Source organism: Staphylococcus sp. HMSC077D08 (assembly GCF_001837945.1).
Taxonomy (GTDB): Bacteria; Bacillota; Bacilli; order Staphylococcales; family Staphylococcaceae; genus Staphylococcus; species Staphylococcus epidermidis.
In genome coordinates this window covers 107816-223158 of record NZ_KV834762.1, presented here as the reverse complement: position 1 = coordinate 223158, position 115343 = coordinate 107816, and the positions used below count along the sequence as shown (strand labels likewise).

Annotated in this window: 82 protein-coding genes, 1 other RNA gene, 1 pseudogene and 1 riboswitch (2 of these 85 running past the window's edge); of the genes and pseudogenes, 17 read left to right on the top strand and 67 right to left on the bottom strand. The window is 32.1% G+C overall.

Going from position 1 to position 115343, the window contains the following annotated elements:
• The 4 genes from pstA to cvfB form a co-directional block, all read right to left on the bottom strand.
• Nucleotides 1-136: the 5' portion of a phosphate ABC transporter permease PstA gene (pstA, locus tag HMPREF2663_RS05555; protein WP_002446400.1), read on the bottom strand. Its footprint begins 770 nt before the window's first position; only the first 136 of its 906 coding nucleotides appear in the window; its start codon is at nt 134-136; its stop codon lies beyond the left edge, outside the window.
• A 1-nt stretch (nt 137) separates the two neighbouring features.
• Nucleotides 138-1064 (bottom strand): phosphate ABC transporter permease subunit PstC, encoded by a 927-nt coding sequence (gene pstC / locus HMPREF2663_RS05550; RefSeq protein WP_001830936.1) that lies wholly within the window; start codon nt 1062-1064, stop codon nt 138-140.
• A gap of 206 nt (nt 1065-1270) precedes the next feature.
• On the bottom strand, nt 1271-2248 hold the full coding sequence (locus HMPREF2663_RS05545; RefSeq protein WP_002490009.1) for a PstS family phosphate ABC transporter substrate-binding protein: 978 nt from the start codon (nt 2246-2248) through the stop codon (nt 1271-1273).
• A gap of 617 nt (nt 2249-2865) precedes the next feature.
• On the bottom strand, nt 2866-3762 hold the full coding sequence (gene cvfB, locus HMPREF2663_RS05540; RefSeq protein WP_002489980.1) for an RNA-binding virulence regulatory protein CvfB: 897 nt from the start codon (nt 3760-3762) through the stop codon (nt 2866-2868).
• Between the two features lie 210 nt (nt 3763-3972).
• Between cvfB and HMPREF2663_RS05535 the strand changes: the two genes are divergently transcribed.
• From HMPREF2663_RS05535 to lysA, 9 genes are all read left to right on the top strand, one after another.
• Nucleotides 3973-5580 carry an ABC-F family ATP-binding cassette domain-containing protein gene (locus tag HMPREF2663_RS05535; protein WP_070845939.1) on the top strand — a complete coding sequence of 536 codons (1608 nt, stop codon included), beginning with the start codon at nt 3973-3975 and terminating at the stop codon, nt 5578-5580.
• A 344-nt stretch (nt 5581-5924) separates the two neighbouring features.
• Nucleotides 5925-6104, top strand: a riboswitch (Lysine riboswitch).
• A gap of 53 nt (nt 6105-6157) precedes the next feature.
• A complete protein-coding gene (locus tag HMPREF2663_RS05530) occupies nt 6158-7390 on the top strand; it encodes an aspartate kinase (protein ID WP_023474081.1) in 1233 nt (410 codons plus the stop codon).
• A 70-nt stretch (nt 7391-7460) separates the two neighbouring features.
• Nucleotides 7461-8450 carry an aspartate-semialdehyde dehydrogenase gene (locus tag HMPREF2663_RS05525; protein WP_070845937.1) on the top strand — a complete coding sequence of 330 codons (990 nt, stop codon included), beginning with the start codon at nt 7461-7463 and terminating at the stop codon, nt 8448-8450.
• A gap of 1 nt (nt 8451) precedes the next feature.
• Nucleotides 8452-9336 (top strand): 4-hydroxy-tetrahydrodipicolinate synthase, encoded by an 885-nt coding sequence (gene dapA / locus HMPREF2663_RS05520; RefSeq protein ID WP_002489989.1) that lies wholly within the window; start codon nt 8452-8454, stop codon nt 9334-9336.
• Entirely contained in the window at nt 9336-10058 is a 723-nt protein-coding gene (gene dapB, locus HMPREF2663_RS05515; protein WP_002476108.1) for a 4-hydroxy-tetrahydrodipicolinate reductase, read from the top strand. The genes dapA and dapB overlap by 1 nt, the downstream gene beginning before the upstream one ends.
• A 21-nt stretch (nt 10059-10079) precedes the next feature.
• Nucleotides 10080-10802, top strand: a complete 723-nt coding sequence (dapD, locus tag HMPREF2663_RS05510; RefSeq protein ID WP_002490004.1) for a 2,3,4,5-tetrahydropyridine-2,6-dicarboxylate N-acetyltransferase — start codon at nt 10080-10082, stop codon at nt 10800-10802.
• Nucleotides 10803-10958: 156 nt separating this feature from the next.
• Entirely contained in the window at nt 10959-12110 is a 1152-nt protein-coding gene (locus HMPREF2663_RS05505) for an amidohydrolase (protein WP_070845935.1), read from the top strand.
• 5 nt (nt 12111-12115) lie between these two features.
• Nucleotides 12116-13189 (top strand): alanine racemase, encoded by a 1074-nt coding sequence (locus HMPREF2663_RS05500; protein ID WP_002476122.1) that lies wholly within the window; start codon nt 12116-12118, stop codon nt 13187-13189.
• Nucleotides 13190-14455 carry a diaminopimelate decarboxylase gene (gene lysA, locus HMPREF2663_RS05495; RefSeq protein WP_058702925.1) on the top strand — a complete coding sequence of 422 codons (1266 nt, stop codon included), beginning with the start codon at nt 13190-13192 and terminating at the stop codon, nt 14453-14455.
• A 131-nt stretch (nt 14456-14586) separates the two neighbouring features.
• Here lysA and HMPREF2663_RS12270 read toward each other — a convergent pair.
• The 3 genes and pseudogenes from HMPREF2663_RS12270 to msaA form a co-directional block, all read right to left on the bottom strand.
• Nucleotides 14587-14787: pseudogene (locus HMPREF2663_RS12270) on the bottom strand (hypothetical protein); the annotation flags it as partial.
• A gap of 418 nt (nt 14788-15205) precedes the next feature.
• Nucleotides 15206-15406, bottom strand: coding sequence for a cold shock protein CspA (cspA, locus tag HMPREF2663_RS05485; protein ID WP_001831260.1), 201 nt, complete (start codon nt 15404-15406; stop codon nt 15206-15208).
• A gap of 180 nt (nt 15407-15586) precedes the next feature.
• The gene (msaA, locus tag HMPREF2663_RS05480; RefSeq protein WP_002446415.1) at nt 15587-15895 is read right to left on the bottom strand and encodes a regulatory protein MsaA; all 309 of its coding nucleotides are present in this window, start codon (nt 15893-15895) and stop codon (nt 15587-15589) included.
• 158 nt (nt 15896-16053) lie between these two features.
• Here msaA and HMPREF2663_RS05475 point away from each other — a divergent pair, with 158 nt between their 5' ends.
• The 3 genes from HMPREF2663_RS05475 to HMPREF2663_RS05465 are packed head-to-tail and all read left to right on the top strand — an operon-like array spanning nt 16054 to nt 18142.
• A complete protein-coding gene (locus HMPREF2663_RS05475) occupies nt 16054-16323 on the top strand; it encodes an acylphosphatase (protein WP_001831190.1) in 270 nt (89 codons plus the stop codon).
• A 39-nt stretch (nt 16324-16362) separates the two neighbouring features.
• Nucleotides 16363-16989: a 5-bromo-4-chloroindolyl phosphate hydrolysis family protein gene (locus HMPREF2663_RS05470; protein WP_002495747.1), complete on the top strand. Its 627-nt coding sequence runs from the start codon at nt 16363-16365 to the stop codon at nt 16987-16989.
• Between the two features lie 22 nt (nt 16990-17011).
• Complete coding sequence (locus HMPREF2663_RS05465; protein WP_070845933.1) at nt 17012-18142, top strand: toxic anion resistance protein; 1131 nt, start codon at nt 17012-17014, stop codon at nt 18140-18142.
• A gap of 75 nt (nt 18143-18217) precedes the next feature.
• Here HMPREF2663_RS05465 and brnQ read toward each other — a convergent pair whose 3' ends face one another.
• From brnQ to HMPREF2663_RS05440, 5 genes are all read right to left on the bottom strand, one after another.
• Complete coding sequence (gene brnQ, locus HMPREF2663_RS05460) at nt 18218-19561, bottom strand: branched-chain amino acid-like transporter carrier protein BrnQ3 (RefSeq protein WP_002457648.1); 1344 nt, start codon at nt 19559-19561, stop codon at nt 18218-18220.
• Nucleotides 19562-19747: 186 nt separating this feature from the next.
• Nucleotides 19748-21637, bottom strand: coding sequence for a vWA domain-containing protein (locus tag HMPREF2663_RS05455; protein ID WP_002486102.1), 1890 nt, complete (start codon nt 21635-21637; stop codon nt 19748-19750).
• A 12-nt stretch (nt 21638-21649) separates the two neighbouring features.
• Nucleotides 21650-22441 carry an ATP-binding protein gene (locus HMPREF2663_RS05450; protein WP_002473573.1) on the bottom strand — a complete coding sequence of 264 codons (792 nt, stop codon included), beginning with the start codon at nt 22439-22441 and terminating at the stop codon, nt 21650-21652.
• 177 nt (nt 22442-22618) lie between these two features.
• The gene (locus HMPREF2663_RS05445; RefSeq protein ID WP_001831030.1) at nt 22619-22822 is read right to left on the bottom strand and encodes a DUF6501 family protein; all 204 of its coding nucleotides are present in this window, start codon (nt 22820-22822) and stop codon (nt 22619-22621) included.
• Between the two features lie 24 nt (nt 22823-22846).
• Nucleotides 22847-23656, bottom strand: coding sequence for a VOC family protein (locus HMPREF2663_RS05440; protein WP_002491006.1), 810 nt, complete (start codon nt 23654-23656; stop codon nt 22847-22849).
• Between the two features lie 200 nt (nt 23657-23856).
• On the opposite strand from HMPREF2663_RS05440, the gene HMPREF2663_RS05435 reads away from it, so the two are divergent.
• Complete coding sequence (locus HMPREF2663_RS05435) at nt 23857-24030, top strand: hypothetical protein (RefSeq protein ID WP_001831077.1); 174 nt, start codon at nt 23857-23859, stop codon at nt 24028-24030.
• Nucleotides 24031-24859: 829 nt separating this feature from the next.
• On the opposite strand, the gene HMPREF2663_RS05425 is transcribed toward HMPREF2663_RS05435, so the two are convergent.
• From HMPREF2663_RS05425 to HMPREF2663_RS05290, 28 genes are all read right to left on the bottom strand, one after another.
• On the bottom strand, nt 24860-25690 hold the full coding sequence (locus tag HMPREF2663_RS05425) for an ATP-binding cassette domain-containing protein (RefSeq protein ID WP_002446423.1): 831 nt from the start codon (nt 25688-25690) through the stop codon (nt 24860-24862).
• Nucleotides 25691-25831: 141 nt separating this feature from the next.
• On the bottom strand, nt 25832-27094 hold the full coding sequence (gene sucB / locus HMPREF2663_RS05420) for a dihydrolipoyllysine-residue succinyltransferase (protein WP_002476124.1): 1263 nt from the start codon (nt 27092-27094) through the stop codon (nt 25832-25834).
• Nucleotides 27095-27112: 18 nt separating this feature from the next.
• On the bottom strand, nt 27113-29917 hold the full coding sequence (locus tag HMPREF2663_RS05415; RefSeq protein WP_070845932.1) for a 2-oxoglutarate dehydrogenase E1 component: 2805 nt from the start codon (nt 29915-29917) through the stop codon (nt 27113-27115).
• A 411-nt stretch (nt 29918-30328) separates the two neighbouring features.
• A complete protein-coding gene (locus HMPREF2663_RS05410) occupies nt 30329-31699 on the bottom strand; it encodes a HAMP domain-containing sensor histidine kinase (protein ID WP_002446426.1) in 1371 nt (456 codons plus the stop codon).
• Entirely contained in the window at nt 31696-32355 is a 660-nt protein-coding gene (locus HMPREF2663_RS05405; protein ID WP_002476128.1) for a response regulator transcription factor, read from the bottom strand. The genes HMPREF2663_RS05410 and HMPREF2663_RS05405 overlap by 4 nt, the downstream gene beginning before the upstream one ends.
• Before the next feature lie 560 nt (nt 32356-32915).
• Nucleotides 32916-33683: a DeoR/GlpR family DNA-binding transcription regulator gene (locus HMPREF2663_RS05400; protein ID WP_002446428.1), complete on the bottom strand. Its 768-nt coding sequence runs from the start codon at nt 33681-33683 to the stop codon at nt 32916-32918.
• Between the two features lie 6 nt (nt 33684-33689).
• On the bottom strand, nt 33690-35015 hold the full coding sequence (locus tag HMPREF2663_RS05395) for an MATE family efflux transporter (RefSeq protein ID WP_002490011.1): 1326 nt from the start codon (nt 35013-35015) through the stop codon (nt 33690-33692).
• On the bottom strand, nt 35002-35856 hold the full coding sequence (locus tag HMPREF2663_RS05390; RefSeq protein WP_002446430.1) for a metallophosphoesterase family protein: 855 nt from the start codon (nt 35854-35856) through the stop codon (nt 35002-35004). The genes HMPREF2663_RS05395 and HMPREF2663_RS05390 overlap by 14 nt, the downstream gene beginning before the upstream one ends.
• 13 nt (nt 35857-35869) lie before the next feature.
• On the bottom strand, nt 35870-36766 hold the full coding sequence (locus tag HMPREF2663_RS05385) for a carbohydrate ABC transporter permease (RefSeq protein WP_001830948.1): 897 nt from the start codon (nt 36764-36766) through the stop codon (nt 35870-35872).
• 15 nt (nt 36767-36781) lie between these two features.
• Nucleotides 36782-38470: an extracellular solute-binding protein gene (locus HMPREF2663_RS05380; RefSeq protein WP_070845930.1), complete on the bottom strand. Its 1689-nt coding sequence runs from the start codon at nt 38468-38470 to the stop codon at nt 36782-36784.
• An 11-nt stretch (nt 38471-38481) separates the two neighbouring features.
• Nucleotides 38482-39438, bottom strand: coding sequence for an ABC transporter permease (locus HMPREF2663_RS05375; protein WP_002446433.1), 957 nt, complete (start codon nt 39436-39438; stop codon nt 38482-38484).
• A complete protein-coding gene (locus HMPREF2663_RS05370; protein ID WP_070845928.1) occupies nt 39435-40526 on the bottom strand; it encodes an ABC transporter ATP-binding protein in 1092 nt (363 codons plus the stop codon). The genes HMPREF2663_RS05375 and HMPREF2663_RS05370 overlap by 4 nt, the downstream gene beginning before the upstream one ends.
• 350 nt (nt 40527-40876) lie before the next feature.
• Nucleotides 40877-41491 carry a phosphatase PAP2 family protein gene (locus HMPREF2663_RS05365; RefSeq protein ID WP_002476105.1) on the bottom strand — a complete coding sequence of 205 codons (615 nt, stop codon included), beginning with the start codon at nt 41489-41491 and terminating at the stop codon, nt 40877-40879.
• A 12-nt stretch (nt 41492-41503) separates the two neighbouring features.
• Nucleotides 41504-42577: an undecaprenyldiphospho-muramoylpentapeptide beta-N-acetylglucosaminyltransferase gene (locus HMPREF2663_RS05360; protein ID WP_002489966.1), complete on the bottom strand. Its 1074-nt coding sequence runs from the start codon at nt 42575-42577 to the stop codon at nt 41504-41506.
• Nucleotides 42578-42594: 17 nt separating this feature from the next.
• Nucleotides 42595-43098, bottom strand: a complete 504-nt coding sequence (locus HMPREF2663_RS05355; RefSeq protein WP_002446437.1) for a GNAT family N-acetyltransferase — start codon at nt 43096-43098, stop codon at nt 42595-42597.
• Nucleotides 43099-43432: 334 nt separating this feature from the next.
• A complete protein-coding gene (locus tag HMPREF2663_RS05350; RefSeq protein ID WP_002489972.1) occupies nt 43433-44908 on the bottom strand; it encodes a S41 family peptidase in 1476 nt (491 codons plus the stop codon).
• Between the two features lie 344 nt (nt 44909-45252).
• Nucleotides 45253-45477, bottom strand: a complete 225-nt coding sequence (locus tag HMPREF2663_RS05345) for a YozE family protein (RefSeq protein WP_001831241.1) — start codon at nt 45475-45477, stop codon at nt 45253-45255.
• On the bottom strand, nt 45477-45977 hold the full coding sequence (locus tag HMPREF2663_RS05340; protein ID WP_002446439.1) for a PTS sugar transporter subunit IIA: 501 nt from the start codon (nt 45975-45977) through the stop codon (nt 45477-45479). The genes HMPREF2663_RS05345 and HMPREF2663_RS05340 overlap by 1 nt, the downstream gene beginning before the upstream one ends.
• Before the next feature lie 12 nt (nt 45978-45989).
• Nucleotides 45990-46418 carry a peptide-methionine (R)-S-oxide reductase MsrB gene (gene msrB, locus HMPREF2663_RS05335; RefSeq protein WP_002490000.1) on the bottom strand — a complete coding sequence of 143 codons (429 nt, stop codon included), beginning with the start codon at nt 46416-46418 and terminating at the stop codon, nt 45990-45992.
• Complete coding sequence (gene msrA / locus HMPREF2663_RS05330; RefSeq protein ID WP_002457665.1) at nt 46411-46938, bottom strand: peptide-methionine (S)-S-oxide reductase MsrA; 528 nt, start codon at nt 46936-46938, stop codon at nt 46411-46413. The genes msrB and msrA overlap by 8 nt, the downstream gene beginning before the upstream one ends.
• 102 nt (nt 46939-47040) lie before the next feature.
• Nucleotides 47041-47889 carry a fatty acid kinase binding subunit FakB2 gene (gene fakB2, locus HMPREF2663_RS05325; RefSeq protein ID WP_002446442.1) on the bottom strand — a complete coding sequence of 283 codons (849 nt, stop codon included), beginning with the start codon at nt 47887-47889 and terminating at the stop codon, nt 47041-47043.
• A gap of 9 nt (nt 47890-47898) precedes the next feature.
• Nucleotides 47899-48384, bottom strand: coding sequence for a trimethoprim-sensitive dihydrofolate reductase DfrC (gene dfrC / locus HMPREF2663_RS05320; RefSeq protein WP_002476114.1), 486 nt, complete (start codon nt 48382-48384; stop codon nt 47899-47901).
• A 40-nt stretch (nt 48385-48424) separates the two neighbouring features.
• The gene (locus HMPREF2663_RS05315) at nt 48425-49381 is read right to left on the bottom strand and encodes a thymidylate synthase (protein WP_002446444.1); all 957 of its coding nucleotides are present in this window, start codon (nt 49379-49381) and stop codon (nt 48425-48427) included.
• Nucleotides 49382-49702: 321 nt separating this feature from the next.
• Entirely contained in the window at nt 49703-50365 is a 663-nt protein-coding gene (locus HMPREF2663_RS05310) for an ABC transporter ATP-binding protein (RefSeq protein ID WP_002446445.1), read from the bottom strand.
• Nucleotides 50366-50380: 15 nt separating this feature from the next.
• Nucleotides 50381-51430 carry an ABC transporter permease gene (locus HMPREF2663_RS05305; RefSeq protein WP_070845925.1) on the bottom strand — a complete coding sequence of 350 codons (1050 nt, stop codon included), beginning with the start codon at nt 51428-51430 and terminating at the stop codon, nt 50381-50383.
• A gap of 201 nt (nt 51431-51631) precedes the next feature.
• A complete protein-coding gene (brxA, locus tag HMPREF2663_RS05300; RefSeq protein ID WP_038399487.1) occupies nt 51632-52069 on the bottom strand; it encodes a bacilliredoxin BrxA in 438 nt (145 codons plus the stop codon).
• A gap of 51 nt (nt 52070-52120) precedes the next feature.
• Nucleotides 52121-52381 carry a NifU N-terminal domain-containing protein gene (locus HMPREF2663_RS05295; RefSeq protein WP_002489988.1) on the bottom strand — a complete coding sequence of 87 codons (261 nt, stop codon included), beginning with the start codon at nt 52379-52381 and terminating at the stop codon, nt 52121-52123.
• Nucleotides 52382-52392: 11 nt separating this feature from the next.
• Nucleotides 52393-52587 (bottom strand): zinc-finger domain-containing protein, encoded by a 195-nt coding sequence (locus HMPREF2663_RS05290; protein WP_002446447.1) that lies wholly within the window; start codon nt 52585-52587, stop codon nt 52393-52395.
• Between the two features lie 251 nt (nt 52588-52838).
• On the opposite strand from HMPREF2663_RS05290, the gene HMPREF2663_RS05285 reads away from it, so the two are divergent.
• Both HMPREF2663_RS05285 and HMPREF2663_RS05280 read left to right on the top strand, forming a co-directional pair.
• On the top strand, nt 52839-53543 hold the full coding sequence (locus HMPREF2663_RS05285; protein WP_002446448.1) for a queuosine precursor transporter: 705 nt from the start codon (nt 52839-52841) through the stop codon (nt 53541-53543).
• A 326-nt stretch (nt 53544-53869) separates the two neighbouring features.
• Nucleotides 53870-54265, top strand: coding sequence for a ribonuclease HI family protein (locus HMPREF2663_RS05280; protein WP_002476104.1), 396 nt, complete (start codon nt 53870-53872; stop codon nt 54263-54265).
• A gap of 172 nt (nt 54266-54437) precedes the next feature.
• On the opposite strand, the gene ebh is transcribed toward HMPREF2663_RS05280, so the two are convergent.
• From ebh to HMPREF2663_RS05235, 9 genes are all read right to left on the bottom strand, one after another.
• Complete coding sequence (gene ebh, locus HMPREF2663_RS05275) at nt 54438-84884, bottom strand: hyperosmolarity resistance protein Ebh (RefSeq protein ID WP_070845923.1); 30447 nt, start codon at nt 84882-84884, stop codon at nt 54438-54440.
• A gap of 343 nt (nt 84885-85227) precedes the next feature.
• Nucleotides 85228-86106, bottom strand: a complete 879-nt coding sequence (locus tag HMPREF2663_RS05270) for a 5'-3' exonuclease (protein WP_002490969.1) — start codon at nt 86104-86106, stop codon at nt 85228-85230.
• An 18-nt stretch (nt 86107-86124) separates the two neighbouring features.
• Entirely contained in the window at nt 86125-89562 is a 3438-nt protein-coding gene (locus HMPREF2663_RS05265) for a dynamin family protein (protein ID WP_070845921.1), read from the bottom strand.
• Between the two features lie 376 nt (nt 89563-89938).
• On the bottom strand, nt 89939-90577 hold the full coding sequence (locus HMPREF2663_RS05260; protein WP_001831317.1) for an SDR family oxidoreductase: 639 nt from the start codon (nt 90575-90577) through the stop codon (nt 89939-89941).
• 167 nt (nt 90578-90744) lie between these two features.
• The gene (locus HMPREF2663_RS05255; protein WP_002446454.1) at nt 90745-91881 is read right to left on the bottom strand and encodes a THUMP domain-containing class I SAM-dependent RNA methyltransferase; all 1137 of its coding nucleotides are present in this window, start codon (nt 91879-91881) and stop codon (nt 90745-90747) included.
• Between the two features lie 189 nt (nt 91882-92070).
• An RNA gene (gene rnpB, locus HMPREF2663_RS05250) (RNase P RNA component class B) lies at nt 92071-92454 on the bottom strand.
• A gap of 68 nt (nt 92455-92522) precedes the next feature.
• A complete protein-coding gene (gpsB, locus tag HMPREF2663_RS05245) occupies nt 92523-92861 on the bottom strand; it encodes a cell division regulator GpsB (protein WP_001831034.1) in 339 nt (112 codons plus the stop codon).
• Between the two features lie 13 nt (nt 92862-92874).
• Entirely contained in the window at nt 92875-93441 is a 567-nt protein-coding gene (locus tag HMPREF2663_RS05240) for an SLOG family protein (protein ID WP_002456190.1), read from the bottom strand.
• An 11-nt stretch (nt 93442-93452) separates the two neighbouring features.
• The gene (locus HMPREF2663_RS05235; protein WP_002446455.1) at nt 93453-93785 is read right to left on the bottom strand and encodes a YppE family protein; all 333 of its coding nucleotides are present in this window, start codon (nt 93783-93785) and stop codon (nt 93453-93455) included.
• Nucleotides 93786-94128: 343 nt separating this feature from the next.
• On the opposite strand from HMPREF2663_RS05235, the gene recU reads away from it, so the two are divergent.
• Nucleotides 94129-94755, top strand: coding sequence for a Holliday junction resolvase RecU (gene recU, locus HMPREF2663_RS05230; protein WP_002476769.1), 627 nt, complete (start codon nt 94129-94131; stop codon nt 94753-94755).
• A complete protein-coding gene (locus HMPREF2663_RS05225) occupies nt 94752-96983 on the top strand; it encodes a transglycosylase domain-containing protein (RefSeq protein ID WP_002490015.1) in 2232 nt (743 codons plus the stop codon). Before recU ends, HMPREF2663_RS05225 begins: the two co-directional genes overlap by 4 nt.
• Before the next feature lie 184 nt (nt 96984-97167).
• Here the strand turns inward: HMPREF2663_RS05225 and HMPREF2663_RS05220 are convergent, their stop codons facing one another.
• From HMPREF2663_RS05220 to HMPREF2663_RS05135, 18 genes are all read right to left on the bottom strand, one after another.
• Entirely contained in the window at nt 97168-97500 is a 333-nt protein-coding gene (locus HMPREF2663_RS05220) for a YpoC family protein (RefSeq protein WP_002457679.1), read from the bottom strand.
• Nucleotides 97501-97504: 4 nt separating this feature from the next.
• The gene (gene nth / locus HMPREF2663_RS05215) at nt 97505-98164 is read right to left on the bottom strand and encodes an endonuclease III (RefSeq protein ID WP_002446458.1); all 660 of its coding nucleotides are present in this window, start codon (nt 98162-98164) and stop codon (nt 97505-97507) included.
• Nucleotides 98154-98840, bottom strand: a complete 687-nt coding sequence (locus HMPREF2663_RS05210) for a DnaD domain-containing protein (protein WP_002446459.1) — start codon at nt 98838-98840, stop codon at nt 98154-98156. The genes nth and HMPREF2663_RS05210 overlap by 11 nt, the downstream gene beginning before the upstream one ends.
• 93 nt (nt 98841-98933) lie before the next feature.
• Nucleotides 98934-100226: an asparagine--tRNA ligase gene (gene asnS / locus HMPREF2663_RS05205; protein ID WP_002439780.1), complete on the bottom strand. Its 1293-nt coding sequence runs from the start codon at nt 100224-100226 to the stop codon at nt 98934-98936.
• A gap of 120 nt (nt 100227-100346) precedes the next feature.
• Nucleotides 100347-103055 (bottom strand): helicase C-terminal domain-containing protein, encoded by a 2709-nt coding sequence (locus HMPREF2663_RS05200; protein WP_070845919.1) that lies wholly within the window; start codon nt 103053-103055, stop codon nt 100347-100349.
• Between the two features lie 24 nt (nt 103056-103079).
• Nucleotides 103080-104051 carry a biotin--[acetyl-CoA-carboxylase] ligase gene (locus HMPREF2663_RS05195; protein ID WP_070592859.1) on the bottom strand — a complete coding sequence of 324 codons (972 nt, stop codon included), beginning with the start codon at nt 104049-104051 and terminating at the stop codon, nt 103080-103082.
• On the bottom strand, nt 104038-105240 hold the full coding sequence (locus tag HMPREF2663_RS05190; protein WP_002490003.1) for a CCA tRNA nucleotidyltransferase: 1203 nt from the start codon (nt 105238-105240) through the stop codon (nt 104038-104040). Before HMPREF2663_RS05190 ends, HMPREF2663_RS05195 begins: the two co-directional genes overlap by 14 nt.
• Complete coding sequence (bshA, locus tag HMPREF2663_RS05185) at nt 105230-106372, bottom strand: N-acetyl-alpha-D-glucosaminyl L-malate synthase BshA (protein ID WP_002489963.1); 1143 nt, start codon at nt 106370-106372, stop codon at nt 105230-105232. Before bshA ends, HMPREF2663_RS05190 begins: the two co-directional genes overlap by 11 nt.
• Nucleotides 106373-106393: 21 nt before the next feature.
• Nucleotides 106394-106711, bottom strand: coding sequence for a nucleotide pyrophosphohydrolase (locus HMPREF2663_RS05180; protein ID WP_002446465.1), 318 nt, complete (start codon nt 106709-106711; stop codon nt 106394-106396).
• Nucleotides 106712-106890: 179 nt separating this feature from the next.
• Nucleotides 106891-107586 (bottom strand): zinc metallopeptidase, encoded by a 696-nt coding sequence (locus HMPREF2663_RS05175; protein WP_002446466.1) that lies wholly within the window; start codon nt 107584-107586, stop codon nt 106891-106893.
• A gap of 44 nt (nt 107587-107630) precedes the next feature.
• Nucleotides 107631-108224, bottom strand: coding sequence for a DUF1405 domain-containing protein (locus HMPREF2663_RS05170; protein ID WP_002446467.1), 594 nt, complete (start codon nt 108222-108224; stop codon nt 107631-107633).
• An 11-nt stretch (nt 108225-108235) separates the two neighbouring features.
• Entirely contained in the window at nt 108236-108799 is a 564-nt protein-coding gene (locus HMPREF2663_RS05165) for a YpiB family protein (RefSeq protein WP_070845917.1), read from the bottom strand.
• Nucleotides 108800-108812: 13 nt separating this feature from the next.
• A complete protein-coding gene (locus HMPREF2663_RS05160) occupies nt 108813-110057 on the bottom strand; it encodes a tetratricopeptide repeat protein (RefSeq protein WP_002486983.1) in 1245 nt (414 codons plus the stop codon).
• Nucleotides 110058-110060: 3 nt separating this feature from the next.
• Nucleotides 110061-111362, bottom strand: coding sequence for a 3-phosphoshikimate 1-carboxyvinyltransferase (aroA, locus tag HMPREF2663_RS05155; protein ID WP_002475222.1), 1302 nt, complete (start codon nt 111360-111362; stop codon nt 110061-110063).
• Nucleotides 111363-111371: 9 nt separating this feature from the next.
• Nucleotides 111372-112436: a 3-dehydroquinate synthase gene (gene aroB, locus HMPREF2663_RS05150; protein ID WP_002496854.1), complete on the bottom strand. Its 1065-nt coding sequence runs from the start codon at nt 112434-112436 to the stop codon at nt 111372-111374.
• A 27-nt stretch (nt 112437-112463) separates the two neighbouring features.
• A complete protein-coding gene (aroC, locus tag HMPREF2663_RS05145) occupies nt 112464-113630 on the bottom strand; it encodes a chorismate synthase (protein WP_002446472.1) in 1167 nt (388 codons plus the stop codon).
• A 482-nt stretch (nt 113631-114112) separates the two neighbouring features.
• The gene (gene ndk / locus HMPREF2663_RS05140; protein ID WP_001831235.1) at nt 114113-114562 is read right to left on the bottom strand and encodes a nucleoside-diphosphate kinase; all 450 of its coding nucleotides are present in this window, start codon (nt 114560-114562) and stop codon (nt 114113-114115) included.
• 139 nt (nt 114563-114701) lie between these two features.
• Nucleotides 114702-115343: the 3' portion of a polyprenyl synthetase family protein gene (locus HMPREF2663_RS05135; protein ID WP_002489986.1), read on the bottom strand. The gene runs 318 nt beyond the window's last position; only the last 642 of its 960 coding nucleotides appear in the window; the start codon falls outside the window, past its right edge; its stop codon occupies nt 114702-114704.

Sequence of the window (115343 nt, the reverse complement as noted above, 5' to 3'; positions counted from 1 at the left end):
CAATGAGCCCTATTAATGTACATAATAAAAATAACCATTTGTTTACCGAGTTTTTCTTATCACGAGAAGAAATATTTTTTTCTACGGCATCTTTATCAATCAATGTTTTATTAGCAGTATTTGAATTTGTAGACATATTAATACTCCTCTCTGAATCGTTTAGAGATCCATTGTGATAATAAATTCATAATTAAAGTGAAAATGAAAAGTGTAAATCCTACAGCGTAAATACTATAGTAAATATCAGAACCAAATGCTGCATCACCTGTAGCAATTTCAACAATATATCCTGTCATCGTTTGAATTGAACTTGTTAAACTTAGAGATGATGTTGGTGAACTACCAGCAGCTAAAGAAACGATCATTGTTTCCCCTATTGCTCTTGATATACCTAATACAATTGAAGCAACAACGCCTGATGTCGCCGCCGGTAATACAACTTTTGTAGCGACTTCAAATTTAGTTGCGCCTAATCCAAATGCACCTTCACGAATTTTATCAGGTACAGATGACATCGCATCTTCACTCATACTTGTAATCATAGGGACGATCATTATACCCACAACAATACCAGGACTGATTGAATTAAACTCTCCTAAGTTAGGAATTAGATTCCTTAATATAGGTGTAACAAATGTTAAAGCAAAGAAACCAAATACAATTGTAGGAATCCCAGCCAAAATTTCTAATATTGGTTTAATGATTCTACGTGAACGATCAGATGCATATTCATTAAGGTAAATAGCTGCACCTAAACCAATTGGAACTGCCACGATTGTAGCAATAACAGTAATTTTCAATGTGCCAATGATGAGTGCCCAAATTCCAAATTCTGGCGATGAACCAGTTGGGTTCCAGGTACCAGATAAAAAGAATTTAGATAATGGTACTCGTGTGAAGAACGTAATCGTCTCAGTTAAAAGTGTAAATAAAATAGCAATTGTAGTTAATATAGATATAGCTGAAATAATAGCTAAAATAATTGGGACAATTTTATCACTTAGTCCGCCCTTTTTAGCATTATTCTTAGCTATCATTTCTCTCACCTTTGTTTGTGAAGCCATGTAAAACCCTCTCTCTTATCTCCCAAAATAATTTAAAAAAAGAGTGGGAATTGCTTTTATGAGAAAATGAGTTTATTCATATTTATTAGAATATTTACTCATTATCTGCAAAGCTGAAAAGGGTTCGACAAAGTGGCACATTGACCACTTTGCCTGATACCCTTTCAAAAATTCCCAACCCTAGGTGTTTATTACCTTAGTATTCATTATTTATCTTCTGATTTTTTGTCGTCTTTCTTATCAGACTTTTGATGTTTATCTAAAAAATCTTTTAAGTCATCTAATTGAGATTTATAAGTTTTCTTAGGTGAAGCTACATAACCAGCGTCTTCAGCTGCTTGACCTTCATCTTCAAGTACAAATTTCATGAATTCTGACATTACTTTATTGTCTTTTAATGATTTGTCTTTAGCATAGATAAATAATGGTCTGCTTAGTGCGTATGAACCGTTTTGAATTGTTTTCTTAGTTGGTTCTGTAACTTTGCCATTGTCATCTTTGATTTTAACTTCTTTTAATTTATCTTTATTTTGTTCGTAGAAATTATAACCGAAGTAACCGATACCTTCTTTGTTTTTAGTTACTGAAGATACAATCGCGTTAGTATCAGCATTCTTCTCAGCTTTGATATCTTGTTTATCCATAACTTCTTCTTCAAAGAAGTCGTAAGTACCATGACTTGAGTTAGGTGAAACAGCATTGATTTTTTTATCTGGCCAACTAGAGTTAACGTCTTTCCATGTTTTAGCTTTTCCAGAGTAAATATCTTTTAATTGTGATTTAGTTAATTCTTTAACAAAGTCGTTATCTTTATTAACTGCAATTGTTACACCATCTTGTGCAATTTTGAATTCGTGATATTTAATCCCTTTATCTTCTAATTTTTTCTTTTCTTCGTCTTTAATAGGTCTTGAAGCGTCTGAGAAATCAGTTTCGCCAGCAATGAATTTTTGGAAACCAGCACCTGTACCAGCTTGACCTGAAGAAATTTTAGCGTCTTTATGATCTTTAGCCCATTTTTCGTTTAATTTTTCAACGATAGGAGCTACTGTAGACGATCCTTCACCTTTAGCAGAACCTTTAAGATCTTTGCCGTCTCCTGAACCTCCATTATTTCCGCCACAAGCGCCAAGTAAAACCGAAGCACCTAATACAGTAGTACCGACTAATTGCCACTTTTTCATTGAAACATCCTCCTAATGTAAATAACCTATAATGGTATATGTATTTCTTACAGTTCTCATGTTACATATCTTTTATTAAATCAAAATAGAGTTATTGTAAATTTTTTGTTAAGAATGAGATTTGAATTAATGTAACGTGTATTAAAATTTAATTTGCTAACATAGTTTTAAAAAGAATAAAAATACTTGATTGAATGAATAGATGAGACATTGGGGATTATTATAGTGGAGAGAGAATTTTAATAAATTGTATCTAATCTGGTCCTTTAAGGTCATATTATTTCTTTAATTAATTACGTTAACGAAATGATTTAGTTCTTTAAATGAAGCACTTTAAAATATATATCATTTAGGATTTTAAAATAAGTGTTAAACGTAAAAAAACACTTGAGTTATCAGTTGATATCTCAAGTGTGTATAACGTATAGGTAATATTATGATTAAATTAATTAAAAGTACGCTATTATTAAATTTTTTATTGTCAGTCAAGTTTTCCAAAATATAGAATGCTATAAATACTGTAATTTAGAGCTTATTTTCATGATGAGATAACGAATTCAATAAGAATTACTTTCTATCTCTACATTAATTAAGTGTATTAATGGATTTCATCCTCTTTAATCATCGACACGGCTCCACCCTTTTTTAGTAAGAGTGATTTTTCCTGTTTCTATATTGATTATCTTTTTCTTATATAAATGTCCAATTGCACGTTTAAACGAGCCTTTACTCATATTAAATACTTCTTTGATTGCATCAGGACTAGATTTATCCCAAAAAGGTAATTCACCATCATACTCAACAAGTAAATCAAATATGACCTGTCCATCATCATCAAGACGTTCATGAGCTAATGGTAAAAATGACCCATTTAATTCACCTTTTTCATTATGACCTATAATTCGGACCTCTACTTCTTCACCTAACCTTGGCTCATGTTTGCGTTCTGATTCGTGAACAAAAATTTTATAACCCTCATTACTTAATAAGAAGCTACCTACTCTGAGTAATCTATAAGCACGTGCAGAAATATATTCGTTTTGTTTACTATCGTCATTTACTGGCGTGAACATCGACTCAACAATCGTTTCACTAGCTAATCGTCCAAACATTTGATTCGTACTGTCTATTCTTAAAGTAACTAGCAAGTAGTCACCTGCTTGAGGCCAAAGTTCTTTAAGTTTCGGTAAATCTTCCCATGGAACTAAGACTTCACGAGGAAGTCCTACGTCGATATGTGCACCGTCTCTATCGGTTTTTATAACTTTAGCAAAATCATATTTATCTTTTGTAATATCAGGCATGTTTTGAGTCGCAAATAAATCGCCTGATCGGTTTGGATAAACGAAAAAACTATATTCCTCACCTATTTCAAAATCATCTTCATCAGCAACTTCTGACTGATTGAGTTTGACACTTTCGTCATTTGGCCCTTTAAGTAAATATGTTGACCCTTGTAATCCTACAACTTCTAAAAATTCTATTGAACCTACTATATCTTTATCTAATGCCATTCTATTCTCCTTAATCTATTATTCACTTTCATTTACTTTTTTCTATTTAAATAGTTAGATTTAACTTAATAAACTATATTCGTATCTATAAAATTCTTATTAATTATAACATGAGTTACTTATTCTATCATTAGCTTAATTGTCAGGTCGAAACTCTAATTATTATATGATATAATTTCTCCGTTAGAATAACCAAAAAGGAGCAGATGAATGTTACAAGTAACTGATGTAAGTTTACGTTTTGGTGATCGTAAACTATTTGAAGATGTAAATATAAAATTTACAGAGGGTAATTGTTATGGATTAATTGGTGCAAATGGTGCTGGAAAATCTACATTCTTAAAGATTTTATCAGGCGAAATTGATTCACAGACTGGTCATGTATCTCTAGGTAAAGACGAGCGTTTGGCTGTATTAAAACAAGATCATTTTGCTTATGAAGATGAACGTGTTTTAGATGTTGTGATTAAAGGACACGAACGTTTGTATCAAGTGATGAAAGAGAAAGATGAAATTTATATGAAACCTGATTTCAACGATGAAGACGGTATTCGTGCTGCAGAACTTGAAGGAGAATTTGCAGAAATGAACGGTTGGAATGCTGAAGCTGATGCCGCTAATTTATTATCAGGATTAGGCATAGAACCTGACTTACATGATAAAAATATGTCTGAACTTGAAAATAATCAAAAAGTTAAGGTATTGTTAGCTCAAAGTTTATTTGGTGATCCTGACGTTCTTTTACTAGATGAGCCTACCAATGGTTTAGATATACCAGCAATAAGTTGGTTAGAAGACTTTTTAATTAATTTTGAAAATACTGTCATTGTCGTTTCGCATGACCGTCACTTCTTAAATAATGTTTGTACTTATATAGCTGATTTAGACTTTGGCAAAATTAAACTTTATGTTGGTAACTATGATTTCTGGTATCAATCAAGTCAATTAGCACAAAAAATGGCACAAGAACAAAATAAGAAAAAAGAAGAAAAAATGAAAGAGTTACAAGATTTCATCGCACGCTTCTCAGCAAATGCTTCTAAATCTAAACAGGCAACAAGTCGTAAGAAACAATTAGAAAAAATTGAATTAGACGATATCCAGCCATCATCTCGTAGATACCCTTACGTGAAATTTACCCCTGAACGTGAAATTGGAAATGATTTACTTACAGTAGAAAATCTTTCTAAAACAATTGACGGCGAAAAGGTACTAGACAATGTTTCATTCACTATGAATCCTAATGATAAAGCTATTTTAGTTGGTGATAGCGAAATTGCTAAAACAACATTGTTAAAAATTTTAGCTGGAGAAATGGAACCAGATGAAGGTACATTTAAATGGGGCGTAACGACATCTTTAAGTTACTTCCCTAAAGATAACTCTGAATTCTTTGATGATGTCGATATGAATCTAGTTGAATGGTTACGTCAATACGCCCCAGAAGACGAACAAACTGAAACATTTTTACGTGGTTTCTTAGGACGCATGTTATTTAGTGGTGAGGAAGTTAAGAAAAAAGCAAGCGTGCTTTCAGGTGGAGAAAAAGTACGTTGCATGTTAAGTAAAATGATGCTATCAAGTGCTAATGTACTTTTACTTGACGAGCCAACAAACCATTTAGATTTGGAAAGTATCACTGCTGTAAATGATGGATTAAAATCATTTAAAGGTTCTATCATCTTCACTTCTTATGATTTTGAATTTATTAATACAATCGCAAATCGAGTGATTGACTTGAATCAAGCTGGTGCCCTTTCTAAAGAAGTACCTTATGAGGAATACTTACAAGAAATTGGCGTATTACAAAATAATTAATAATTGTTTTAACATTTATACAAGAGTCCGGGACATTTATCAAAGTCTCAGACTCTTTGTTTATATCATTTAATCTTTATTCGGTTGTTATGGGTATTAGATTAATATTGTTATCGTTTCAGTTATAAACTTTTAATATTGATCAAAAATTAAAAATACATACTTTTAAATACTAATACTTAAAAACTAGATAAGGTGTTTAATTTGTAATAAGCGTATTAAATTTATAAAAATTACTTATCATGTGAATTCACACGTAAATTTTCAGTATATTTTTAAAAATCTAAAATATTGGTTTACATAGATATATTGTCTATGTATAATGAAAACATATCAATTGAATAAGATTTTGATGAGGCGCATCAATCATGAGTAAACTTTAGATAATTTGTCTGCTAACAATTATAGAGTTAAAAGGGTGAGATGCCGAAATGATTCATAATAGCAGTTATGAATCGTTGGACTTAATGGTTAAGAGCTATAAGTTTGTCATTATTATTAAATAATGGAGTGCATCACTTGTACATAAATGTAGAACAAGTTCGGCATTCCGAACTTGTTCTTTTTTATACTGTGTATGTCTCCTCTAATTATAGGAGGACTGAAATTGAATAGAAGCGTTTTAAAATTTGGCGGTTCTTCCGTCAGTGATTTTAAAAAAATAAAAAATATCGCTGAAATGCTTAAAACACGCATTGAAGATGGTGAGGAATTAATCGTTGTTGTTAGTGCTATGGGTAAGACAACTGATCAATTGATGAATAATGTATCAAGTCTTACTTCTACCCCTAAAGATCAAGAACTCGCATTGCTATTAACAACTGGTGAACAACAAACGGTTTCTTACCTTTCTATGGTACTTAATGACATAGGTGTAAATGCTAAAGCAATGACAGGTTATCAAGCTGGCATTAAGACTGTAGGACATCACTTAAAAAGTAAAATAGCAGAAATTAATCCCAATATTTTTGATGAGGCTTTTAAAGATCATGACATTTTAGTTGTAGCTGGATTTCAAGGTATAAACGATGATTTCGAACTTACTACACTTGGACGAGGTGGTTCTGATACTACAGCTGTAGCTTTAGCAGCAAGCAATCAGATACCTTGTGAAATTTATACTGACGTTGATGGTGTGTATGCAACAGATCCTAGAATACTAAATGAAGCGAAGCGTTTAGAATATGTCTCTTATGAGGAAATGATGGAAATGAGTGCGCTTGGTGCAGGTGTACTTGAAACGAGAAGTGTTGAATTAGCCAAGAATTATGATATTCCTCTTTACTTAGGAAGAACTTTATCAAATATGAAAGGAACATGGATTATGTCTAAAAGTGATTTATTAGAAAAAAAAGCAGTAACTGGTGTTGCATTGGATACACACATGATGCACGTCACGATAAGTTATCCCCTACCGGATAATCAGTTACTAACACAATTGTTTACCGCATTGGAAGAAGAATCTGTAAATGTTGATATGATTTCTCAAATTGTAAATTTAGAAGGTTTACAATTATCTTTTTCAATTAAAGATAGTGATGCACATCAAATTTCTTCAATTTTGGAAAATTTATCCACACACTTCTCAGCACTTGATTATAAAATTAATGAAGCATATGTCAAAATATCTTTAATTGGATCAGGTATGAGAGATATGTCAGGAGTAGCATCAAAAGCTTTTATGACGCTTATCAATTCAGACATTCCATTTTATCAAACGACGACATCGGAAATTAGCATATCTTATGTGATAGACGAAGAAAATGGTGAAAAAGCAGTAGAAGAATTGTATCATGCCTTCGAAATTTAGCATTCATGTGATATATTTATTATAAATTTTCTAAAAATTACTAATATTAAGAATGGAGTGACTATTAATTATGACAAGATTAGCAGTAGCTGGAGCAACAGGATTAGTTGGAACAAAAATGTTAGAGACACTAGATCGAAAACAAATACCTTTTGATGAATTAGTATTATTTTCTTCTGCTCGCTCAGCAGGAAAAAAAGTTGAATTTCAAGGACAAACGTATACTGTTCAAGAATTAACTGATGAAGCAGCAAGTGAACATTTTGATTATGTTTTAATGAGTGCGGGAGGTAGCACAAGTGAGCACTTTGCCCCACTATTTGAGGCGGCTGGAGCCATTGTTATTGATAATTCAAGTCAATGGAGAATGGCTGAAGATGTCGATTTAATTGTTCCAGAAGTGAATGAGCCTCAATTTACACGTGGCATTATTGCTAATCCAAATTGCTCAACAATTCAATCAGTTGTACCTCTTAAAATTTTGCAAGATGCATATGGATTAAAACGTGTCGCTTATACGACTTATCAAGCTGTATCAGGTTCTGGTGTTAAAGGTAAAAGAGATTTAACTGAAGGCGCTAATGGAAAAGAACCTGAAGCATATCCCTATCCAATTTACAATAATGTATTACCACATATAGATGTTTTTCTTGAAAATGGGTATACAAAAGAAGAACAAAAAATGATTGATGAAACGAAAAAAATTCTTAACGACCAAAACTTAAAAGTAACTGCCACATGTGTACGTGTACCAGTACAAGATAGTCACAGTATTGAAATCGATGTGACTTTAAATCAAGATACTACAGTTAAAGAGATACAAGAATTATTTGCACAAGATCAACGTGTTGTTCTTGTAGATAATCCAAGTAAAAATGAATATCCATTAGCCATTCATTCTACTGGCAAAGATGAAGTATTTGTAGGACGTATTCGCCGAGATGACTCTCTTGAAAATACATTTCACGTATGGTGTACCTCTGATAATTTACTCAAAGGCGCAGCATTAAATGCAGTTCAAGTATTAGAACAAATTTTAACTTTGAAAGGGGCAAGATAATATGACACACATGTTTGAAGGCGTTGGTGTAGCATTAGCGACTCCCTTTACCAATAATGAGGTTGATTTCGACGCATTAGAAAGACATGTTCAATTTCTTTTAGATAACAATATCCAAGCAATTATAGTGAATGGCACTACAGCAGAAAGTCCTACATTAACTGACGAAGAAAAAGAGAAAGTATTGGCAACAGTAGTTAAACTCGTAAATCATAGCGTTCCTGTTATTGCGGGTACTGGCACTAATAATACGTATAAATCAATTCAAGCTTCAATACGTGCTAAAGAAATTGGTGCAGATGCGGTCATGTTGATTACGCCCTATTACAACAAAACGAATCAGCGTGGTTTAATTCAACATTTTGAGACAATCGCAAATGAAGTGAAATTACCAGTAATTCTTTACAATGTGCCCTCACGAACAAACATGACGATAGAGCCAGAAACAGTTGAAATTCTCAGTCATAATCCATATATCGTTGCTTTAAAAGATGCGACAAATGATTTTGAGTATTTTGATGAAGTAAAACAACGTATTAATGCAAATGAATTTGCATTATATAGTGGGAATGACGACAATGTTGTGAAGTTCTATCAACGTGGAGGTAATGGTGTCATCTCTGTAATTGCGAATGTAATTCCACAAGAATTTCAATATTTATATGATAATAGACAAAATGAAACCGATATTACTAATTACTTTAAACCTATTGAAAAATTGTTAGAAGCGTTGTCACTTGACGTTAACCCAATACCTATTAAAGTTCTAACTGCATATTTGGGTTATGGTCATTACGAAGTGAGATTACCATTAGTGCCTCTAGAAGAAGCACAATGTAAACAAGTTGAAAGAGCATTTGAACAATTTAAAGCAGGTGAACAATAATGAACATACTACTAATTGGATATGGTGCAATGAATCAAAGAGTTGCACGATTAGCTGAAGATAAAGGTCATGAAATTGTTGGAGTCATAGACAGAACTCCAAAATCATCGACACCTTATTCTCAATATAAACACATTAGTGAATGTAAAGAAGCTGATGTTGCTATTGACTTTTCAAATCCTGAATTGCTCTTTCCTCTATTAGAAGAACAATTCAATCTGCCTCTTGTCATCGCAACTACAGGTGAAAAAGAAACGTTAATACAAAAATTGGAAACGCTAAGTCAAAGAACACCTGTATTTTTTAGTGCAAATATGAGTTATGGTGTCCATGCATTAACTAAAATATTAGAAACTGCAGTTCCCTTACTCGAAGATTTCGATATCGAACTGACAGAAGCGCATCATAATAAAAAAGTCGATGCTCCTAGTGGCACATTAGTTAAATTGTATGATGTCATTAAAGAATTACGTGACAATGTCTCACCTGTTTATGATAGACACGAAAAAACTGAGAAGCGTACACATGATGAGATAGGTATACATGCTGTTCGTGGTGGTACGATTGTCGGGGAACATGACATTTTATTTGCAGGTACTGATGAAACAATTACTATCTCACATAGAGCACAATCAAAAGATATCTTTGCAAATGGTGCCATTGGCGCTGCAGAAAAATTAATTCACAAAAACCCAGGTTTTTATACTTTTAATAATCTATAAATCAAAGGAGTTATTCAAATTATGGTACAACATTTATCAGCTCAAGAAATCATTCAATATATTAGCGATGCTAAGAAATCAACACCACTCAAAGTTTATGTAAATGGTCATTTTACAAATGTGACATTTCCAGAATCTTTTAAAGTTTTTGGCTCAGAACATTCAAAAGTAATTTTCTGTGAAGCAGATGAATGGAAACAATTTTATCAACAAAATCATTCATTAATCACTGAATTAGAAATTGAGATGGATCGTCGTAATTCAGCTATACCGCTTAAAGATTTAACAAACACAAATGCTCGTATTGAGCCAGGTGCGTTTATTCGTGAGCAAGCTATCATTGAAGATGGTGCTGTGGTTATGATGGGTGCTACGATTAATATTGGAGCTATTGTAGGTGAAGGAACAATGATAGACATGAACGCAACACTTGGTGGCCGAGCTACAACAGGAAAAAATGTTCATGTTGGTGCAGGAGCTGTTTTAGCTGGTGTCATTGAACCTCCAAGTGCTTCCCCAGTTGTCATTGAAGACAATGTTTTAATTGGAGCAAATGCTGTTATTCTTGAAGGTGTACGCGTTGGTGCAGGAGCTATTGTAGCAGCTGGAGCAATTGTAACTCAAGATGTGCCAGCTGGTGCTGTAGTTGCTGGTACGCCTGCTAAAGTAATTAAACAAACTTCAGAAGTTCAAGACTCAAAACGTGAGATTGTGTCTGCACTGCGTAAATTAAATAATGAATAACGACATAGAATAATTGTGTAGATAAAAAATATGTTCAAGGTGGAATCCAATGATTAATTTATATAGGATGCATTAATCATTCATTTCGCCTTTTTATTATAGAATGATACACATTGAAATATTAATGAAATAGTTATACAAGGGATGGATGATTTTATGAACGAGTTAGAATTCGTTACATTGCACAGAAGACATTTACATCAATATCCAGAATTAAGTTTACATGAATTTGAGACGACATCGTATATAACATCATTTTTAGAGGATTTAGGCGTACCTTACGACCGACCACTTAAAACTGGTGTTATTGCTTATTTGGAAGGTAATAGTCATCACACTATTGCATTCAGAGCAGATATAGACGCGTTACCAATTTATGAAGAAAATGATATTGATTTTAAAAGTAAAAATGATCACATCATGCACGCGTGTGGTCATGATGGACATACGACAGCACTTATGCTTTTTGTTAAAAGGTGTAAAGCATTGTATGACAAATCTGAATTACCTCATAATGTAGTGTTTATATTTCAACCTGCCGAAGAAACTGGTGGAGGAGCTAATCGCTTAATCAAAGCTGGCGCTTTTGACAAGTACCCTATTGAAGCGGTATTTGGTTTTCACGTTAATCCGTTTGAAAAAGAAGGTAAAATTGTAATTCGGGATGAAGAAATCACTGCAAGTGCCACTGAATATCGCTTCTTTTTAAAAGGATTATCTAGTCATGTTGCTGATAAGGAGCAAGGTCATTCATGTGGTGAGGGGTTACAACATGTCTTAAGTCAAATCGGTCAAATCCAACAGTTTCATTTGAATGGATTGAAACGTAACATTATTCATATGGGTCATTTTGAAGCTGGTGAAGCTATTAATACAGTACCGAGTCATGGTTATCTTGAAGGTACTATTCGTACATATGACACTGAAGATTTGGCTATTGTAAAACACCAAATGCATAAAATAGCGGAAAGTGTTCAATTATTATTTAATGTTGAATGTGAGGTTAAATTTGAAGAAGGATATCCACCAACAATGAATCATCCACAATTACGTCAAGCCGTTGAGAATGCTATAGAAGGTGCAAATTTAGAAGTTGTTGAAAAAAAGCTCCCCTTCCTGTTCGGTGAAGATTTTAGTTTTTATGGTCAACAACTTGCCCCTTCATATTTTGTATTTGTTGGTACTCAAAACAAGGAAAAAGGTTTTGTGACTGGTCTTCATACTGCACATCTTAATTTTGATGAGAAAATATTAATTGACGTTGTAAATTATTACGAGCATTTGTTAAGAAATTATAAAGAGGTGTAAAGCAATTGACAGCAATTTGGTCATTAGATACAGAAGCATTTTATCAGAATGCAGTAAAAGTAAAAAATAACGAACCAATAATGGCAGTTGTAAAAAACAATGCATATCATTATGGACTTGAGTTTGCAGTGAAAACATTTTTAAAAGCGGAAATTAATACATTTAGCACAACTTCATTAAATGAAGCTATACGAGTTAGAAAAATAGCACCTGAAGCAACTATATTTTTAATGAATCCTGTTTATGATTTTGATTTAGTAAAACGTTATGATATTCATATGACACTCCCCTCTTTAAACTATTATTATAAATATAAACAAGATTTAAAAGGCATTCATGTACATTTAGAATATGAAAATTTATTACATCGTTCTGGTTTTAGAAATATCGAAGAAATACGTGAAGTTTTAAAAGATCATGATCAAAATAATCAAGATAAAATGATTATTTCAGGAATATGGACGCATTTTGGCTATGCAGACGAATTTGACGTAGATGAATATAAAATGGAACGTGATGCTTGGTTAAACTTGATAAATACACTTTTAAATGAAAATTATCATTTTGATATGATACATTCACAAAATAGTGCAAGTTATTTTCGTGAGAATCAAATGTTACTTCCTCATCACACTCATGCTAGAGTTGGAATTGCCCTTTATGGTTCAAGACCATATAGTCTTATAAATGAAGAACGCATTACTCAATCTTTGACTGTTAAAGGTAATGTTATACAAGTTCGTGATGTAAATAAAGGTGATTATTGTGGATATAGTTTCGCCTTCGAAGTAAAGAATGACCACACTCAATTAGCTGTTGTTGATATAGGTTATGGCGATGGTATTCTAAAATCAAGAGCAAAACACGAAGCTATAATTAATGGTAAGAGATATCCAATTAGAGCATTAATGATGAGTCATATGTTTATTGAAGTTGATGACGAAGTTCATGCACAAGACGAAGTCATATTATATAATAAGGATATACGCATAGATGAATTTACATTTAAAGGTGTTGGCGCAAATTCAGAACAATTAAGCGCAATGAATCACGATTCTCTTATAAAGGAGTATTTATAAATGGTAGTTAATTATAACGATAACGGCGAACTGACAATGGGAGGTACAAGCTTAAAAACTATTGCACAAAGTTTTGGTACACCCTCGATTGTTTACGATGAAGACCAAATTCGTAATCAGATAAGACGATATCATAAAGCATTTGAAGCAAGTGGTTTAAACTACAATATATCTTATGCCTCAAAAGCTTTCACATGTATTCAGATGGTCAAATTAATTGATGAAGAAAATTTACAATTAGATGTTGTTTCTGAAGGTGAACTTTATACTGCTCTTGAAGCAGGATTTGATTCGAAACGTATTCACTTCCATGGGAACAACAAGACGAAACGCGAGATTCAATATGCATTAGATAATCAGATTGGTTATTTTGTAGTGGATACGCTCGAGGAAATAGATCTTATTGATAAATATGCTGATAGTAATGTGGATGTTGTATTACGTGTGAACCCTGGTGTTGAAGCACATACACATGAATTTATTCAAACTGGACAGGAAGATAGTAAATTTGGATTATCAATCAAACACGGTCTAGCATTAAATGCAGTTAATAAAGTAAAAGCAACGAAACATTTGCAACTTAAAGGTATACATTTCCATATTGGCTCTCAAATCGAAGGCACTGAGGCGATGATTAAGACAGCTAAAATTGTGCTTAATTGGTTAGCAAGTGAACGAATTGAAGTGAGTTTACTAAACATAGGCGGTGGTTTCGGAATTAAATATGTCGAAGGAGATGAAAGTTTCCCTATTGAGCAAGGAATATCTGAAATTACTGAAGCTATTAAAGAAACTGCGCAAGCATTGCAGTACAATATTCCTGAAATTGGGATAGAACCTGGCCGTTCAATTGTTGGAGAAGCAGGTATCACTTTATATGAGGTTGGTACAATTAAAGATATTCCTGGAGTTAATAAATATGTATCAGTTGATGGCGGAATGAGTGATCACATACGAACTGCACTTTATGGTGCACAGTATGAGGCGTTGTTAGTTAACAGAAATGAAAAAGCTAATGAATCTGTAACAATTGCAGGTAAACTCTGTGAATCTGGTGATATTATCGTACGAGATGCTCAATTACCCTCTTCTGTTCATAGAGGTGATTATCTAGCAGTACTTTCTACTGGTGCGTATCATTATTCAATGGCTTCAAATTATAATCAAATGCAAAAACCTTCAGTATTTTTCTTGAAAGATGGAAAAGCACGTGAAGTGATTAAACGTCAATCATTGAGACAATTAATTATTAATGATACAAAATAATTCTAAAAAGTGAGCGAGTAAAAGCGCATCTACTATCAATATGATTTCGCTTAAAAACTATTTAAAAACGCCTTGGATAGGTTCAGTATATCTATCCGAGGCGTTTTTACTTACTTTAAATTAAATGAAATTTAAAATTGAATTTTTCTGAAAATACTAATTGCTAAGAGGTAAATAATGATTATATAAACAATAGTAATAGAGCTCATTATTGATAAGTTTAAAATAAAACTTTTATCGGTATCTAAATTTGTGAAATTTGAAGGGAAAAACTTGATTTTATTAATATTGTCTGTAATCTTTATGACCACATAACATAAAATCATACTGATATATGAATAAATTATTTAGTCTTAATTTTTCAATTTTAAAATTTACCATTTAATGAAACGACCACGGTAACCAAAATAAAAACGACCAATTGAAACCTGCAATAATTTAAAAGGATTTGGCATAACAATATCTCCTTTCCCCTACTTATTACTTATATTATAAAGAGCTTAAAATAATAAATCGATAAATAATTATATTGTAGACTATATTATTTAATGAAAGTTTTGGAGAAGTTATGCTTTTCTTTAAACACAGACATGCAAAAAAATAATGAGATAGTCATAATTCTTATTTTGGGCATAAAAAACAGAAAGAAATTAAAATTAATTTCTTTCTGTGATACGGTATGTATTGATATAAAAAACACCTTACTGCTTGGTAAGGTGTTAGTTAAAGTCAATGATTACAATCTATTTATTATAGTTTAACAACGTTTGCAGCTTGAGGACCGCGATCGCCTTCAACTACTTCAAATTCAACTGATTGACCTTCTTCTAATGATTTGTATCCTTCTTGGTTAATTGCTGAGAAGTGTACGAATACGTCGTTTTCTCCTTCAACTTCGATGAAACCAAAACCTTTTTCGGCATTAAACCATTTAACTGTACCTTGTTTCATAACTCTGAAACCTCCAAGACTAAATTCTTTCAATATGCATTATTCGCATATTACAAAAAATACATGTCTAAAATCTAATATAAATCAAATATTCTTTGCAATATGGAATAAAACAATTGCTTAATAATCATTATAGTTTAGTCATAGCTAAATTGCAATACAATTATAGAAAATTATCATTCAATCTATTTTTGGAAGATTAAAATAAACCTCATTATTTTTTAAAATAATAAAACTATAAAATATTTGTAAATCTTCCTCACAGTCTTCACAAAAGTTTAAATCACAATTGTTGTAAAAAGCATGTATATTATACTTCCCTACTACATAATTGTCGTAACATTTCTTACTATGGTTTAGTACATTTATGTAATACTCCATCATTTGTTCGTATGTAGTAAATTCTGATTGCTCCACAATTTTTTGTGGCCAATCATCAAATAGCCACCAACCTTCGTAGTCAGCCCTGATCTTGACTACTGTCCACATAATAATTTCCCCTTCCCTACTATAAAGCTACAACAATAATTTTAACTTTTCATGTTTTAAAATCAAGTTTCAAGCCTTGTGATATAAACAATTTTTTGAATAGCAAATATTAGTTTTTTACAATTAAAATACGTATAATAAAGACAAGAGGTGATTTTATGCAACGTAAACATATTCAAGTTTTTGGTACAGTACAAGGTGTGGGATTTAGATTTTACACGCAACGTATTGCTCATCAATTTAATATTAAAGGTACAGTCCAAAATGTTGAGGACTATGTAGATATATATGCTCAGGGCGACGATACAGAATTAGAACAGTTTATTGATTCTGTGATCCAAGGTGCTTCACCGGCTTCACAAGTGTCTAATTACAATATTGAAGAATTAGACCTTGATGAATCTTTATCAGAGTTTAAGACAATTTAGGTTTATAATATAAGACTTTAATATAAAGGAAGATGACACTTGAGATATAACATTTCACGTATATTTGGAGTGTTAGTGGGTATACCAGTGGCCTTTATTGTTTGGCTTATTACTGTTTTTGCGTTGGATTTATCATTCATTATAGACATGCTTATCAGTTTTGGTAGTTTCATTGCATCATACTTCCCTACGCAAAGGCTCACTTCACGAAAGTATCTTAATGAAATTGGTTTATCAAGAAGAGATTACAGATATGTTCAATCACAGCTTCATCATGCACATACTAAAATTAGAACTATCTTAAAGTCATTTATTAATATTCGTTCAATCAAAGATTTTAGACAAGTAAATGATATATATCGAATTTCTCGTTCTATTCATACAAGCATTAAGCAAAGACCCGCGATGTTTTTTAAAGTTGAAAGCTTTTTCTATTCTCATTTAGATAATGCCCTTAACTTAGTAGACTCGTATACACGTCTTGCAAGAATGCCACGTAAGTCGCAAGATGAAAAGCTAAAATTAGAACAAACACGTATTACTCTAGATGAAATAAAAAGAACGCTCATTGCTGATCTTAAAAGGCTTAATGAGGAAGATTATGAGCGACTAGATGTTGAAATAGAATTAAATAGATTAGAACAGCAACGTCGACATAATAATTAATAGAAATGGAGAGATGAGTGAGATGGTAAGTGAACAAAGTAGTAATCGGTCACATCCACTTGATTACTATATGGATAATCAATCAACTGATCATCATACAATCGCTGAAGATCTTGAAATGCAATTAACTGAAAATGATAAACAAAGAATTAAATCAATAAGTGAGCAAATTGAGCCACTTAACCATGAAGGATTATTAAAATACGGTGCTAATCTTCAACAAAAGATGTCTCATTTTTCTCATCAAATTTTAGATGACGTTCAATCAAAAGATATGGGACCAGTTGGGGAAACTTTAAGTCAATTAATGGGAAAATTAAAATCTGTAAATCCAAATGACATAAATCCAGAAAAACAATCTAGATTAAAGCGTTTATTTAAACGTACTAAAGCTTCTATTAATGAAGTGTTTTCTAGAATGCAATCTGTAAGTTCTCAAATTGATCGTATTACTATTCAATTAGAAAAATATAAAGATCAGTTAACTAAAGATGTTGAATTTCTTGATCAATTATATCAGGAAAATAAAACTTATTTTGATAACGTTTCTTTATATATCTTAGCGGCTCAGAAAAAGAAAAAAGAAATATTGACAGAAACCATACCCCAGTTACGAGAAAAGGCGCATCAAACTGGTAATCAAATGGATATTCAGGCAACTGCTGATATGGAACAGTTTGTTGATCGTTTAGATAAGCGCATTTATGATTTACAATTATCTAGGCAAATTGCTATTCAAACTGCACCTCAAATCCGTATGATACAAAATGTCAACCAAGCTTTAGCCGAAAAAATTCAAAGTTCAATTTTAACAAGTATTCCTTTATGGAAAAATCAAATGGCTATTGCCCTTACTTTGATGAGACAAAGAAATGCTGTTTCAGCACAACGTTCGGTTACCGATACTACGAATGAGTTACTTACTCAAAATGCGTCAATGTTAAAGAAAAACGCTATTGAAACGGCAGCTGAGAATGAGCGTGGCATCGTTGACATCGAAACGTTAAAGACAACACAAAATGACATTATTGAAACAATTGAACAAACACTTCAAATTCAAGAAGATGGTAGGCAGAAACGTCAAGTTGCAGAGAAGGAACTTAATGAATTAGAACAAGATTTGAAGCAGCATCTATTATCTATGCGCAAATAATAAAAAACACTCGTCACATGTGATTTAGATTTAGTCTATCACTTATTTGACGAGTGCTTTTTATTTTAAATTTACTTATTCTTTTTGATATACAATGTTAGATTGTTTAACAAAATAACTAATCATGTAACCAACAAGAGTTGCTACAACAGCAATTGGGAACCATTCAAGTGAATATTCTTTTAAAGGTAAACTATCTATAAATGAAATACGTATCCACCCTTGTGTCGTTATTAAGCTTAAGATTGATTCAATTGCTACAATAATTAACGGTATTTGTTGTGCAATACGTTTTGTAGGTATGAAGCGAGCAATGAGTATTAACAAAATAACTGTAATAGCCACTGGATAGATTACACTGAGTACAGGGACTGACATTTTAATTACGGAATTAAGTCCTTGGTTAGCTAAAATGAAACTAACTAAAATGAAAAACACCACAAATACTTTATAAGGTATCTTAGGTATTATTCTATGGAAATATTCACTTACTGATACGATTAATCCACAAGCAGTAGTTAAACATGCTAATGATACGATAATACCAAGTAAGTATTTTCCGAAAGTACCAAAGCCCTTCGTTGCCATTGTTGTGAGTAAATACGTCCCTATATTTTGATCTTTAGCTTTCAATTCCTTTAGAGTATCTGAAGGAATATTGATATGATTGCCTATGTACCCTAGCGAAATATATATAAATACTAATGCGATTGCAGCTATGAGACCAGCAATAATGGTCTGTTTAAAGATTTTATCAGCATGCTGTATTCCTGTTGTTTTAATCGCATTAACAACAATCATTGAAAACGCAATAGAAGCAATAGCATCCATTGTAAGGTAACCTTGTGTAAATCCTTGTGAAAATCCACTTAAATTGGAATGATAAGCATTTGTCATGCCGTAATTTGAAGAATGTCCACCAAAATCTACAAAACCTTTAATGATCATAGCGACAATGGTAATAAGTAATAAAGGTGTAAGTAATGAACCAATACGATCTATCATCTTATTAGGATTCAAGCATAAATAAAGAACGATTAAAAAATAGATTACTGTAAAAATAAATAATGCTAAATTCCCACTATTATGTGCAATAGGAGTAACAGTCATTTCAAATGAAGTTGAAGCTGTACGTGGTATCGCAAATAATGGTCCTATAGTGAGATAGATGATAATCAAAAATATTAATGAAAATCGTGGTGATATTTTATTAAAAGACCCAATATAACCATGTTTATCAAGCGCGCCTACCACAACGCCAAGAAGCGGTAATCCAATACCCGTAAGTGCAAAGGCTAGTATGGCTGGCCAAAAGAAATGACCACTTTCGAGTCCAAGTTGTGTTGGAAATATAAGGTTACCTGCGCCAAAAAACATAGCGAATAAAGTAAAGCCTATAATCCACGTATTTTTATTCATAATGCTGCTCCTTTTTATCTAATAATGCAACATTCAATATTCTATCATAATAAAGAAATATTAGTCTATATAAAATTTCAGAAAATTAAAACATTATACAATTGATGTAATTACTTCGTCAAAAATACGTAATGATTTATATTAATGAAGTTACAAGTTAGAAATTTTGAATTGATAAACTAACTTTTATAAAGATTTAAGTAACAATTTTTTTAGTAATGGTGATAAGTGACTCGGTAAATGTTCCACGCCTTCGACAAATATAGCAAATTGGCCATATATGTTATGAATGGTTTGTTCGATGTCTTCAGTAATTGGCTCTTGGCTAAGAAAGACATTAAATACTTCTATACCAAATTTGCGCGCACGTTCAACAGCTTCATACGTATCTAAAATACCATCTTGACTGTAATTAAATGCAGACGGTTCTCCATCTGAGAATACGATTAAAAAGCGTTGTTCATGACTTCTTTGTAATAAACGCTCGCTCGCAATTCTGATAGCTACGCCATCACGATTATCATCTTGAGGTTCTAATGTCATGATACGTGGGCCTTCTTTTTCAAAGATAGAGTAATTATAATTAATGATTTCATCAATGATATTTGGTTGTTGACGTTCGTCAGCTTCAAAAGCATCTTCATTAAATGCTAGTATTTCATGTTTAATATTCAAAGATTTTAAAGTTTCATGGAACAAAACGACACCCTTGATCGTTTCATCCATTTTATCGTGCATACTCGCTGATGCATCGATGAGTAATGTAAATGTTGCATCGAAAGTCTTGCTTAAATCCTGTTTTTTGTAAAATAACTTAAATTGATCATCAATAAACCAATTAATAAGGTCTTTTTGTAAGCGTCCCTTTGTTAAATTGTGTCTTTCATCTTCATGTTCTCTGTCGATGGTCTTTTCGATAATTTGTATTAAATCTTTAATTTCAAACTGTACATCATTTTTTGAATATTGATAATCTATCACATTTTGCGGTGTAATATCAGGGATATTCCATTCAATACTTACGTCTTTATTAATGCCTTTTAAAGCAAAAGTCTGGTTTTGTCCTGTAAATCCACCTTCATCGTGATCAAGTGTATTTTCTGACCCTTTACCTTTTTTGGTCATCATATCAGTCATATCATCAGTGCTGTCACCTTCTCGAGCCGTATCATTATCAGCCATAACTTCACTGTTTTCACCCTCATGTAGCTCCATTTCTAAATATGCCCCGCCTTTAGACTCACTGTCTGCGGCTTTTGTTTCAGCTTCAGCTGTTTCTACATCTTCCTCTGTCTGATGATTATCTTTACCATCAGTATTGCTCGCATCTGTACGTTTTAAGTCTTCAAAACTATCTGCATAAATATCTTCATATAATTTTTGAGGTAAGTAGTAATATTCATTTAGCATATCTTCCTTTAATAAATCATCCACTTGATACATGATACGTTCTGCTAAATACATATTATCTTCTGATGTATGATTCTGAAAAATATTTGGTAAGTACTGATACATATGAACTAAAATGTCATCAAATGCTGGATGTATGGATGGAATATTAAAAAAGTTTTGACTTAAAAATGCATGCTCTAAATAAAGAAAAAGTAAATCAGTATATACAGTTTTAGTTTTGTAAAAATTAATTTGAGATTCTGTGAAAGATAATCGTGTTTCTATGCGTAAATCAATCATTTTTGTAGTGCTAGGTCTTTGTTGTCTAATATGTTCAAATATACGTACATCCTCTAAAAGTTTAAATAATTGATGAAAGAACTTAGGGTGTTCGAAATCATTGTTGTGTAAAACTTGATTGATGATTGAAAGATCCATATTCAGATATCCATACGTTGCGAGTAAGACATCTGTTTTCAGTCCAGCTTGTTCAATATGTTTCGGTCTATGAGACCAAAACCAACTCGCAATGAGTGTATTACTATAAGGATTATAGTAAGGGAATTTTTGTATTTTAACTTGTGTTTGTTCATTTTTTAAAAGTAAACGTGCTAAGTCTTGTAACATCATTACTTGTTTTGCATCTAATTGTTCATCGTTGAATTTTATAAAACGATCACTCATTTTTATCCCTCTTTAAAAATTAAGCTCGATAGCGTTAAGTATCGCTTGTTGTTCTCGCTCATCCTCTAATTTATCAATAATTGTACGTTGTACCGCACGTTCAATAGGCATGACAGTTGCTAAATCACTAAGGTCGATTAAAGCTCGAATACTTGCAGCCTCTTCAGAAATTTGACCTTGCTTGGTCATAGTACGTAAATCTTCGTTAAATTTAATGATATGTTGAATCAATTGTTCATCTTGTAATTTACTTTGCTCTTTAATGACTGTTTTAAGAATGTCACCATCGATATAATCTACTTCTATGACGATAAATCTATTTTTTAAAGCCTCATTCATTGGTAATGTTCCTACATAACCTTCATTAATAGCAGCAATTACATTAAATCCAGGAGCTGCTTTAATCACTTCACCAGTATAAGGGTTTGTCAATTGACGTCGATAATCTAATACACCGTTAAGTATAGGTAATGTTTCCGGTTTTGCCATATTAATTTCATCTATATATAAAATGTGACCTTCTTTCATTGCTTTTATTACAGGACCATCAATGAAGACAATTTCTTGGTGGCCTTCTTCATTAGTTTGAATTGTTTTAAAACCTAATAAGCTTTCAGTATCTAGATCTACTGAACAATTAACTTGATGCATAGGTAATTTCATAACGTGACTTAACGTTTCGGCAAGCTTGGTTTTTCCTGATCCTGTTGGCCCTTTTAGTAGTATGTTCTTATTTAATTGAAATAAAGCTTTAGCATCCTCAAAAACTGTTTGATCTGAATTTTTGTAAACTGTTTGTACCATAATTCCCATCCTTTAATGTTAAAAAAGACTAAGACATTAGTTTTTGGTGCATAGTCTTAGTCTTATTTAAAATGATTAAAATAAATGACTTATTTAGTCATTATTGAGTTAATGTAAACTGATGATTGAAAAATATATCCATTGCAATGATAACGTATTTAGTTGAAAGAGATTAAATTATATCTCTTTGAAGTAGTCTTTGTAATAGCCACCTACTAAACCTGAATTATCTATAATTTGATAATATTCTTCAGTTTCGTTAATAACATCATACTGTTTGCCGATAGTTAGCATATCTGCAACTGTAAATTTTTTGGCATCAGTATTTGTCACTTCTACTTTTTTAATTGGTGTACGTTCTTTCCAAGTTTCATGTAACATGTAATAACCATCCTTAAATCATATTTACTTTTCAAGTGTATAAATAAATGAAATGCCACTATTTTCAGTGATTCTAAGAGATTCTGAAGTATCCTGTTCAAGGGTTTGATATGGAACACCTATCTCATCCAAACGGTTTTTTGCTTGCAGATACAATTGAGTATCACTTGTAGAGAATTCCACTTGCTCAATAGGCCCGTGTGTATTCATTTGAATATCTTCATCGCTTTCAAATAAATGGATTTCACCACCAAGACCACCTTCACCTATACGAAACACTTGAATAGGTTGTTGTGCATCTTCATGTGGAAGATATTCAGCAAATAAATCTAATTGAAATACTTGTGTGAGAATTGAAGTGGTGACAGATAACTCGTTCACCTTAATAATGACTGGACCTAAGCCTTGGACTTGATGTAAAGGGTTAACAGGACTATCGAAAGTAGGCATACCTAAGCCTATACCCGTATTTAACTCGTTAGAATAAATATCAAATTTTTGTTGATTATGATCTTTAAAAGTGAAATGTTTAAGTCCATTAAGTTCAGTGATTGAACTATAGGATATATTAAACTTGTCAAAAATAGTTTGATATTCTACTAATCCAGAATCAGAAGGTGTTCTAAGTCCAACACTATCTATGTGTGGATTTTTATAATCTTCCTCTGGAACCTCAACAAAGTGAACACGCGTTCCAGGACTTAAATTAGCGTCACCAAATCTTATGGCATGTTCATTTTTAGTTGAATGTTGTAAACCAATGATGTGGTTAAATAATTCTTTCGTTTTAGATAAATCGTTTGTTCCTAAAGTGACACTTCTAAGTCCACTCATTAACTGACACTCCTCTATTTATCTTTACAGATAACATTATAACGTATTTTGTAACACTTGAATATGATGAACACTCATATAAAGATAGATATTTATTTATTGTTGATTTATTATTTATTAGAAAAATAAAACATACAGATTGGCTAAATATTTTGTATGTATTAAAATGTAATTAAAGAAGTAATCAAGGAGGCATGAGTATGTCTAATTTATGGATTATATTTGCAGTTACTGTACTAATAGCAGTTTATTCCGCAATTGAGGTATTTACAAATTTAAATCATAAACAACAACCAAGATTTAAATATTTTACTATCGCATTTGTTGTGTTTATTATCTTAGCGATTATAGAAGTTATATTTCTTGCTCAATGATGGATGAATTTAAAAAGTTATAGTTTACCTGTAAAGAAATCGGTGCTATTTAATTTCTTCACAGGTATTTTTATTTGCATTCGATACTATTTTTAGTTTTTTATTAGAATGAACGATTCTTATATTTAAAATTACTTTTGATCTGATTTAGTGAAAATCATAATATTTAAACCAATTAAGATTATAATATAAATAAAGATAGTAAAAGTTTTTATTAGCAACATAGCATTATCAGGGGTATCAGATTTAAAAAGTGTAATTAAATCTCCAATTGGAGGAACTGCCCATAATATATAATTCAGTAATGAATATGATTGTACTAAAGAAGGACGACTGAGACTAACAATTATTATAAGCGCTATAAATAGGAAAGTGTACTTATAAGATAAGAAATTAATATTATGAATTAAAGTAGAAATGAGCATCCCAATAATGCTTACAACAATATGTAACGTTAGTGCGATTATATATTGATTGAGAGTAATATCTTCGGAAAACCTATTTAGTATTAATGGGTAGAATAAAGATAGTAAAATTAACATTAAATGAATTAAAGATATGAAAAACCACTTACTAATGAGAAAAAGTAATTTAGATTCTAATTGGGTAAAGAGCAAATATTTTTCGTTCAAAGATTCTAAATTCCAAATGCTAATAGTTAACCAACACGAGATAATCAATAAGCCTATACTGCTAGATGCATAACTAGAAAGAATAGGTTGACCTTTGTATAAATATTGAATGATGATCCATATCACAAAGAAGAGTATAGGTGGTATAAATTGATAAAATTTAAAATAATTTCTAAACTGATATTGTGTAAATGCAATCAAAAGTTTTTCACATCCTTAATCTCAAGAATTTCACAGTTATGCACGATTAATTGTTTCAGTACTAAATTCAAATCGTTTTGATTAGTTTGGATGGATATTTTGTTATTGTCAGTATATGTAATTTTTTGATTTTGTATTTCTTTTAGTAAGTTAATTGTAACAGAATCATTTTTAACTACAATTAGTTTTGAAGTAACTACTAAATGATTTTTATTTATATCGTTAATATAAAAAATACCTGTTTCAATATTTAAGATATGCGTAGTAATATTTATAAGTTGATTCAATTCATGAGATGTTAAAATAATTGTTGATGATAATTTTAACCACTCTAGATAATTTATCAGAAATTTTGTAGCATTCTGATCTAATCCAGAAAATGGTTCATCTAAAATATATATGTCAGCGTTTTTAATTAAACATTGAATAACATTGACTTTCTGCTTTGTACCTTTTGAACAGTCTTTTAATTTTTGGTTCAAAAATGACGATAATTTAAGATGATTTATAAGGTAATTAAGTTTGACTTTAGTTTGATTATTAGAATGAACTTTTAATAGAAATTCAAAATATTCGTTAATCGTTAAACTTAAATTATTAGGAAAGATATCTACAGCATAACTAATTTTGCCATTTATTAATAATGATCCATCAAATTGAGTAATTAAACCAGCAATAATTTTTAAAGTTATACTTTTACCTGAACCATTTTTACCATTTACTAACGTTATTGAATGTTTCGGTACTCTAAAATTTAAATCATTAAGTATGTTTTGCTTATTAAATTGTTTTGTAATGTGAACTCCTTCAATAGCACTAAGTGACATTTTTTACTCCTAATAAATATAGTATACGTTTAATATATATTCTATCAATAAATAGTTCAATTTTCCTAATACCTAGTGCATATTAAACAAAAAAACAACGACGATTTACGTCGTTGTTTTTTAAGTATGTTAGGTTCCAAATTATGATTCAAGTAATAAATCTTCAGGATTTTCAATGAGTTCTTTAATGGTTTTTAAGAATCCTACAGCCTCTTTCCCATCGATGATTCTATGATCATAGCTTAATGCGATATACATCATTGGACGATTTTCAATTGTATCTTTATCAACTGCAATTGGGCGTGTAATAATTGAATGCATACCTAAGATAGCTGCTTGATTACCATTTATAATCGGTGTACTCATCATTGAGCCAAAGATACCGCCATTAGTGATGGTAAACGAACCGTTAACCATGTCATCAAGGCCTAATTTTTTATCACGAGCTTTTACGGCTAAATTAGCGATTTCTTGTTCAATTTCTGCAAAATTTTTCTTATCACAATCTCTAACAAATGGTACGAGTAATCCATCGTCAGTGGATACTGCAATGCCGATATCGTAAAATTGTTTAGTAATCATATCATCGCCATCTATCTCAGCATTTACTTCAGGATATTTTTTGAGAGCTGCAACGGCAGCTTTAGTGAAGAAGGACATAAATCCTAATTTAGTACCATCATGGTCTTTGATAAATTGCTCTTTTTTACGTTTACGTAAATCCATAACGTTTGTCATATCAACTTCATTAAATGTAGTAAGCATAGCTGTTTGATTTGATACTTCTAATAATTTTTTTGCAGCAGTTTTTTTGCGTCGAGACATTTTTTCACGAATAACAGGTTTTGATGGATTGTTATTGGTTTGTTTAGAACCACTGTTTTGTGATTTGCTTTCACTTTTAGCTGTTTCACTCGAAGATTTTTGACTATTTTCAACATCATCTTTTCTTAAAACATCATTGCCTTTTCCGGATACTTCGCTTAAATCAACGCCATTTTTACGTGCATGTCGACGTGCAGATGGTGTTGCACTGATACGTTGTTGGCTATTATCTTGTGTATTTTTACTTTCACTAGAATTCGAATTAGATTGTTTTGGCGTTTCTTTCTCTTTAGCTTCATCTTTTTGTGAAGATTCGTTAGAACTATCGCTAGATGTGTTTACTTGTCCTTCTCCTACTACAGCTACAGCTTGACCTACTTCAACTGTATCGCCTTCCTCGGCTAATTGTTCTGATAATACCCCAGCTTCTTCAGAAACTACTTCGACGTTAACTTTATCTGTTTCTAGTTCTAAGATAGCTTCACCTTTATCTACATTATCGCCTACATTTTTTAACCATTCTGCAATGGTACCCTCTGTGATTGATTCTGCTAATTCTGGAACTTTTACTTCTGCCATACTTATTTTTCCCCCTAGTTAATTGTTAATGCTACTTTCAATAATTTTAGTTTGTACAAGTTTATGAATTTCTCCATCGCCTTCAGCAGGTGCAGCTCTTTGTATTCTACCGTGATAAGTGAAATCATATTTATTAGCAACAAGTGCTTTTAGATAAGGATACACAAATAACCATGCACCTTGATTTTTAGGTTCTTCTTGAACCCATGACACATTTTCAAGATGAGGTAACGATTTTAATACTTCTTTAATTTCTTCTTCTGGGAACGGATATAATCTTTCTACTGCTATGAGAAGAATAGAATCGTTAGGATTTTTAGCTAAATATTCTTTTAGGTCAATATACATCTTTCCTGATGCTAAAATCACTCTTTTGACTTTTTGTTCTTCGATATCTTCTGTGATGATAGGTTTAAAACCGCCAGATGTAAACTCATCAATAGGTTTAGCTACTGTTTTATTTCTTAAAAGACTCTTAGGTGACATGACAATTAATGGTCTCATTTCTAATGTATCTAAACTAGCGGCTTGCGCACGTAGTAAATGGAAGTAATTACTTGCACTAGATAGATTAACTACAGTTGAATTATTTTCAGCGGCTAATTGTAGAAATCTTTCTAAGCGTGCCGATGAATGCTCTGGTCCTTGCCCTTCAAAAGCATGTGGTAAGAAAAGTGTTAAACCTGAACGCTCACCCCATTTTGCGCGAGAACTTGAGAGGAAATTGTCAAACATCATTTGAGACATATTAGAAAAGTCGCCATATTGAGCTTCCCATATGTTAAAGTTACCTTTATTTTCGACGTTATAACCATACTCAAATCCAACTACAGCTGCTTCAGATAGCGGCGAATTATGAATATCAAAAGTAGCCTGTTGTTGAGGTACATGATGCAATGGCGTGAATGTATTACCATTTTCTTCATCATGAAGCACAGCATGTCTATGACTAAATGTTCCCCGTTCACTATCTTGACCTGTTAAACGAATTGAAGTTCCATCTTGTAATATGGTTGCAAAAGCAAGTTGCTCTGCTTGAGCCCAATCGACGAGCCCCCCTTCTTTTTCAAAAGGTTCTCTACGTTTTTCAAGTACTTTATTGAGCTTTTTCAGTACATGAAAATCTTTTGGATAATCAAGCATTGCATCATTGATTTCTTTTAAATGATCAAATGAGAAATCTTTCGTATCACTTTGTAAAGGTAGTTGGAGTGATTCTGGTTTTTCCATATCTGGGTTATTCATTTTGTCATTTTTATCAATTTTATCATGTGCTGTTCGCATTTCTTTTTGAACACTGTCAATGACTTCATTCATTTCGTCTTCAGAAATAATACCTTCATCAACTAACTTTTTACCATATAAAATTTCAACTGAATCATGTTTTCTAATATTTTGGTATGGAACTGGATTAGTAATAGAAGGCTCATCCATTTCATTATGCCCATAACGACGATAACCTACTAAATCAATAACTACATCTTTATGAAATTCTTTACGGAACTCCATTGCAATTTCAATAGCTTCAATTGTTGCTTCTACATCATCGGCATTTACGTGTAGTATTGGAACATCGTAACCTTTAGCTACGTCGGAAGAGTACGTTGTTGAACGTCCATCAAAAGGTTCAGTTGTAAAACCGATTCTATTATTTGTAATAATATGAAGTGAACCACCTGTAGAATATCCTTTTAAACTACCTAAGTTCATCGTTTCAAAATTAATACCTTGACCTGGATATGCCGCATCACCATGTATAATAATCGGCATTGCTTTATGGAAGTCGGTAGATGGACCTCCTACTTGATGTGTATTATCTTGTGCTGCTCTTGTTTTACCAGCAACAACGGGTGCAACGATTTCCAAATGACTTGGATTATTCGCTAAAGAAATACGTTGTTCTATTCCATATGAGTTAGTCGTTTTAACGCCACCTAGGTGATACTTCACATCTGATGTCCAACCTGAAGTTAATTCTAAACTACCATCTTCTGGTAAAAACTTCATTGGATCTGTATGCATAAATTCTGAAATCATCATCTCATAAGGTTTTTCCAAGACATGCGTTAATACATTTAAACGTCCACGGTGAGCCATACCGATTTGAATGTTTTTAATCCCCTCGTTACCTGCTAATGTGATTGTGTGTTGAAGCATTGGAACTAACGTATCGACACCTTCAATTGAAAAACGTTTAGCCCCAACAAAATTTTTGTGCAAATATTTTTCAAAACCTTCTACGTGTGCGAGTTTTTTGAAAAGTTCTTTTTTTTGATTATCGTTTAAACTTGCTTTATAAGGCGTTTCAATTCTTCTTTTTAACCACACACGTTCTTTATTATTATTAATGTGAGTGTATTCAAAAGCTATCGGTCCTTTGTAACGTCTTTCCATACGAACAATTGCATCATAGGCATTGTCATAAATGTCTTTAAAATGTTCAGAGACAATTCCAGATGATATTTTTTCCAAAGTTTCTTTATCTAAATCAAAATCTTCGATTTCTAATTTAGGAACATTTTGACGCTCTGGAGGATTTACTGGATAAATATCTGCTTTTAAATGTCCGTATTGACGAATATTATCGATTAAGCGCATAACACGTTTAATTGTGCTATCTCCCGCTTGTGAACCACCCCCATCAGTGGTAGGTTTAGCTTCGATATGAGCTTCACCTGTTTTAATTGTACTGAACAAGACTTGTAAATCTTCAGGTACGGATGATGGATCTTGTAGATAATCATCATACAAATCTAGCATAAGGCCAAGATTTGCACCGAAGTTTACAGGAGCCTCTGTAAATTCTTTCTTGTTCTTAGTCATTTAACACCCTCCACAAAAATGATGAAACGCTTACATGGTTATCATAGCATTATTTCATATATTGTTAAAGTACATTTACCTATTATTATACAAAATAGGAGCAAGACAGAATTTACTCCAAATTCATAGTCTCGCTCCCGTATGATCGCTATCTCCATCTATCAAGTTTAGATTGTCAAGTCTATAGTAAGAGAACTTTTGTGAAGAAGTTCCTTTCATTAGTATGACATGATATAGCTATTCTAATCAGCATCTTAGTATAATGTCCGTAATCTTTATTTATAATGATAGGTGTCAATGGATTTAATCATTTATAGTACTAGTTTAAGGATTGTTAATATCTAAGCCTGTAATAATTTATTTGTCCCTTGTTTGATTGTAATCATTCGTTACTTAAATAATACTATTTATTTAATTTAGTACTGGAAAACTGATTTTGAAAGTCGTGTAATTTTGTAGTTCACTTTCAACCTGAATCATACCACCGTTAAGTTGTACAATTTTTTCAGCTATTGATAGTCCTAATCCATTGCCTCCCTGACTACGTGCACGTGATTTATCTACACGATAAAATCTATCAAAGATAAATTCTAAGTCAGCTTTTGGTATACCCATACCATGATCAGTAATATCAATCATAATCATTTTATTTTTTAGTTGAGTAACAATTTTAATGTGCTTATGTTCAGTATCGTATTTCATTGCATTATCAATAAATATGAGTAAAAGTTGTTCAAACTGATGACGGTTAATTTTTAATTGGATAGGTTTAGTAGCAAGATGTGTTTCAAAGGTATAATCTGGATGTAGGTGTTGCAGTGACTTCACACGTGACTGAATCTCGCTATTTATGTCTACATTTTCACATTCCAAAACATTATGATTGACTCTATCTTTGGTAAGTAAAAGTAGTTCTTCGACAAGTTTTGTTATTCGATTCACTTCCTCAATTGAAATATTCAAAGATTCCTCCAAAACTGCTGGATCTTTTTTTCCCCAACGTTGAATTAAATTGAGATGACCTTGAATAATCTGTAGTGGCGTTCTTAATTCATGTGAAGCATCCTCGACAAATTGACGTTGCTGATTAAAAGATTCTTCTATTTGATACATCATTTCATTAAAGGTATCAATTAAATTGTCTGTTTCTTCATAATTTGTAGTTAATTCAAGTTTATTTTGAAAACCATCTCTTCTAATTTGATTCATTTTATTGGACATTGTAACTATTGGTTTAGTAATTTGCGAAGAAAAGATATAACTCACGCCGGCGGTTATAATGGTTGCAATTAATCCAAAAGCAAGTGCAACGATATAAAGTGATTTAACGAGATTATCATAATTTTGAAGAGAATGGACTAATACACTGTATCCAGAAAATTCCTTCGAACGTATAGGTTCAGTTATTACTAAGTAATTAATACCGTGGCTTCTATGAATATGTATACGTTCAGGATGTTTGAAATCAATTTTGTTATCATAAGCAAGTGTATTATCATTTGATGTTTGAATTAACTTTCTACCCTTATCATCATAAATCAATATTTCTTGAAAATTTTCTAAGGATGCATTTAAATCCAATGCAGATATATCACTTAAAGATTTTGAATGGAACAGATTGGCGATATCATTTGAACTTCTTTCAGCTTCGTCAATTTCACTACTTCGTAAAGTATCTTTTAAAAAGAAAATAATAATTAAGCAGAAAAGTAATATTGTCGTGAAGGTAATGAGCGTCGTAATAAGCATCCATTTATATTTTAATTTTTGACGCTTAATCATCGAATCACATACCCTACGCCACGTACTGTTTCTATGGATTTTTCTTTATTAAAAGGTTTGAGTTTATTACGTAAATAACGAATATAAACATCAACGACATTCGTTTCTACTTCACTATTATACCCCCATACGTGATTGAGAATTTGTTCACGTTGCATGACGTGGTTACGATTTTCAGCTAAAACATATAGTAAATCGTATTCTGTTTTAGTTAATTCTAATTGATGGCCATTAACAGTAACTTTAAAGGCATCTTTATCAATGATAATACCATTGATATCTAAAACATCTTTATCTGGCTGTCTGCGCAATACCGCTCTTATTCTTGCAAGCAATTCTTCTATATCAAAGGGTTTTACAATGTAGTCATCTGCCCCATAGTCCAACCCAGCTACTTTATCATATGTCTCGCTTTTTGCAGTAATGATGATAATGGGAGTAGTTGTTTTTTGACGAATTTGTCTACAAATTTCTAGACCATTTATGTTTGGAAGCATTAAGTCTAAAATATATAAATCATAGGGCTTAGATAATGCTTTGTCCAAACCTGCCTTTCCATCATTCTCTATATCAACAGTATAATTTTCATGAGTTAATTCAAGCTCTATAAATCTAGCAAGATTTTGCTCATCTTCTACGATTAAAATATTTGTCATATTTGCACCTCACGCTACATCTTAAACAATTAACTCGTATTTCTAAAGATGTAATTCAAAATTGTAAATGATTTGTTATGAAACTAGTATCATTTTACCATGAACCACCTTAATAGATAGTCGAATAAGTAGACTGTCTTTAGAAAAAGTCACTCTAGCATTATCATTATATTTAAATTAAATCGAAAAAATGTATATATTTCTAATTGACAATCATTATCAATCATGTATAATGTTAATTGAAAATGATTATCAATACCAATTGAAAAACATTCCCCCCACATACAAGTTGTTCTTTTGGATTGGTCATTTTCAACTATCCCCTTTTATATGCCCGTAAAAGACTAACGTTAAGATAGGACGTTTCAATAAAAGCAGTAGGCCTTTGACACTTGAGGTCTGCTGTTTTTTAGTGCCACTGCAACGAAAAAAATATTCATTGCTAGTGGCACTTATACTTGGGCAAAGCCTCAGGTGTTACCATTCGTAAAATTAAATAAAGCCTGAGGCGTCTTCTTTTATTTAAAAAAGACGAAGTCTCAGGCTTCATTTTCTATAAGTTAAATCTGTAACCAATGCTTCTGATTAAAATATTCTATATTCTGAGGTTTAGCATAATCAGAAATCATATAATCAATTTCGCTAAACCCATCAATACGATACGACGCATGCGCATCTCGCTTACTACTATCCGCTAAGAGATAACTCAGTTGACTTTTTTGAATCATAATGTGACTTGCATGCGCTTCTTCCAGATCAAATTCATAACAATCACTCGTATCAAACGAACCACATGAAATAAAAGCTTTATCAAATTTAAAACGTTGTAATAACTCATTCGTCATATGCCCGCGCACAACATCTTGTTCAGTATTCGTCTTTCCAGCAAGCATAATCACTTCTGCTTGAATTCGTTGCTCCTCTATAGCACGATTCAATTCATCCGCAATCTTCAGAGAATTCGTCACAATCGTGGTCTGAGTAATATCATTGAGATATTGAGGAATTCGCCCTGTTGTGGTTCCACCATCGATGACAATAATTTCTCCAGACTGTATTTGCAAAGCAGCTTTCTTAGCAATACGCTCTTTTACTTGTGATTGTTTCTGCCACTTATTCGCATATGATTTCTCTTTATTAATATGATTGTATTGTATCGCACCTCCATGTGTACGTGTAATCAGTTTATCGTTTTCTAAGGTTTCTAAATCCTTTCTCACGGTTTCAGGCGTAACTTGTAAGAATATAGCTAAATCTTTTACTGCCACCTGTCCGTACTGATCAACACGTTTACGAATAAGATTCAAACGTTCATTTCTTTTATACATAATTATCTATACTCCAATCTGCTTCATTCGTGCTTGCCAACGATCATTTCGCCATCTAAGATACATAATGATAAATCTCAGCGCTTCATCAGCAATACTCACTAAAATAATTCCTGTATAACCTAATCTCCAATGAATACCTAATAGATAACTTCCAGGTAATAATAACAACCATGTGGTCACAACACTCACGGTGACTGGATAACGTACATCCCCTGTCACGTTTAATAAATCTACAATTAGATTATTAATTGCACGTATCGGTTCTAATCCAAAAAGTATAACAAGATAGTAAATGATTAAATGATAGGTTTGTAAGTCGTGTGTTATCCAACGTCCACACACTATAAATCCTATAAATACACACGTCATAATCATGAAAGATTGTGTGATATTAAACCAAATACTTTTTATAACAACTTTCTTTAAAGTACGGTAACGTCGACGGGATATAAATTTTCCTAAATAAATTTGGCTAGCAGCACTAAATGCCATAGCACAACTAAAAGACAGGCCGCTTAAAACAGTAGAAACAGATTTCGCAGCGATGACTTGAGTGCCTAACATCGCAATAAATGCAGTTGTAAATGTCTGTGCAAAATTATAAGAAATTTGTTCACCTGCTGTTGGGATACCTAATGTCGAAACCTGATATATTTTCTTCCAGCTCAGCTTGAAGTAATGCTTGAATGGACGGAAAATTTGTATCAGCGCAATTAAAGCTAAAGTACATCCCAATAAACGACTGAACGCTGTTACCACTGCGACACCTAATACAGGGTTACCTACATATTCTGGAATAATAAAGAGTACGATACCGTTCAAAATGATATTAGTCACATTACTAATGATAGTAATGCGTGTAGCTGATGATGCATGATTCATGACACGTAATACAGTACCAATATACATGTGACAGGTCGTTAAAGTGAGTACACTCAATATAATCATTCCAAATTGATAGGTCAGTTTGAATATATCTTGAGGTACCTGAAAAAGTCGTAAGATAAGTTCGAATGCGATCCCAATCACAATCGTAAATACGATAGATACTATGATATTGAATAACAAATTATGATAAATCTCTTGTGAAATACTTGAAGGTTGATGTTCCTTCAAGTGAACAATACGTATATTTGTACCCACATGAATGATTGTAATCAGAAACGTGATGAGCATGAGTATTTGGCTTATCATTCCCGAAGCAGCAACGGCATCAGTGCTATAGCTGTTTAACATCAATGTATCAGCTTGACCCATGATGAGTATGAAAAGTTGTTCTATTAAAATAGGAATGTATAATGACCGAAAAGTTCTTTTAGAAACGATCATCAAATTCTAACACTTTCGATTTATATATAGCGTCAGGTTGCAACTCAATTAATCTAGCCCCACGTTGTAAATCACCATAAGTATTGTAACCACCAACACGACCAAAGCTAAGGCGAATCCCATATAAATTAATCGTAAAATCATTGTCATGGTCATGACCGCAGAACATACCTTCAATATCACCGTTTAGTAACATCTGACTAAATAATCCGGAATTAATTTTTGAGCACGCAATAGGTTCATTGAAAATGCCATGATATTCACCAATATTCTCAACTTCTCTATATTCTTGTAATGGAATATGTGTAAATAATAAGTTATGTTGAAAGTTGTGTTGAAATTGAGTTTGATATGCTTGATGTGTTTCCCTAAGCCAATTCACATGTTCAGGTCTTATAAAATCATAATCACCTATGCCAAATGGATTATAATCTCCTCCATCAATAACATAAAGCACATGTGTGACTGTATCGTTGTTTACAACTTCTATTGTATAAGCTTCTTTATCATCAACAATGAGGCTATGATTTTTCTGTACATAGTTGGTAGAATATTGGTCCTCAATAGCGCGTAAGTCTGAACGTTTGAGATGCCCCTCTGTATCGTGATTACCAAATGTCGTTGCAATTTGCGTATCATATCGATTTAAATACTCCATTAATTTCTTATAAACGCGACCTGAATCAATGACGCCTTCAGACCAAATTTGGTCACCTGTTAATACTGTGATGTCAGGTTGATAGTGTGTCATCATATGATGAATTAAATCGTAAGTTTTTTGATCTTTTTCATCATTGTGTGGCCCAATATGTAAATCGCTTAATTGTAGAATTGTAGTCATTGTTTCGTCTCCTTTACTCTTTTGTCGAACCGATAGTTATACCTTTTACAAAATGCTTCTGAACAAATGGGAAGAGGAATAATACTGGAATTGTTAATAGTACAATCATTGCCATCTGCATTGAGTCCCCTGTAATTGTCAACTTGTCTAACATCGCATATGAACCTGACTTTTGTTTTAAAGCATCTGCAATGGCAGCTTGTTTCGTTAACATATCTTGTAAAACAGTAGCTAACGGTTTGAGGTTTGGATTACGTACGAAGAATGCACCTGTAAACCAATCATTCCACTGACTCACGGCGTTAAATAATGTAATTGATGCCACCACGGGTTTACTCATGGGTAAGACAATTTTCCAAAAGATTTGAAAGTCATTACAACCATCTACTCTAGCGGCTTCAATCACACTACTAGGTAATTGATTGAAGAATGTACGCATAATTAAAATGTTATAAACGCTATAAAGTGACGGTAAAATGTATACCCAGAATGTATCAGTTAAATGAAGTTGATTTAATAGGATATAAAGTGGTACAACACCGACACTGAATAACATCGTAAAGACTAGGAAGAATGAGATGATTCTTCGAAACGGTAAACTTTTGATTGTTAGAACGTATGCAGCCATAGCTGTTAATATGACGCTTAGTATCGTTCCTATGACTGTCTTTGCGATACTAATAAATAATGCATTTAATAACGTGCCTTGTTTAAATATCTCCTTAAAATTATCTAGTGAAAATTTACGCGGGTAGAAAGTGATGCCACCTTTTTGAGCATCTACCCCAGAGTTAAATGCTAAGGCAAAGATATTAATCATCGGGAGGATAATCGTGATTACTAAGCCAATAATAATGATTAATGAGATAATACGAATGACAAGTGCACTTTTATCTTGTGAAACTTTCATTGTCTCTGCCACCTCTTAATAAATAATTTGAGTTCCTTTTTTATCTCTTTGATTTTCAACGTATCTTTCAAATTGATTTAAGCCTGCCTCTTCTAAACGTTGCTTAGCACTATCAATAATTTGTTTCGCTTCCTTGTCTGATTGAGAATAATAAGCACGTTTAATAGCGTCACTATAATCATCGAGTGCAATTTCTAAATCTTCGCCATATTCATATTTAGATAAGAATGACTTTACTGTGAGTCCGTTTACGATTTTGGCGTGTTTCTGTCTTTCATCATAATGCCACATATCAGCAATCTTTTCAGGAGTCGTCTTTTTCGTTTTTGTATTATCTCCGTATTCAGTTTCACCGAAATCAGCTTTATTATCTATATCAGTATAACCAAGATGATCTGCCCAATAAGAACCCGCACCTCTAAAACCACGTTTTTTAGCTTCGTCTGGATTATTTTCAACTTCTTTTAACACTTCAGGTTTAACATGAGGGTTACCTTTCTTATCTAACGTATAGTCACGTCCTTTAATACCGTACTGACCGAGTAATTTACCTTTGCGACTTGCAAGGAAATCAGCGAGTTTAACGACGTCTTCAGGATGTTCAGTCGTACTTGGTACAGCCCAACCGTTTGCGCCTGATTTATATGGCTTTTCAACTCTAAATTTACCTTTGACTGTATTGAGTGGCCCAAGTGGAACGTATTTCATACTTTGATTTTCAGTAACATAGTTATGTAAATCTGAAACAATGCCCCATGAGCCATTTACGAGTCCTTCTTTTGCTTTATTTTCTTCCATTGTATAGAACTCTTTTGTCATTAAGCCTTTCTTCATAAGGTCTTTAACGTAATGTACACGTTTAAGTGGATATTCGGTTTGTGATTCATGTATAATTTTCTTACCTTTATTTAAAAATTTCTCATCAGACTGACCATTCCACACAAGGTCATTATAGAATCTAGTACGATCGTCACCGCCCCATGCTGTTGGGCCAATAGGTGTGATTTCTTTACCATTATCATCTTTGAAGTGGTGTTCTTTCATCTTTTCAGCAAGTTTTTCTACATCTTTGGACGTCTTGATAGAAGCAGGGTCGATATGAAGTTTATCCATGATATCTTTTCTGACATAAGGACCACCTACAGTGCGACGTTCTTCTTGTCCTGGATGACGGTTAATCCCCATATGTACAAGGTACGTTCCATCTTGTTCTTTATTAAACATGATGTTATCTTTCGTATCTTTTGGTAAATATCCTTTTTTGAAATACTTACTATAAATTTTTGTGTTTTTAAGCATTTTCGTTAAGTCTGTGAGTCGACCTTGTTTCGCTGCTTTATTTAGTACTTTCATTTCAGGTCGTCCACTATCGTCTAAGTAATAAACGATGAAGTCGGGTAAATCTCCTGAAGCGAGTCCTGAAGTTAATGCTTCTGTGGAATCTTCATTAGAAACGGTTTGAAGTTCTAACGTGATGCCAGTCTTTTTCTTAAGTTCTTGAGCGACTTCTTTATTCATTTTAGGGGAGGCATCGTTATCACTTTGAAACACAAGTCCTTTAAGTTTTCTATCTGCAATCCATGTATCTGGTTTACCTTTAGCATCTGCTTCTCTTTTCGCTTCATCTTGCGTTTTATCTTTGCTACATGCTGTTACGAACAAAATGACTGCAATTATTAAGATGAGCATAGACTTTCTAAACATGTACATTCTCCTTAATATAGTGATGTATCCAGTTTCTTATCTGCGAATTTATTAATAATGACGACAGCGATAAGTCCTATCACACCCTGTAATAGACTAATCGCAATTGCGTAACTGAAATCGCCTTGCTCAATACCAGTACGAATCACAAATGTATCCAGTATTTCTGAAACGTTAGCGTTACCTGGTGTTTTGAGTAGGTAAATTTGATCGAACCCTGCTTTTAAAATATCGCCTAGAGAAATGATGAATAAGATAACAATTGTTGGCGTTAACATAGGTAAGGTAATATGTATAATTTGTTTGAAACGATTCGCGCCATCAATCGTAGCTGATTCATAAATTTCAGGATTAATACTCATAATTGCTGCAAAATAAATAATGGAATCCCAGCCTACATTCTTCCATATATAACTAGAAAACATGATGGTGTGAAAATACTCAGGGTTCATCATAAAGTAAGTCGACCCGTCGCCACCAAATTGATGGATCAGTTGATTCATAAGTCCATCATCTGGAGCGAGTAATTTCTTGAAAATACCGATAACTACAACCCAAGATAAAAAGTGAGGGATGTAAAGTACGCCTTGAAATAAACCTCTAATCTTACCTAATTTAGAATCTTTAATTTCGTTAAACATAATGGCTAAAATAATTGGAAATGGTAGAGCTAAAATCAATTTCATGCCACTTATAATTAGCGTATTCATAATAATTTGAATACAGCGAGGGTCAGAGAAAAAGCGTTTAAAATAGTATAGCCCTTTCCAATCACCGCCGATGATACCAGTATCGAAGCGGAAATCTTTGAATGCCAGAACAAGACTTGTCATTGGAATATAGTTGAAAATCAAGAAAAAGAGTAAACAAGGTAAAATCATTAAGTAAAGTACTTTGTGTTCCCACATTCTTTTTAACAAAGGTTTTTGATGAGCGGATTGAAGGCTTTGTTTTTTGTTTTTACTCATGATAAAACCTCCTCTTGTACTCTTTCGCCTGAATCAGAATCGAAAAAGTGTGCATCTTCCGTTTTTATACCGAAGGAAACTGTTTGTCCTAATTCAAAATCCAAATTACTATCTACAGCTGCTATGATTTTATGCTCATTGTGATGACAGTGAAGTAATTTGTATGAACCAGTTAACTCAACTAAGTCTACAGTGAATTGAGAAAGTTGGATTGGATAATTACTTATTTCGTTATCATTAACAAGATGTAAGTCTTCAGGTCGTATACCAAGTCTGTATTGTGCATGCGATGCAAGTTGAAGTAATGTAGCATCAGCCACTTTTTGTCCATCGAAGTACCAAGCATCCATGTTGTAGGTCATTGGAACCATATTCATTGATGGGCTACCAATGAAAGTGGCAACAAATTCATTGACAGGATGACGATAAATTTCTTCAGGCGTACCAATTTGTTGTATTTCGCCTTGTTTTAATATGACGATACGTGATGCCATTGTCATAGCTTCAGTTTGGTCGTGTGTCACGTAAATCGTTGTTGCTTTCATTTGTTTATGTATTTTTATAATTTCGCTTCTCATGTTACTTCGTAATTTAGCATCTAAATTAGAAAGTGGTTCATCCATGAGAAAGATTTGAGCTTCTCTAACGATAGCTCGACCAAGTGCCACACGTTGACGTTGTCCTCCAGATAAGGCTTTAGGTTTACGATCGAGGAGGTTTTCAATTTCTAATATTTGAGCTGCATGTTGAATTTTTTCGTCATAAATTTTCTTCTTGATTCCTCGCATTTTTAAGCCGAAAGCTAAATTTTTATAAACTGTCATATGTGGATATAATGCATAGTTTTGAAAGACCATAGCAATCTTACGATCTTTAGGTTGTAAATCATTGATTACTTGATCGTTGATACTAATTGTCCCTTTGCTCACATCTTCAAGTCCTGCAATTATACGTAACGTTGTTGATTTCCCACATCCCGAAGGTCCTACAAATACTACAAATTCATTGTCCTCAATATCTAGATTGAAATCTTTAACTGCGTGACTACCATTGTCGTAAACTTTGTTTAAATCCTTGATTTGTATCATGTCTTTGCTCCTTTGAAGATTTAATCACAAGTTCAGTATAAGTAATCGCTATTAAAGTAAACTTTTTTCAAATTTAAGTTTTCGTAAATCAAAATTTTTTGTTTGTAATTTTTCAAAAAACAAAAGACTTAAAACATTTATAAGACAACATTTTAAGTCTTTTATTAACAAAAATGAAAACAAAGAAATTAATATAAGATAAATATTATTAACATTGAGCTTACAAACAATATTTATTTAAAAACGCCGATTTGAATATACTAAATAAACCACTAAAATCATTGTTTACTCACAATCATTTCAGTGGTTTGGTCAATACCTATTTAATTTAAAATTCCAACCGCGCTTCTTTATACAGCGAGTTGTTTTTTCAATATTAACGTTGATAAAACAATGCAGAAGGCACCACCAATAATGCCGGCAATAATATCTGTAGGGTAATGAACGCCTAGGTATACTCTAGAAGTTGATATTAATAAAATGAAAAGTGCGCATAAACCGATTAACACGCCTTTAGAGATACCCGAATCATGACGGTTTATTACATATATAGCGCTTCCAAAGAATGAAGTTGAGCCCATAGCATGACCACTTGGAAAACTAAAGCCGGAAATGTCAATTAAACGCAATAATGTTGGACGTTCCCTATCAAAGATATTCTTTAATAGTGGATTGAGTGTACTAGATAAGCTCATTACTATTACAAAGAATAATGTCTCAATCTTGAAACGTTTTAGCATAAGGTAAGCAACTAATAATAAGGATAGCGCAACCATTGCCCAAACTTCACCAATTTTTGTTGCACCTAACATAATAGATGTGGTAATGAAACTTTCAGATGAATAAATAAATTCATATACTTCGTTATCTATCCATTTTCCAAGCCTTGACTCATGAAAAAAAGCTATTATACCAAAAATAAGTGTAAAAACAATCAGCAATGAAATGCGTTTCCATCGATTCATTATAGGTGCCCCCTACTTGTTTAATGCATCATGAATAATTTTATCAAATAAATCTTCTTTCGTGTAACTCTCTTGATATGTTTCCATTTGTTTAATAATAGATTCACGATGTAATTCAATATCATTTAATTCTTGCAATAAGTTAACTTCTGTAAGTTGATCTTCAGGAATATGACGACCATAACCCTTAGATTCAAAGTTTTTAGCATTATCAATTTGATCTCCTCTTGATTGATCAAGTCCTAAGGGGATGAGTAGCATCGGTATTCGCAGCGTTAAAAATTCATAAATTGCGTTAGAACCTGCGCGACTTATAACAGTATCAGTGATTGCTAATAAATCAGTTAAGTCGTCTTTAACAAATTCAAATTGAACATAACCTTTTTTATTAATTGAGTCATCAACAAGCCCTTTTCCAGTTAAGTGTATAATTTGATAATCATGGAGAAGTGCCTCAATATTTTGACGAATGATATTATTAAGTTTTTTACTACCTAAACTTCCACCCATGACCAATAACACTTTTTTGTTTTTATCAAAATTAGTGAGTTGATAACCTCTTTCTTTATTCCCTTGTTTTAAGTCCTCACGTACAGTAGCTCCAACAAAATCAGCTTTATCTTTTGGAAGATATGCAAGTGTATCTTCAAAGGTTGTGTATATTTTCTTAGCAAATTTTAAAGAAATTTTATTAGCTAATCCAGGAGTTAAATCTGATTCGTGTATGATAGTTGGAATTTTTAAAGAACGTGCGGCTATAACTACCGGAACACTAACAAAACCACCTTTTGAAAAGAGTAAGTCTGGTTTTTGTTTTTTAAGTATTTTACGTGCATCTAAAATTCCTTTCAAAACTTTAAAGACATCTTTTGCATTTTCAAAGGATAGATAACGACGTAATTTACCGCTTGATATTGGATAATATTGAATATTAGGGAGTTGTGACTCTATCATTTCTCTTTCAATACCATGTTTTGAACCAATATAAAATGCTTCGTGTCCTTTTTCAATCGAAGTAGGAATTAAACTTAAATTCACTGAAACATGTCCTACTGTTCCTCCACCTGTATATGCAATTTTTGTCATAATTACAACCTCTATTCTTATATGTTTTTATAATAAGCATAAAAAGGTGCCCCTCTATCAAAAGGATGATAATCTATCTCTATCTCATCAACTTTAGTAAAACCAAACTTTTCAAATAATCCTTGAGCAGGTTTATTGAGGGCAAATGTATCCGTTAAAATGACATGAATATCATGTTCATTTGCTAAGTCCATGGCAAATTGGAAAAGTTCAGTCGCAGCACCTTTATATTGTTTTGATCCAGCTAATCTGTGAATAACGTATGCTCCATTTCGATTAACAGGCCAATCAATGTCATCATACCACTCCGATTGGTTTTGGTCGATAACAATAAAACCATAAATTGTATGATCAACGTCTAAAACGTATAGTGTTTTATTTTCGATGTCTTCTTCAAAATGCTCTTTCGCGGGATATTCATCATCCCATTGGTTGTTGTTGAATTCTTCCATAATCTGTTTAGCCTCTTTGACTAATTGAGTAATACTAAGTAAATCATCTTTAGTTGCTAATCTAATCATCTTACTAAAACACCTCTTTTTTTAAATTTTAACGAGTAGTAACAATAAATTTAAATCATATTGATACTTTCAAGACTCAATCAATTAACGAAAATCTGAAAATGTTAAGAAATGATTGGGACCATACCTTAATAGGAATAACTTTTATAAAAGTTGTATTTCCAACTAATCAGAATTATCAGATATGATTAAGAGCCTGTACATATACTATATGTCTCAGGCTCTTAATTCAAACGTGAATGGTTATTAAATTTAAGAAATCCAACTCTTTAAGAATGATATTACACTTAAAGAGTTGAATGCGTTCTTTTCGTTTAATGGTTTTCTCGCAAGTTTATTTTAGTTTGTTTAGTAAATCGTTTAAAACAGTATCTTTTTTATTCGCTTTTTCAACAAGTTTTTCAGTAAATTTATCATTTGTTTTTTTATCAAAATTGCCATTAACTTTTAAATTATTGTCTTGTTGAAATGTTTTAATAGCGGATTCTAATTGTTCGTCAAATATGTTTGTTTCATTATCAATTTGATAACCTAAAGCTTTTAGACCTATTTTCATCGTTTTAACATTTTTATCTTTTTCACCCTGATGATAAGTTTTGTTATCTGGAATGACATTGAGTGATTGGTATTTTGGTGTTGAGATACTAACATCTGGTCTAATTCCTTTACCATGTATATAATGGCCATCAGGCGTTAGCCATTTCATCTCTGTATATTTAATTAATGAACCATCACTGAATTCACGAGTGGTCTGAACGATACCCTTACCAAATGTTTTAGAACCATAAACTTTAGCTTTATGATAGTCTTTCATAGCACCTGTAAACACTTCTGAAGCACTAGCTGATCCCTCATTAACTAAGATGGATACTTTCATATCTTTTGCTTGTTTTAGTGCTTGATTAGAAGTTTTTAATTCTTCCTTATCCTTACCTTTTTCCAATTGAACGACTGTATTTCCCTTATCAATAAAGATGTTTGCCATCTTGACTGCTTCATCTAATAAACCACCCGGATTATTTCTCAAATCTAAAATGATATGACGGACGCCTTGCTTATGCGCTTTGATGATTGCAGATTTGAGTTCACCAGAAGTATTGCTCTGGAATTTATTGATTGTTAAAACGCCTACATTGTCCTTTTTCTCATACTCTACACTCTTAACGTGAATGGTATCGCGTTTAATCTTAATATCCTTTTCTTGCGAACCACGTTTTATAGTTAAAGTAACATATGTTCCTTTTTTACCTCTGACCATTTTAACAACTTGATCAAGTGGTTTACCGACTACCGAATGATGATTCACTTGTGTGACGATATCTTTAGGTTGAATACCAGCTTTTTCTGCTGGTGAATCCTTCATTGGACTAGTAACACTTATCTGTTCATTTTTCTTTTGCATTTCGGCACCTATGCCAACGAAATCACCTGATACACCTTCATTAAATTGTTTTGTTTCTTCAGCAGTCATATATTCTGAATATGGATCTTTCAGTTCTTTAACCATACCATTTATGGCAGATTGAGTTAATTTATCAGAACTTTGCTTTTTGTAATAATCTTTATTAAGTGTTTGATAGACATATTCAATTTTTTTTAAATTTGCACGTTGTTCTTTATTTAAACCACTTTTTTGATGGCTAATTAAAATCGTTGATACTACAGTTATGATAGATGTTAAAAGAATAATGCCCAAAATAATGAGTATGAAATGCCATAATTTAATTTTTATTTGCTTGCTATTTTTAGACGGTGTTGACTTTGTATTATCATCTTGAGATGTTGCATGATTTTTTTGATGATCATTCATGGTATCACATCCTTATACGTTCATATTGAGTTATACAAAATATAAATTCATGGTTATATTTATACTTAATCATTAACAAGTTATTGAGGAATTTTCATCTTGTATGTATTCGAATATTTTTAATTATGATGTATGTAAGTAAAAATCACATGAGGCTTGAGTAGTACATGCTAAAAATTACTATATTAAACGTATGTTTCATTGAGAAAACAGTGTAATTATTCTGTGTACGTCAAACAAAAGTTATAACTAAAAAAGTGTAGAGTTTGAATCCCTTTACATTAAAACACCTGAGACAATGAGTCGTGTCCCAGGCTCTATCAATATTTATTAGTGAAAAGAATTTAAAACTTCAACCATTCCGTATAGTCATCATACAAGTCATCAAATACAGACATTGGTAGGGTGAATTCGCTATGTGTCTCAATATATTCAGATAATGTATTAAAATCATCTTCGTGTTTTGGAAAGGCAAGGTCTTCAAAAATTTGCTCAGCAAAAACCCCTTTATCATCTTTTCTTCCACGCACGGTCATAATAAATTGATAAAATGAATAATTCTTAACCATTAGCTTACTGTCACATCAATAACTTGTGTTTCCCCTTTAACTACTGCTTGTACGTCTTCAATATGAATTGATTCAGTTTGATCAGAGTTTGTAATAATAATAGGGGAAATAATAGATTTTGCATTATTATTAATATATTCTAAGTCAAAACGTATAAGAGGATCACCTATTTTAATGTCATCCCCACTTTCAACAAGTACTTCAAACCCTTTGCCATCCAATTGAACGGTATCTAATCCGATATGAACTAATAACTCTAATCCATTTTCGGCTTTTAACCCTACAGCATGTTTTGTTGGAAAAACATTATCGACTTTGCCTTCAATCGGTGAAACAACCTCACCCTCTGTAGGATTAATACCAAAGCCTTCTCCCATCATTTTTTGCGCAAAGACTGGATCAGGAATATCTTCAATCTTGACATACTCACCTGTCAAAGGTGCGTAGATTTTAATGTTTTTGTCAATTTCTTTACCTTTTCCAAATAACTTTTTAAACATGTAAATGCACTCCTATTTTTTGAAATGTTTAATTAAATCTCCATATCCTAACTCTTCTAGTTTATCATAAGGTATAAACTGAATCGCAGCAGAGTTAATACAGTATCTTAAACCACCTTTTTCTTTAGGTCCGTCATTAAAAACATGCCCCAAGTGGCTATTCGCTTTTTCTGATCGAACTTCAGTTCTAATCATACCAAATGATTTATCAACAAGTTCTACGATTTCATCATCATTTAATGCTTTGGAGAAACTTGGCCAACCGCAATTAGATTCAAATTTATCCTCTGAAGTAAATAATGGTTTGCCGGACAATTTATCAACGTAAATTCCTTTTTCAAAGTGATTCCAATACTCGTTTTGAAACGGAGGTTCAGTACCATTTTCTTGAGTAACTAGATACTCCATGTCATTCAGTTCATCTTTGTTTTTTTTAATCATTTTGAGACCCCCAGTGTGATTCGATAAATGCTTTTCTACCAGATCCACGTTGGTATTGTTCATAATGCGTAGGATTCTTTTTGTAGTAATCTTGATGATATTCTTCTGCAGGATAGAAATTTTTATATGGTTTAATCGGTGTGATAACCGGTTTTTTAAAGATACCCTCTTCGTCAATTTGTTGTTTCTTTAACTCGGCAGCTTTGCGTTGATTCTCATCATGATAAAAAATGACAGGTTGATAGCTTTCACCCCTATCAAAGAACTGCCCTCCGTCATCAGTTGGGTCAAACGTTTTAAAATAAACGTCTAATATATTTTCAAATGTTGTAATATCAGGATCATATTCAATCTGTACAGCTTCCACATGCCCTGTTTGATTTGTGCATACCTGTTCGTATGTTGGATTTTCTACATGTCCTCCACTATATCCGGAAACGACTGATTTTATTCCAGGATATGAGGTGAAGGGTTTAACCATGCACCAAAAACAACCTCCAGCTAGTGTTGCATATGCCATGTTATATTCCCTCCTTAAGTTATCTGTTTGTTTAAATTTACGCTATATTGTCGGGAATTTAAAGTATTTAACTCAGAATCTTATATGTGATTTTGTGACAACTTAGTTCAACGTATCTCTTAATACCACAAGTCCAATAGCACCTTGTCCAGTGTGCGTCGAAATCACTGGAGTTGTTACATTAATATCAAATTGGTTAAAATCAAATGATTCTGTAAATGATTTTTTGATTTTATCAACGAAATCTTTAACGTTGGCGTGAGCAATCCCTATTGATTTAATTTTATGATCTTTAACAAAATCTGTAATTTCTTTTTTTAAATATTGGACACTAGAGTTTTGAGTTCTAGAATTATGCACTAGTTCAAGTTGACCATCTCTTAAAGTTCCGATTGGCTTAATTTTCATAATGTTTCCAATTAAACCTTTTGTTTTACTTATCCTGCCACCTTTAATGAGTTGATTAAGCTGACCGATAACCACAAACAGTTGCAAGTTATCACGTAATTGTGTCATTTCTTCCACTATTTTTTCTGTTGATGTACCTTGACTTATTAATTCAACAATTTGCTTAATTTGATAACCTAACCCAAACGAAATAGATTTAGAATCAATCACTGTGATATTACCATCTACCATATGACTCGCTTGAACAGCAGTATTATAAGTACCACTTAAACCTGACGAAAGATGAATACTTATAATTTCAACGTCATCTTGAGCTAATTGCTCATATGTTTCAATAAATCGACCAATAGGTGGTTGACTTGTTTTGACGTCTGCATCATTTTCAATATAATCGATATACTCACTTGAAGAGATATCAACTTGATCAGTGTAAGATTTTCCGTCGATTGTCAGGCTTAATGGTATAACATGAATGTTATGTTGTTTTAAATATTCATGTGATAAATCAGAGGTTGAATCTGTGACGATAATTTGTTTAGCCATAATTGCCTCCTATTCCCCTTTTCTACGCACTAAATGTAAGAATGTATGCGGTATAGTATTTTTTTCATCTAGTTGACCTTCCACTGAAGATTCGACCTCCCAGTTTTCGAATGTGTACGGTGGAAAGAAAGTGTCTCCTTGAAACTTCCCATCTATTACTGTGATATACATATCATCTACCTGGTCAATCATTGCTTCGAATAACGTTTGTCCTCCAAATATAAAAACATGACCAGATAACTCTTTAATTTCATCAAGAGAGTTTATAACATCTACCCCTTCATGGTGAAATGAAGCTTGGTTAGTGAGCACAACGTTACGTCTATTTGGCAGTGGTTTCCCGATAGAATTAAAAGTTTTTCGACCCATTACAAGTGTATTTCCAGTGGTCAGTTGTTTAACATGCTTTAAATCATTTGGTAAATGCCATGGTAATTGATTTTGGTACCCAATGACTCTTTGTTTATCGTGAGCGACAATTATTGATAATGTCATGGTATACCTCCTTTCTGTATGCGAAATATTAATGCATTTTTTATACCGCAATAGGTGCTTTAATAGCAGGGTGTGATTCATAATTTATCAATTCTAAATCTTCATAATTAATATCAAAAATTGATTTATCTGTATTAATTTTTAATTGAGGTGGTAGATAACTTTCTCTTGATAATTGAGTATGTATTGCATCCATATGATTGGAATAAATATGTGCATCTCCAAACGTATGAATGAATTCACCCACTTCAAGTCCACATTCTTTTGCAACAAGATGTGTCAATAAAGCATAACTTGCAATATTGAAGGGAACACCTAAAAATATATCAGCACTTCTTTGATATAATTGACAATTTAATTTACCCTCTTGTACATAAAATTGAAACATTGTGTGGCAAGGTGGTAATGCCATTGAATCGATTTCAGTAGGATTCCATGCTGAAACAATGTGTCGTCGAGAGTTTGGATTGTTTTTAATTTGTTGTATAACTGATTTTAATTGATCATAATGATTACCATTTTTATCTTCCCAATCTCTCCATTGTTTACCATAAACATTCCCTAGGTTGCCATATTTTTTAGCAAATGCATCATCGTTTAATATACGTTCTTTAAATTTTTTCATTTCTTCTTTATACTGCTCGTTAAATTCAGGGTCTTGCTGAGAACGATGTCCAAAATCTGTCATGTCTGGTCCATGATAATCATTAGACTGAACATAATTTTCAAAAGCCCATTCATTCCATATATTGTTATTATATTTAAGTAGGTATTGAATGTTTGTATCTCCTTTAATAAACCATAATAATTCAGTTGCTACTAATTTAAAAGAAACCTTTTTGGTTGTAAGTAAAGGAAACCCTTTGGTTAAATCGAAACGCAATTGATGCCCAAATTTGGAAATTGTCCCTGTATGTGTGCGATCATCGCGTCTATTCCCTATTTCTAATATCTCTTCGCATAAGCCATGATAAGCTTCGTCGAATGGATTATACATGCGTACAACTCCTTATAAAAATATGTATTATCTTAATGAACATTATACTAGAAAAGATGTATCGATAGAAGAGAGAGGGTTTTGAGTTTATAAAATTTTAAATCTTTTATGTAAAATATCTCATATAAAACAAATTAATAAATGGGAATGTGTTGAATTGGTTGTTCAATCTTGACAATATGAATTTGAGTTGTGAAATTTTCTTACATAAGATTTTTTAAAGACTCAATGGACTGTTTTTTTATAAAAAAACCGAGTCACAACAAATGTTGACTCGGGAATTTCAAATATGAAATGCAAGTAATTATGAATATTTTATTTCTATTGGAGTGAAAGAAGTCCATCCTCCATGAAATATGTTTTATCACAAAAATGAGTTAAACGTTCATCATGAGTAACAATCACACATGTTTTATTTCTTTCTTTCGTTTGTTCTTGAAGTATTTTCATTACAGCCATTGCATTATTCGTATCTAGTGAAGCGGTAGGTTCATCTGCTAGTATGATTGATGGATTTGTGTAGATAGCTTTAGCTATTGCCACACGCTGTTTTTGACCACCGGATATTTGATTTGGTAATTGATTGGTAATATCCGATAAATTTAGCTGTTTAACCAACTTTTGATATCCATCTTCACTTAATGTATCTTTTTTATATTTGCCAAGAAGTTTGAATTGTTGTTCGATTGTTAAAAAAGGCACGAGATTCGTCGATTGTAATATAAAACCTATTTCGTTAATCCTTATTTTTGATAAGTGCTTTTCAGATAATATTGATATATTTTTGTTATTGATGTAAATATTTCCTGAAGTAGGTCGTTGTAAGGCGCCAGCCATAGTTAAAAATGTACTTTTCCCTGAACCTGAGGGTCCCACAATAGCAATCAGTTCACCCTGAATTATTTTTAAATCGGTAGGTTTTACTGCCTGAATTATTTGATTGCCGTCTCTGAAAGATTTGCTCACTTGTTTGAACTCTAACATGTTTATGATTCCTTTCTATCCAATTGCTTTAAGTGGATTTATTTTTATTATAGACAGAACAGAAAATAGACTGCCTAATAAAGAAATAATGATAAGAACAATTCCATATATCAACATCGTTAATAAATTAAAATGAATTGGAACGACACTCGGCAGAAATGTACCTGTTAATAGTGTTAAGAGAAATCCAATGATTGTTCCAATTAAAGATAATATGAAAGTTTGAGCAAAAACCATTTTTGCTAAATAGCCGTTGGTAAAGCCTTGTGCTTTAAGTACACCAAATAAGTGTGTTTTTTGGAGCGTTATAACATATAAGAATACGCCAATAACTGTTGCTGAAATTATAAATAAAAAAACGATCATAAAGTTCAAAGTTAAATTTTGAGCTTTATAGCCAGGAAGATTTTTAATAAACTGCGAGATTGAAATACTTTCTAAATCTTTGTTAAGTTTATGATTTTTCCAATTTGAGTCTTTGACTACTATGGCATTTGTTTTATCTTTTGATAATTTGGGATTAAGTTTCTCAATGGTTTTATTATTAGAGAATAGCACGGGTGAAGCATTATATTTAGCACTTTCTACAATACCTACCACTTCTAGCTTTTCATCTGATTGGGATAAAGATAAGATGTCACCTATTTTGAACCCCTTATCAGCTAATGTTTGATCAATGACTGCTTCATTTGAGCTCTCAACTTGATGACCTTTAATTATAGGAGGGATTAAAAATGATTTGTGTGTAACGCCAAAAAGTAACGCGTTTTCTTCCTGATGATGGTTTGAGATAATGACCCCTTGTTGTTTTAATGTGGTTGATTGTTCATAAGTTTTTTGGACTTTGGATATATTGAATAAGGATTGCTCTACAGTTTGATTAGCATCTTTTTTTAATATGATAGCGTCTGCATTCCACTTTTCTATACCTTCAGTATTCATTTTAATAAGGCCGTTTGCAAGTCCAGACAGTAGGAATAATAAATAACTTATAAGTACTAATATGCCAATGACTAAACTGAATTTAATTTTATTTCTTTTTATTTCATTCCAAGCTAAAAACATGAATGGTGCACCTCAATTTTTTACATAATCGTTGGTAGAGAAAGTAATCAAATAGAATGAGTTAAAGAACAATTACATTTAATATGTAAGTATGATTGTAATTGAAAAAAATAGGACAGGATTCATGTTGAATCGACTGTCCCACTCTAGTGAATGATATTAGTTTTAGTGATTCTTTGATATAGCTAGACAATATTAAGTTTATTGACAATTATCGTCAAAAGCATCTTTTAAATCCATAGCTATATCATTGATGTCGCGCCCTTCAATATGTTCTCGAGGTATAAAATGAACTAAATGTTGACCTTTAAATAATGCGTATGAGGGACTTGAAGGAACTTGTTGGATGTAATCTCTCATTGTTTGTGTTGCTTCTTTATCTTGACCTGCAAATACGGTTACTTTATGATCTGGTTTTACTTCATTTTGTTCTGCAACTGCAACAGCTGCTGGACGCGCTAATCCTGCAGCGCAACCGCATGTTGAGTTGATTACAACAAATGTTGTATCATCATTATCTATATTTTGCATATACTGATTGACATCATTACTCGTTTCAAGACTTGTGAATCCATTGTCTGTTAATTCAGCTCTCATTTGTTGTGCAAGTTCTTTCATATAAGCTTCGTACCCATTCATCATAAAATGCTCCTCTACTATAAATTGTTTCTAATTGTACTATATAGAAAATTAATTGCTTTTAGCGAACGTGTTTTCTATTTGTGGTAATAATTCATTCCAGTTAGCGTTATCTTCTTTATCAATTGATATAAAATCCAAAACATAAAATATTGATTTAACACCTTCTATTTCAAATAATTCGTTAATAAATTCAGGTTGACCTTCTTGAGCGGCAGTATATGTTGTTGATGAGTTATCTTGACGTGGTTCACTCAAAGAAACTTTCATTGTATTATGATTAGGTGTTTCTGAAATTGCTATAATCTCCATGTGACATCCTCCTATTGTAACTCATTACCAATTTGTTTAATTTGTTTACCGACCGTGCATTCATTTATACAAAAATGATGTGCTTGTGTTTTACCGTGAGTTTTTCTATTGTGCTTTTTTAATGGACATTGGTGACAATAAATATTCATCAATTGGTCGATGTGTTGAATTGCTTGTTGTTCTGTATAAGTGAGTATAGCTTCCACTTCCCTTAGCTATAGACTATTTATAATATATACTCATTTCACATGTTTGTATTATAGCATTTATAAGTTGGGAATTTGAAATAATCAATTTTAGTTTTGAGAAAATTGATAACTTAGATGTTGGTTTAAGTTAATATTTATTTACTCTTCTTTTTTAGCATTGCATTAAAGATAAATTTTAAGTAAACTAGTATAGTTAATTTTGGCGGTTTCTAAACACCCGCTTTAACAAAATTTAGGAGGAAAATGATATGTATAATGAAATATTTGGTATTGCGTCATTTATTGTTACATTCGCTTTAATGGTACTGATGTATCGCTGCTTTGGTAAACAAGGACTAATTGCTTGGGTAGCAATAGGAACGATTATCGCTAATATACAGGTCATAAAAGCAGTTCATATTTTTGGTATTACGGCTACGCTTGGAAATGTCATGTTTGCTTCTATATATTTAGCTACTGATATATTAAATGACATCTATGGTCGTAAAGTTGCTAAAAGAGCAGTGTGGCTTGGTTTCTCTTCAACCTTAGTAATGATTATAGTCATGCAAATGTCATTGCATTTTATTCCTGCTCCAGTAGACAATGCGCAAAACTCATTAAAAATGATTTTTGATTTAGTGCCTAGAATTGCTATTGGTTCCATTATTGCTTATATCATAGGCCAACATATTGATGTATTTATATTCAGTATGATTAAAAAGATATTTAGCTCTGATAAAACCTTTATTATTAGAGCATACGGTAGTACCATTTTAAGTTCTATTATTGATACCGGTTTATTTGTTTCAATTGCTTTTATTGGTACTATGCCAGGTACTGCTGTTTTTGAAATATTTATTACAACTTACCTGTTAAAATTAGTGTCAACAATTTTTAATGTACCATTTGGATATATTGCTAAGTCACTATATCGAAAAGGAAAGATAGAACAATTAGATAATGGGTATTAATATTTATTGTATTCGATATGTAGATATACAAAAAAACGAAACAGAATTCCTTGTGCTGAACTAGCTTCGAAATTCAATTTGATTTGTCCGTAGAAATTCCAAGTGAAATTTTCAATGATAGGACGTACGACCAAAGTTAAATAAATCTTAATATTAGGGCTCAATATGGACATCAATGCCCTATTTGTTAGCAGAACCTGTAGTATATATGTTATCTTAGGTTCTGTTTGTTTTTGATTTAATTTTTAGCGTTTCGTCTTTTTAGTTTGATACAATATAATAGATACATTTTAGCGAGTAGACAATTCTGAAGAGGAGTAAAAGTAATGGCTAAAATACATTTTGATGCTGCGACTAAAGGAAATCCCGGCCGAAGTGCTTGTGCGATTATTATAAAAGAAAATTCACAAAGATATGCATTTACCCATGATTTAGGTGAAATGGATAATCATAGTGCAGAATGGGCAGCAATGTTGCACGCTTTGGAACATGCACGCGAATTAAAAGTATCTAACGCGTTACTTTATACTGATTCAAAATTAATTGAAGATAGTATGCTACAAGGTAAAGTTAAAAATACTAAGTTTAAAGTTTATTTTGAAAACATAGAAATCTTAGAGCAAAGTTTTGATTTGATGTTTGTGAAATGGATTCCACGAAAACAAAATAAAGAAGCGAATCAACTTGCTCAACAAACACTATACAAACTTACATCACAATAATCTAAAGTGTTAATATGATATATTACGTATTTAATTGTTTGTTCAACCTCACCAATAAGATTTCGGCTTTGAAAAGCTTATTATAATACGTTCGTACTCAATAATCGATGATTAACACAAAAACAAGCCCGAGGCATTAAGTCCCGGGCTTGTTCTGTGTTAAAGATATATTTTACTTTTTAGAACGCTTTTTGTTTTTTACAACTTTTTTAGTTGATCGAGGCGTTTTCTTCTTTTTAGAAGCAACTTTCTTCTGTTTTGTATCATTGTTATCACTATTTAGTTTACGTTTAACGACGGGGATTGAATGAATATCCTCTTCACTCAATTGCTTTTCTTTAGATTTCTTACGTTTAGCAACTGGAATTGAATGTTTGTCATCGTTTTGTATTTGTTCTTCTTTATCTATTTTACGCTTAGTTATTACCATTGGATCTATTTTATCAGTATCTGAAAGACGAATGTCTTTGCGATGATTTTTTATCGATTGTTTTTCTTCTTCTTCTTTTTTACGTCTTTTAGCTAAAACTAACCAGAAACTAGAAAGTAAACCAGTTAATGTGATAACACCTACAGTTTTGCCAAAATTATCAACTAAATGTTTGAATAGGCTATCATTATCATTCTTATGAAGTTTTGGTTGCTGTGTCTCTTTATTGGTTTTACCTGGTTCAACACCCGTTCCTTTTAGAACTTCTTTGAATGTTTCAGTTTGTACGATATGGTTTGCAACATCCTTTTCTCTTAATCTAGCATCAAATTTTGATTGAAGATAATTAAAGTTATGCAAAGAATCCTTGAAAGATTGATTTGTAATATTTACATTTACTTTCATGATTTGCTCTATACCTTGTAACAATGCTTTGTGTACATCTTGTACGGTATGTGCATCACGAATTGAATTCATCGTTTCTAGTTGAATTTGTTTAATTCTATCAAGTGCCCATTGTTTTATAAAGTAAGAAGCAGATTGATTATTTAGTATTTGCTGAGTTTTATTTATTACAACATATCCTAATTTATGTTCTGCTATATGTTTTTCACCTAGTAAATGTGCCTTGTTTATAATATGTTCATATCTATTATTAAACTCTTGATGTAATTGATTTAATTCTACTAAATTATGAGCATGATCGACTTTTGCTAAAAATTCTTTTTGTAGTGCAGTTAACTGTTTATCAAACTGAGTTTTTTCTTTAGAAGTCAAACCTTTTATTGTTTCGATTTCTTTGAAACCATTTTGGATTTGAGTATTAACATCAGTAATGATATCCTTTTTAGCTTTATTTAGCGTAAAGCGTTTAGGATCAAATTGATCTATTTCTTTAAAATCAGTTCGTTTTACTGTTTCAATATCTTTAATCGATTTTGAATGATTCACTTTATCGATAGCTTGCTTTTTCAATCTTTCAATTTCAGCTTTTGCATCTTCACGTTGAGTAGACGTTAATTCGTTATTAGAATCTATATCTTTGATTTTTTGTTTTACCAGAACATCAATTATTTTTATAGCATCAATTTTAGCTATTTGTAATTCTTTTTCTACAACTTTCACTGGAACATTTACAGTGATATATGAGCCATCAGCTAACATAACCTTAACTATAGCGGTTAAGTGATCAGCTACTTTATCAGTCTTTGGTAATGAAACAATATTTGCTTTAAGTTCATCAGTTAAAGTCATAGCTCCAATTATAGCTTCTAATGAAATCGTTTCATCTCTGTGAACAACCACCTCACTTGTTACTAGAGCATTTTGAAGGCTCAATTCAGGTAGTTCAAAAACTAATGGTTGTTGATCAGTATCCCAAATAACAATATGGGCTAAAGTATTAAATGCATGCTCTTTATTGTTATTGATATCATCAATTGAATTAGAATTTTCGATATGTTGAAGTGCATCTTTTTCTGTTTTATCAATATCTGCTAAAGCATGTGCTTTTTGAGAAGGTGTTAAATCAGTGTTGTTATTTATTGCATCTCGTTTCTTTTGTGATAACTCTTTTATCACTTGTTTAGCTTCTGCTTTGGCGATAATTAATTTTTTAGTAGTATCAATGATTCCATCTAGTTTTGTTGTAGCATTTTCTACTTGTTGTTTATTTATAGCTTGATGAATTTCATTCTTAATTTCATTTACTAACTTCTTAATTTGAGATATTAGTTTATTTTTTTCTTCATTTGATAAGTTTGGATTTTGACTAATTAAGTGATTTATATTTTCAACTTTTTGGTCAACCATTTGATTAGCATCTAGTTTTGCTTTAGGTAATTCATCTGCATGTATGTGTTCAATTGCAGATTGCCCTTCATCTTTTGCTTGATTAACTAAATCATTTGATGTTGCGTCATTAATATTAGAAAGCGCTTTTCTAGCTTCCTCATTTACCATTTGTTTAGCTTGATCTTTAGAGTTTGATGTTGCATTAGCATGTTCAATTTCATCAAGTTGACGTTTAAGCGTTTCTTTAATGTCATTATGTGCTTTTGCTTGAGCATCTTTAAGTCTTGCGATTCCATTTAAAAGCGCTCTAGTATCATCCATATTTTGAATCATACCAATTATGATATTAACGTCTTTATTTGTACCGTTTTCTTTGTCAAGAACATTATTCGCTAAGTTGATAGCGTAATCATATTGTAATTTTAGGTCTTCATCGGCATTTAAATATTCGATGTTGTCTTTTGTAGTTGCTGTTAATTGAGTTACATGTTCTTTTAAACTTTGCATAGCATCATTTAATTCAATTGCATTATCAACAATTTGGTTAATAATTTTAATGTCTTTAGACGCTCTAATCTGATTAATTACTGCAGCTTTTTGAGCATTATTAAGTATATCTAATTCTTTAATAACAAATACTTCAGATTTTTGTTGATGTTCTTTTAGACGTTGTTCACCATTTAATTGATCTTTTGCATTATCTATTTGTGTTAAAAGATGTTGAATGTCATTGATATTGACATTTGTACCGCTATTTTTATTTAACACGCCTTTAGCTTCTTTTAAAGCTTTGTTAAATTGACGTTTTAAATTATAATCAGCATTTCTATAATTTAAACTTGCCTTAACGGGATTTACTAAGGTTTTAAGTTGATCTCTCAATAATTTCATTTTATCGTTTAATTCTAACGTTGATTGAGTGAGCTGAGATAACTCTGTTAAAGTATTTGCTGCATTTACCTTGTTTGTGACATCTTCAAGTTGCGCTTTATTTAAATCTTTTAATCCTTTTATTAATTTTAGATCTTTGCTTTTCTCAGTTGCAAGTCGTTGTTCACCATTTAATGCATTTTTTGTATCGTAAATGGCTTGACTAAGGCCTAATACTTCTTCAATCGTTGCTGGATTTTCTGAAGTTTTAGAGCTTGTTGCACTTGCTTGTTGTAGTGCCTCATCAAATTCAATTTGTAAATTCTTATCTGCATTAATATAATTCACACTATTTGGAACAGAAGATGAATTACTTTCTATAGTATCTTGTAAGTCTTTCATTGCATTATCTAAATCACTAGCATTAGATAATGTATTTGCTAAAGATGATAAATCATCAGAGTTGTGAATATTATTTTCAGCAATATGACGTTGTGCATCATTGATATAAGATAAAGATTGTACATATTGAATTGCTTTATCTTTAGCTTTTGATAAACGTTGGATACCATTTAAAGCATCTTTAGTATCCTCAATCACTTGTTTGAGTCCCTCAATTTGTATTTCATCTAAGTTTTTACCAGTTTCTTTTGCAAGTACTTTTCGAGCATTACTTAAAGCATGGTCAAATTGTTGTTTTAAATCTTCATCTGAATTTATATAATTTGAGCTTGCTTGGACAGGAAGAGCTTGATTATTAAGTGCATCTCTTAAAGATTTCATTGCATCATTTAAATCAAATGCTTGATTCACGATTCTAGACAATTGTGCAATAGAATTAGTATTCATAATTTCATCGTTTGCATGTGTGAATTGAGCTTTATTAATAAATTTTAAACTATCAATTAGTTTTTCTGCTTTTGATTTTGCAGCTGTTAAACGTTCAATACCATTTAGTGCATCTTTAGTCTTGAATATATCATCTTTAAATGTATCAATTGAATTGAAATCTAAGTTCTGACCTTGAGTTTTGTTAAGCACATCACGTGCATTGTTGATAGCTTGCGTAAAGTTATCTTTGCGTTGGTTGTCGGCGTTAATGTAATTTATACTTGCTTTGGTTTGAGCATAGTTATTAACGATTGCCTTAGCTAATTCACCCATAATGTCATTGAGGTTTGTACCTTCGTTGACAAGATGTTCTAATTCTAATAAATCATGCGATTGCGTTACTTTATCCTCTAAAGCGGACTTTTGAGCATTGTTTATTTTATCTAGTGATTTGATATATTCTAAAGCTCGTGGTCTAGCATAATTTAATCTTTCAAAACCATTTAACGATGTTTCTGCATTTATTAATTGTTGTAACGCCTGTTTTGCTTCATTTTGGGTTGCGTTAGTTTTTTGTATATCTTGTCCATGTTCTAGTGCTTCATCATAAGCGATAATTTTGTCGTCGTCGGCTTGTCTATAATTATCACTATTTTCAACAGAATCAGCATGATTAATGAATTGTTCTAATTTACCCATTACTTTGTTTAATGCCTGAGCATTGTTACTAGCAGTAGCGATTTCTTCTAGTTTTGTTGCGTTTTTAACACTTTCTTTCGCAGTTTGTTGTTGTAATGAATTAAGATGTGTTAATTGGTCAATTGTTTGATTAGCATGAGCTTTAGATTCTTCAACTCGCTGATCACCATTTAGATTTTCTGATGCTTGAGTTAATTGTTCTAGTGCTTGTTGTACTTGATCTAAACTTACATTTGAGCCATTTATTTTATCAATGATAGCTTGAGCATGTGAAACAGTTTGGTCTACTTTTTCCTTTTTATCCTCTGAAGCTTCAGTGTAATTAGGCAAAGTAGTATCTGTAATCACTACTTGAGTTTTATCTTCAAGTGATTTCATGGCTTCATCTAGGACTTTAGCTTGTTGCAGAAGTTGCTTAACTTCAGTTCTTAAAGCTGCGTGAGAAATCATATCTTTTAAAGATTGCTTTTGTGCATTATTAAGATAATTCATATGTTTAACTTCATCATTTGCATTTGATTTGTCATATGATAGTTTTTCTGCACCAAATAGTATTTTTTCGTTAGCTAAGACATTATCTTTAACAATATCGACCTTATATGGTTCTAATGTTGGATTTGTTGTCTGATTAAGTAGTTGTTCAGCATCAGCAATAACTCGATCGTATTGTTGTTGATATTTTGAATCTTCATTTAAATATTTACTATCGTTCAATATATTATTTTTATGAGCAACTACTTGTTGTAGTGCTTCCATAGCTTTATCAAGAGCTTGAGCATTATCTAAGTTCTTCGCAACTTGTTCGCGTGTTGTAGCATTTGTATTCGCATTTATCATGACATCGCGTTGAGCAACGTTAAGATGAATTAGACCATTAATTGCATTAGCAGCATCTTGTTGTGCATGAGTAAGTTTCTGATCACCATGTAAGTTATTTTGAGCAGTTTCAAGTTCATGAGTTATGCTATTGATTACTGTTGGATCCATTTCAGGATTTGTTTGTCTATGAATGATTGAATCAACATGATTTATAGCTTGTTGATAGGCCTCTTTTTCGGGTTGATCTTCGTTAATGAATCGACTACTATCTAACACTTTATCTACATTTTTATAAACTTTGTTAAGTGCTTTCATTGCATGATTTAATAATTTTGCTTTTTCAATCGCTTGCGCAACTTCTGTTCTCGTTTTAGCAGTATATATTTGATTAGATATTGAACTGCTTTGTTGTGATGTTAAATCATCCAATTTACTTAATTCTTTATCAGCTAAATCGATAGTTTGATAAAGTTTTTGTTTACCTCTGAGTTGTTTTTTCGCTTGATTAACTTCGTTGATAGCATGCTCTATATCTTCAATAGATAACGTTGGATTTACTGTTTCGTTAAGTATTTCTGTCACATGATTAACGGCGTTATCATATGTTTCTTTAACATCAGGGTCTTCGTTAATATAGTTACTTGACTGTTTAACTTGCTCTTTATCTTTGATACTTTCTTCTAAATTCTCCATGACTTGATCGAGTAGTTTTGCTTGGCCAATAATAGCAGCAACTTCAGTTCTGGTAACTGCGCTATTAATTTTCTCATTTAATACGTTTTGTTGTGCTTGATTTAAGTGCGTCAATGTAGGTATAGATTGATGTGCGTTTTGCTTATCAGCTTCTAATAATTCAACGCCATTTAAGTCATTATTCGCTTGATTTACAGCATCCGTTAGTTGCTTAATTATTTCTTTATCCAGTGTTGGATGTTGTTCATTGATAATATTTTCGACTTCTCTAACTGCATGATTATATTGCTCTTTTTTATCATCACTTGCATTAATATATTTGCTCTCTTGTCTTACAGTTGATTGATTTTGAATGCTGTTTCTTAAATGCTTCATAGCATCATTTAGAGCTTGCGCACTTTGAAGTTGTTCAGCTACTTTTTCTCTTGTTTGAGCTTTATTAACCAATCTATTTATGGCATCTCTTTGTGGTGCATTTAAATCGTTTAAACTATTAATCAATAAGTTTGCATTTTCTTTTGCTTGTTGTAATTTATGTTCTCCATCGAGTGCATTGATGGCATGCTTTATATTATTGATTGCATTCTCTATTTCGTCATGAGACATCGTAGGGTTTGCTACTTGATCAATGATTGATTGTGCATGATTAACTGTATCGTTGTACATATTTTGAGGTGCACTATCCTCGTTTATATAATTGTTTGATTGTCTCACAATATCTTTCTGAGCAACGATATCTTTAAGTTTTTTCATATCATTATTTAAAGCTTTCGCTTTGTTATAGATATTATTTACTTGTGAAACTATAGTTGCTTGTTCAATTTCATGAGTTAATGCTTCTTTTTGAGCTTGATTGAGGTTATCTAAGTGATTGACTGCAAAAGTTTTTGAATTTTTATTGTCATTCAATTCACGTTCACCATGAAGTGCATCTTTAGAAGTTTTTACATTTGATGTTGCACGTTCCACCTCTAAAGGATTCATAGTTGGATTAGATGTTTGATTGATTATTTGTTTTACACGATCGACGGCATTGTTATATGCAGTTTGTTTACCAACAGTTTCATTAATGTAGTTACTTGTTTGTTTAACATTATTTTCATCAGTGATACTTTGACGTAAAGTATTCATTGAATCGTTTAAAGCTTGTGCTTTATGAATTACTTGATGTACTTCAGAACGGGTATGAGTTTGTTGAATTTCTTGATTTAATTGTTCTTTTTGAGCTTGGTTTAGACCAGCCATTTGATTAATAGTATTGATGGACTGTTGTTGAGCTTGTTCTAGTTTTTGTTCGCCATGTAAATCATTTTTAGCTTCAGTAATTTTATCAGCAATAGTGTTAATATTAGCTGGAGACAAATTTGGATCTGTTTGTTCAGCAACTATGTTTTTACCTCTATCTGTATATTCATCAAAGTTAACTTGTTGAGAAGTATCCTCATTAATATAATTACTCGTTTGTTTTACTGCGTCATTACCAGTTAAAGCATCTTCTAATTTTTTCATCGCTTCATTAAGTTGATTTGCTAATTGAACTACTTTTTGTACTTCTGGTCTAGAATTAGAGTTTTGAACTTTAGTTTCAAGATTACTTCTTTGCGCTTGATTTAAGTGATTTAACGCATTTAATGTTGCTTGAGCGTTTGTCTTGTCATTAGCAAGTTTTTGATCACCATGTAAATTATCTTTAGTTTGTTTAACTTCATTTAGTACACTTTGAATCGCATCAATTGCCATTACTGGTGTTGGTTGATCATTAATGATATTTTTAGCTTTATTAACAGCTTGATTATAAACATTTTGCTGTTCAGAATCTTCATTGATGTACTTACTACTTTGTAAAACTTCAATATTATCAGCAATAGAATCTCTAAGTGCTTTCATTATATTATTTAATTGTTTAGCACTTGCAATTTTTTCTCCTACTTGATTTCTTGTTGATGCACTGAAAATATGATCTAAAATCGTATCTTTTTGCCCGTTCGTCAAGCTATTCAGATTTTGTAGTTGTTCTGAAGCTTCTTTTTTATCTTCTAATAGTTTATTACTACCATGTAAATCATTAAGTGCTTGTTTAATATTTGTAATAGCTTGATCTATTTGATTTTTATCCATGATAGGAGGATGAGCATTTATCAAATCTTTTGCTGCTTGAATTGCATGATTATAAGCATCCTGTTGGCTAGAATCTTCATTAATGAAATCACTATTTTGTTTTACTGTATTGTCATTGTTAACAATTTGTTGTAGTTGATTCATAGAGTTATCTAACTGTTTAGAGTTATTTACTATATCATCTACCTGTTGTTTAGTTTGAGCTTGATTAATTAAATCATGTTGTTTATCTTTTTGTGCTTGTGTTAATCCTTGCAAATGTTCGATGCTTTGATTTCCATCTGACTTAGCCTCTACTAATTTAGATTGCCCATTTAAATTATTTTCAGCATTTTTAATCGTTTGAGTTGCTCGATTTATTACATCTTTATTAAGCTCTGGTGGTTGAGTAGTTGTAATAATTTGAGAACCATAATTTAACGCAGAATTGTAATTTGCTTGAAGACCACTATCAGCATTTATATATTTACTATCAGCCTTGATTTGTTCTTTTTTATCTATTTCAGTTTTCAGTGCTTTCATAGCTTCATTAAGTTCTTTTGCTTTTTGTAAGGCTTCTTGAACTTCTGGTTTGGTTGATGCTTGGTTAACTAATGTTTTTTCAGCAAGAACCTGTCCTGGATTTAATGCTTGTAAATGATCAATTTCAGCAACAGCTTGATTTTTAGCCTCTTGAAGTTTTTGCTCACCATGTAAACTTTCTCTAGCGTTTTGCAATTCTAATAAAGCATCTTCAATTGTAGCTTTATCTAAAGTGCTAGTTGGAACGCCATTGATAATGTCTTTAGCTTTTTGAAGTGCATTACTATATTCATTTTGTGCCGCTTCATCTGCATTGATAAAGTCGCTTAATTTTTTAACACTGTTTTCAAGAGCAACTTCATTCTCAAGTTGACGCATAGCTTCATTAAGTGATTTAGCATGATTTAAATCATTAGAAACTTCAGTTCTTGAAGGCGCAGAATTAATCTCATCATGCTCACTTTGTCTTTGAGAATTGTTTAGATTTGTTAAATAGTTTAATTCATTATTTGCATCTTGTTGTGCTTTTTGTAATTTTTGCTCACCATGTAAATCGTTTTTAGTTAATTGAATGTTTTGAATGGCATCTGCTATTTTATTGTTGTTTAAAACATCATCCGTAGAACCGTTTAATATTTCTAGACCTTTTTGAATGGAGTCATTATAAATATTTTGAACTTGTGGATCTTCATTAATATATTTACTTTGTTGATGAACTTTTGACTGTTCCTCTACGAGTGTTTTCAGTGTGCCCATATCATTATTTAACTTATTAGCTTGTGCAATAATTTCTGCCACTTGTTGTTTAGTTTGAGCATGATTAATTAAGTCATTTAATGCTTGTTTTTGTTTATCATTTAAGTTTGTTGATTGATTTATTATTGAATTTGAATCTGCTTGATTTTGTGCTAGTTTATTTGCACCGTGCAATGAATCTTTTGCTTGAATGACTTTTTGAGTAATAGCTTGAATATTACTTATATCCATAGTTGGGTCGTTAAGTTGATTTATGAGTTGTTCAGCTTGGCTTACAGCATTATCGTAAGCTAACTTTTTCTCAGAATCTTCATTGAGATAGTTACTAGAATTTAGAGTAGCATCTTTATTGGCTATACTTTGTTTAAGTTGTTGCATAGCTTGGTTTATAGCTTTTGCTTCTTCTAGTTTCTGAGTTACTGCAGGTTTAGTTATTGTTCTATCTATAGCTTGGATTAATTTTGTTATTTGAGCTGAATTTAATCCGTCTAAATTTTGTATTTCATTCTTTGCAGTTTCCTGTGCTTGTCTTAATTTATTTTCGCCATGAAGATTTTGTTCAGCGACATTAATTTCTTGAATGATACGATTGATATCAGTACTACTTATTGTTGGATTATTTTCAGCATTAATTATTTCCTGACCCTTTGCAATAGCTTGTTCATATGCTTCTTTTTCAGAGGCATCTTCGTTAATATAGTTACTATTTTGTCTTACTAATGGCGCTTTGGCAACTGCAGCTTTTAATTCTTCCATTTTTCCATTTAAGAATTTGGCATAACTTAACTGTTTAGCAACATTTGGTCTACTTGTTTGTTGGTTAATGATGTTTTTCAATGCTTGTTTTTGTGGTTCAGTTAAACCAGTAAAGTTAGTAATTTGTTGATTAGCATCTGTCTTTGCATCTTGAAGTTTTTGATCTCCATTTAATCCATTTATAGCTGTATTTAAATCTTGAGTTGCTTTTTTGATTATTTGAGGATCCATCGTCGCATTGTCTTCACCAATAATGCTATTTATATTGTCAACTGCATGATTATAGGCATTTTGTTGAGCTAAGTCTTCATTAGTATAATTGCTATTTTTACGAATTTGCTCTTGATTCATAATGCTATCTCTCATTGCTTTCATAGCATCATTAAGCTCTTTTGCTTTCTGTAATTCTTGAGCTAAACTTTCTAGAGTTGTCACATGGTTAATGTTATCCTTAACAGTTTGACGTTGTGGAACATTGAGACTGTTTAAGCTATCTACGTCGTTTAAAGCATTGTCTAATGCCTGTTTAAATCTAGATTCTCCATTTAACTCGTTATGCGCTTGGTCTATCTTGTTCAATAAATCTTGTAATACTTTATGATCTAATGTATCTGGGTGATTATGAATTAAATCCTCAGCTTCTTTAATAGCATTATCATAATTTTGTTTTTTATCATTATCAGCATTAATGTAATTGCTTAAATGTTGAATTTGATCTTTATCATTTATGACTTTATGAAGTGTACTCATATCACCATTTAATTGTTTAGCAATCTCTAGTTGTTTATTTACTTCATCACGAGTATCAGCATTATTAATTAACGGTTTAAAATGGTTCTTTTGTTCTTCGGTTAAGTCATCTAAATGATTTAATTGATTATTAGCGTCTTGTTTAGATTGAGCTAATTTTTGATCACCGTGTAAATTATTCACTGCATCTTTAATATTTTGGAGTGTATCAGCAATTTTTTGTTTATCTAAGGTTGGATTAGATGTTTGATTAATTATATCTTTTGCAGCCTGGATTTTATCATTATAAATTTTTTGTTTGTCTGAGTCTTCATTTATGAATGGGCTGCTATTTGAAATTTGATCATCTTGATTCACTTGGTCTTCAAGTTGTTTCATAGCTTCATCAAGCGCTTCGGCCTCTTTAAGTTTTTCTGCAACTTGGTCCCTAGACGTAGCTCCATTAATAGCTTGTATAAGCGCATCTTTTTGAGGTTGATTAAGATGATTTAAGTTACCAATGGCTTGATTAGTTGTATTTTTGTCTTGCTGTAATTTTTGAGCTCCGTGAAGATTATCTTGTGCTTGTTTAATATTATTTAAAGCATTAGTAATGTCTTGTGCATTTAAGTTAGGATTTGAGTTGTTATTAATAATGTCTTCCGCTTGTTTAAGTGCATGATTGTACGCATCTTTTTGTGCAGAATCTTCATTTGTATAATCACTGTTAGCATGAACACCATCTTTTTGCGCAACTTGTTCTTTAAGTTGTTTCATTGCGTCATTTAGTGCTTTTGCTTGCTCAATTTTTTGTTTGATATCATCTCTACTATTTGAACTATTAATTTGTTCTCTGAGTTTTTCACGTTGTGCATCTGTTAAATCTGTTAATCCATCTAGTTCAGTCGAAGACGTTTGTTTGTCTTGATTTAATTTTTCAGCACCATGTAAAGCTTGTTCTGCATTTTGAACTGATTGAGTTGCTTGGTCAATGTTTGCTTTAAGTAATTCAGGATTTTGAGTTGCGTTAATAATACTTTCAGCACGTTGAACTGCATCATCATAGTTTTGCTTAATTTGTGGATCTTCATTTAGATATTTACTATCTGCTTTCACTTGATCTTTGTTAGCAATACTATGTCGTAACTCACCCATAGCATTGTCTAATTGTTGAGCGGTTTGTAAGTTTTGTTGAACTTGTTCTAATGTTGATACGCTATTAACTAGATTTTTCTCTGCATCTTTTTGGGCATTGTTCAAATTAGATAGATTTGTGATTGTTTGATTAGCATTATTTTTAGCTTCCTCTAATCTATGATCACCATCTAAATCATCTTTTGTATTGTTAACGGCTTGCGTTGCTGTATTGACATTACCTTTATTAATAGTTGGTTGATTTGTCCCGTTTATTATATTTTGAGCATTTTGTACAGCGGCATCATATGCTTGTTTTTTAGATGGTTCCGCATTGATGTAATTACCGTTTGAAACAATATTAGCATTATTTTTAATACTCTCTTTTAAGGCACTCATTAATCCATCTAAAGCTTGAGCTTCTGTTAAATCATGTTGGACTTGCGTACGTGTAGATTCATTATCAATTAAAGAATCTTCCATATGTTTTTGAGCTGAATTCAAATTCTGTAATTGAGCAATCGTTTGTTTAGCACTATCTTTAGCGTGTTGTAGTTTAGTATCTCCATGAAGATTAGATTTAGCTTGAGTTACGGCATTTGCTAATTGATTGATTGTATCTGGATTTAAAGTTGCTTGAGATTCGTCAATGAGTTGTTGAGCATTATTTACAGCATTGTCATAAGGTTGTTGTTCGTCATGATCCTCATTGATATATTTACTACTATTTTTAGTATCGTTTTTATCTTTAATGCTTTCACGTAAACCATGCATTGCAGTATCTAATGTTGTTGCTTCTTGACGAATATTACTCACTTCATTACGTGTTGTTGCTGCAGTTACTTTAGCTACTTCAGCATTTTTCTGAGGTTCATTGAGACTCGTTAAACCACGTATTACAGTTTCAGCAGCTTGTTGGTCTTGTGTCAGTTTTTGAGCACCGTGTAATGCATCTTTTGTAGTGTTAATAGTTTGAGTTAAACGTTCTATAGCTAATTTGTCTAGAACAGGTTGAGCATTGTTGTTGATTGTAGCTTGAGCTTCATTGACAGCATTATCATAATTGTGCTGTTCAGGTTGATCTTCATTGACATAATTGCTATTTTGTTTTACTTGATCAACGTTTTGAACACTGTTTCTTAAAGCTTCCATCGCATGGTTCAATTCATTAGCTTTAGTTACTTCTTCTTGTACTTTTGTACGTGTATTAGCTGAATTGATTAATAGATTTAATTCACGCTTTTGACCGTCATTTAAGCTAGATAGCCCGTCTACATTTTGAGTTGCTTGATGTTTAGAGTTTGCTAATTGTTGAACGCCATCAAGATCTTGCTGAGCTTGTTGGACATGAGTTAACGCTTGTTCAATTGTAGCTTTATTAAGCTCTACGTTTGGTGTGGCATTGATGATATTTTCTGCGTTCTGTAGTGCTTGATCGTAAGTTGCAACTTTAGCTGGATCTGCGTTGATATATGCACTGCTATGTTTGATGTCCTCTTTATTTTGAATGCCATCTCTTAAATTACTCATAGCAGAATTTAATTCTTTGGCTACAGCTAACTTTTGAGCAACTTCTGTTCTAGTAGTTGATTGGTTTACTAAACCTTTTTCAGCATTAATTTGAGCTTGGTTCAAACTAGATAAACCTTCTATTTGTCTATTTGTGCTTTCTTGGTCAGTGTGTAATTTATTTTCTCCACTTAACGCTGTTTGAGTCGTATTGATCTGATTAATAGCCTGTTCAATTTCATTTTTGTTCATGATTGGATCTTGAATTTTATCAATAATAGTTTGACCGGCTTGTACAGCATTATCATAGTTATGTTTTGGTTGTTCATCTTCATTGAAATAATTACTTTGTTGATGAACGTTATTTTGTTGGCCTATTTTATCTCGTAAAGCTTGCATTGCAGTATTTATTTCTCTATCCGAAGTTAATTGTTGATTAACTTCTGGGATTGTCTGCTGTGCTTGAACATTTTCAATTGCTTTTTGACGTTGTGCACCATTTAATGCTGTAAGTTTATTGATTTCAGTAATCGCATTATTTTTAGCTTCTTCTAATAGATGTGAACCTTGTAACGCATTTTGAGCGTCAGTCAATTGTTGTAACTTTTGTTCAATTTCCGATTTATTTAATGTTGGATTACCGATTTCATTAATAATATTTTCTGCTTCTTGAAGTGCTTGATCATACCCACGTTGATGTTCAGTTGAATCATTAATGTAATCGCTACTTTGTTTGACATTAGTCTTTTCAGCTGCTTTATCTCTTAATTGCTTCATAGCATTATTTAATGATTTAGCTTCATTAAGATGCTCTTCTACTTCAGAACGTGTATTTGAACCGTTGACTAAGGCTTCCTCACCAGATTTTTGAGGGTCATTTAAATAACCTAATTGACTAATTGTTTGGTTTGCAGCAGTTTTATCTCTTTGTAATTTATTAGCACCTTGTAAGTCATTTTTAGCGTTGTTAATTTGGCCTATAGCTTGATCAATTGTATCTTTCTTCATCTCTGGGTTATGTTGACCACTAATGATTGATTGACCAGTATTAATCGCATTATTATAAGTATCTTTTTGAGTTTGATCCTCATTAATATAGTCGCTTGTAGATTGCACTTGATTTTGAGAATTAACTAAGTCACGTAATGTTTGCATAGATTGATTTAATGCCTTTGAATCACGTAAAACGTTAGCAACTTGATCTCTTGTTTCTGCATCATTAACAGCTTGATTTTCTTTAGCTTTTTGCTCATTAGTTAATCCGCTTAGGTTATTTATTGAAGCAACAGCATCTTCTTTAGCTTTAGTCAGTTTGGCTTCACCGTTTAGATTGTTAATTGCAGAGTTAATATTATTAATTGCTTGTTCAATGTTAGCTTTATCTAATTCAGGATTTTGAGAATTGTTCTTAAGTGCTTCTGCAGTAGCAATCGCATTCGTATATGCTTGTTGTTGATTCGCATCTTCATTGATAAATTTACTGCTATTTATCATTTGGTTTTTACCGTTGATGAGATTGTTCAGTTGCTCCATCACCTTATTTAGTTCTTTAACTTTTGCTAATTGAGAAGCAACTTCTGTTCTAGTTTGAGAACTATTGACTAAACCTTTTTCACTGTTTCTTTGTGCATCAGTCAATTGATTTAACGTATTGATTTCTTGATTGGCATTTTCTTTAGCACGACGTAATTGATCTTCACCGTCTAAAGCATTCTTAGTAGTGAGAATCGCTTGTGCTTTCTGATTAATTAAATTGGCATCAAGAGTGGCTTGTTGTTCATTAACAATTTCTTTAGCGTTATTTAGAGCCTCAGTAAACGTATGTTGTTTTTCGGGTTCAGCGTTAATATACTTACTTTCGTTTGTTACTGATTCGTTGTCAGAAATGTTTTGTCTCAACGTGTGCATTGCACTATTTACTTGATTTGCTTTACTTTGCTCTGCAGTTATATCAGTTCTTGTATGAGCAGTGTTAATAGCTGTTTTAATAGACTCTTTCTGAGGAGTGTTTAAATCAGCTAATGTATTAAGTGCATTAATTGCTTCCGTTTTAGCAGTTGCTAATTTTTGTTCACCATGTAGTGCATTCTCTTTGGTTGAAATGTTACTAACTGCGTTATCAACTAAAGTTTTATCAAGTACTGGATCAGCTGTTTTATTAATTATAGTTTGTCCCATTGTAATGGCATCATTGTATGCAGATTGTTCAGGTTGATCCTCGTTAATATAGTTGCTTGTTCTTTGTACTTCAGGCTGCTTAGCAACGAGTGATTTTAAAGTGCCCATAGAACCATCTAGCGCCTTAGCTTGATTAAGTTGTTCTTGTACTTCCGTACGAGTTTGTTTACTATTTACCAGTTCCTTTTCTTTAGCTTTTTGATCATTAGTTAAGTTTGGTAAGTCATTGATTTCTGTATTAGCACTATTTCGTGCTTGTTCTAACTTTTGTTGTCCGTTTAAATTCTGATGGGCAGTATCTACTGCTTGTGTTTTTTGATTTACTACGTCACGGCTCATTTCAGGGTTAGATTGTGCATTTATCAATGTTTGAGCATGAGTAACAGCTTGATTGTAAGCTTCTTTTGGACCATTATCTTCATTTATATAATTGCTGCCCGTTTTGACGTTGTTAACATCGTTCACACTGTTACGTAATGCTTGCATAGCAGTATTCAACTGATTGTAATCTTGTAACTGACTCGCAATATTTGTTTTTGTAGAAGCTTTGCCTACATTTTCTTTAGCTTTGTTACGTTGAGCTTCATTTAGATAAGTTAAACCATCGATGGTTGTATTAGCATCCCTTTTAGCTTCAACTAATTTGTCATTACCATTTAAATCATTTTTAGTCGTATTGACTCTTTGTGTAACTTTATTAATTTCAGCTGGATCAAGTTGAGCTTGATTAGCATCAGATTGACTAATCAGTTGTTTAGCATTGGTAACAGCGTTATTGTAAGCATCTTGTTTGTCTTTATCTGCATTAATGTAATTGCCGTCATGCAATTCATTGTCATAGTTAGCAATAGTTTGTTTCAGTTGAGTCATTGCTGTGTTAACAGTATTAGCTTTATCTTTAGCTTGATTTACTGAATTGATGTTTGGAGAGTGATTTATAGTATCAGTTAAAGCTTGTCGCTGAGCATCGTTTAAATCATTTAAGGTATTTAAATGAGCTATTGCTAGTTGTTTAGCTTCTTCTAATCTATGATTTCCGTCAAGAGCATCTTTAGTACGTTTTACTTCTTCAGCTTTTTGATTAATCACATCAACACCCATAGTCGGACTTTGAGTTTGGTTGAGAATTCCTTTAGCCGCATTGACTGCATTGTCATAGTCTTGACGTTTATTGTTAGATGCATCTAAATAATTTTCTTGTTGTTTTTGATTTTCGTAATCTGCAATACTTTCACTTAATTCTGTCATAGATTGATTTAAAGTATCTGCCTTGTTTTTAATCGTTTCTAAAGCATTATAATTAGGTGCTGAGTTAACTTGAGCTTTAAAATTATCTTTTTGCACGTTATTTAAATGACTTTCATTATTTATATGATTGATATATGGCTCTCTATTTAATGTAAGTTGAGAACGAGCAGTGTCTAACGCTTGTGTATGACTATTAGCTTCGCTAGTGTTCTGTCTTATTTCAGCTACTGTAGGTTGGCCGTTTAAAACTTGAGTGATTTTTTCAAGATTTTGTCTAGCTTTAGTTAATTTATCATTGTAATTATTAAGTGAATCTTCAGTCATACCGTCAGTATCTGTTTGTTGGTTAATACTATTTTCTAATCTATTTTTAGCTTCTTGAAGTTGAGTTTTGTCTGGAACAAGTGAATTACGAGCATTTTGTAAATCTTGTATAACTTGTTGTGCATTAGCAACGCTTTCTTTAACTTGTGCTACTGTCGGATTACGTTTAAGTAATTTATTTACTTTGCCTTTTTCTATAATTGCTGCACTTAAGCTATCATTATAGTTATCCACTGAATCTTGAGTCATTCCATCTGTGTTAGTACCTTGATCAATTTCATCTTGTAGTTGTCTTTTTATTTTTTCTAAAGGTTGAGTATCAACTTGTAAGTTATTCTTAGCTTGTGTTAAATCATTACTGATTCGTTCCGCTTCTGCTTTATTTGTTCTAATTGCATTAACATCAGGATTGTTAGCTAAAACGTTATTAATTGTGTTAATTTCGTTTTTAGCTATTTGTAGTTTTTGATTATAATTAGCAACTGATTGCTGAGTCATACCATCTGTACTAGGTACTTGGTCGATGTTATTTTGTAACGCTGTTTTTGCGGTTTCTAATGGTTCTTTATTAACTGTTAACCCATTGATTGCTTGAGTTAAGTTTGTAGTTTGCTGATTAACTCGGTCTGTTTCAGTTGTAATTTGTTGTTCAGTGGCATCACCATTATTAATTAATGCTAAAGCAGTGTTAGATTCATTTTGGGCTTCACGTTTAGCGTTTTGATAAGCGTCTACAGATTGTTGCGTCATACCGTCAGTTTGTACTGTTTGATTTATTTTATTTTCTAACTCTAATCTTGCAGCTTTTAATGCATCATTATTTGATAGTGGCTGAAGTTGACTAATTGCTTCAGTTAATTGTTGATTCAACTGATTCACTTGTTGTAATGCATTATTTACTTCTTGAACAGTACGTATAGGTTTTTGTATCACTGCGTTGGCATTATCTTTAGCAGACGTAATTTGTGTTTCTAATGATTGAATTGCTTTATTATATGCACTGATACTTCTTGGCTTTTTATTATTTATATCGCCTCTTCGGTTTAATTGTTGAACAGCTGTTTGTAATTGACTCGTGTCTGCAGTCAATTGTTGTTTAGCCTCATTCAAATGTGCTAGTGCTTGTTCAACTTTAGATTTCTCGTCTGAAATTTGTTTTGCTGATGCATCGCCATTGATGATGACAGATTCTGCATTTCTGATAGCACTTTGAGCCTCATTTCTCTTAGCTTCATAGTTATTAATAGAAGCTTGAGTCATACCTGTTGTTAATGGTTGATCATTAACTGCTTGTTGAAGTTGATTTTTTGCTGTGACAAGTGCACTGTTATCTTCTTTATCTTGAAGCATATGAATCGCGTCATTAACTTTAAGTTGTACGGCTTCAACTTTTTGTAATGCTTGTGCTACTTCATTAACTGAAGGGTTACCATTTTCAAGAATTTGATGTGCTTCTGATTTAGCTTTATTGTATTGTGTCTCAATGGCTTGTCGAGCAGCTTGGTATTGTTGAATACTTGCAGGTTTTTTATTATTTGTATCAATATTTTGTATTAGTTGGTTATAAGCGTGTTCTAATTGAGACTTATCAGCACGTAAATCGTTTTTAGCTTTATTTAATGCATTAATCGCTTGATTTACTCTATTTGTTTCGTTAGTAATTTGTTGTTCAGTGGCATCGCCATTGTTAATGATTTGTTGAGCCTTTTGTATTTCAACTTCAGCTTCACGTTTTTTGGATTTATAGCTATTAGCAGTATCTGTTGTCATGCCTTGTGTTGGATCTGCTTCATTAACAATTTGTTCAAGTCGTTGTTTTGCTTGAACTAATGCATCATTGTTTTCTTTATTCTGTAATAATGCGATTGCTTTATCTAGTTCAGTTTGAACGGCTTTTATATTGTTTAACGCAGCAGTCACTTGTGATACTTGAGGATTGTCATTTGTTAAAACACTGTTTGCTTCATTTTTAGCTGAATCAATTTGAGATTGAATACGAGACTTAGCTTCATTGTATTTCTTAATACTTGATGGCGTTTTACCGCTCGTATCAATATTTTGAGTTAATTGATTATATGCATTTTGAAGTTCCTCTTTGTCTGCTCTTAAACCAGTTTTTGCATTATTTAATGCTTCTAAAGCGCGTTCAACATTTGTTTTTGCGTTAGAAATTTGTTGTGTAGTCGCATCGCCATTATCGATAACTTGTTGTGCTTTTGTTATTTCTTGTTGAGCAGCTTGTTGTTTTGAATTGTAATCATCTTTAGTTTGTCGCGTCATTCCTTCAGTTGAAGGAACTTGATCAACTGCTTGTTGAAGTTGCTCTTTTGCTCGAACTAGTTCGTCGTTGTTTTCTTTATTTTCTAAAAGTGCTCTGGCTTCGTTTAATTTTTGTTGTACTTCTCTTACTTTATTTAGTGCATTGTTGACGTCAGCTACACTTGGGTTTTGCTCTTTTAAAATTCGGTCAGCATTTGTTTTAGTATTGTTCAATTCATTACTAAATTGTTGATATCTTTGATTGTACGCATTGATAGTAGCTGGTTTCTTATTATTTAAATCCGTTGGTTGAATCAACTGGTCATATGCATGCTGTAATTCTTGTTTATCAGCTCTAAGCGCTGATTTGGCGTTGTTCAATTCATTGAGTGCTTGCTCTACCTTAGATATCTCATCAGACACTTGTTGTACACTTGGTTGAGCGTTTTCAATTACTTTATTTGCCTTTTGAATAGCTTGCTCAGCTTTTTGACGTTTAGCGTTATAAGTTTGAATTGTTGCTTGAGTCATACCAGTTGTATTTGGTTGATTATCTAGACTTTGTTGCAAAGCAGTTTTTGCATTAATCAATGGTTGTTTATCAACAGTAAGACCTTGTTTCGCTTGTGTTAACTCGTTATTGATTTGTTCTGCTTCAACTTTGTTTGTTCTGATGGCACTAACATCTGGATTGTTCGCTAAGACATTATTAATTGAATTTATTTTATCTTTAGCTTCTTGTAATTTACGTTGATAGCTTTGTACAGATTGTTGAGTCATACCATCAGTGCTAGGTTTTTGGTCAATATTTGCTTGTAATTGATTTTTAGCAGTTTCTAAAGGTTCTTTATTAACTGTTAAGTGATTGATTGAATTTGTTAATTCAGACAGCTTTTGATTTAATTTTTCTATTTCTGTAGAAACTTCTTGATCAGATGCATCACCATTATCAATAAGATTTTGTGCAATACTAGATTCATTTTGAGCTTTTATTTTAGCTTGATTATAATTTTCAACAGATTGTTGAGTCATACCTTCTGTTTGAACGGTTTCATTAATTTTACTTTCAAGTCGATTACGAGCTTCTTTTAAGCTTTCTTTATTCGCTAAAGGTTGTAGTAAGTTAATCGTATCTGTTAAGCGTTGGTTCAATTGGTTTACTTCATGTAATGCATTATTTACTTCTTCAACAGAACGAATAGGCTTATTGATGATAGCATTTGCTCTATTTTCAGTCTGTGTAATTTCAGATTGTAGCGAATGAATAGTATTGTTATAAGCACTAACACTGCTAGGTTTTTTGTTGTTTGTGTCGCCTCTCCTACTTAATTTTCGTACTTCAGTTTTTAACGAAGTTGTATCTGCAGTTAAATGTTGTTTTGCTTCATTAAGCGCATTAGTTGCATCTTCAACTCGAATTTTATTTTCTGTTATTTGTTCAATAGATGCATCCCCATTATTAATAATAGTCTCAGCAGAACTTGCTATATTTTGTGCATCTCTACGTTTTGCTGTGTAATTATTAATAGATTCTTGAGTCATACCATTTAGTGATGGTTGACTATTAATGGCTTGATCCAATCTTTCTTTTGCTCTGACGAGTTCGCTATTATCTTCTTTATCTTGAAGCATATTAATAGCTTTTGTAACCTCTGGTTGAATTGCATTTATCTTACGTAGAGCATCCTCTACTGCATTTACAGTAGGGTTTGTATTTTCAAGAACATTATGAGCTTCGTCTTTAGCGGTATTATATTGGTTTTCGATATTTCGTCTTGCAGACTTATAGTTTTGAATACTAGATGGTTTCTTACCATTAGTATTTACATTTTGTATAAGTTTATTGTATGCAGTCTGTAATTCTCTTTTATCAGCTCTTAAGTTATTCTTAGCATTTTGTAATGCTTGTAATACTTGCTCTACTTTAGATTTTTCAGAAGAAATATCTTGAGCGGTAGCATCTCCATTATTAATAATCGTGTTCGCTTTTTGTATTTCATCTTGAGCTTCTCGCTTTTTAGCGTTGTAATTATTAATTGTTTCTTGTGTCATACCGTGTGTTGGATCTGTATCATTTACTGCATTTTCAAGTCTGTTTTTAGCATTGACTAATTCTGTATTATTTTCTTTGTTTTGAAGCATGTTGATTGCTTCGGTTAATTTTGGTTGAATAGCTTTGATTTTGTTCAATGCTTGAGTTACTTGCGATACTTGTGGATTATCGTTACCTAAAATTCGCTCCGCTTCATTTTTAGCATCATTAATTTGATTTTGTATTCTGGCTTTGGCTGTTTCGTATTGACGTATACTCGCCGGTTTTTTACCGTTGGTAGATACGTTCTCAATTAATTTGTTATATGCTGTCTGTAATTCATTCTTATCAGCTCTCAGTCTACTTTTAGCATTAGTTAATGCTTGCATTGCTTGCTCTACTTTAGATTTTTCAGAAGTAATTTCTTGAGTTGTAGCATCCCCATTATCAATCACTCTTTGTGCAGATGTAAGTGCTCTTTCAGCTTCATGTTGTTTGTCATTATAATTATTAATTGTTTGTTGGGTCATACCTTGTGTTTGAGGTATGTCATTTACAGCGTCTTGTAAACGTTTTTTAGCTTGTACAAGTTCTGAATTATTTTCTTTTGGTTGAAGTAAAGCAATTGCTTGATTCAGTTTAGGTTGAACAGTATTTATTTTATTTAAAGCGTCTCTAACTTGTTCAACGGAAGGATTAGTGTTTCGCAAAGTACTACTTGCATCCGCTTTAGCTGTATCTAATTCACTTCTAATATTTGAAATGGCCTCATTATAGCGTCTTACAGATGCTGGCTTTTTATCATTTGTTAACACATCTCTATTCAACGTATCATAAGCACTTTGTAACTGTGACTTATCAGCACGTAAGTTGCTTTTGGCTTCAGCATATTCTCTCTGTGCCTGTTCAACTGTATTTTTAGCATCATTAATTTGTTGGGATGTCGCGTCTCCATTATTTATAACGTCATTTGCATGTTGTATTGCTTGTTCAGCAGCTTGGCGTTTATTGTTATAGTTCCTTGTGCTATCTTGAGTCATACCATCAGTTGAAGCGGCTGGTTGAATCGTTTGTTGTAATTGTTCTTTTGCTCTCACGAGTTGACTATTATCAGCCTTGTTTTGTAATAATGCTTTAGCATCATTTATTTTATTTTGTGCCACTTGAACTTTAGATAAAGCTGAATTTACTTGTTGAGGTGTTGCAAATTCTGTGCCTATAACTTGGTCAGCTTCACTTTTAGCTGTATTAATTTGTGATTGAGCACGATTCAGAGCTTGATCAAAGTTTCTGATACTTGATGGTGTTTTATTCTCTTTACTAATTTCTTCATCTAGTCGACGACGTGCATTGATTAATTCGGTTTTATTAACTTTAGTTCTAACAGTCTCAGTAGCTTCTTCAGAACTTCCGTCACTGTAATAAATAACTACTGGAATATGCGATGTACTACCACCAGCTAAATTTGTTGGAAGAGTGTTTCCTTGTTTAATCGTAACTCTATTTTTATTTGGCACTTGAACCGCATTATTAATATCATCATTAGTCACATTTTGACCTTGTTCTTTAACAATTTCATTGATTGTTAAAGTATGTTGCGCAGGTGCTTGAATTACAGTAGGATTTGTGTTTTCAGTGTTACCCAGACCTGCTTTTGGAGTTATTGTAATTTGAGAATTAGGTTTAACTGTATTGGCTGAAAATACAACTTTACCATTATCCTGATTGAACTCGACATAATTTGGTTTATTATTTATCGTCCATTTGCCGTTGTTATTTTTAGTAACTGTGAATGATTTTTGTGTTTCATTGCCATTAAATTTTTCAGTGTAACTGATTTCGACACGTTCAGTTGGATTTAAAGAATTACGTGAATTGTCAGGTAATATATCGAATGTTCCATTATCATAAGTATGAGTTGCTACTTGCTCAGGTTGTGGAGCTTTGACAATATAAATTTCACTAGTTGCTGAAGTACTTATAGTTTCTCCAGAACCTTCAGTCGCTATTGCTTCTATTGAATCGCCAGGTCTAACTGCTAATCGACTTAAAGATATAGCTGTTCCATTATTTGTTGGGCCGATACCGTTTATGTCAGGTGATCCAGTTTCTACAATCCAACGACCATCATTATTCTTAACAAATGTAGTTAATTTATTTCCGTTTTTATTAATAACAATCTTATCTGCAGATGTTTGGATATAATCATTTGTCCCACTTATTAGTATATTACGCACAGCACCAGGTGTTACTGTTACATCACCAGTTTTAGACTGGGTTATGATTGGTTGATTAGGCTTAGCATTTGTAACTATAAATTTAGCTGATTGTGATGTTTGCCAAACACCCCAGTTGCTAGGATTAACGACATCATAAGTACCAGTTTTAACAAAAGGAGTTCTAGTATATGCTAATGATTGCCATTGATCACTAGTAGTTCCTGTACTTTGCTGGTTCCAATAAAATCTCCAACCATCTATTGGTAATCCCTCACCATTTTCAAGATGTTTGTAATAGCCTACCCATGTTCCTTTAGGGAATGTATCACCTACTTGAATTTTGTAGATAGGTTGAGGGAAATCAAAATTATATACCCACACTTTAACAGGAACTTCTAATGGTGTAGATATGCCAGGATAATTAACAAGTGCAGTTAAATTTTGTACACCGGCTATGTTTTTATCAGGTTGACGATTGTCTTTCCAAGAAGCTGTTCCTCCAAGACGGTTATTATTTTCAAAAATAATATAATTATAAACGTCAGTACCATTGGTTAAGTTTCGCCCTTTATGATCTCTTACTGGATTCTTAGCTGTAACTGTTGGATAGATTGTTATTGGAATATCTACAGTTCTAGTACCTTGATGATTAGGTAGAGTAACCGTAACAGTTTTTGTTGTAGTACCAATGTTGTTTTTCCAACTATTAGGCTCCTCGTTCCATGTAAGAGTAGAATGCGCTGGTATATTACTTATGAAACTATTGAAGTCATTAAAATTATAGTTTGTACCTTTAATTATTTTAATACCATCATTTTTAGCTTGCATGCCAGCGGTAACATTTACTTGATCACTTGTTTCTGAAAAAACACTTATATCTTCAGTTGTATTTGAAGCAATTCCACTACTATTTTGTTTAGTGTACGTTACATTATTTGTCATTGAGGTTTTAGCAGTAATATTTCCGGTTGGTAGAGTGCCTTGAATTGTTACAGTAGCTATACCGTTAGAATCTATAGTTGTATTTGTATTAGGAATAACAGTTCCATTTGATTGATATAGAGTGACTTGTGCATTTTGTGGAACATTTCGAACTAAAATTTGTTGGCCATTTAATTGTCCTTTTGAAATCACACTATTACTATCAATAACAGGTTTATTTGGTTTGACTTTGAATAGTACATTAATGTTTTCAGTTTGGCCGTTTTGATAAGCTACCGTAACTGTTTTAGTAAATGAACCTGCATTACGAGAACTTGGTGTACCTGATCCTTGAGCCCATCTGAAGTCCATATGTTCTGGCCAATATTGATTTACTGCTTGAACAAAATTTCCTGGATATGCATCGCCTGATGAATTAAATCGACCATTGATAGTTGTTTCATATACTTGCTTTGGAATAGATTGACTAAGTTTGTAAGTCGTATCTTTTCTAATTGGTGTTGTTTCACCATCAAAGAATATTTCAGCATGTAATGTTAAATCTCTACCAATTTGATTACTGTTTATATCGGGACCCTGATTATTAACCCAAACTATTCTCGCATCAACTGGACCTCCCGTTCTTAAACTAAAGAAATCATTCGGGGAAGTTCCTTTGCCGGTTGGAAATTGTTGTCCTCTTACTGTTGTTCTAGTATTAGGTACAACCTCTAATAACACATGTTTAACTGGAACAGTTATTGTATTAGTTGTGCCATCAGAAAATGTAGTTGTAACATTAACTGTAGCATTGTTTCCACTTCTATTTACTTTACTTACAACTTGACTACGAACGTCATTATTTGACTCGTTGACATAATTTCTTGTACCTAAAATTTTAGTCATGCTGAGTGAAGATTTTACTCTATTTTGATCTTCAATTGAAAGGTTAGCATTGTTTTGAATATTACTAATTCTCACTGGTGTTTGATTGCTTGATGAAGTTGTTATTCTATATTTCTCGTTTAATGGTTTTATATTTACTGTGAAAGAAACAATACTTTCATTTCCACTTTTATCTGTGGCTTTAACTTTTACAATTTTATTTGTGCTATTAGTAACATTAGGAGCCTGACCTACTAACTCGTTGTTGTTTCTGGTCATAGTAATTGCACTATCACTTGTAGAAGCTACTGTATTTAATCCATAATTATCATTTACATTGATAGTATTTTTAAATCTTTCACCAGAATATACCGTATGATGGTCGTAATTACCTACAGTTATACTAGGATTTACTTTATCAGAAGGCACAAAATAAACATTAATCACGTTATTGGTATTGCTTAAATTTTGGCCTAATTTTTCAATGTAACCTTTTGGACTGTATGGTGCTAAGTATAATTGTGCCTTATAGATAACACCCATAATACCATTATTTGCCGCATTAGCTTTAACAACTTTATCAATATTAAAAGCGGATGCCCCATTAGCTTCTGGAACCTGACCATTTACGATAGTAGAATTTTTTTCATTATATACAACGTTAGAATGACTGACTTGTCGTCCACCGTAACCGTTTTCTGGTTCTACTAAGTCTAATACTTGAATAGGATTTGAGTTAAGTAAATAAGATCTCTCACCATCATCTCTAATTATAGATTTAGAATACCCATTAGCACCTCGTTCTGCTAACTGTTTTTCATTACTATTAATATTTGAACGTAAATTTGAACTTTTAGCTGTTGCTTGAAGTAAAGTTAACACGTCATTAGTATTTATTTGTCTACCTAATGTTGCATCATATTTATAAATAAGTGATTTATGATCTGGTGACCATTCTAATCCACCATCTGTATTTCTACCTTGAATCTTACTAGAAGTCCACGAAATGGTATAATCATCCCTTATATTAACCCAACGTAAGAAATTCATATTATTGAGATTTGATGAAAACTCTTTTATCAAATCGCCCTTACGTATAGTTACTGTCACACTACTAACATTTCTATGATCGAAGTTATTCGAAACAGTGATATCGTTATCGTTTAAATTAAGTCCAGAATTAGCTGCTTTAAATGCTTGTTTGATTTTATTGATTTCATCATTAGTTAAATTATAAGTACTAACTCTATATACACGATTATTACCAGTAGGTGCATTAACCTCTACTATTTTAAGTTTTAAATTAAGTTCTTGTTGAGTCTTATGATAAGCGTTTTTAGCATTAACTCTATAGTTATAATTTCCAACATTGAGTCGACTAATTTCACTCGATGAAGGTAAAGATCCAATAGCTGATATAGAGGTGAAATCTCTATTAGGTAAATCCGAACCATTACTTAATGAGAAATATTTTCTCAAGTTTGGACCAATGGAATAGTTTTGTCCTCTAGCAATAGTGATTACTGCTTCTTTTTTATTTGTATTACCATTTTCACTGAAAATGGATTTTCTTTCGGGCTCATATGTGATTACATTTTCAGCATCAATAACATCTACAGAACCATCTCTATAATAAAATGTAACGTCGCCATTTACTCCAGCGAGTATTGGGTTATTTTGTAATAAATATGATCTTATATTAGCATTTGCTTCACTTATTTTTCTTTTTACCTCTTCTCGTTCGGAATTAGATAATGAAGAAGGGTCTGTCACTAATTGTAGTTGATCTCTAGATAATCCGACTGGATTTAAATCATCAGCCAACTTACCAACATTTAAAATAAAGGTTTTAGCTGGATTTGTTGTATTTCCAGAATTATCAGTTGCAGTTATATTGAAATGATATGTCGTATTATATGCTTCATTACTAGGTATATTACCGATTAACTTAAGCGTACCCTCAGTATTATTATTAGGATTGATTGTAAAAGATTTTGTCCAACCTTGAGGTAAATTGACGTTTACATCTCTTAAACCTGAACCGCCAGCATTATCAGTGACTGGAAGAGTAATTTCTACATGATCTCCTCTGTAATACTTATGAACTAGTCCTGCTGGTTCATTAATTGTAGGTGGTGTTGTATCACTACTAAACGGAACGCTATTACTAAAGTTTGATTGTACATATTGATTGTAATAAACAATTGCCTTTAATTCACCGCTTAATGGTAGATCTTTAAGGTAGTCTGATGAACGGAATGTTAAGATCCCATTTTTACTTGGATCATTATCATGGTATGCTTCTGCAACTACTGTGTAGTTTTCAGGGACAGTATATGGATTTATTTCTGGATCATGATCACCATCGGTTCCACCCATCACAAGTTTGATTTTAGCAGTAGTATCATTAGGTATATCTGTTACTCTTATTTCAGGCTTGTGGTTAGGATTTCCACGTAATTCATTAGCAGTTGTAATGATTCTTGGTGGTGTTGGTTTTGATCTAATTTCAAATTGTTCTACTTTATCACCAAACTTAACAGTGATGAAATAATTTCCTGGATCAATATGACCAACAAGAGCTAAGTTTTTTTCAGTAGCATTATTTGTTCTACCTACAGCGTTTTGTAATGTAAGCGTGTTAGGATATCCTGTAATAGACCATTCACTATCTTTAATTGGTTCATTACTAGTAAGTTTGATACGTATCTCTTGTTGATAAGGTAATATTCCTGATCCTACAGTGTTATGAAGCGTTCCACTCATTACTTGGAAAACACCATGGCCCGCTCGTTTCGATACTGAAAATTCCTTTCTATTTTGTTTTTCATTATCGTGATATAACTCAATTGTATGTTTTAACTCAGGTTTTACATATAAATTTACTGGTAAAAGAGTTTCAGGGTTATGATGGCTATCTTCAACATCAAAACCTACAAGAAATTGAATTGGACGGCCTGAACGTGCTGCATTTTGAAGATTTTCTTGTGAAAAAAGTTCTTCAATTTGATAGGCATTCATTGCATTAGCTCCCTGCCATCTTTCCTGATTATAAGGAAGATAAGATGGATAAATACCTAGGACTGTACCAGTCACATTCTTTACATAACTTAATGGGTCGTATACCGAATCAATACTTCCGGAACCGTCACTATCCAAAATAGGAACATCAGTAGTTCTCTGTAATGTAGGATCGAATTGTCTGATTGTTCTTTTTAAATGAAGTGTACGATTTTTAACTTGGACATTTGACTGTACTCGATTTCGATAATTCTTATAAGGTTCGACATAGAGTTGGTTATAATTCGTTGCTTGTTTATATTCACCAGAACGCGCGCCAGCAGCATAATACAATCTTGCAGTTGGAGCTCCTTGAGTTTTAAATGAAATACGATAACTTACATCACCACTACCTTTAAAACTATATATTGTATCTAATCCTCTTATTTGATCTGGTTTCTCACTATTTAACATTGCGAAGTTTTCATCGCCATAATATTTATTAGTTTTTGTAGCTCCATCTCTGTCGAAATATAATTCTCCCCCTCTAGCAAAGTCAGAAAAATTATTAACACCATCATAAAATGCATAATTTGTGGCGGAGCCATGTTTAAAATCATTCGCTACACTAGAATTAATAGCACCTGCTGATCTCCAAAATTGAGGTAATGGTGCACCTGATCCAAATCCCACTCCACCAGTAGATGTACTTGTACCATCACGGTTAATAATGGTGAAAGTTACAGAACCAGTTGGTGTTTGATCACTGGGAAGTCCAAACCAATAGTACATATATTCATGACCTTTATGATTACTATTAAATAAAATATCCCACTGATATCCATCTTTGAGTCGTTTTGTAGTGATATAAGCATTACCTTGTACATCAGAAGCACGTAAGATATTCTTAGATCTTGGTAAATTATAAGGCCATCTTCTATTTGAAGCATGGAAGAAAGTACCAGGAGGGAAACCAGAATCATCATCGTCTTTTAAAACATAATATTCAGTTCTTGCATCTAAGTAATCGCTTCTTGATGATCGTTCCTCAACAACACTTCTCGTACTTCTTCTACCACGCTTTTCTGTAGTAGATCGTTGTGGTAACGTACGTGCAAGTTCTAATGCTTTCTCTAATTGTTGATATGCCGAAACAAGCTGTTCTGAAGGAATATTTTGATTATTACCTAGTAAGTCATTGAGGTAATCAAAAGCAGATTTGACTTTTTGATATTCTGTTGTATCCGCACGATCTCTATCAATCATTCTGTAATTGTGATATGATGCGTCAAAAAAAGCTTGTAATGCATTTTTATCTAATGGTGGCTGTACTTGCTGTGGTTTATCTTTCTCTTGTAGATTCTCTTTTTCTTTGTCATTTTTACTTGCTCGGCTTTCCGCAAGTACATTTTCTGTTAGTTTATGATGTTCATTTCCAGAAGTATTTCCATTGCTATCGCTTACTTTTTTACTATGTGCTTGCATAGTACTGTTATCAACTTGCAATGGTTCGTTATTCATATTTGTTTCACTATGCGATTGATTGATACTATCATCAGAAACATTTGTAGGTAATTGTTGCGAAGTTTCATTAGGGTCTTTGACTTGATCCGACAATCTTGCATTTGCTTGATTATGACTAGTTGATGAAGGAAATGATTCAGTCTGACCAGCTGAATTTTGCTTGTTATTTTTGATTTCTTGATTATGCGTATTCGAATCATCATCTGTTTGATTTAATTGTTTAATTAACTTTTGATTTTGATTCAACTCGTCGGCACTTGCATGGTTTGGATTGATACCCATGAATACAAGTGTTGCAATCACAGTAGAAAATGTTCCAATTGCGTATTTTCGGATACTAAATTTTTGTAATTTATCACGATTATTCAAAGCTATTGCCACTCCTATTCTTGATGTTTTTTCTTTGTTGTTTGATGTGATTTGAAAATTATACGTATTTAATTTTGATAATTTTGACAATGAATAACTTATACATTTGCTCAATAAAAAAGAGCAGATGTTCCGACCGTTTGATTTCGGTTTGCTCTTCATTTATCACAATAGCATTTTGAACAACAATTTATTTGTTCTAAACAATAATATCACTTTAAGATAACTTTGTGAAATTAATTCACGAAGTTTTAATAAAATATTTATATTTTTGATGGAGATGCTAATTGATATTAAAAAAACCAATGAACAATATCTAAATGAAATGTTCATTGGTTTATGGTTAGAGGTGACTTGCAATATATTTACTTGAAACGTATAGTTCATGTTCATTACAAATGGATAAAATCTCATTTAGTGTATGAGCATATGTCATCTCTTCAAAAAGTTTGTCTGTTTCGATTGGAACTTTCGTATATATTTCTGCGAGTGACTTTGATAAATGCAGATGATTTAAATTATTTGTTATTTTTTTCTGTTGAGCGGGAGTTAGTGATGATAAATTGTTCACTACATTTTCGACAGTTCCATGATTTTGAATCAATTTAATTGCTGTTTTTTCACCTATCCCTTTTACACCAGAATAGCCATCTGCTGTATCACCCATAAAAGCTTTAACATCTATTAATTGTTGAGGATTAAGCCCGTATTCATCAATGAAACGATCAAGCGTGTAACGTTGATAGATTGTAAAACCTTTTTTTATAAGCCAAACTTCTACATTATGATTAATGCATTGGAGTAAGTCTCGGTCTCCGGTAATGATATAAACTTCATGTTCTTGTGAATATGTTTCAGCTAAACTACCAATAATATCATCAGCTTCATAATTACGCTTACCAACATTTACAAAACCAAACTGATGGGATATTTCTTTAACATAATCAAATTGAGGAATAAGTTCATCAGGAGGTGCTGGGCGATTTTGTTTATAACCATCATACAATTCATTTCTGAATGTTTCTTGCCCCATATCCCAACAAACTGCTACGTGAGTGGGTTCGATTTCTTTGATAGCGCTAAAAATGTGTCTTACAAAACCTTGAATACCATTTGTAGGAATTCCTTTAGAATTGTACATAAATTGATTGTGTAAGCTTGTTGCATAAAAATGTCTAAATAATAAAGCCATTCCATCAACGAGCAATACCCTTTGAGGCATATTTAATCCTTCTTTCTACTATAAAATATTGTCTAATTGTGTCGTTTTCAATTCTAGTTGTTGTATTAATGTATCATCGATAGTGAATGAAAGTAACTCATCAATTTGTTGTTGAATGGAACTCTCCAACATTTGAAATTGATGTTCGGCAAGTTGAGTCATCTCATGGATATAATCATTTAATTGTCGACGCAATGAGTTCAAATCATCTTGCAATAATTCAAGAGTTTGATTAGCTATGTGTGCTTGAATATCCTTTTGCGACTTTGGATTAACTATTTTACGTTTAGTTAACTGTTTTGGTAGTGATTGCAACATTGAATTAAGTTCAATTTGAAGTAACGCCGTATCAACGAGTGATGGCTCAACATTAAATTTTGCATTTATAAAAACATGAATCTGATTTAACTTTTTCATGACTGGTAGGATTTGTTCTTCTAGTTGTGAATTAAAATATTTTTTAATCCTTTCTGTGATAAGTGATTGCTCTAAGAATAAGCGTTGATGAATTTGATCTAAATATATTTTAGTTGAAATTTTCTTTTCCTCATTAAAGTCGTTATTTTGTGTCATCTGACTATTAAACACAGATTTAACCTCATCTAAAAGTTGTAGTTTTAACCGTTCATTTAGATGATATACTTGTTCTTCTACTTCATTGAAAGTACGTTGTGCAGTTGTATCAATCAACTCTTGATTTAATAGGGTTTGGTTTTTATAGTGATTTAATTTATGTTGTCTAGCTGATAATTTTGCGTTGTCATCGTGAAAATCTTTAATCATTTTTTTAAAGGAGTTATTCATTTGTTGCAATTGATAAGTCATCTGCTGCTCTAAAATTGTTCTAGATTCAACCTTTGCAAAGTATTGTATACTTTCTCTTAATTCATTTATGCCAATGTTATTCCCATTTAAACTTTGACGACTTGAAACACTATATATATCAGAGTGTAAGTTAACTTGCCCCAGTGCATCTGCAACATAATCCTCAACGGCTTGTATATCCTGTTTATCTTCAGCTAGGTCAACCGCATTAATTATCATTTTAAAAGCTTGATTTTCATTTAATTGATTCATATCTTTCATATGTTCGATAAAGGCTTTGTCGTTATCTGTAAATGAATGATTGAAGTAAGTTACATACAAAATAAGGTCAGAAGAAGTGAGAATTTGTTCAGTTTCATTCGTGTGTCTTTGATTATTGGAATGTAAACCCAGTGAATCAATAATGATTTTACCCTTAAGCCAATCTAAAGGTAGCTTAAGGTGTACAGTTTTCACGAAAGTGGCATACTCATCCTCGGCACTCCACTTTTTAATTTCTTCAAGCGATACTGTGTGTATAAGTGAATGTTCTAGCATTGACGTGTACATTTCATAATGTTTCTCAATTGCACTAATAAATGCAAGTTGGTTCTTTTCTAGTTTCGATTTTAACTTCTCTAAATCGCTCTCAATAAAGTTGTCTAAGGTGTTAAACGATATTTCATAAAATTCTAGTACATGATTAACTTCCTCTAGTAATTGCTCTTTAGATTTTAATGTGATTTGACTCTCTTTACCATATGATAATTCCGTCGTTGCCGCTGTTGTTGGATTAGGAGAACTAACTAAATAGTTATCACCTAGTAGAGCGTTGATTAAGCTGCTTTTACCTGCGCTAAATGTACCAAAAACACCTACTTTTGTTATTTGATTATCGAGTCTCAGAATGGTATCGTAGATATCTTGTTTAGTGCGATCAAATAATGGTACATCTTTAACGATATCTAATGCACGCTTAATATCTTGATTAGATGTAACAAACTCTTTACGATGTTGTGTCTCATGTTTACGATGATAAGCAGTCGAATTTTCTTGTTTAAGTTCAAAATGAGTCTCTGTTCTTCCAATTAATTTATCTAAAGAATCGTCTAAATGGATATAGTAATGTTTGTAGTTGTGGGATGTAAGCGAATCCTTTAATGTGTTAAGTTCAATGTATCTATCATATTCATACCTATCTTCATTTTCATCATTCGATAATTCATTAACTTGTACATGATTGACAGCTTCTTCAAATAGTGGCGTTGACTCATTTTCTATTTTTTTATTCAAAGCTTTTATAACTTCATCTGAAAATGTTAAAACGTATGTGTTGCTAATGCTCGTTTGAGTTTGATATAGCTCTGATATAAGTGACGGAACGACGTCATAATCTTGATTTAGTATTTTTTCATTCACAGCATGTTTATTTATGAATCTAGTTAAAAATGACATATCTTCACGAAGTGGTTGTCGTACTTGTTGATTAACTTTCTCTTGCAATTGAGTGGTCGCCTCATTAAGTCGTTTGATTTGTTCTTCTTCTTTTTTCTTCTTTTTATTAAAAAATCCATTCACTTTAAAATCAGTTGCCATGCTTTCTAAATAATTCCGTAAAGATTCACGCATATCGTACGTCATGATATAAGCATTATCTAGTATATCTTTACGCTTCTGTTTTAAATAATTAAACAATTGATTAGAGTCATTGAGCAATTGTGCTTCTGCGCTGACTTCTTGATTTTGTTGAAATTGAATATATGCTTCCTCGAATTGTTCTTCATTAATTTGAAGGGTGTCAAGAATAGATTGCATTTCATTTTGAATGTATATGTATTGTGCATCGGTAATGAATTGAATTGTTCTATTAACATAGTCCTCTGTTGATTCACGATGTTGATCCATAAATACTAGAAAATTTGAAAGTTTGTCAATTTCATTCTGTGGATGATCAAACTTTGAAACGTAATAAGTATCTTGAAGTTTGATATCCCAGTCTTTGATTGATTTTTCGACTCTTGATTTAAAAGTTTCAAATGTAATTTCTTCTTCATTATGTTTATCAATCTGATTAATCACAAAAATAATTGGTATACCAGCTTCATTAATACGTTTCATAAATTTAAAGTTCAACGCTGATTGGACATGATTATAGTCTACTGTATAAAACAACAAGTTACTTGTATACATAAATTGCTCAGTACTCGACTGATGCGTTGCAACGTTAGAGTCAACACCTGGTGTATCTTGAAATGTAAACCCTAGATTAAATTTGTTTGATGGAAAATTAATTTCTATCGATTCTACATCGACATTTTGTCGATTCATTTGTTTAACATCGTTGTACGTTTTTAATTTTGTATATTGTTGTTGCGTAAGATTGGCAATGATTTCGTCTTCCTTGGCTACTGAAACGATAGCTGTATTGCTCGTTGTTGGTACTGGAGAACTTGGTAGTATATCTTGTTCTAATAACAAATTAATTAACGTTGATTTTCCAGCTGAGAAATGTCCTACAAATGTTGCGGTGTATTGATTTAAATAAACTTTTTTTATTACTTGATTAATGGTATTAATTAAAGTTCTGTTATTAGATTTTTCCAATTCTTTTTTTAATTTATATAAAGTATCTAATTGTTCATTTATTGCCATAAGTATTACCCCTTTAGTTCAGTGATAAATCACAGTATTTTTACTTGATTAAAGTAACAAAATCAGAATTCAAAATTATTTGAAAGGTAAATTAAATTTAAATGAAAAGTATCTGTAGCTAAATGATTATTGTGACTTTCATCAAAGATATTAGAAGTATAATAAATGAATTCTATCTTGTTTTTATAATTGAATGAAAGATATTCCCCTGTTTGAATTTAAGTAATATTGTACAATTTATTTTATGATAATTAGCAATAAATTCAAAAAAATAAGGCAGCCATGATGACTTGCCCTAAATTTAAGCTTATTTATCTATTTCAAATTCTATCATAATATTGATTTAAAACCCATGCATGTAGATACAAACTTTATACTAATTGAACCAAGCAGGTTTATTACCTTCTGTATTAGGTTTATTCACACCAATATTTTCTTTAGAGTGTAGTTCTGGGTTTTTGGCAATTTGTACTGCTAAAGATGCTACACTTTTACGTGATACTTCAGTACCTTTAAATGTTTCGTTCTTTGCTGTGATCTCATATACATTTTCATTTTTATCTGTAAGCCAGCCTGGACGTATTATGGTGTAATCTAAATCTGAATTTTCTATAATATCAGATGCTTTGCGGTAGCGATTCAATTTTTCGCCAAATTGTTCTTTATTCCATTGATTGAATGGTTCTGGTAGTTCATCATAAATACCAGGTGCTGCTACAAAAATCAGTCTCTTAACATTTTTGTTATCCATGGCTTTTACGATAGTTTCAGCTTGTTTATCAAGTGATCCTGATAAACTTGCGAAAACAACATCAACATTGTTTAAAGCACTTTCTAAATCCTCAATATTTTTAGCGTCTCCCTCATAAACTTTAATTCTATTAGAGGCGTAATCAGGTATACGATGCGCATTTCTCAAAAATAAATCAACATTAAATCTTGAGTTCTCTAGGAAAATTTTTGTCGCTTCGATAGATACTCTACCATTTGCGCCTACAATCAAAACAGTCTTCATATTTAAAAGCCCCTTTCTAATTAAAATATGATACATTTTTAGTATATGACTTATTTTTTAATAAAATTAAACACTCCTATTTAACTGTACTACAGTCAAGATAAGAGTGCGAATAAATAGTACTTGAATAATTACTATAATTACACAAGTATTATAAAATGTAAAATTTAATTTTTATTACTTTGCTTTTTACCCCAATACTGATAGTACGTACATTCAATATACCCGTTGAACAACTTACGTCTTTTAGTCGCTTTTCGATTAACTAAGTATTCAAATTCTTTGTTACTTGTTAATATATAGGCCGATAAATGAGGATGTTGTTTCAAAAGTGTACCTATATAACGATACATTTCTTCAACTTCTTCACGATCTCCAATTCTTTCACCATACGGTGGATTGCCAACAAGTGCTACAGGCATGTCGGTATCAATAGACAAAGTATTCACATCTTTAACATTGAACTGTATGATATCTCCGAGACCAACTTCTTCTGCATTACGTTTTGCAATTTCAATCATTTCTGGATCAATATCAGAAGCATATACTTGTATGTCTTTATCATAGTCAGCCAATTGATCAGCTTCATCACGAAATTTGTCATAAATATTAGGTGGCATCATATTCCATTGTTCAGATACAAAATCCCTATTAAAACCAGGAGCAATATTTTGTGCAATAAGACATGCTTCAATAGCAATGGTGCCTGAACCACAGAAAGGATCAATTAAAGGTGTGTTACCATTCCAATTTGCTAAACGAATGAGGCTTGCTGCCAATGTTTCTTTAATGGGTGCTTCACCTTGAGCAATGCGATAACCTCGCTTGTTGAGTCCAGAACCAGCAGTATCAATGGTCAATAATACATTATCTTTTAATATTGCTACTTCTACAGGATATTTGGCGCCTGTTTCACTTAGCCATCCTTTTTCTTGATGAGCATGCTTAAGTCGTTCTACTATAGCCTTTTTAGTAATTGCTTGGCAGTCAGGTACACTGTATAATGTTGATTTTACACTCCGCCCTTGAACAGGGAAATTACCTTCTTTGTCAATTACGGTCTCCCATGGTAATGACTTTGTTTGCTCAAATAATTCGTCGAAAGTAGTAGCATTGAATCGACCCATTACAATTTTTATTCGGTCTGCGGTACGTAACCATAAGTTACATCTAACAATAGCACTTTCATCACCTTCAAAAAAGATACGACCGTTTTCTACTTGTGTATCGTAACCTAATTCTTGTATTTCTTTAGCTACAACTGCTTCTAATCCCATTGGACATACTGCTAATAATTGAAACATGACCGAGTCTCCTTTTAATTTATTGAATCAATATATGTATAATTTAATATTTATAAGTATTAATTAATTTAATTTTGAAGCGGAAAACCATAAATGTAAAGTGTATATTGTAATAAATTATTCTAAATCAATTATGATTTCAATTAAAAAAGCTCTCCATAAATGGGAGAGCTAAACTAGTGATGATATTTCTGTAAGCCATGTTCTGTTCCGTTGTACTCATAATGTGTACTAGTTACACTGGTACGTCGGTGGTAACCATCTGTCTACATATTTTTACTTTCGCGTAAAAATCGTCTCGTTTATACGTTGAATTCCGCTAAACAAGTGCTCCTACCCAATTTGGATTGCTCACTCGAGGGGTTTACCGCGTTCCACCTTTTATATTTCTATAAAAGCTACGTCACTGTGGCACTTTCAAACTATTCTAACCATATCAAATGACTTAGGTTATTTCATTGCCGTCAAATTAATGCCTTGATTTATTGTTTCATCAAGCACGAACACTACAATCATCTCAGATTGTGTGAGCATGGACTTTCCTCTATATTGCTATAGCGATTACCCGAAATATCACTTTTGAGATTATAACATAATTTTAAGTGTAAAGTCATAAAATTTATACGAAATAAGTAAAAATTTTATTTACCGAATACTGCTTTTTCAAGGTTTGAAATACGTTTTAAAATATCTACATTATTTGAAGCACTGCTTGAATTATTTGAAGAAAAGTTTTTATTGTCTTGTGGTCTTGATGTAGCAACACGTAATCTTAATTCCTCAAGTTCTTTTTTTAATTTGTGATTTTCTTCAGAAAGCTTTACTACTTCATTGTTCATATCCGCCATTTTTTGATAATCTGTAATGATATCATCTAAAAAAGCGTCTACTTCTTCTCTTCTATAGCCTCTTGCCATAGTTTTTTCGAAATCTTTTTCATAAATATCTTTCGCTGATAATTTTAATGAAACATCTGACATCTTTTTTTCCACCTCATTCGAAACTTTGATCTTGAGACCACTGCAAGTCGTTGATGAAGTCAGTGAGTTCATCAAACGTCACAATATCACAAGTATAGTTTGTTTTTTCCATAAATTCAACTAACATAGCCTTAAAGTATTTAGGGCTTGCCTCTTGTTCATCATCATAAATTAAAATAGTGTAATCGGTATGATCAAGCATGAATTGATCTGCTTGTTTAAATTGATAGGCACCCATATACTCAGTGTGATGAATGCTTTCAGTAAAATCGGCTTGTTGTATAATATTTGTATACTTAGCTTGATTCTTATCATTCCATCGTTGTGTATGACCTAGAAATGGTGTAATTATACCTAGTTTAATATCTGGGAAGTCTTTTTTTAGTTCAATCACTACTTCAGCAGACCATAATTCTATACCCATTTGTCCTTGTATCAATACCCACTCTAAACCTTCATCTAAAAGATGTTTTAATTTATGAGCTATAAATTGCTTTAAATAATATACTTCTGGCGCATCGTCTTTATAGATATTCAGTTCAAAAGATTTATAGCCAGTAATATAAACAGTTTTAACCATTTTTTTCCTCACTAAACATAATTCGATAAAATATTTTTTAAATCGTACTGGGCACTTTTAAGTTTTTCGACAAATAATTTACGGCTCGTTCTAGGAAAATGACAATCTACAGAAAGCTTTTGTATATTTAATATCAATAGATCTAACTTTTGTTGGCTCATATATTGTGTTTCTGTAATGCTTTTTGAGTAAAAGTTGAGTGCCTCTAAATGATTATCAATATTTTTGACATAGGGTTCAACATCTTTATAAAAATCGAATGAACCGCCGTTAATTTTTACATGTTGATACCTATAATTCATTTCATCAATATCCTCTAACAATTGTTTAATGATTTGATACATTTAGATGCCTCCTACTTAATTAATTTAACATATTATAAATCCGAAAGTCATGGAAATATACATAGAGTAAAAAATTAGAAAATGATATTTTTGGTTTGTTAAATTCTATTAGTAATACTAAATAAAAAAATATGAAATTTATGGAATTTTATTAACTTGAAGATTACATTTATCTTTCATTTATGAAAGAAATCGTGACAGATTGGCATAAGCAAGTTAAAATAGTGATTGATGTATGTTTTCTTTGTGACATATACATTCAAATACGATAGTTTGTTTTAATTTTATAATTTTAAATAATCATTTAGTATAAAATAGGAACAAACTTGTGTGGTGAATTATGATGAATTATCCAAATGGTAAACCATACTCTAAAAATAAGCCTTTGGACGGACGTAAGAGTTCGCCATTTTCAAGTAATATTGAATATGGTGGACGAGGTATGACACTTGAGAAAGATATTGAACAATCGAATACTTTCTATCTTAAAAGTGGCATAGCAGTTATTCATAAAAAGCCGACTCCGGTTCAAATAGTTAATGTTCACTATCCGAAACGTAGTAAGGCTGTAATAAATGAGGCTTATTTTCGCACTCCTTCAACAACTGATTATAATGGTGTCTATAATGGATATTACATTGATTTTGAAGCTAAAGAAACTAAGAACAAAACTTCATTTCCACTCAATAATATTCATGCACATCAAGTAGAACATATGAAAAATACATATCATCAAAAAGGAATTGTCTTTTTAATGATACGTTTTAAATCACTTGATGAAGTGTATCTTTTACCCTATTCAAAATTTGAAAAATATTGGCAAAGATACATTAATAATATTAAAAAGTCGATAACTGTTGAAGAAATTCGGAAAAATGGTTACCATATTCCTTATCAATATCAACCAAGATTGAATTACCTCAAGGCAGTTGATAAGTTGATATTAGATGAAAGTGAGGACCGCGTATGACGGAAAATAAAGGGTCTTCCCAACCTAAAAAGAACAACAATGGGAAGTCCAATGGAAAAAAGAATAGGAATGTAAAGAGAACGATTATTAAGATTATAGGTTTTATGATTATTGCCTTTTTCGTTCTATTGCTACTCGGTATCTTGTTGTTTGCTTATTATGCGTGGAAAGCTCCAGCATTTAGCGAATCAAAATTAGATGATCCAATTCCAGCAAAGATTTACGATAAAAACGGAGAACTTGTAAAAACACTTGATAACGGACAGCGACATGAACATGTGAATATCAAAGATGTTCCTAAAGACATGAAAAATGCTGTTTTAGCTACTGAAGATAACCGTTTCTACCAACATGGAGCATTAGATTACAAACGTTTATTTGGTGCCATTGGTAAAAACTTAACAGGTGGATTTGGTTCGCAAGGTGCGTCTACACTTACACAACAAGTTGTAAAAGACTCATTCTTGACACAACAAAAATCTATCGGTCGTAAAGCACAAGAAGCTTATCTTTCTTATAGATTAGAACAAGAGTACAGCAAAGATGAAATATTCCAAGTTTACATGAATAAGATTTATTATTCGGATGGCGTTACTGGAATTAAGGCCGCCGCTAAATATTACTTCAACAAAGATATGAAGGATTTAAATTTAGCTGAAGAAGCTTATCTAGCTGGTTTACCTCAAGTTCCTAACCTTTACAACATTTACAACAATCCTAAGGAAGCTAATAATCGTAAAGATACTGTGCTTTATCTTATGCATAAACATAACCGTATTAATGATAAACAATATGCGGATGCTAAGAAGATTGATCTTAAAGCTAACTTAGTTGAACGTACTAAAAAAGAACGCCAAGTCACTGGAAATGAAAAAAATCCTGAGTATGATTCTTACGTTAATTTCGTTCAATCTGAATTAATGAATAACAAGTACTTTAAGGATAAAAATTTAGGTTCAGTTCTTCAAAGTGGTATAAAAATTTATACTAATATGGATAAAGATGTTCAACAAACGTTACAAAATCGAATTAACAATGGTTCTTTCTACAAGAATGAAGACCAACAAGTTGGTGCAACAATTCTAGATAGTAAAACTGGTGGATTAGTTGCGATCTCAGGTGGACGTAATTATAAAAATGTTGTTGAAAGAAACCAAGCTACTGACCCTCACCCTACTGGTTCATCATTAAAACCTTTCTTAGCTTATGGACCTGCAATAGAAAATATGAAGTGGTCAACTAATCATGCGGTTCAAGACGAATCGTCATATTGGGTAGATGGTTCTCAATTCAAGAACTATGATACTAAGAGTCATGGAACAGTATCTATCTATGATGCATTGCGTCAAAGTTTCAATATTCCAGCTTTAAAAACTTGGCAACAAGTTAAAAGTCAAGCTGGTAATGATGCACCTCAGAAATTTGCATCTAAATTAGGATTGGATTATAGTGGCAAAATTGGACCTTCAGAAGTATTAGGTGGATCTTCATCAGAATTCTCACCTACTCAACTAGCTTCCGCTTTTGCAGCAATAGCAAATGGTGGTACTTATAATAATGCGCATTCAATACAAAAAGTTGTTACTCATGAAGGAGATACAATTGAGTATGAACATACGAGTCACAAAGCTATGAAAGACTATACATCATATATGTTAGCTGAAATTCTTAAAGGTACATTTAAAGCATATGGTTCGGCTTATGGACATGGTGTGTCAGGCGTAAACATGGGTGCGAAAACTGGTACTGGTACGTATGGACAAGAAATATACGAAAAGTATAATTTACCTGATAATGCTGCCAAAGATGTTTGGATCAATGGTTTCAGTCCAGAATATACTATGTCGGTATGGATGGGCTTCAATAAGGTTAAACAATACGGAACAAATTCATTTATCGGTCATTCAGAACAAGAGTATCCACAATACTTGTATGAAGATGTAATGTCTAGTATCTCATCTAAAGATGGTGAAGATTTCAAAAAGCCTAATGATGTACAAGGAAGTTCACCGGACAGTCTATCTGTATCAGGTCATTCTGATAATAATACTACTAACCGTAGTGTTCATGGAAGTAGCGATACATCTTCTTCATCAAATGGTGGCTCTAACTCAGCATCAAGTGGAAACAGCTCGAATAGTTCAAATAGTGCCAGTCAAGGTAACTCAGGCAATACATTTACACGTCTATTCAATTTAAACTCTATATTCGATTATAAAGTTTCATAAATAATTAAACTTAAAGCTCCAATTTCAAGAAAATGAAATTGGAGCTTTTTCTGTCCTAGAAAAGTAAATTTAGCATGTGCAGTAATAATCTGAGTTCTCTAGTTATTAATTAATTTGATTAACTACATCGAATGTGAATTATGAATGTTGATATAGGTATAAAATAGAATAATTAAAATTAAATTTATTTTTGTTGACGTTGCTTTCTAATTAGATAAGATGCATTCATTTTTATTAATTCTGATTTCAATGTTTTCATTTGACGATAGCCCATAAAATGGTGTTTACGTGCAACCATATAATGATAGCGTTCATCAAAATTCATTGGAACCACTGGATATGTATCGAGTTGATTAAAATGAATTTCATCTATGTTATTTATTTGTTTAAAATAGTTAATGATTAAATCGAAATAAGTATCTAAAAGTTCCCTAGCTTCTGGTGTTTTGAGTTGTTTATTACTTGCTAGTTGATCAAGTTGGTCTTCTATATGATTGAAATCCTGTTTTTCAATCATATCATCACGCCTCCTTTATCTTTGCTTTATGTCGTTTTTGCCCTTCTCTACAATCATTTAACAATGGACATATCTCACATTTAGGTTTTCTAGCAAGACAATGATATCTCCCAAAAAATATTAATTGATGATGGCTTTTATTCCATCTATCTCTTGGGATAATATCACATAATCGATCTTCTACTTGTCTTACATTATCTTTCCAACGATTAATTCCCAAACGTTTAGAAACTCTCTCAACATGAGTGTCGACAGCTAAAGAAGGTTCTCCAAATGCAACACTCATTACAACATTTGCTGTTTTTCGTCCCACTCCAGCTAGACTCTCTAATTCTTTATGTGTTTGTGGGATTTGACCATTAAATTGTTCAATTAAAGAGTGACATAATTTTTTTATATTTTTGGCTTTATTGCGATATAATCCAATAGAGCGTATATCATTTTGTAATTCTTCATCACTCACATTTAAATAATCTTCGGGTGTTCGATATTTTCTAAATAATGATTGCGTAACACGATTGACTAGATTATCAGTACACTGTGCTGATAATAATACAGCTATTGTAAGATCAAATGCATTTCTATGGTTTAACTCACATTCTGCATTAGGAAACATATCCGCTATAACATCAATCATTTGTAATGCTTTTTTCTTACTTATCATTAGGATTCTCTCCATTCAACCAGTCAAATTTAGGCACCTTTTTAACAACATGCTTCATTTTTGGTTTGTTAAACTGTTCTCTTATTTTCTTTGAATCGTCAACTGTTTTCACATTATTCTTTTTCCAATTTAATAAAATACGATCAATATATTTAAAACTAAGTTTATTTTGGCTAAGTGCCTCATCAAGAGCGGCTTGTATAACTGATAAGTCATGGTGATCGACATCAATCCACTGATTTAATGTTTCAATTTCATATGGAGATAGTGGTCTGCCGAACGATTGCTCAACTAACTGAAACAATTGCTTAAATTGCTCTTTTTTATCTTGTTCCTCATGTTTTAAGTATTGATGTTTTAATAATTGATTTAATTTGTGATAGAAGGGATCTAAATTCATGTATTCAGTGAATTTACCTTCTTCGTCTTTATTAACATTGAGTTCTAATAATTCTCTTTGAATTAAGTTTTGTATTACGGAAGTAATTTGACGAGGTTCCATAGTTGATCCTTTTTGAAGAAACTCAATAGAAGGTTGCTTATTAGAAGTTTCAGATGCATATAAAAGTTTTATCAAAATAACTAAATCTTGTTCATCCAAACCTAACTCTGAATAATGATCAAACAATTCTCGTCTTATAACAACAGGTCTTGTTTTTAATTGAATTAGATCCATAATATTACTACCTCCTATTTAAAATGAACGCCCAGCCTTAAAATGACTGGACGTTTCAAAAATGGTATTTTGAACATAAATACGAATAATCAATTATGGATATAAGCGATTAAGTAAACGTGGGAATGGAGATGTTTCACGAACATGTTCAACTCCAGAAATCCAAGCTACTGTTCGCTCCAAGCCTAAGCCAAAACCACTATGTGGTACGCTACCATAACGACGTAAATCTAAATAATAGCTATAACTTTCTTCATCCAATTCGTGCTCATTAATGCGTTGTTCTAATAATTCTAAATCATTAATACGTTCGGAACCACCAATAATTTCACCGTAACCTTCAGGCGCAATTAAATCAGCACATAATACTGTATCTTCATTGTCCGGATTTGGTTGCATATAGAATGGTTTAATTTTAGTTGGATAATTTGTAATGAATACTGGTAAATCATAGTGATTAGCGATTGCTGTTTCATGTGGTGCACCAAAGTCTTCACCCCATTCAATATCATCGAATCCCTCTTTTTTCAAGAATTCGATAGCATCATCATAAGAAATTCTAGGGAAAGGTGTAGCAACTTTTTCTAGTTTAGTTGTATCTCTATCTAAAGCTTTGAGTTCTAATTGGCAATGATTTAAAACAGATTGAACAATGTGAGACACATACTGTTCTTGTATTTCTAAGCTTTCTGCATGATTCGTAAAGGCCATTTCTGGTTCAATCATCCAGAATTCAATTAAATGGCGACGTGTTTTAGATTTTTCTGCACGAAAAGTTGGGCCGAATGAAAAAACACGTCCGTGAGCCATTGCGGCTGCTTCCATATACAATTGCCCACTTTGTGATAAAAATGCATCTTCATCGAAATATTTTGTATGGAATAACTCACTTGTCCCCTCTGGTGCACTTGCTGTTAAAATAGGTGGATCAATTTTAGTGAAGCCATTTTCATTGAAAAACTCATATGTTGCACGGATGATTTCATTTCTTATTTTCATAACAGCATGTTGTTTTTTTGAACGTAACCATAAGTGACGATGATCCATTAAAAATTCTGTTCCATGATTTTTTGGTGTAATAGGATAATCATGTGCTTCATGTACAATTTCGATTGATTTAACTTGCATTTCGTAGCCTAAATCAGAACGATTATCTTCTGTAATCGTTCCTGTGATATATAAAGATGATTCTTGAGTAATATCTTTTGCTAGTTGAAATGTTTCTTCATCAACTTCAGATTTTACTACTACTCCTTGCATAAATCCTGTACCATCGCGTAATTGTAAGAACGCTATTTTACCACTTGAACGTTTATTAGTTAACCAAGCACCAATTGTTACTTCTTGGTTAAGATGTTTTTTCGCTTGTTTAATCGTAGTCTTCATAACCAAACTCCTATATTTTTCTTTTTAAATACTCATTTATTTTAACAAAATATGTCTTTAACTTCTACAAGTTGAGTAACTGGAATCATACGATATGATTTATTATAGATTTCTAAAAAGCTAGCTTTTACTCTCTTTATCGATAGACCTCTGTATTTGATCCAGTAATTTATTAAACTGTTTAATGTTACCTTTTCGTTGTTTAAAATGTTCTAGTGATTGAGCAAAAAAGTTTTTATATGTGCTATTTACTAGTCGATCATCAAATGACACAATAAGTCCTTTGTCGTCTTCGTGTCGAATAAGACGTCCAAGACCTTGTCTAAACCTAGTCACAGCATCAGGTAATACATAATCTTTAAAAGTTGATGTGAATTCAGAGTCCATGAGCCAGTATTTAATATTATGTTTATTCATAAATGGTAATTTAGCTATCATTACACATTTAAGACCATTGGCTTGAAAATCAAAACCTTCAAAAAATGTTGATGTTCCAAGAAGTATTGATTTATCAAAGTTATTAAACTGTTGAACAATTTTATAATTTTGGTTTTGCTGTTGGGTTAAAATGACATAATCTTCTAATTCAGGTAATTCATTTAACAAATCTTGAACCATATGCATCATTTTATAGCTTGTAAATAAGACAAGACATTTAGACTGTGTTACTGTAATGTATTCAACAATATAGTCAACAATTGAAGCTACATAATCGTCTAAATTTTTATAATTGTACGTTTCAACATCATTGGGCACAAAAACATTTGTATGGTTGGATGATGTTAAAGGTGTTGAAATTTCAAATGTATTAAAGTCTATGTCTTCATTAAACCAATTTTGAAATGCTTTAAATGAGTGATTGAAAGCTAATGTGCCTGATATAAATGTAAGAGACTTAAATTTTTCAAGTACTTGTTTCGTCAGGATATCCTTAACATCATAATCCTTGACTAAGAGCCGGATTGTTGATTTTTGTGCTAAATTTTTAATTGAAATAAAGCTAGTATGGTGATTTTTTATACTTTGTTCGATAAGTTTAAATTTGTCATGTAAGTATAATAATTGTTTCCGTATGGACTTGATTGTTTTGTGATTCATTCCGTTAAATATTTCTATTGTTTTATTTAATTTATCTATGATTGAACGTAAATCTTTTAAAATCTCACTCGTTTCAAACTCATAAACGTAATGATACTTATGAATGTCATCATCATAAACGTCTGATGTTTGAATAATGTTATAAATTGTAGTGAATAGTTGCTCATTTAAATCATGTAACTCATTGATATTTATTTTTAAACCAAAAACGTCTATAGGTGCAATATCTAGTTTCTCTAAAATACGTTGTTGCTCAAGTTTGTCTACTGCTTTAAGTAGTTTTTCATTTTCATTTTTGCCAATAAGTCCTAATTGATATTTAACATCTGAATAATTTAAATCATTGGTAACTTGATTTAGCGCATAGTCAGGCAATCTATGTGCTTCATCGATGATGCAATCATCAAATAGTTGATATATAGTGTTTTCACTGTCTGAATGAATTAAGTGCGCATGATTAGTGATACCAATTTGTATGTTTTGAGCATTCCTTTTTATATAATTGTAATAATGGATATCATGACGAACTGGAACGTATGTTTCAATTTTTTGGTCAACATACATTTTTTGTCCACCTTTAAGATTTAATTCTTGTATGTCCCCAGTATTTGTTTCAGTTATCCAAATAAGTAACTGCATTTTAAGAATATTTACTTCATAATTACTTGTATCATCTTTAAGAATTTGGCTGATAAGACCAAGAGATATATAATCATTTTTACTTTTGATTAATGACGCGTTAATTTTAAAATCTAAAACATCATTGAGTAATGGTATGTCTTTTTCTAATAGCTGACTTTGTAATAATTTTGTATTTGTTGAAATCATTACATGACGACCGGTTTCAATATTATACATTGTTGCTGCAAGCAGATAAGCAAGAGACTTTCCACTACCTAAAGGTGCTTCAATCATTGCTTTATCACTATGCATCAACTGATCAAGTATAATTTCGGCTAGGTATAACTGTTGTGGCCGATATGTAAGATTTAATGATTGAGTGACATTTTTATATAAATCTTTTAAGGTACCATCAAAATTGACAGCCGGTTTTTTTAAATCAATTTGTTTACGGTAAATAATTTGTTCAAATTGTTCAAATTGGTTGTTACGTGGTTTGGTTTGATAATTTCTAACCATTTCAAACAAAATATGATAAAGATCATACTTGAGATTTTTACTTAAATAGTACAGTTGTTTTTGTGTATCTAAATGCAATTGCTCGAACTTCTCAAAAGCTTTAATCATCAATTTAGCAGTTGTTTTTGCATCTTCATCTGCTCTATGTGCATTATTTAACGGGATATGATGTGATTCAGCCAATGCGCTTAACTGATAGCTTTTGTCTGTAGGGAATGCGATTTTAAACAATTCTAAAGTATCCATGACTCTTTTAGGTTTAAATTGAATATTACATTTTTCAAAAGCTTTTTTTATAAAATTAAGATCGAATGAGATATTATGTGCAACAAAAACACAGTCTTTGATAAGTTGATAAATGTCATCTGCGACCTCATTAAAATAAGGTGCCTGTACCAACATTTCTTCTTCTATAGAAGTTAAGGCTTGGATAAACGGTGGAATTTCTAAATCGGTACGTATCATTGAATGGTATGTATCAATGACTTGATTCTGACGTACAAATGTAATGCCAATTTGAATGATTTCATCATAATCCAGTTGATTTCCAGTTGTTTCTAAATCCACAACTGCAAATGTTGCTATTCCCATAATGTCCGCTCCTCATTTTTGTGTTTATAAATCTATATCTGCACTCATAAGTCGATGTAATTGACCTTCTTCATCTTTAACTATAAGGAATCCATCTGAATCAATATCTATGGCCTCCCCCAAAAATTGATGATCATTTTCAGTGAATTTAAGTTGACGATGCCATATATTTGTAGTGTGAATATATTCTTCTCGAATTGACTCAAAAGTTTGATGTAAAAATTGATCAAATCGATGTATAATTTGAGTTAATAATGTAGTTAAAAAAGTATATCTATTAATTTTACTATCGGAATGCATACGTATACTTGTTGCTTTATCTTTAATATCCTCATCAAAATCACTTTCAACATGATTCATATTTATACCTATACCACAAATTATTGCTTCTATTGCATCATAGTTAGCAACCATTTCAGTTAAAAATCCGCAAATTTTTTTATTACCAATATATATATCATTTGGCCATTTAATTGTTACACGTTCGTTCGAAAATTGTTGAATTGCATCTCTAATACCTAAAGCAATAAATAAATTAAATTTAGGTATCATAGAAAAAGGTACGTCAGGTCTTAGTACAAGTGACATCCACAACCCTTTTCCTTTAGATGATTCCCAATTACGATTGAATCTACCTCGACCTTCTGTTTGTTCATCGCTCAAGATTAAAAATGTATCATTATTTCCAACGAGTGCTCTCTTTGCTTTTAATTGTGTTGAATCTACAGTGTGATAAACTTCTAGATGATTAAAAAGACCAAGTTCATCAAGAATGGGTTTTACAATACCGCTATACCACTGATCAGGTAATGAATTCAGTTGATGGCCTTTGTGATTTATTGACTTGATATCACAACCATCTTCTTTTAATAGATCAATAACTTTTTTGACACCTGCCCTAGAAATATTGAGTTGATCGGCAATATATTGCCCTGATATGTAATTTGATTGATGTTCATACAACATTTTAATGACGTCTTGACTATATTTTGACATGTGCATCCACCCATTCTAATATTTCTTCTTTAGTATTGGCTATTTGATTTGATATGACTGCGATTTCTATTTCTCTAAGTGTATCTTTTAGCCATGGTCCTGAATTTTTATTCGTATGATTGAGTATATCTTTACCATTTATTGCCAATTCTTTTCTGCAATGGATAGGTAATTTTTTATTTGCTTCGCGAATACTTATTTCATTAATGATTAATTGATTGGCTGTTGTAAGCCCATTTTGTTTAAGCAAATGATGTAATGATAATAGGATTTCAATATCTTTTAAATTGTAATCATATACTAATGTTATTAAAGATTGCTTTGACTGTATCTTAGGCAATGTTTGGATGAGTGTAATCCATTTTTTGATAGTTGCTTTTTCTTGATTGCTAATTTTCAAGGAGCTTAATTGTACATCTTTTGGTTGTTGGACGATTAAGATTGCAATCCAAAGTTCAAATGTGATGGGCTCATCTATATGAAGATGAGACATCTCAAATGATTTGAAAAAAGGTATATAATTAAATGCTTTCATGTTTTGCATGACTTCAAAGCTTTGTTTAACATTGTTTCCCATGATAAGCTTTTTAAGCTCTACTACTACACGTTCAACGGATAAATATTGTATATCTGAAATATGAGAAGACATTGCATGTAATGTGTCTGAATCAATTTGAAAATTAAGTTGTGATTGAAAACGTAACCCTCTAATAATACGAAGCGCGTCTTCTGAGAACCTTTCACTTGGTACACCAACAGTACGAATTACTCGATTTTTTATATCTTGTTGACCATTAAAATAATCATACAACTGGTAATTTAGATCCATTGCTATAGCATTCATTGTAAAATCTCTACGTTGAACATCTTGATATAAATCTCTTACAAAATACACTTCACTGGGCCTACGATGATTGATGTATTCATCTTCAGATCTAAATGTAGTGATTTCATAATTGTCATTTTGAAATACCACGTTGATCGTACCGTGTTCTTTACCCACTGGTATGGTTTTATCAAATATAGATTCTATTTCGTCAGGCATTGCACTGGTGGTAATATCAACATCATGTATAGGTCGTTGCATGATGTAATCACGTACTGATCCACCAACGAAATAAGCTTTAAAACCTTTATTTTGAATTTTTTTTAAAATAGGTTTTGCTTGTTCAAATATCTCATGACTCATTGCTGTTCTCACCTTGTTCTAGCATCTTTCGATAATAGTTTTCATATTGGTCAGTAATTAAATCTGAACTAAATCTTGCTTCAATATCTTTCAGCATTTGGGATTGCATTTTTTGATATAATTCTGGATTTGATAAAAGTTTAATAGCATACTTTGCAGCTTGTGTACTATCTCCTATATCTACTATAAATCCAGTTTCTTCATGTCTGATGACCTCTTTAATACCACCTGCACGACTCCCTAAAGGTAAGACGCCTGTTTTCATTGCTTCTAAGAGAGTTAATCCAAAACTTTCTTTCTCACTTAAGAGTAATACTAAATCAGATAGTTGGTAGAATGCGCTTACGTCATTTTGTTTGCCTAAAAAGAGTACGTGTGCTTCCACATCGAGTTCTCGTGCTTTATGTCGCATATCGATTAATTCTGGGCCATCTCCTAAAAGTATCAACTTGGACGGTATACTCTCATGAACTTTTGCAAATGTCTCAATCACTGTATCAATGCGTTTTACTTTTCTGAAATTAGAAACATGTATCAGTACCTTTTCTTCAGAAGAGATACCATAACAATCTTTTAATTCTTCATTATGACGAGTTGGGAATTCATTTTCCCGTACAAAATTATATATAGGGATGATTTCCTTTTGAGTATTGATAATTTCATAAGTTTGCTGTGCTAGTGAATGACTAACACTTGTCACAATATCACTTTGTTCTATGCCAAATTTTATCGCGTTTTGTAAAGTATGGTCATAACCTAACACTGTTATATCAGTGCCATGTAGTGTTGTCATAATTTTGACGTCTTTACCTGACATTTGTTTAGCTAATATACCACATACAGCGTGAGGTACAGCATAATGCATATGCAATATGTCTAAATCATATTCTTGTATAACGTCAGAAATTTTTGTACTTAATGTAATATCGTATGGTGGATATTGGAATACGGCATATTGATTGACTTCAACTTGGTGGAACGTCATGTTAGGTAAAGGTTTGCGTATTCTAAAGGGTATATTTGAGGTAATAAAGTGAACTTCATGGCCACGTTCTGCCATTTTAATACCGAGCTCTGTAGCAATAATGCCAGAACCACCCATGGACGGGTAACATGTTATACCGATTTTCATTTGTGCCCATCCTTTCTTAAATTATTTTCTTTCAAAGCGATTTTTATCTCTTGTATTAAACTTATTCATCGTGTCATTAAAGCTTTCTGTCATATCTATGTTCAGAGAGTTTGCAATACACAGTAAAACAAATAAATTGTCTCCCAATTCAGCTTTAATTGTATTATCTTCTTCAGTATCTTTCTTTTTTTTCTCTCCAAAATGATGGTTTATTTCGCGTGCTAATTCTCCAACTTCTTCTGTCATTCTTGCAAGATTGGCAAGTGGAGAAAAATAACCAGTTTTAAACTGACTGATATAGTCATCAACTTCTTGTTGCATTTGTTCCATAGATTTCATATGAAAGTACTCCTTTATCGCTATTCTTATATAGTATATTACAAAATAAAGTGCCTTGCATTTCAAGTGCAATGTTTAATATGTATTAAAAGATAGGCTTTTGTCACGTATTCAAATAAAAAAGGTAACCATTACAAATCAATTGTAATGATTACCAGGAACTGCGTTGTTATATATGATTAATCACTTGATCTTGCAATTAATATAATACGAGCAAGTTCAGCTAACGCAACTGCAGTAGATGCCACATATGTCATTGCTGCTGCAGATAAAACTTTTTTCGCGTGTTTGTATTCTTTCTCATTAACGATATTTAAAGCCGTTATTTGTTTCATCGCTCTTGAACTAGCGTTAAACTCAACAGGTAATGTCACGATAGAGAATAAAACTGCAAGTGACATTAAACCAGCACCAACCCATAGAACTGTAGAGCCAAAGACACTACCGAGAGCTGTTAAAACAATACCTACCATAATAATAATGTAGCTTAAAGAACTACCAATATTAGCTAATGGTACTAATGCTGTTCTAAATCTTAATGGTGCGTAACCTTGCTGATGTTGAATTGCATGTCCTACTTCATGGGCTGCAATTGCAGTACCAGCAACTGATGGTCTATCGTAGTTTGCAGGAGATAAACAAACAACTTTTTTATTTGGGTCATAGTGATCAGTTAAGAAGCCTTCGCCTTTAACGACGTCAACATCGTAAATGCCATTAGAATGTAAAATTTCTTCAGCTACTTCACGACCAGTTTTACCACTTGTGGATCTCACTTGTGAGTATTTTTCATAATTAGATTTAACTTTATGTTGAGCCCACATTGGAATGACCATTAATATTACGAAATATATAATCATTGATATTAAAGACATTAAACTCACTCTCCTTTATTTTCATTTTACTGTCAAATTTATCTTTAATCAAATGTTTTAACTTTCAACCACTTTTGTAATTTTAAAAATAAAATATACGATATGATAGTGAGACTATAAGCCAACACCCCTACTTCAATTAAATGTTTGGCGATAAAATTATAGTATGGATATTGTCCGTATATGTAATCTATTACGTCATTGACAGTCACCCATATGAAAGTCATCAATCCAGCCAACTTAGATATTTTAAAACGAGGATAAAAATAGATAGCTTCTAACATCATAATTGCGTGAGATATGAGCAACATAAGTCCGTTTATAGCAACATCATTCATTTTTATGAACATCAAAATATTCATAATTACAGCCCAACTACCATATTTAAATAGAGTTATAAAAGCTAAAGCGTCAATCAGTGCATTACGCTTATTAAATAGTATGAGTAATAATGATAAACATAAAAATAATGTAGCAGTGGGACTATCTGGAACAAATAATTTAAAATAATTTGGCGTGTTAGCTAATTGACTACTATACCAATGATAACCGTATATCGTACCAAATATATTGCAAACTAAAATAAAAGAAATCAACCATTTTTGATAAAGTGAAGTTTCCCAAAGCCATTGATTCATCTTAGTATGGACTACCTATCATTTAAAGTTAATTGAATATCTTTTGATTTTAACACATTAAGTATTTGTGTGAGTTGATAAAAATAATCAGGTTCATTCATTTGTAAACTTAAATCAATATTGTTTTGTAAGGTTTGAATAATAGTTGTTTGTTTTCTTTTATCCATAGAAATTGAATACAAGTCTTGTACATAAGATGAATAACTAGGTGAATGAACGAGCTGCATTAATATTAAATCATCTAAGCGAGGTTCTCGCGCGTGACAATGAGCAAAATGTATTTGTATATCTAATCTTAATGTATGATTTGCAATATAATTAAAAATTTGATTTGTATTAATATAAGCTTTATTATCTTTGCTCAATTGAATTGCAGAAGCAGTTGTATCCACTTCTGCAATTTCTAAAGTATAATGATTATTGATTTTACTATTTACGAAATGTACATTATTTAGCTTATCTTGATTTGCCTTTAAATAATTTAATACCCACACAGTAATTCTTGATTTAAAACGATAGTTAAACAGAATATATTCTATAAAATTTTGTTTGATACGAATAAGAGAATCATTCATTTAAGTCACCAACTTACATTTGCAATCTCATTGACTCATCATGCCAATTTTCATTGCTTGGATCAATTTCTAATAATTGATTTAAAATCAAAAGTGCTTTTTCTTTTTGACCAATTTCTAATAAATAGAAGTAATAATCGCTTAAAAATTCAACTTGAGTTTGTAATGTTGGATATGCTAATTCAAAGAAATGTTGCGCTTCTTTATCTCGTTCTTCTTGACCGTATGCATATGCTAAATGCCACATGAAAATAGGATCTAAATCTTCTTCGTCTACATAAGTCAACAATTGTATAATTGATTCATAGTCTTCTTCATTACGATATAAATCACTTAAAATCAACAATGGTTCATGATATGCATTATCGACCTCTAAGGCTTGTTTTAACAATTCTACACCTTCATTTGCATCTCCATGCTCTATTTCTAAGCTACCTGTAGAAACCATTAATTCTTTGTAAAATTGACTTAAACGTAATCCTTCCTTACCAGTTTCTATAGCATCAGGATAATTTTTTTCATTTTCAAATAGAGATTGAAGATAAAAATATCCTTGTATAAAATCAGGATCTTTTGAAAGTAATGTTTGCATAATTTTAATTGCTTCTTGCGTTAAATCGTTTTTTTCATAGGCAATTGATTTTTTAAAGTAATCTTCAGAATTCATCTCTTCTTCACTAATTTCATCAAATAAGCTAATAGCATCTGAATAATTACCACTTTGTAAACTACAATCTGCCATTCGCGAGAAAAGATTTACTCCATTCACTTCATATTCACCTGTTTCCAATACTGTTTCATACTCTCTTGTAGCTCGTAAGTATTGCCCATCGTAGTATAATAGCTCTGCTAAGGCGAAGTGAATAATTGGATCATTAGGTTCAAGATCTAATGCTTCTTGCAATTTGTCAATTGCTACTTCTAACATATTAATTTGTTGGTATAGATCGGCTTCTAGCATCAATTTTTCGGTAGATGGTTCTACTTGTGCTAAATATTCAAGTGCTTCGTCAGTTTGATTTTCAGACATGAGACCTTCGATAAAGTAAATGAGTAATTCACTTTCATCTGGGTATTTATGATACAACGTTCTAAAAACTTCTAACCCTTGAGGTGTAAGACCGAAATTATATAAAGTTTCACCAAGTATAAATAACGCATCATCATTGTTTGAACTCAATGCCTCATTTACTCGAGAATCTAAGTTTTCTATTTTTTGTAGATTGATATCGTCTATAAGTTTATAGATATCTTCCATTTTTTATTTTCCCTCATTTTCTAAAAGCTTTAGTTTAGGTAAAAAACCTGGGAAGGAAACATTAACAGCGTCAAATTGCTCTATTTTGAGTGGTTCTGAACTAAGTAGTGAAGCTACAGCTAACATCATTCCTATACGATGATCTGTTTGACTATCTACAGTTGCATTTGATCTAAACTCTGATGGATGTATAATAAGTCCATCATGTGTGGGTTGTAAATTAAAACCAAGTAAATTTAGCATGTCTGCAGTAGTATCTATACGATTTGTTTCCTTCACTTTTAATTCTTCTGCGTCTTTGATAATACAAGAATTTGAAGCTTGTGTGCAAAGTAATGCAATAACTGGCAATTCATCGATAGCTCTTGGAACTAAGTCGCCTTTAATTGTAACAGCATTCAAGTTCGGTGTATATGTTACATGTATTGATGCAGTTGGTTCTGCACCTTTGCTTACATTACTTAATTCAATGTTTCCTCCCATTTGTTTAACGATATCTATGATACCTGAACGAGTGGGATTAATGCCAACATTATGAATTGTAATGTCACTACCGGGCGTAATTAGAGCTGCGACTATGAAAAATGCAGCAGATGAGATATCGCCTGGAACATGAAAGTCTCTAGGCTGTATATGTTCAATTGCATAAGGTAAGGTTTGGATTGTCTTACCTTGAATTGATATAGGAATATTAAAGTGTGCAAACAATGTTTCTGTATGATTTCTACTAACATCAATTTCTGTGAGTGTCGTTGCTTCTTTTGAAAATAGGCTAGCAAGTAAAATAGCACTTTTAACTTGTGCACTTGCAACCTCCATTTGATAATTTATACCTTTAATGGTTGAAGGCTTAATAATAAGCGGTGTGTAATTATTATCAATTCCAGATATATTAGCGTTCATTTTCAGAAGAGGTTTCATCACTCTATCCATGGGTCTTTTGCCTATAGATACATCACCAGATAACACACTTTCAATACCTAATCCGCTTAAAAGACCAGCAAGTAATCGTGTAGTAGTACCAGAATTACCAGTATAGAGAACTTGGTGTGGCGTTGTGAAATTTTGATATCCTGGTGAATTGATTATGATAGAATTGTCCTGCTCTTCAATTGTTACACCCAATTGTTTAAAGATATCCATAGTACGTCGACAATCTTCTCCCAATAATGGTTCATAAATGGTTGATATACCTTTAGCTAATGAAGCTAACATAATAGCGCGGTGTGTCATCGATTTATCACCAGGTACTTCTATTTCACCTTTGAGTGGTCCATTAATATTAATTATTTCACTGTTATTCATTTGATTCACCTACTTAAAATAAGATTGTAATTCCTCGAAAGCTGATAAAAGCGTATCCTTATCAACATGAGTGACAACTGGTTTCCCTAAATTTTTAAGTAAGACCATTTGAATACCATTGTAATCATTTTTTTTATCTAGAAGCATAAAATGGTATGTATCTTCAAAATGAAGTTGTTTGATGATAGATAATGGATATTTAAGTTTTTTCATATAATTAATATAGTGTTGAATGTTATAATTTGACTCGAATAAGTGATTCGCAACAATAAATTGATAAAGAATACCAATCATAACTGCATGACCATGAGGAATTTTATGCTCATATTCAATTGCATGACCAAATGTATGACCAAGATTAAGAAACTTTCTTTTACCTTTTTCTTTCTCATCTTCAACAACAATATTTAGTTTTGTTTTTATACCCTCAAATAAATAATAATCTAGATTTTTTAACGCTTGTAAATTTTTATTTGAGGTAAAATTAGATTCGATATTTTTTGTTGAATCCTCGCCGTTTAATAAAGCGTGCTTATAGACCTCAGCATACCCACTTAGTATTTCAGAATATGGTAGAGTTTCTAAAAAATCTAAATCATAAATGACAGCTTTGGGTCGATAAAAAGCACCAATTAAATTTTTACCATGCTCAGAATTAATTCCAACTTTACCACCTACACTTGAATCGTGGGCTAAAATAGTTGTCGGTACTTGGACAAATGATACGCCTCTAAGTAAAGTTGCAGCAATAAACCCTGCGAAATCTCCTGTAGCACCACCACCAATGGCAACAATACACGTTTGACGTGTTAATTGATGGCTTAGTAAATATTCAATAGTACGATGATAATGTTCGAATGATTTTGACGTTTCTCCAGAAGGGATTACGATACATTTAGCATCAAGTTTTTGAGCCAAAGCTTCAAGTTTATCTACAAATAAATTATAGACTTGCTTATCGATAATGAAAAATCGTTGTTCTTCATTTTTAATGTATATTTCTAAAGAGTTAATTGCGTGATGTTCAACGATAATGGGATAATTATCACTTGCATATGATGTTTTAAGTTCCATGCTTTCACCTCAATCATTCTAGGGTAATTAAAATTCTATATTGAGTTGTCGACGCTCTTTAATTTGTGCTATGAGTTGGTCCATGTGGTTAGATTGAAACTCTTCGAGTACTGCTTTTGCTAATTCAAAAGCGACAACGTGTTCACATACTACGCTAGCTGCGGGCACTGCACAACTATCTGAGCGTTCAATAGTAGCTTTGAAGTCTTCTTTACTGTTAATATCAACTGAGTTTAGTGGCTTATATAAAGTAGGGATAGGCTTCATCACACCATTAACAATGATAGGCATCCCATTACTCATGCCTCCTTCAAATCCACCTAAGTGATTTGTAGCTCTAAAATAGCCTAAATCTTGATTATAATGAATTTCATCTTGAATTTCGCTACCAGGTTTTTCAGCTGCTTTAAATCCTTCACCAAAACTTACACCTTTGAATGCGTTGATACTCACAACACCCTGTGCAATACGTCCATCTAATTTACGGTCATAATGTACATAACTTCCCACACCAATAGGCATGTTTTCAGCCATTACTTGAACTACGCCCCCGATTGAATCTCCGTCTTTTTTCGCTTCATCTATTTTATCTCTCATTTGTTGCGCTATATTTTCGTCAACTACACGTACATCATTTTTATCTACATTATTTTTGAACATATCTACATCATATAAACCTTTGTCTTTAATACCACCAATTTCGACTACACGGCTGTATAAGTGGATATCTAATTGTTCTAAAAGAATTTTTGAAACAGCACCCACAGCAACTCTTGCTGCTGTTTCTCTAGCAGATGAACGCTCGAGCACATTTCTTAAATCACGATGATTATATTTCATACCGCCTACAAGATCAGCATGGCCTGGTCTAGGTTTTGTAATGGTACGTTTCATATTTTCTCTTTCTTCATCGCTAATTGGTGCGACGCCCATTATTTTTCTCCAATGAGTGAAATCGTCGTTAGTAACTACTAAAGTTATTGGACTTCCCAAAGAAAAGCCATTTCTGACGCCTGACACAATTTCTATAGTATCTTTTTCAATTTGCATACGACGACCCCGACCATATCCCCCTTGACGTTTAAACATTTCCTTATTAATATCTTCAGCCGTAATTTCTAAATTAGCTGGAACACCTTCAATGATGACTGTAAGTTGTGGTCCATGTGATTCACCGGATGTGAGGTATCTCATGATCGCACGCCCCTTTCTATTCTTCAATACATTAAATTGTAATATGTTTAATATATTATCATATTCAATCAAACAACATAAGTCAGTTAGATAAACAAGAAGATTTTTATTTTAGCAGTGATAAATATTTTAGAAAGAATAGCACCAAGATGATTGTTATGTCGTAGTGATATTATATAAATTAAAAATCAGTCTACTGAAAAAAATCAAAAGAGCTAAATCATTAGATACATGAATGAAATACTAAAAATACGTCATTACTTAATAATGAATACTCAATTGTCAAAAGATAAAAATTGCTACATAATCGAACTTTTTATGGTGTTACATCGTTTAATCCCTAGATAAAAAATTAAAAAGACTAATTCAATAAGTATTATTTTAAGCAAATGGCATTTGGTTAATCATAAAAAATGCCTGAGACACAAATGTGCGTCACAGACATTAACGGATAAAATGAATTTCATTATTTGATATTTTTATTATTCGTATAACCAATCTTCTCTAGGCTCTTTATAATCAGCAATTTCACTACTTGTAAACCATAATTTAACTTCACGTTGTGCTGATTCTGTTGAATCCGAACCATGTATAATATTACGACCTAGATTTAAACCATAGTCGCCTCGAATTGTACCAGGAGCTGCTTCACTTGGATTTGTACTTCCAATAATTTTACGAGATACAGCTACAGCATTTTCACCTTCTACTACCATAGCAAAAACGGGTGCAGAAGTAATGAATGAAATTAACTTGTCGTAGAACGGTTTTCCTTCATGTTCACTATAATGTTTTTCAGCTAGTTCCATAGGCACTTGCATAAACTTACCGCCAACAAGCTTAAGACCTTTCTTTTCAATACGAGATATAATCTCACCAATTAAATTTCTTTGGACAGCGTCCGGTTTAATCATCAAAAATGTGCGTTCCACTTCGTGTGTCCCCCTGTGCATGTGTTTCATTCATTTTTATAAGTATGTAAAAAACTTAAAACATTGCAAGCTATAAAAATATCCTGCTACTTAGTATGGTAACAGGATAATGAAGCGCTTTCAACTTTTGTCACAAAACTTACTTATTTCGACTTCCCATTTTTTTAATGAGCTTTCTAAATAGTTCTTTATTAGGACCATCCTCTAATTCATCGATTAAATGGATTGCTTTATTTAAATACTTTTCGCTTATTTGTTTTGACTGTTCTATGCTTTCGGACTGTCTAATTATTGTTATACAAGTTTCGAAAGCATGTTGAGGACTGTCAGGATTAAGTTGTGAAACTTTATCTTTAAAAGTCTTATTTTTTCGCATTTCTAATAGTACAGGTAATGTAATATGACCATTCATAAGATCACTACCAACCGGCTTACCAAGTTTCTTTTCAGAACTGGTAAAATCTAACACATCATCTATAATTTGGAAACTCATACCTATATAATGTCCGATCATTTTTAATTTACGAATAACGTCATTTGACGCATTAGAAGTAATTGCACCAACTTGTGTAGACAGTTGAATAAGAAGTGCTGTTTTACGGTTGATACGACGTAAATAATTAGTAATTGTTTGATTGCTATTAAATTGATCTTGAAATTGGAATAGTTCTCCTCTACACACATCAACAATTGATTTAGAAATGGTCGTATGGACACGAGTATCACTGATTTCAGATAGATGCTTGAGTCCCATAGCAAGTAAGAAATTTCCTGTTAAAAT

Excerpts from the sequence above, each read along its gene's own strand:
- HMPREF2663_RS05450 (WP_002473573.1), bottom strand. The coding sequence starts at position 22,441 with ATGGTACAAACAGTTTACAAAAATTCAGATCAAACAGTTTTTGAGGAT.
- HMPREF2663_RS05270 (WP_002490969.1), bottom strand. The coding sequence starts at position 86,106 with ATGCCTCAAAGGGTATTGCTCGTTGATGGAATGGCTTTATTATTTAGA.
- HMPREF2663_RS05400 (WP_002446428.1), bottom strand. The coding sequence starts at position 33,683 with ATGTATAAAAGAAATGAACGTTTGAATCTTATTCGTAAACGTGTTGAT.
- HMPREF2663_RS05345 (WP_001831241.1), bottom strand. The coding sequence starts at position 45,477 with ATGGTTAAGAATTATTCATTTTATCAATTTATTATGACCGTGCGTGGA.
- brxA (WP_038399487.1), bottom strand. The coding sequence starts at position 52,069 with ATGAATGGGTACGAAGCTTATATGAAAGAACTTGCACAACAAATGAGA.
- HMPREF2663_RS05235 (WP_002446455.1), bottom strand. The coding sequence starts at position 93,785 with ATGTATCAAATCATTAAACAATTGTTAGAGGATATTGATGAAATGAAT.
- brnQ (WP_002457648.1), bottom strand. The coding sequence starts at position 19,561 with ATGAATAAAAATACGTGGATTATAGGCTTTACTTTATTCGCTATGTTT.
- HMPREF2663_RS05295 (WP_002489988.1), bottom strand. The coding sequence starts at position 52,381 with ATGGAGATTATAGCAATTTCAGAAACACCTAATCATAATACAATGAAA.
- sucB (WP_002476124.1), bottom strand. The coding sequence starts at position 27,094 with ATGGCAGAAGTAAAAGTTCCAGAATTAGCAGAATCAATCACAGAGGGT.
- HMPREF2663_RS05210 (WP_002446459.1), bottom strand. The coding sequence starts at position 98,840 with ATGGATCTAATTCAATTAAAAACAAGACCTGTTGTTATAAGACGAGAA.
- msrB (WP_002490000.1), bottom strand. The coding sequence starts at position 46,418 with ATGATTAAAAAAAACAAAGATGAACTGAATGACATGGAGTATCTAGTT.
- aroC (WP_002446472.1), bottom strand. The coding sequence starts at position 113,630 with ATGAGATACCTCACATCCGGTGAATCACATGGACCACAACTTACAGTC.
- recU (WP_002476769.1), top strand. The coding sequence starts at position 94,129 with ATGAATTATCCAAATGGTAAACCATACTCTAAAAATAAGCCTTTGGAC.
- HMPREF2663_RS05505 (WP_070845935.1), top strand. The coding sequence starts at position 10,959 with ATGAACGAGTTAGAATTCGTTACATTGCACAGAAGACATTTACATCAA.
- HMPREF2663_RS05370 (WP_070845928.1), bottom strand. The coding sequence starts at position 40,526 with ATGATACAAATCAAGGATTTAAACAAAGTTTACGACAATGGTAGTCAC.
- HMPREF2663_RS05360 (WP_002489966.1), bottom strand. The coding sequence starts at position 42,577 with ATGACAAAAATTGCATATACAGGTGGAGGAACAGTAGGACATGTTTCA.
- fakB2 (WP_002446442.1), bottom strand. The coding sequence starts at position 47,889 with ATGGCTAAACAAATTATCGTCACAGATTCAACCTCTGATTTATCACAT.
- HMPREF2663_RS05435 (WP_001831077.1), top strand. The coding sequence starts at position 23,857 with ATGTCTAATTTATGGATTATATTTGCAGTTACTGTACTAATAGCAGTT.
- HMPREF2663_RS05440 (WP_002491006.1), bottom strand. The coding sequence starts at position 23,656 with ATGAGTGGACTTAGAAGTGTCACTTTAGGAACAAACGATTTATCTAAA.
- HMPREF2663_RS05175 (WP_002446466.1), bottom strand. The coding sequence starts at position 107,586 with ATGTCTTTAATATCAATGATTATATATTTCGTAATATTAATGGTCATT.
- nth (WP_002446458.1), bottom strand. The coding sequence starts at position 98,164 with ATGATAAGTAAGAAAAAAGCATTACAAATGATTGATGTTATAGCGGAT.
- HMPREF2663_RS05525 (WP_070845937.1), top strand. The coding sequence starts at position 7,461 with ATGACAAGATTAGCAGTAGCTGGAGCAACAGGATTAGTTGGAACAAAA.
- HMPREF2663_RS05305 (WP_070845925.1), bottom strand. The coding sequence starts at position 51,430 with ATGTTTTTAGCTTGGAATGAAATAAAAAGAAATAAAATTAAATTCAGT.
- HMPREF2663_RS05410 (WP_002446426.1), bottom strand. The coding sequence starts at position 31,699 with ATGATTAAGCGTCAAAAATTAAAATATAAATGGATGCTTATTACGACG.
- asnS (WP_002439780.1), bottom strand. The coding sequence starts at position 100,226 with ATGAAGACTACGATTAAACAAGCGAAAAAACATCTTAACCAAGAAGTA.
- cspA (WP_001831260.1), bottom strand. The coding sequence starts at position 15,406 with ATGAAACAAGGTACAGTTAAATGGTTTAATGCCGAAAAAGGTTTTGGT.
- gpsB (WP_001831034.1), bottom strand. The coding sequence starts at position 92,861 with ATGTCAGATGTTTCATTAAAATTATCAGCGAAAGATATTTATGAAAAA.
- HMPREF2663_RS05455 (WP_002486102.1), bottom strand. The coding sequence starts at position 21,637 with ATGAGTGATCGTTTTATAAAATTCAACGATGAACAATTAGATGCAAAA.
- HMPREF2663_RS05465 (WP_070845933.1), top strand. The coding sequence starts at position 17,012 with ATGGTAAGTGAACAAAGTAGTAATCGGTCACATCCACTTGATTACTAT.
- dapA (WP_002489989.1), top strand. The coding sequence starts at position 8,452 with ATGACACACATGTTTGAAGGCGTTGGTGTAGCATTAGCGACTCCCTTT.
- HMPREF2663_RS05315 (WP_002446444.1), bottom strand. The coding sequence starts at position 49,381 with ATGTATAATCCATTCGACGAAGCTTATCATGGCTTATGCGAAGAGATA.
- HMPREF2663_RS05340 (WP_002446439.1), bottom strand. The coding sequence starts at position 45,977 with ATGTTTAAAAAGTTATTTGGAAAAGGTAAAGAAATTGACAAAAACATT.
- bshA (WP_002489963.1), bottom strand. The coding sequence starts at position 106,372 with ATGAAAATCGGTATAACATGTTACCCGTCCATGGGTGGTTCTGGCATT.
- HMPREF2663_RS05380 (WP_070845930.1), bottom strand. The coding sequence starts at position 38,470 with ATGTTTAGAAAGTCTATGCTCATCTTAATAATTGCAGTCATTTTGTTC.
- HMPREF2663_RS05415 (WP_070845932.1), bottom strand. The coding sequence starts at position 29,917 with ATGACTAAGAACAAGAAAGAATTTACAGAGGCTCCTGTAAACTTCGGT.
- HMPREF2663_RS05350 (WP_002489972.1), bottom strand. The coding sequence starts at position 44,908 with ATGAATGATCATCAAAAAAATCATGCAACATCTCAAGATGATAATACA.
- HMPREF2663_RS05535 (WP_070845939.1), top strand. The coding sequence starts at position 3,973 with ATGTTACAAGTAACTGATGTAAGTTTACGTTTTGGTGATCGTAAACTA.
- HMPREF2663_RS05530 (WP_023474081.1), top strand. The coding sequence starts at position 6,158 with ATGTCTCCTCTAATTATAGGAGGACTGAAATTGAATAGAAGCGTTTTA.
- dapB (WP_002476108.1), top strand. The coding sequence starts at position 9,336 with ATGAACATACTACTAATTGGATATGGTGCAATGAATCAAAGAGTTGCA.
- cvfB (WP_002489980.1), bottom strand. The coding sequence starts at position 3,762 with ATGGCATTAGATAAAGATATAGTAGGTTCAATAGAATTTTTAGAAGTT.
- HMPREF2663_RS05355 (WP_002446437.1), bottom strand. The coding sequence starts at position 43,098 with ATGATTAGATTAGCAACTAAAGATGATTTACTTAGTATTACTCAATTA.
- HMPREF2663_RS05195 (WP_070592859.1), bottom strand. The coding sequence starts at position 104,051 with ATGTCAAAATATAGTCAAGACGTCATTAAAATGTTGTATGAACATCAA.
- HMPREF2663_RS05255 (WP_002446454.1), bottom strand. The coding sequence starts at position 91,881 with ATGTTTCAATTATTAGCAGTATGTCCAATGGGATTAGAAGCAGTTGTA.
- HMPREF2663_RS05280 (WP_002476104.1), top strand. The coding sequence starts at position 53,870 with ATGGCTAAAATACATTTTGATGCTGCGACTAAAGGAAATCCCGGCCGA.
- HMPREF2663_RS05190 (WP_002490003.1), bottom strand. The coding sequence starts at position 105,240 with ATGAGTCATGAGATATTTGAACAAGCAAAACCTATTTTAAAAAAAATT.
- lysA (WP_058702925.1), top strand. The coding sequence starts at position 13,190 with ATGGTAGTTAATTATAACGATAACGGCGAACTGACAATGGGAGGTACA.
- HMPREF2663_RS05375 (WP_002446433.1), bottom strand. The coding sequence starts at position 39,438 with ATGAGTAAAAACAAAAAACAAAGCCTTCAATCCGCTCATCAAAAACCT.
- dfrC (WP_002476114.1), bottom strand. The coding sequence starts at position 48,384 with ATGACATTATCAATAATTGTCGCTCACGATAAACAAAGAGTCATTGGG.
- HMPREF2663_RS05475 (WP_001831190.1), top strand. The coding sequence starts at position 16,054 with ATGCAACGTAAACATATTCAAGTTTTTGGTACAGTACAAGGTGTGGGA.
- HMPREF2663_RS05170 (WP_002446467.1), bottom strand. The coding sequence starts at position 108,224 with ATGAATCAATGGCTTTGGGAAACTTCACTTTATCAAAAATGGTTGATT.
- dapD (WP_002490004.1), top strand. The coding sequence starts at position 10,080 with ATGGTACAACATTTATCAGCTCAAGAAATCATTCAATATATTAGCGAT.
- HMPREF2663_RS05425 (WP_002446423.1), bottom strand. The coding sequence starts at position 25,690 with ATGTCACTTAGTGCTATTGAAGGAGTTCACATTACAAAACAATTTAAT.
- HMPREF2663_RS05265 (WP_070845921.1), bottom strand. The coding sequence starts at position 89,562 with ATGGCAATAAATGAACAATTAGATACTTTATATAAATTAAAAAAAGAA.
- HMPREF2663_RS05545 (WP_002490009.1), bottom strand. The coding sequence starts at position 2,248 with ATGAAAAAGTGGCAATTAGTCGGTACTACTGTATTAGGTGCTTCGGTT.
- HMPREF2663_RS05200 (WP_070845919.1), bottom strand. The coding sequence starts at position 103,055 with ATGGGAATAGCAACATTTGCAGTTGTGGATTTAGAAACAACTGGAAAT.
- HMPREF2663_RS05240 (WP_002456190.1), bottom strand. The coding sequence starts at position 93,441 with ATGGTTAAAACTGTTTATATTACTGGCTATAAATCTTTTGAACTGAAT.
- aroA (WP_002475222.1), bottom strand. The coding sequence starts at position 111,362 with ATGAATAACAGTGAAATAATTAATATTAATGGACCACTCAAAGGTGAA.
- HMPREF2663_RS05365 (WP_002476105.1), bottom strand. The coding sequence starts at position 41,491 with ATGAATCGATGGAAACGCATTTCATTGCTGATTGTTTTTACACTTATT.
- HMPREF2663_RS05390 (WP_002446430.1), bottom strand. The coding sequence starts at position 35,856 with ATGACTACAATTCTACAATTAAGCGATTTACATATTGGGCCACACAAT.
- HMPREF2663_RS05220 (WP_002457679.1), bottom strand. The coding sequence starts at position 97,500 with ATGATTGAAAAACAGGATTTCAATCATATAGAAGACCAACTTGATCAA.
- HMPREF2663_RS05310 (WP_002446445.1), bottom strand. The coding sequence starts at position 50,365 with ATGTTAGAGTTCAAACAAGTGAGCAAATCTTTCAGAGACGGCAATCAA.
- HMPREF2663_RS05165 (WP_070845917.1), bottom strand. The coding sequence starts at position 108,799 with ATGAATGATTCTCTTATTCGTATCAAACAAAATTTTATAGAATATATT.
- pstC (WP_001830936.1), bottom strand. The coding sequence starts at position 1,064 with ATGGCTTCACAAACAAAGGTGAGAGAAATGATAGCTAAGAATAATGCT.
- HMPREF2663_RS05225 (WP_002490015.1), top strand. The coding sequence starts at position 94,752 with ATGACGGAAAATAAAGGGTCTTCCCAACCTAAAAAGAACAACAATGGG.
- HMPREF2663_RS05405 (WP_002476128.1), bottom strand. The coding sequence starts at position 32,355 with ATGACAAATATTTTAATCGTAGAAGATGAGCAAAATCTTGCTAGATTT.
- HMPREF2663_RS05445 (WP_001831030.1), bottom strand. The coding sequence starts at position 22,822 with ATGTTACATGAAACTTGGAAAGAACGTACACCAATTAAAAAAGTAGAA.
- aroB (WP_002496854.1), bottom strand. The coding sequence starts at position 112,436 with ATGGAACTTAAAACATCATATGCAAGTGATAATTATCCCATTATCGTT.
- msaA (WP_002446415.1), bottom strand. The coding sequence starts at position 15,895 with ATGTGGACAGTAGTCAAGATCAGGGCTGACTACGAAGGTTGGTGGCTA.
- HMPREF2663_RS05285 (WP_002446448.1), top strand. The coding sequence starts at position 52,839 with ATGTATAATGAAATATTTGGTATTGCGTCATTTATTGTTACATTCGCT.
- HMPREF2663_RS05260 (WP_001831317.1), bottom strand. The coding sequence starts at position 90,577 with ATGAAGACTGTTTTGATTGTAGGCGCAAATGGTAGAGTATCTATCGAA.
- msrA (WP_002457665.1), bottom strand. The coding sequence starts at position 46,938 with ATGGCATATGCAACACTAGCTGGAGGTTGTTTTTGGTGCATGGTTAAA.
- HMPREF2663_RS05160 (WP_002486983.1), bottom strand. The coding sequence starts at position 110,057 with ATGGAAGATATCTATAAACTTATAGACGATATCAATCTACAAAAAATA.
- HMPREF2663_RS05385 (WP_001830948.1), bottom strand. The coding sequence starts at position 36,766 with ATGAAAGTTTCACAAGATAAAAGTGCACTTGTCATTCGTATTATCTCA.
- HMPREF2663_RS05395 (WP_002490011.1), bottom strand. The coding sequence starts at position 35,015 with ATGATCGTTTCTAAAAGAACTTTTCGGTCATTATACATTCCTATTTTA.
- HMPREF2663_RS05180 (WP_002446465.1), bottom strand. The coding sequence starts at position 106,711 with ATGAAATCTATGGAACAAATGCAACAAGAAGTTGATGACTATATCAGT.